The sequence below is a fragment of the Brevundimonas sp. EYE_349 genome, assembly GCF_023147505.1.
Lineage (GTDB): Bacteria > Pseudomonadota > Alphaproteobacteria > Caulobacterales > Caulobacteraceae > Brevundimonas.
Genome location: NZ_JAHXPB010000002.1, coordinates 115,344 through 226,668 on the forward strand (window position 1 = coordinate 115,344; position 111,325 = coordinate 226,668).

At 65.7% G+C, this 111,325-nt stretch carries 109 protein-coding genes, 1 tRNA gene and 5 pseudogenes (2 of these 115 only partly in view); 79 read left to right on the top strand and 36 right to left on the bottom strand.

The window, feature by feature from the left end; genetic code table 11:
• From KZX42_RS04285 to KZX42_RS04320, 8 genes and pseudogenes are all read left to right on the top strand, one after another.
• Positions 1-1,049, top strand: the end of a protein-coding gene (locus KZX42_RS04285) for a TonB-dependent receptor (protein WP_248117449.1). It extends 1,879 nt beyond the left edge of the window; 1,049 of the gene's 2,928 nt are visible here — the last part of the coding sequence; its start codon lies beyond the left edge, outside the window; the stop codon is at positions 1,047-1,049.
• Positions 1,050-1,113: 64 nt separating this feature from the next.
• Positions 1,114-2,520 (top strand): alkaline phosphatase, encoded by a 1,407-nt coding sequence (locus KZX42_RS04290; protein ID WP_248117451.1) that lies wholly within the window; start codon positions 1,114-1,116, stop codon positions 2,518-2,520.
• Between the two features lie 507 nt (positions 2,521-3,027).
• Positions 3,028-3,720, top strand: a pseudogene (locus KZX42_RS04295) (IS6 family transposase).
• 189 nt (positions 3,721-3,909) lie between these two features.
• The gene (locus KZX42_RS04300) at positions 3,910-4,842 is read left to right on the top strand and encodes a helix-turn-helix domain-containing protein (RefSeq protein WP_248117453.1); all 933 of its coding nucleotides are present in this window, start codon (positions 3,910-3,912) and stop codon (positions 4,840-4,842) included.
• A gap of 122 nt (positions 4,843-4,964) precedes the next feature.
• Complete coding sequence (locus tag KZX42_RS04305) at positions 4,965-6,152, top strand: acyl-CoA thiolase (protein ID WP_248117455.1); 1,188 nt, start codon at positions 4,965-4,967, stop codon at positions 6,150-6,152.
• On the top strand, positions 6,149-7,861 hold the full coding sequence (locus KZX42_RS04310; RefSeq protein ID WP_248117457.1) for a class I adenylate-forming enzyme family protein: 1,713 nt from the start codon (positions 6,149-6,151) through the stop codon (positions 7,859-7,861). Before KZX42_RS04305 ends, KZX42_RS04310 begins: the two co-directional genes overlap by 4 nt.
• The gene (locus KZX42_RS04315) at positions 7,858-8,793 is read left to right on the top strand and encodes a nitronate monooxygenase (protein WP_248117459.1); all 936 of its coding nucleotides are present in this window, start codon (positions 7,858-7,860) and stop codon (positions 8,791-8,793) included. Before KZX42_RS04310 ends, KZX42_RS04315 begins: the two co-directional genes overlap by 4 nt.
• A complete protein-coding gene (locus KZX42_RS04320; RefSeq protein ID WP_248117461.1) occupies positions 8,790-9,254 on the top strand; it encodes a PaaI family thioesterase in 465 nt (154 codons plus the stop codon). The genes KZX42_RS04315 and KZX42_RS04320 overlap by 4 nt, the downstream gene beginning before the upstream one ends.
• A 2-nt stretch (positions 9,255-9,256) precedes the next feature.
• Here the strand turns inward: KZX42_RS04320 and KZX42_RS04325 are convergent, their stop codons facing one another.
• Both KZX42_RS04325 and KZX42_RS04330 read right to left on the bottom strand, forming a co-directional pair.
• Positions 9,257-10,489, bottom strand: a complete 1,233-nt coding sequence (locus tag KZX42_RS04325) for an acetyl-CoA acetyltransferase (protein ID WP_248117463.1) — start codon at positions 10,487-10,489, stop codon at positions 9,257-9,259.
• The gene (locus KZX42_RS04330) at positions 10,489-12,003 is read right to left on the bottom strand and encodes a carotenoid oxygenase family protein (RefSeq protein WP_312571853.1); all 1,515 of its coding nucleotides are present in this window, start codon (positions 12,001-12,003) and stop codon (positions 10,489-10,491) included. The genes KZX42_RS04325 and KZX42_RS04330 overlap by 1 nt, the downstream gene beginning before the upstream one ends.
• 128 nt (positions 12,004-12,131) lie before the next feature.
• Between KZX42_RS04330 and KZX42_RS04335 the strand changes: the two genes are divergently transcribed.
• Entirely contained in the window at positions 12,132-13,331 is a 1,200-nt protein-coding gene (locus tag KZX42_RS04335) for an acyl-CoA dehydrogenase family protein (protein WP_248117465.1), read from the top strand.
• Positions 13,332-13,392: 61 nt separating this feature from the next.
• Here KZX42_RS04335 and KZX42_RS04340 read toward each other — a convergent pair whose 3' ends face one another.
• Positions 13,393-15,696 carry a TonB-dependent receptor gene (locus tag KZX42_RS04340; protein ID WP_248117467.1) on the bottom strand — a complete coding sequence of 768 codons (2,304 nt, stop codon included), beginning with the start codon at positions 15,694-15,696 and terminating at the stop codon, positions 13,393-13,395.
• A gap of 360 nt (positions 15,697-16,056) precedes the next feature.
• Here KZX42_RS04340 and KZX42_RS04345 point away from each other — a divergent pair, with 360 nt between their 5' ends.
• The 5 genes from KZX42_RS04345 to KZX42_RS04365 all read left to right on the top strand — a co-directional run bounded on the left by KZX42_RS04345 (position 16,057) and on the right by KZX42_RS04365 (position 20,842).
• Complete coding sequence (locus KZX42_RS04345) at positions 16,057-17,412, top strand: MFS transporter (RefSeq protein ID WP_248117469.1); 1,356 nt, start codon at positions 16,057-16,059, stop codon at positions 17,410-17,412.
• Positions 17,409-19,052, top strand: a complete 1,644-nt coding sequence (locus KZX42_RS04350) for an AMP-binding protein (protein WP_248117471.1) — start codon at positions 17,409-17,411, stop codon at positions 19,050-19,052. The genes KZX42_RS04345 and KZX42_RS04350 overlap by 4 nt, the downstream gene beginning before the upstream one ends.
• 31 nt (positions 19,053-19,083) lie before the next feature.
• Positions 19,084-20,013: a helix-turn-helix domain-containing protein gene (locus KZX42_RS04355; RefSeq protein WP_248117473.1), complete on the top strand. Its 930-nt coding sequence runs from the start codon at positions 19,084-19,086 to the stop codon at positions 20,011-20,013.
• Between the two features lie 83 nt (positions 20,014-20,096).
• Positions 20,097-20,477 carry a nuclear transport factor 2 family protein gene (locus tag KZX42_RS04360; protein WP_313441467.1) on the top strand — a complete coding sequence of 127 codons (381 nt, stop codon included), beginning with the start codon at positions 20,097-20,099 and terminating at the stop codon, positions 20,475-20,477.
• Entirely contained in the window at positions 20,474-20,842 is a 369-nt protein-coding gene (locus tag KZX42_RS04365; protein ID WP_248117477.1) for a nuclear transport factor 2 family protein, read from the top strand. Before KZX42_RS04360 ends, KZX42_RS04365 begins: the two co-directional genes overlap by 4 nt.
• Positions 20,843-20,858: 16 nt before the next feature.
• On the opposite strand, the gene KZX42_RS04370 is transcribed toward KZX42_RS04365, so the two are convergent.
• The 5 genes from KZX42_RS04370 to KZX42_RS04390 all read right to left on the bottom strand — a co-directional run bounded on the left by KZX42_RS04370 (position 20,859) and on the right by KZX42_RS04390 (position 25,604).
• Positions 20,859-22,364, bottom strand: coding sequence for an AMP-binding protein (locus tag KZX42_RS04370; protein WP_248117479.1), 1,506 nt, complete (start codon positions 22,362-22,364; stop codon positions 20,859-20,861).
• Positions 22,365-22,374: 10 nt separating this feature from the next.
• A complete protein-coding gene (locus KZX42_RS04375; protein WP_248117481.1) occupies positions 22,375-23,184 on the bottom strand; it encodes a DUF1295 domain-containing protein in 810 nt (269 codons plus the stop codon).
• 18 nt (positions 23,185-23,202) lie between these two features.
• Entirely contained in the window at positions 23,203-23,961 is a 759-nt protein-coding gene (locus KZX42_RS04380; protein ID WP_248117483.1) for an SDR family oxidoreductase, read from the bottom strand.
• Between the two features lie 9 nt (positions 23,962-23,970).
• Positions 23,971-24,504, bottom strand: a complete 534-nt coding sequence (locus KZX42_RS04385; protein WP_248117485.1) for a nuclear transport factor 2 family protein — start codon at positions 24,502-24,504, stop codon at positions 23,971-23,973.
• A 74-nt stretch (positions 24,505-24,578) separates the two neighbouring features.
• The gene (locus KZX42_RS04390) at positions 24,579-25,604 is read right to left on the bottom strand and encodes a hypothetical protein (protein ID WP_248117487.1); all 1,026 of its coding nucleotides are present in this window, start codon (positions 25,602-25,604) and stop codon (positions 24,579-24,581) included.
• Between the two features lie 131 nt (positions 25,605-25,735).
• Here KZX42_RS04390 and KZX42_RS04395 point away from each other — a divergent pair, with 131 nt between their 5' ends.
• From KZX42_RS04395 to KZX42_RS04415, 5 genes are read left to right on the top strand one after another with little or no spacing between them, the layout of a single operon-like run.
• Positions 25,736-26,713 carry an SDR family NAD(P)-dependent oxidoreductase gene (locus tag KZX42_RS04395; RefSeq protein WP_248117489.1) on the top strand — a complete coding sequence of 326 codons (978 nt, stop codon included), beginning with the start codon at positions 25,736-25,738 and terminating at the stop codon, positions 26,711-26,713.
• Complete coding sequence (locus tag KZX42_RS04400; RefSeq protein ID WP_248117491.1) at positions 26,710-27,492, top strand: SDR family oxidoreductase; 783 nt, start codon at positions 26,710-26,712, stop codon at positions 27,490-27,492. Before KZX42_RS04395 ends, KZX42_RS04400 begins: the two co-directional genes overlap by 4 nt.
• Positions 27,493-27,500: 8 nt before the next feature.
• Positions 27,501-27,932: a MerR family transcriptional regulator gene (locus KZX42_RS04405; RefSeq protein ID WP_248117493.1), complete on the top strand. Its 432-nt coding sequence runs from the start codon at positions 27,501-27,503 to the stop codon at positions 27,930-27,932.
• On the top strand, positions 27,929-28,978 hold the full coding sequence (locus KZX42_RS04410) for a phosphotransferase family protein (protein WP_248117495.1): 1,050 nt from the start codon (positions 27,929-27,931) through the stop codon (positions 28,976-28,978). Before KZX42_RS04405 ends, KZX42_RS04410 begins: the two co-directional genes overlap by 4 nt.
• 17 nt (positions 28,979-28,995) lie before the next feature.
• Positions 28,996-30,300 carry an acyl-CoA dehydrogenase family protein gene (locus tag KZX42_RS04415; RefSeq protein ID WP_248117497.1) on the top strand — a complete coding sequence of 435 codons (1,305 nt, stop codon included), beginning with the start codon at positions 28,996-28,998 and terminating at the stop codon, positions 30,298-30,300.
• On the opposite strand, the gene KZX42_RS04420 is transcribed toward KZX42_RS04415, so the two are convergent.
• From KZX42_RS04420 to KZX42_RS04435, 4 genes are all read right to left on the bottom strand, one after another.
• On the bottom strand, positions 30,297-32,165 hold the full coding sequence (locus tag KZX42_RS04420; RefSeq protein WP_248117499.1) for an AMP-binding protein: 1,869 nt from the start codon (positions 32,163-32,165) through the stop codon (positions 30,297-30,299). The genes KZX42_RS04415 and KZX42_RS04420 overlap by 4 nt on opposite strands.
• A gap of 14 nt (positions 32,166-32,179) precedes the next feature.
• Positions 32,180-33,088, bottom strand: coding sequence for an SDR family NAD(P)-dependent oxidoreductase (locus tag KZX42_RS04425; protein WP_248117501.1), 909 nt, complete (start codon positions 33,086-33,088; stop codon positions 32,180-32,182).
• Between the two features lie 94 nt (positions 33,089-33,182).
• Positions 33,183-34,073: a recombinase family protein gene (locus tag KZX42_RS04430; protein WP_248117503.1), complete on the bottom strand. Its 891-nt coding sequence runs from the start codon at positions 34,071-34,073 to the stop codon at positions 33,183-33,185.
• Positions 34,073-34,339: a DUF2924 domain-containing protein gene (locus KZX42_RS04435; protein ID WP_248117504.1), complete on the bottom strand. Its 267-nt coding sequence runs from the start codon at positions 34,337-34,339 to the stop codon at positions 34,073-34,075. The genes KZX42_RS04430 and KZX42_RS04435 overlap by 1 nt, the downstream gene beginning before the upstream one ends.
• Before the next feature lie 112 nt (positions 34,340-34,451).
• Between KZX42_RS04435 and KZX42_RS04440 the strand changes: the two genes are divergently transcribed.
• The 7 genes and pseudogenes from KZX42_RS04440 (at position 34,452) to KZX42_RS04470 (ending at position 40,027) form a co-directional block, all read left to right on the top strand.
• Positions 34,452-34,613, top strand: a complete 162-nt coding sequence (locus tag KZX42_RS04440; protein ID WP_248117505.1) for a hypothetical protein — start codon at positions 34,452-34,454, stop codon at positions 34,611-34,613.
• Between the two features lie 638 nt (positions 34,614-35,251).
• Complete coding sequence (locus tag KZX42_RS04445; protein WP_041795963.1) at positions 35,252-35,551, top strand: hypothetical protein; 300 nt, start codon at positions 35,252-35,254, stop codon at positions 35,549-35,551.
• The gene (locus tag KZX42_RS04450; protein ID WP_248117506.1) at positions 35,551-35,985 is read left to right on the top strand and encodes a type II toxin-antitoxin system VapC family toxin; all 435 of its coding nucleotides are present in this window, start codon (positions 35,551-35,553) and stop codon (positions 35,983-35,985) included. The genes KZX42_RS04445 and KZX42_RS04450 overlap by 1 nt, the downstream gene beginning before the upstream one ends.
• Positions 35,986-36,032: 47 nt before the next feature.
• Positions 36,033-37,250, top strand: coding sequence for a hypothetical protein (locus tag KZX42_RS04455; protein WP_248117507.1), 1,218 nt, complete (start codon positions 36,033-36,035; stop codon positions 37,248-37,250).
• A 101-nt stretch (positions 37,251-37,351) separates the two neighbouring features.
• Positions 37,352-38,377 (top strand): hypothetical protein, encoded by a 1,026-nt coding sequence (locus KZX42_RS04460; RefSeq protein WP_248117508.1) that lies wholly within the window; start codon positions 37,352-37,354, stop codon positions 38,375-38,377.
• The gene (locus KZX42_RS04465) at positions 38,374-39,228 is read left to right on the top strand and encodes a hypothetical protein (protein ID WP_248117510.1); all 855 of its coding nucleotides are present in this window, start codon (positions 38,374-38,376) and stop codon (positions 39,226-39,228) included. The genes KZX42_RS04460 and KZX42_RS04465 overlap by 4 nt, the downstream gene beginning before the upstream one ends.
• 47 nt (positions 39,229-39,275) lie before the next feature.
• Positions 39,276-40,027: pseudogene (locus KZX42_RS04470) on the top strand (IS5 family transposase).
• Between the two features lie 13 nt (positions 40,028-40,040).
• Here the strand turns inward: KZX42_RS04470 and KZX42_RS04475 are convergent.
• From KZX42_RS04475 to KZX42_RS04485, 3 genes are read right to left on the bottom strand one after another with little or no spacing between them, the layout of a single operon-like run.
• On the bottom strand, positions 40,041-41,402 hold the full coding sequence (locus KZX42_RS04475) for a hypothetical protein (protein WP_248117512.1): 1,362 nt from the start codon (positions 41,400-41,402) through the stop codon (positions 40,041-40,043).
• Positions 41,402-42,511, bottom strand: a complete 1,110-nt coding sequence (locus tag KZX42_RS04480) for a toll/interleukin-1 receptor domain-containing protein (RefSeq protein ID WP_248117514.1) — start codon at positions 42,509-42,511, stop codon at positions 41,402-41,404. The genes KZX42_RS04475 and KZX42_RS04480 overlap by 1 nt, the downstream gene beginning before the upstream one ends.
• 58 nt (positions 42,512-42,569) lie before the next feature.
• Positions 42,570-43,268 (bottom strand): hypothetical protein, encoded by a 699-nt coding sequence (locus tag KZX42_RS04485; protein ID WP_248117516.1) that lies wholly within the window; start codon positions 43,266-43,268, stop codon positions 42,570-42,572.
• Between the two features lie 488 nt (positions 43,269-43,756).
• Between KZX42_RS04485 and KZX42_RS04490 the strand changes: the two genes are divergently transcribed.
• The 3 genes from KZX42_RS04490 (at position 43,757) to KZX42_RS04495 (ending at position 46,375) form a co-directional block, all read left to right on the top strand.
• The gene (locus tag KZX42_RS04490; protein ID WP_248117518.1) at positions 43,757-45,673 is read left to right on the top strand and encodes a ParB/RepB/Spo0J family partition protein; all 1,917 of its coding nucleotides are present in this window, start codon (positions 43,757-43,759) and stop codon (positions 45,671-45,673) included.
• An 11-nt stretch (positions 45,674-45,684) separates the two neighbouring features.
• Entirely contained in the window at positions 45,685-45,813 is a 129-nt protein-coding gene (locus KZX42_RS17205) for a hypothetical protein (protein WP_282438797.1), read from the top strand.
• A gap of 145 nt (positions 45,814-45,958) precedes the next feature.
• On the top strand, positions 45,959-46,375 hold the full coding sequence (locus KZX42_RS04495; RefSeq protein WP_248117521.1) for a hypothetical protein: 417 nt from the start codon (positions 45,959-45,961) through the stop codon (positions 46,373-46,375).
• Here the strand turns inward: KZX42_RS04495 and KZX42_RS04500 are convergent.
• Both KZX42_RS04500 and KZX42_RS04505 read right to left on the bottom strand, forming a co-directional pair.
• Positions 46,356-46,949, bottom strand: a complete 594-nt coding sequence (locus KZX42_RS04500; RefSeq protein WP_248117523.1) for an AAA family ATPase — start codon at positions 46,947-46,949, stop codon at positions 46,356-46,358. The two genes, KZX42_RS04495 and KZX42_RS04500, sit on opposite strands and share 20 nt — an antisense overlap.
• 53 nt (positions 46,950-47,002) lie before the next feature.
• Complete coding sequence (locus KZX42_RS04505) at positions 47,003-48,670, bottom strand: DUF262 domain-containing protein (protein WP_248117525.1); 1,668 nt, start codon at positions 48,668-48,670, stop codon at positions 47,003-47,005.
• A gap of 816 nt (positions 48,671-49,486) precedes the next feature.
• Here KZX42_RS04505 and KZX42_RS04510 point away from each other — a divergent pair.
• The 4 genes from KZX42_RS04510 to KZX42_RS04525 all read left to right on the top strand — a co-directional run bounded on the left by KZX42_RS04510 (position 49,487) and on the right by KZX42_RS04525 (position 52,124).
• Positions 49,487-49,804 (top strand): DUF736 domain-containing protein, encoded by a 318-nt coding sequence (locus tag KZX42_RS04510; RefSeq protein ID WP_227439335.1) that lies wholly within the window; start codon positions 49,487-49,489, stop codon positions 49,802-49,804.
• A 389-nt stretch (positions 49,805-50,193) separates the two neighbouring features.
• Entirely contained in the window at positions 50,194-51,036 is an 843-nt protein-coding gene (locus KZX42_RS04515; RefSeq protein ID WP_248117527.1) for a DUF932 domain-containing protein, read from the top strand.
• A 274-nt stretch (positions 51,037-51,310) separates the two neighbouring features.
• Positions 51,311-51,589 carry a DUF6499 domain-containing protein gene (locus KZX42_RS04520; RefSeq protein ID WP_248117529.1) on the top strand — a complete coding sequence of 93 codons (279 nt, stop codon included), beginning with the start codon at positions 51,311-51,313 and terminating at the stop codon, positions 51,587-51,589.
• A gap of 46 nt (positions 51,590-51,635) precedes the next feature.
• A complete protein-coding gene (locus tag KZX42_RS04525; RefSeq protein ID WP_248117531.1) occupies positions 51,636-52,124 on the top strand; it encodes a DUF2285 domain-containing protein in 489 nt (162 codons plus the stop codon).
• A 54-nt stretch (positions 52,125-52,178) separates the two neighbouring features.
• Here the strand turns inward: KZX42_RS04525 and KZX42_RS04530 are convergent, their stop codons facing one another.
• Positions 52,179-53,162, bottom strand: coding sequence for a LysR family transcriptional regulator (locus KZX42_RS04530; protein ID WP_248117533.1), 984 nt, complete (start codon positions 53,160-53,162; stop codon positions 52,179-52,181).
• Between the two features lie 12 nt (positions 53,163-53,174).
• On the opposite strand from KZX42_RS04530, the gene KZX42_RS04535 reads away from it, so the two are divergent.
• The 10 genes and pseudogenes from KZX42_RS04535 (at position 53,175) to KZX42_RS04580 (ending at position 61,003) form a co-directional block, all read left to right on the top strand.
• Positions 53,175-53,807, top strand: coding sequence for an NAD(P)H-binding protein (locus KZX42_RS04535; protein WP_248117534.1), 633 nt, complete (start codon positions 53,175-53,177; stop codon positions 53,805-53,807).
• 194 nt (positions 53,808-54,001) lie between these two features.
• Positions 54,002-54,271, top strand: coding sequence for a helix-turn-helix domain-containing protein (locus tag KZX42_RS04540; protein ID WP_248117535.1), 270 nt, complete (start codon positions 54,002-54,004; stop codon positions 54,269-54,271).
• Positions 54,272-55,081: pseudogene (locus KZX42_RS04545) on the top strand (replication initiator protein A); the annotation flags it as partial. It abuts the gene before it with no gap.
• Between the two features lie 281 nt (positions 55,082-55,362).
• A complete protein-coding gene (gene parA, locus KZX42_RS04550; protein ID WP_248117537.1) occupies positions 55,363-56,016 on the top strand; it encodes a ParA family partition ATPase in 654 nt (217 codons plus the stop codon).
• Positions 56,013-56,267 carry a hypothetical protein gene (locus KZX42_RS04555; protein ID WP_248117538.1) on the top strand — a complete coding sequence of 85 codons (255 nt, stop codon included), beginning with the start codon at positions 56,013-56,015 and terminating at the stop codon, positions 56,265-56,267. The genes parA and KZX42_RS04555 overlap by 4 nt, the downstream gene beginning before the upstream one ends.
• Complete coding sequence (locus KZX42_RS04560; protein ID WP_248117539.1) at positions 56,264-56,785, top strand: DUF2840 domain-containing protein; 522 nt, start codon at positions 56,264-56,266, stop codon at positions 56,783-56,785. Before KZX42_RS04555 ends, KZX42_RS04560 begins: the two co-directional genes overlap by 4 nt.
• Complete coding sequence (locus KZX42_RS04565; RefSeq protein WP_248117541.1) at positions 56,782-57,327, top strand: S26 family signal peptidase; 546 nt, start codon at positions 56,782-56,784, stop codon at positions 57,325-57,327. The genes KZX42_RS04560 and KZX42_RS04565 overlap by 4 nt, the downstream gene beginning before the upstream one ends.
• A 68-nt stretch (positions 57,328-57,395) precedes the next feature.
• Complete coding sequence (locus KZX42_RS04570) at positions 57,396-57,731, top strand: DUF736 domain-containing protein (protein WP_248117543.1); 336 nt, start codon at positions 57,396-57,398, stop codon at positions 57,729-57,731.
• A 265-nt stretch (positions 57,732-57,996) separates the two neighbouring features.
• Complete coding sequence (locus KZX42_RS04575) at positions 57,997-58,662, top strand: lytic transglycosylase domain-containing protein (protein ID WP_348983613.1); 666 nt, start codon at positions 57,997-57,999, stop codon at positions 58,660-58,662.
• A gap of 292 nt (positions 58,663-58,954) precedes the next feature.
• Positions 58,955-61,003: a DUF3363 domain-containing protein gene (locus KZX42_RS04580; protein WP_248117547.1), complete on the top strand. Its 2,049-nt coding sequence runs from the start codon at positions 58,955-58,957 to the stop codon at positions 61,001-61,003.
• Position 61,004: 1 nt separating this feature from the next.
• Here KZX42_RS04580 and KZX42_RS04585 read toward each other — a convergent pair whose 3' ends face one another.
• A complete protein-coding gene (locus tag KZX42_RS04585) occupies positions 61,005-62,390 on the bottom strand; it encodes a PLP-dependent aminotransferase family protein (RefSeq protein ID WP_248117548.1) in 1,386 nt (461 codons plus the stop codon).
• 122 nt (positions 62,391-62,512) lie between these two features.
• On the opposite strand from KZX42_RS04585, the gene KZX42_RS04590 reads away from it, so the two are divergent.
• On the top strand, positions 62,513-63,373 hold the full coding sequence (locus KZX42_RS04590; protein WP_248117549.1) for a DMT family transporter: 861 nt from the start codon (positions 62,513-62,515) through the stop codon (positions 63,371-63,373).
• Between the two features lie 17 nt (positions 63,374-63,390).
• Complete coding sequence (locus KZX42_RS04595; RefSeq protein WP_282438798.1) at positions 63,391-64,335, top strand: LysR family transcriptional regulator; 945 nt, start codon at positions 63,391-63,393, stop codon at positions 64,333-64,335.
• 86 nt (positions 64,336-64,421) lie between these two features.
• Here the strand turns inward: KZX42_RS04595 and KZX42_RS04600 are convergent, their stop codons facing one another.
• Positions 64,422-64,676, bottom strand: a complete 255-nt coding sequence (locus tag KZX42_RS04600) for a helix-turn-helix transcriptional regulator (protein ID WP_248117551.1) — start codon at positions 64,674-64,676, stop codon at positions 64,422-64,424.
• A gap of 106 nt (positions 64,677-64,782) precedes the next feature.
• Here KZX42_RS04600 and KZX42_RS04605 point away from each other — a divergent pair, with 106 nt between their 5' ends.
• The 11 genes and pseudogenes from KZX42_RS04605 to KZX42_RS04655 all read left to right on the top strand — a co-directional run bounded on the left by KZX42_RS04605 (position 64,783) and on the right by KZX42_RS04655 (position 73,811).
• Entirely contained in the window at positions 64,783-65,091 is a 309-nt protein-coding gene (locus KZX42_RS04605) for a DUF2285 domain-containing protein (protein ID WP_248117552.1), read from the top strand.
• The gene (locus tag KZX42_RS04610) at positions 65,088-65,534 is read left to right on the top strand and encodes a hypothetical protein (RefSeq protein ID WP_248117553.1); all 447 of its coding nucleotides are present in this window, start codon (positions 65,088-65,090) and stop codon (positions 65,532-65,534) included. Before KZX42_RS04605 ends, KZX42_RS04610 begins: the two co-directional genes overlap by 4 nt.
• Before the next feature lie 141 nt (positions 65,535-65,675).
• A pseudogene (locus tag KZX42_RS04615) lies at positions 65,676-67,232 on the top strand (conjugal transfer protein TraG); the annotation flags it as partial.
• Between the two features lie 28 nt (positions 67,233-67,260).
• Positions 67,261-67,338 (top strand): annotated as a pseudogene (locus KZX42_RS04620) (hypothetical protein); the annotation flags it as partial.
• Positions 67,339-67,940: 602 nt separating this feature from the next.
• On the top strand, positions 67,941-68,624 hold the full coding sequence (gene trbF / locus KZX42_RS04625; RefSeq protein WP_248117555.1) for a conjugal transfer protein TrbF: 684 nt from the start codon (positions 67,941-67,943) through the stop codon (positions 68,622-68,624).
• 59 nt (positions 68,625-68,683) lie between these two features.
• Entirely contained in the window at positions 68,684-69,697 is a 1,014-nt protein-coding gene (gene trbG / locus KZX42_RS04630) for a P-type conjugative transfer protein TrbG (RefSeq protein WP_248118048.1), read from the top strand.
• A gap of 89 nt (positions 69,698-69,786) precedes the next feature.
• Positions 69,787-70,938: a TrbI/VirB10 family protein gene (locus tag KZX42_RS04635; RefSeq protein ID WP_248118050.1), complete on the top strand. Its 1,152-nt coding sequence runs from the start codon at positions 69,787-69,789 to the stop codon at positions 70,936-70,938.
• On the top strand, positions 70,935-71,177 hold the full coding sequence (locus KZX42_RS04640) for a DUF2274 domain-containing protein (RefSeq protein WP_248117557.1): 243 nt from the start codon (positions 70,935-70,937) through the stop codon (positions 71,175-71,177). The genes KZX42_RS04635 and KZX42_RS04640 overlap by 4 nt, the downstream gene beginning before the upstream one ends.
• Before the next feature lie 231 nt (positions 71,178-71,408).
• Positions 71,409-71,627: a hypothetical protein gene (locus tag KZX42_RS04645; protein ID WP_248117559.1), complete on the top strand. Its 219-nt coding sequence runs from the start codon at positions 71,409-71,411 to the stop codon at positions 71,625-71,627.
• A gap of 143 nt (positions 71,628-71,770) precedes the next feature.
• Positions 71,771-72,169, top strand: a complete 399-nt coding sequence (locus KZX42_RS04650) for a winged helix DNA-binding protein (RefSeq protein ID WP_248117560.1) — start codon at positions 71,771-71,773, stop codon at positions 72,167-72,169.
• On the top strand, positions 72,162-73,811 hold the full coding sequence (locus KZX42_RS04655; protein WP_248117561.1) for a recombinase family protein: 1,650 nt from the start codon (positions 72,162-72,164) through the stop codon (positions 73,809-73,811). The genes KZX42_RS04650 and KZX42_RS04655 overlap by 8 nt, the downstream gene beginning before the upstream one ends.
• Here KZX42_RS04655 and KZX42_RS04660 read toward each other — a convergent pair.
• Positions 73,779-73,868, bottom strand: a tRNA-Ser gene (locus tag KZX42_RS04660). The genes KZX42_RS04655 and KZX42_RS04660 overlap by 33 nt on opposite strands.
• 139 nt (positions 73,869-74,007) lie before the next feature.
• Between KZX42_RS04660 and msrA the strand changes: the two genes are divergently transcribed.
• The 6 genes from msrA to KZX42_RS04690 all read left to right on the top strand — a co-directional run bounded on the left by msrA (position 74,008) and on the right by KZX42_RS04690 (position 81,852).
• Complete coding sequence (gene msrA, locus KZX42_RS04665) at positions 74,008-74,658, top strand: peptide-methionine (S)-S-oxide reductase MsrA (protein ID WP_248117562.1); 651 nt, start codon at positions 74,008-74,010, stop codon at positions 74,656-74,658.
• A 209-nt stretch (positions 74,659-74,867) separates the two neighbouring features.
• Positions 74,868-76,205: a VOC family protein gene (locus tag KZX42_RS04670; RefSeq protein ID WP_248117563.1), complete on the top strand. Its 1,338-nt coding sequence runs from the start codon at positions 74,868-74,870 to the stop codon at positions 76,203-76,205.
• A 199-nt stretch (positions 76,206-76,404) separates the two neighbouring features.
• On the top strand, positions 76,405-78,252 hold the full coding sequence (locus KZX42_RS04675) for an acyltransferase family protein (protein WP_248117564.1): 1,848 nt from the start codon (positions 76,405-76,407) through the stop codon (positions 78,250-78,252).
• A 154-nt stretch (positions 78,253-78,406) separates the two neighbouring features.
• Complete coding sequence (mdoH, locus tag KZX42_RS04680) at positions 78,407-80,368, top strand: glucans biosynthesis glucosyltransferase MdoH (protein ID WP_248117565.1); 1,962 nt, start codon at positions 78,407-78,409, stop codon at positions 80,366-80,368.
• 119 nt (positions 80,369-80,487) lie between these two features.
• Entirely contained in the window at positions 80,488-80,805 is a 318-nt protein-coding gene (locus KZX42_RS04685) for a hypothetical protein (RefSeq protein ID WP_248117566.1), read from the top strand.
• Positions 80,806-80,871: 66 nt separating this feature from the next.
• Positions 80,872-81,852 carry an SDR family oxidoreductase gene (locus tag KZX42_RS04690; protein WP_248117567.1) on the top strand — a complete coding sequence of 327 codons (981 nt, stop codon included), beginning with the start codon at positions 80,872-80,874 and terminating at the stop codon, positions 81,850-81,852.
• A 109-nt stretch (positions 81,853-81,961) separates the two neighbouring features.
• Here KZX42_RS04690 and KZX42_RS04695 read toward each other — a convergent pair whose 3' ends face one another.
• From KZX42_RS04695 to KZX42_RS04720, 6 genes are all read right to left on the bottom strand, one after another.
• Positions 81,962-82,258: a GNAT family N-acetyltransferase gene (locus KZX42_RS04695; protein ID WP_248117569.1), complete on the bottom strand. Its 297-nt coding sequence runs from the start codon at positions 82,256-82,258 to the stop codon at positions 81,962-81,964.
• Between the two features lie 57 nt (positions 82,259-82,315).
• Complete coding sequence (locus KZX42_RS04700) at positions 82,316-82,699, bottom strand: hypothetical protein (protein WP_248117571.1); 384 nt, start codon at positions 82,697-82,699, stop codon at positions 82,316-82,318.
• A gap of 13 nt (positions 82,700-82,712) precedes the next feature.
• Positions 82,713-83,375, bottom strand: a complete 663-nt coding sequence (locus KZX42_RS04705) for a hypothetical protein (protein WP_248117573.1) — start codon at positions 83,373-83,375, stop codon at positions 82,713-82,715.
• Between the two features lie 93 nt (positions 83,376-83,468).
• A complete protein-coding gene (gene folB / locus KZX42_RS04710; protein ID WP_248117575.1) occupies positions 83,469-83,867 on the bottom strand; it encodes a dihydroneopterin aldolase in 399 nt (132 codons plus the stop codon).
• 5 nt (positions 83,868-83,872) lie between these two features.
• Entirely contained in the window at positions 83,873-84,634 is a 762-nt protein-coding gene (locus tag KZX42_RS04715) for an SDR family oxidoreductase (protein ID WP_248117577.1), read from the bottom strand.
• A gap of 142 nt (positions 84,635-84,776) precedes the next feature.
• Positions 84,777-85,388, bottom strand: a complete 612-nt coding sequence (locus KZX42_RS04720) for a nucleotide-binding protein (protein WP_248117579.1) — start codon at positions 85,386-85,388, stop codon at positions 84,777-84,779.
• A 276-nt stretch (positions 85,389-85,664) separates the two neighbouring features.
• Here KZX42_RS04720 and KZX42_RS04725 point away from each other — a divergent pair, with 276 nt between their 5' ends.
• From KZX42_RS04725 to pgsA, 8 genes are read left to right on the top strand one after another with little or no spacing between them, the layout of a single operon-like run.
• Positions 85,665-86,138, top strand: a complete 474-nt coding sequence (locus tag KZX42_RS04725) for an NUDIX domain-containing protein (protein ID WP_248117581.1) — start codon at positions 85,665-85,667, stop codon at positions 86,136-86,138.
• 50 nt (positions 86,139-86,188) lie between these two features.
• On the top strand, positions 86,189-86,797 hold the full coding sequence (locus tag KZX42_RS04730; RefSeq protein WP_248117583.1) for a hypothetical protein: 609 nt from the start codon (positions 86,189-86,191) through the stop codon (positions 86,795-86,797).
• Positions 86,794-87,240, top strand: coding sequence for a DMT family transporter (locus KZX42_RS04735; RefSeq protein ID WP_248117585.1), 447 nt, complete (start codon positions 86,794-86,796; stop codon positions 87,238-87,240). Before KZX42_RS04730 ends, KZX42_RS04735 begins: the two co-directional genes overlap by 4 nt.
• Positions 87,241-87,256: 16 nt before the next feature.
• Positions 87,257-89,122 (top strand): excinuclease ABC subunit UvrC, encoded by a 1,866-nt coding sequence (gene uvrC / locus KZX42_RS04740; protein ID WP_248117587.1) that lies wholly within the window; start codon positions 87,257-87,259, stop codon positions 89,120-89,122.
• A gap of 21 nt (positions 89,123-89,143) precedes the next feature.
• Positions 89,144-89,767 carry a carbonic anhydrase gene (locus tag KZX42_RS04745; RefSeq protein ID WP_248117589.1) on the top strand — a complete coding sequence of 208 codons (624 nt, stop codon included), beginning with the start codon at positions 89,144-89,146 and terminating at the stop codon, positions 89,765-89,767.
• Positions 89,768-89,803: 36 nt separating this feature from the next.
• Positions 89,804-90,052, top strand: a complete 249-nt coding sequence (locus KZX42_RS04750; protein WP_248118052.1) for a type II toxin-antitoxin system prevent-host-death family antitoxin — start codon at positions 89,804-89,806, stop codon at positions 90,050-90,052.
• Entirely contained in the window at positions 90,049-90,498 is a 450-nt protein-coding gene (locus KZX42_RS04755) for a PIN domain-containing protein (RefSeq protein WP_248117591.1), read from the top strand. The genes KZX42_RS04750 and KZX42_RS04755 overlap by 4 nt, the downstream gene beginning before the upstream one ends.
• Positions 90,495-91,124, top strand: coding sequence for a CDP-diacylglycerol--glycerol-3-phosphate 3-phosphatidyltransferase (gene pgsA / locus KZX42_RS04760; RefSeq protein WP_248117593.1), 630 nt, complete (start codon positions 90,495-90,497; stop codon positions 91,122-91,124). The genes KZX42_RS04755 and pgsA overlap by 4 nt, the downstream gene beginning before the upstream one ends.
• On the opposite strand, the gene KZX42_RS04765 is transcribed toward pgsA, so the two are convergent.
• Both KZX42_RS04765 and KZX42_RS04770 read right to left on the bottom strand, forming a co-directional pair.
• The gene (locus KZX42_RS04765; RefSeq protein WP_248117595.1) at positions 91,121-91,639 is read right to left on the bottom strand and encodes a TIGR02281 family clan AA aspartic protease; all 519 of its coding nucleotides are present in this window, start codon (positions 91,637-91,639) and stop codon (positions 91,121-91,123) included. The genes pgsA and KZX42_RS04765 overlap by 4 nt on opposite strands.
• A gap of 58 nt (positions 91,640-91,697) precedes the next feature.
• Entirely contained in the window at positions 91,698-91,925 is a 228-nt protein-coding gene (locus KZX42_RS04770) for a DUF1289 domain-containing protein (protein ID WP_248117597.1), read from the bottom strand.
• Positions 91,926-92,081: 156 nt separating this feature from the next.
• Here KZX42_RS04770 and KZX42_RS04775 point away from each other — a divergent pair, with 156 nt between their 5' ends.
• Complete coding sequence (locus KZX42_RS04775; RefSeq protein ID WP_017505113.1) at positions 92,082-92,234, top strand: hypothetical protein; 153 nt, start codon at positions 92,082-92,084, stop codon at positions 92,232-92,234.
• A 117-nt stretch (positions 92,235-92,351) separates the two neighbouring features.
• The gene (locus tag KZX42_RS04780; protein ID WP_248117599.1) at positions 92,352-93,167 is read left to right on the top strand and encodes a crotonase/enoyl-CoA hydratase family protein; all 816 of its coding nucleotides are present in this window, start codon (positions 92,352-92,354) and stop codon (positions 93,165-93,167) included.
• Between the two features lie 72 nt (positions 93,168-93,239).
• On the opposite strand, the gene KZX42_RS04785 is transcribed toward KZX42_RS04780, so the two are convergent.
• The 3 genes from KZX42_RS04785 to KZX42_RS04795 are packed head-to-tail and all read right to left on the bottom strand — an operon-like array spanning position 93,240 to position 96,199.
• Entirely contained in the window at positions 93,240-94,253 is a 1,014-nt protein-coding gene (locus KZX42_RS04785; protein ID WP_248117601.1) for an HlyD family efflux transporter periplasmic adaptor subunit, read from the bottom strand.
• A gap of 27 nt (positions 94,254-94,280) precedes the next feature.
• Positions 94,281-95,036, bottom strand: coding sequence for an ABC transporter ATP-binding protein (locus KZX42_RS04790; RefSeq protein ID WP_248117603.1), 756 nt, complete (start codon positions 95,034-95,036; stop codon positions 94,281-94,283).
• The gene (locus KZX42_RS04795; protein ID WP_248117605.1) at positions 95,033-96,199 is read right to left on the bottom strand and encodes an ABC transporter permease; all 1,167 of its coding nucleotides are present in this window, start codon (positions 96,197-96,199) and stop codon (positions 95,033-95,035) included. Before KZX42_RS04795 ends, KZX42_RS04790 begins: the two co-directional genes overlap by 4 nt.
• A 224-nt stretch (positions 96,200-96,423) precedes the next feature.
• Here KZX42_RS04795 and KZX42_RS04800 point away from each other — a divergent pair, with 224 nt between their 5' ends.
• The 7 genes from KZX42_RS04800 to KZX42_RS04830 all read left to right on the top strand — a co-directional run bounded on the left by KZX42_RS04800 (position 96,424) and on the right by KZX42_RS04830 (position 105,114).
• Entirely contained in the window at positions 96,424-98,517 is a 2,094-nt protein-coding gene (locus KZX42_RS04800) for a S46 family peptidase (protein WP_248117607.1), read from the top strand.
• A gap of 173 nt (positions 98,518-98,690) precedes the next feature.
• Positions 98,691-100,766 carry a S46 family peptidase gene (locus KZX42_RS04805; RefSeq protein ID WP_248117608.1) on the top strand — a complete coding sequence of 692 codons (2,076 nt, stop codon included), beginning with the start codon at positions 98,691-98,693 and terminating at the stop codon, positions 100,764-100,766.
• Positions 100,763-101,272 carry a GNAT family N-acetyltransferase gene (locus KZX42_RS04810; protein ID WP_248117609.1) on the top strand — a complete coding sequence of 170 codons (510 nt, stop codon included), beginning with the start codon at positions 100,763-100,765 and terminating at the stop codon, positions 101,270-101,272. Before KZX42_RS04805 ends, KZX42_RS04810 begins: the two co-directional genes overlap by 4 nt.
• Before the next feature lie 208 nt (positions 101,273-101,480).
• A complete protein-coding gene (locus tag KZX42_RS04815) occupies positions 101,481-102,038 on the top strand; it encodes a TetR/AcrR family transcriptional regulator (RefSeq protein ID WP_248117610.1) in 558 nt (185 codons plus the stop codon).
• Between the two features lie 12 nt (positions 102,039-102,050).
• Positions 102,051-103,754, top strand: a complete 1,704-nt coding sequence (locus KZX42_RS04820) for an MFS transporter (RefSeq protein WP_248117611.1) — start codon at positions 102,051-102,053, stop codon at positions 103,752-103,754.
• 23 nt (positions 103,755-103,777) lie between these two features.
• Complete coding sequence (locus KZX42_RS04825) at positions 103,778-104,872, top strand: HlyD family secretion protein (protein ID WP_248117612.1); 1,095 nt, start codon at positions 103,778-103,780, stop codon at positions 104,870-104,872.
• Between the two features lie 65 nt (positions 104,873-104,937).
• Complete coding sequence (locus KZX42_RS04830) at positions 104,938-105,114, top strand: hypothetical protein (RefSeq protein ID WP_248117613.1); 177 nt, start codon at positions 104,938-104,940, stop codon at positions 105,112-105,114.
• Here the strand turns inward: KZX42_RS04830 and KZX42_RS04835 are convergent.
• The 4 genes from KZX42_RS04835 to KZX42_RS04850 all read right to left on the bottom strand — a co-directional run.
• Positions 105,111-105,317: a hypothetical protein gene (locus KZX42_RS04835; protein ID WP_248117615.1), complete on the bottom strand. Its 207-nt coding sequence runs from the start codon at positions 105,315-105,317 to the stop codon at positions 105,111-105,113. The genes KZX42_RS04830 and KZX42_RS04835 overlap by 4 nt on opposite strands.
• 152 nt (positions 105,318-105,469) lie before the next feature.
• Entirely contained in the window at positions 105,470-106,903 is a 1,434-nt protein-coding gene (locus tag KZX42_RS04840) for a TolC family protein (protein ID WP_248117617.1), read from the bottom strand.
• Positions 106,903-110,181 (bottom strand): multidrug efflux RND transporter permease subunit, encoded by a 3,279-nt coding sequence (locus KZX42_RS04845; RefSeq protein ID WP_248117619.1) that lies wholly within the window; start codon positions 110,179-110,181, stop codon positions 106,903-106,905. The genes KZX42_RS04840 and KZX42_RS04845 overlap by 1 nt, the downstream gene beginning before the upstream one ends.
• Before the next feature lie 3 nt (positions 110,182-110,184).
• Positions 110,185-111,325 carry the 3' portion of an efflux RND transporter periplasmic adaptor subunit gene (locus KZX42_RS04850; protein WP_248117621.1) on the bottom strand. Its footprint extends 62 nt past the window's final position, so the window shows 1,141 of its 1,203 coding nt (coding positions 63-1,203); its start codon lies off the right edge, out of view; it ends in the stop codon at positions 110,185-110,187.

Here is a 111,325-nt window from a genome sequence, read left to right on the forward strand (position 1 = left end):
GCCAGATCACCCAAGCCGATCTGGACGCGCCGTTGTCGCGGGGCGATTTACGCAACTCCTACCAGATCGACGAGACCATCCTGGCCGGTTACGGCATGGCCGACGTCGAGACCATGCTGTTCGGGGCGCCCTTGCGCGGCAATTTCGGATTGCGGGTCGCCCAGACAGAGCAGACGTCTTCGGGGCACGCCGACAACGGGCGGGCCGCCCTGCCGGTGTCGTTCGACAAGACCTACAATGACGTCCTGCCATCTCTGAACCTGGTGTGGGAAGCGCGCGACGACTTCCAGTTTCGCATTGCGGCGGCCAAGGTGATCACTCGCCCGTCCCTGTCGGACCTAGCCCCCAGGCTGACGCTCAACTCATCGGGCGCCCTCTTCACCGCCGTTGGTGGGAACCCCGAGCTTAGGCCGTTCGAGGCCTGGCAATACGATGCGGTGGCGGAATGGTACTTCTCGCCGTCCAGCGCCCTGATCGGCGGGGCCTTCTACAAGGACATCACCACCTTCTCGACCCGTCGCCGGTCCAATATCGACATCGACGACGTGACCTATGAACTGACTGCGCCGGTCAACGGCGGCACGGCTTCGATCGCGGGGATTGAGCTGGCCTACCAGCAGTTGTTCCCGTTCCTGCCGGCGCCGTTCGACGGTCTGGGGATGACAGCCAACCTGACCCTGACCACGACCGACGCGACCTATTACGACGGTACGCGCGAGTTCAAGGACGACCTCGAAAACGTCGCCAAGCAGAGCGTCAACCTGACCGGCTTCTACGAGAAGGGGCCGCTGGCGGCGCGTCTCAGCTATTCCTGGCGGGGTGACGTGCTGCAGGAAGTCGGAACCAACGGTCTCGAGTCGGCGAATGATCGGGCCTTCGGATCGCTGGACGGCAGCCTGAGCTACAAGCTCACCGATCGACTGACGGTCTCCGTGGAGGCCATCAATCTGACCGACCAGCCGCAAGAGCAGTTCGTCGCTGACAACCGCTTCGTCGGCTACACCGACTACGGCCGCACCATCTCCGTCGGAATGAGCGCCCGTTTCTAATATCCACCTGCCACCCCGCGCGTCGCCGGCGACGCGCGGGGTTTTCTGTCTTTAGGAGATCGTCATGAAACTCTTCTTGCCCGCTCTGCTCGGCGCCGCTCTTTCTTTCCCGCCGATCCATGCTCAGGCCCAGGTCCAGGCCGACATCACAGCACTCGATGCAGCGACGGCGTTGAGGCCCGACACGGGGCGGCCGAAGAACGTCATCCTGATGATCGGCGACGGTATGGGCATCAACAGCGTCACGGCCGGTCGCATCTACGAGGGCCAGGCCCTGGGCGAAGACGGCGCCAGCCATCGGCTGTCCTTTGATCGTTTTCCCTATACGGCCCTGTCGCGAACCTATTCGGCTGATCGTTTCGTCACGGATTCCGCGAACGGCGCTTCGGCTTTGATGACCGGATATAAGACCATCAACGGCGCCATCGGCGTCAACGACCAGGTGCGGGCGCGTGATTGCACCTCCGTCACGGCGGCTCGCGTGCCGACACTGTCGGAACTGGCGCGGGCCAAGGGACTGGCGATCGGGGTCGTAACGACCGCGCCGATCACGGACGCGACGCCTGCGGCCACCTATGCCCACACCCCCTTCCGCGGGTGGCAGAGCGACATCGACATGCCGGCCCAGGCGGTGTCCCAGGGCTGTATCGACATCGCGCGACAACTGGTCGAAGGCGAAGCCACGCCCGAGGTCGTTCTGGGCGCCGGACTGGCCTATCTGAAACCCGAGGCGGACGGAGGACGCCGCAAGGACGGTCGAGATCTGGTCGAGGCTTGGCGCCGCCGTAGCGGCGCTTCGACCGTGGTCAGCGACCTTGCAGGGCTGACGGCCAGCACCACGCCGCGCCTGATGGGTCTCTTCTCCAAGGCCGCCCTGCCGGCGGACGCCGATCGAGCGCCCGACAGCACCATGCCCCGACTGCCGGACATGACGGCAGCGGCGATCCGTGCCCTGTCGCAGAACGTTGAGGGCTATCTGCTGGTGGTCGAGGGCGCCCAGATCGACACCTATCACCACGCCAATGATCCACGTCGCGCTCTGGCCGCTGTGGCCGAGTTCTCCCAAGCCGTGGACGCCGCGCGTCGACTGACCGATCCCGCCGATACGTTGATCATCGTCACGGCGGACCATAGCCACAGCCTGGTCCTCACCGCCGGGGCGGACCGCAAGGCGCCGCTGCTTGGCCTGGCCGGCGCAGACGGCGCACCGAACAAGGCCTTGGACGACGCGCCCTATCCGACCCTGATATACGGCACGGGCCCGTCGCCGACGCGACCGCAAGCTATCGCCCGCGCAGAAGGATCGTCAGACGCCGACGCTCTGCGCTCGGTCGCCGTGCCCTTGTCCAGCGCGGGACACGCTGGCGAGGATGTCCCGGTTTATGCCGACGGCCCTCAAGCCTATCTGGTGCGCGGCGTGATCGAACCGACCTATGTCTTTCAACTCATCCGAAGAGCGCTGTCACTCTAGGTTCAGCACCTATTAAATCGCTTCCACAACCGGCGGCGCCCTGATTCCTGGTCGGGGTGCTGTCAGGGCGCTGTCAGTCTAACGCTGACTTGTCTCCACTTCAGGGCCGCGTAACGGTCGATGGGAGATCGCATTTCGTGAAACTGCTCGTTTAAGCGCCATCGTTTTCCTGCGGCGGTAGTCCGCCAAGCTGTGTAGCTCTACTTTCGCTTCAGCCTCAGCCTTCGTGACGTTGAAGAGCTAATGGCCGCGCGCGGGATCGATGTCAGCTATGAGACAATCCGTTGCTGGACGATCAAGTCCGGACCCCAGATCGCACGGCGGCCGAAGAAGCTTCGCCCCTCCCCTTCGCCACGCTGGCCTCTCGACGAGGTCGTTTGCTCAATCGGTGGGAAGCGGATGTTCCTATGGCGCGCCGTAGATGATGAAGGCGAGGGGTGCTGTCAGTCTAACGCTAATTTGTCTCCACTGAAGGCCAAAGCAAGCGGCTGACTGGGGACGAATTCCATGAAGCCGTTATCGTTCAAGCGCCACCGCTTCCCGGCGGAGGTTATCCGCCACGCCGTGTGGCTCTATTTCCGCTTCAGCCTGAGCCTTCGGGATGTCGAAGAGCTTCTCGCGGCCCGAGGCATCGAAGTCAGCTACGAGACCATCCGCTGTTGGACGATCAAGTTTGGACCGCAGATCGCAAGGCGGCTGAAGCGGCTCCGCCCCTCCCCTTCCCCTCGCTGGCATCTGGATGAGGTGGTCTGTTCGATCGGCGGAAAGCGGATGTTCCTGTGGCGCGCGGTTGACGATGAGGGCGAGGTCCTGGACCTCGTTGTCCAGCGCAGGCGAGACACGGAGGCGGCTCTGGTGCTGTTGAAGCGATTGCTGCGGAACCAGCCTGTCTAGCCAGAACGCATCGTCACCGACGGCCTTCGATCATATCCAGCTGCTCTTGAGGCATTGGGCCTGCGCCATCTGCATTCACCAGGCCGGCTTCGGGAGAACAATCGGGCGGAGAACTCCCACCTCCCTATCCGACGGCGAGAGCGGCAACAACAGCTGTTCAAGTCCCAGGCTTCAGCCCAGCGATTCCTCACCACCCACGCAGCGATCTACAACACCTTCTACACCCAGCGTCACCTCGTCAGTCGGCCCACGCTGCGACGCTTCCGCGCCACGGCCGCGTCCGCTTGGGCGGCGGCCGTGGCTTGAGATTTTGGTGGGTTGGACAAGTTGTGGCTGCCGGCGATTAACCTGACAGCGCTGGAAAATGTTTTAGAAACTCGCCACTTCGAGCGGTTAACCTGACAGCACTCGACCACAATCATTCGCGACGACACGTGGTGGTGCTAAAGCTCCACGATGACACATCTCGACGATCCGTCGGCACATGACATGCCCATGCGTTTGCTGATCATGGGCAATCCGGTGGCCAAGGCGTTCGCCATTATCGGCGATGCGTGGACGCAGCTGATTCTTCGTGAGGCCTTCTATGGCGCGCGTCGGTTTTCGGTCTGGCGCGAGCGTCTGAATATTCCGCGCAGCGTGCTGACGGATCGGCTGAAGCGGCTGGTGGAGGTCGGGGTGCTGGACGAGCGCGGGGTTGGCGGAGGAAGCACGCGAACGGAATATCATCTGAGCGAGATGGGCCTGGATCTGTTCGGCGTCGCCGTCATCCAGGGTCAGTGGGAACGGCGGTGGGCGAGTTCGCCGTTGCAGGATCGTTACGCCCTGACCTTCTACGACCGGCTCAGTGATGCGAGGGTTGAGCCTGCTGTTTTCGACCACAAGCGGGGCCATGTCGTCGATCCGCGTCATATCGGGTGGGAGGCGCGCGATGGGCTTGAGGCGATCCCCGCGCCGACCTCGCGGCGGCGAAGAACTCAACCGATCGAAACCGACCGGCCGATGATCGACCGATCCACGGATGTGATGGGCGACTACTGGAGCTGGGGCGTGCTGGCGGCCGCATTTTTCCGGCTCAGGCGGTTCGACGCGATCCACGAGGCGCTGGGGGTCGCGACCAATATCCTGGCGGATCGGCTGAACCGGCTGGTCCTGCACGGCATCCTGAGGAAAGACCTCTATCAAAAGACGCCGCCGCGCTTCGAATATCGGCTGACGGAGGCGGGGCGCGATCTGTTTCCCATGATCATCGCCATGCACGGGTGGAGCGAGCGGTGGCTATGCCCCGACGGTTCTCCGCTGCACCTGATCGACAAACGCACGGGCCAGCGCGTGACCCCGGTCGTTTGCGACGCGGAAACGGGCGTCGCCCTCGATCCTCGACGAATGCGTTGGGAGATGGAAGACGCCGTCACGGCGAAGTCCTGATACGCACCAGTCGGCGCTCCCGCCTATCGCACCGTTGATCGTGCGACGATCCAAACTCCAGTCACTTGCATTAGGAAACCTTTGAGTCCTACATTGCAAACTTGGACGGATCGGAGGCTGCCTTGGAAGACGACGTCGCCATCGCCGAGAGAAAAGGCCGGAGCGCCTATATCGTCGATGCGGTGAGAACGCCGCGCGGCAAGGCGAGGCCCGATGGCGGTTTGGCCAGTCTGACGCCCCAGGCCCTGATCGCCGCCCTGATCGACACTCTGGCGGTGCGGACCCAAGGCCGGGCGCGGCGCGCCGAGGGGTTGATCATCGGCGCCGTCGGACAGGTCGGCGCCCAGGGCGCAAACGTCGCCCTGGTGTCCAAGCTGCACGCCGAACTGCCCGACGAAGCCTTCGCCTTCAGCCTGAACAACTATTGTGTTTCGGGCCTGACCGCCATTGGACAGGCAGCAAACATGATCACGTCCGGCGGCGCCGATCAGATCTTGGCGGGCGGGGTCGAGATGATGTCGCGCGTCCCCTTCATGGGCGACAAGGCCGATTATTACGAGGACGCCAGCTTTCCTCTGAGAACGCGCTACATCCCTGTGGTCGTGGCGGCCGATCGTTTGGCCGAAGACATCGGCGTCACGCGCCAGGAGATGGATTCCGCCGCCCTGAGGTCGCAGCAAAGGACCGCCGCCGCAGAAGGCACGATGCTGACAGCCTCCCGCATCGCCGTAAACGGCCTGGATGTGGAGGAGCCGGCGCGCGCATCGACCACGGCCGAAACCCTGGCGGTCATGCCCGCCGCCTTCGAGGCTCTCGGAGCCCAATACGCCGATGCGCTTGGCGGGCGCACGATCGACCACCGCCATACCGTCGCGCACGCGCCGCCCATGTGCGACGGCGCGGGCCTGGCCCTGATGTCGTCGAATGGAAAAGGCGCGCGGGCGCGCATCGTGGCCTATGTCGAGACAGGTGGCGACCCGCACGCCTCGCTTACGGCCGGCTTCACCGCCATGGACCGGGCCCTGGCCAAGGCAGGTCTCGACCTGAAGGCCATGGACAGGGTCGAGTTCATGGAGGCGTTCGCGGTCACCATCGTCAAATTCCTGCGCGAACGGGATGTCGATGTGGACAAGGTCAACGTCGGCGGGGGGCATCTGGCCAAGGGCCATCCCATGGGCGCCACAGGGGCCATTCTGTTGTCGTCCCTCTTGGACGCGATGGATGACTGTCAGGGGCGCTATGGGCTCGTGGTCGCAGTCGGCGCGCAGGGCATCGGGGCCGCCATGGTTGTGGAGCGCCTCGCGCGATGATTTTGATACCGGAGGCGCGCATCCAGGCCATGAAGGCGCGGGGTTGGTGGGGGGAGGCCACCTTCGACGACCTGTTCACCGCCCAAGTCACCCGCCGTTCAGACACCCTAGCCTTGGTCGATCCCGTCAATGCGATGGGGGTGGTCGGTCGTGCGCCGCGCAGGCTGACCTGGGGCCAGATCGCGGATGAAGTCGATCGCATGACCGCCGTTCTTCACGCCGCAGGCGTCCGGCGTGACGATGTGGTCGTCGTCCAACTGCCCAACATCGGCGAGTTGACCAGCGTCTATCTGGCCTGCGCACGATTGGGCGTCATCGTGACGCCCGCACCGGCTCAGTATCGCGAAAGCGAACTGGCCCATATCGTCGCACGAACCGATGCCGTCGCCGCCATCACCGCCGCCCGCATCGGCAAACATGCGCATGGCGAGATGCTGACCGCGCTCAAGACCCGATGCCCCAGCCTGAATGATGTGTTTGTGCTGGGCGGCGCGCCGGACGGCGCCATCGATCTGGACGGCGCATTGCATCAGGTGGCTCATGCTGAAATCGCCGCAGCCCACGCCGCCGCCAAGGCCGCGCAGGTCACCGCCGACGACGTCGTCACGATCTGCTGGACATCCGGCACGGAGGCCGAACCCAAAGGCGTCCCGCGCAGCCATAACGAGTGGATCGTCATGGGCGACGGCGTGGTGGACGCCGCCGACCTGTCGTCGGAAACGCGCGTGCTGAACCCCTTTCCCATGGTCAATATGGCCGGCATCTCCACCGCTTTGGTCGGCTGGCTGCTGACGGGCGGCGTGGTGGTCCAGCATCATCCGTTCGATCTTAACGTCATGCTCGCCCAGATCCGCGACGAGGCCATCGACTATACGGTCGCCCCGCCCGCCGTTCTGAACACCCTGCTCCAGACCGAAGGACTTCTGGACGGCATCGACTTCGGTAGGCTGAAATCCATAGGCTCGGGGTCGGCGCCGCTTTCTGAATGGATGGTCCGCACCTTCCACGAGAAATACGGCGTCCAGATCGTCAACTACTTCGGCTCCAACGAAGGCGCCTCGTTCGCCAGCGCAATGAAGGACATGCCGGCGGCGGCCGACCGCGCCACCCTGTTCCCTCGCCTCGCGCCCGGCTTCGTTTGGAAGGCCAAACTGCATGATCGCGTCTTCACGCGTCTGGTCGATCCGGAAACGGGCGTGGAAATCTCCGACAAGGGGATGGCCGGAGAGCTGCGCATCAAGGGCGCGACGGTCTTCTCCGGCTATTGGCGGGCGCCCGAGATCAATGCCCGCGCATTCGACGACGACGGCTGGTTCCACACCGGCGACCTGTTCGAATACGCGGGCGAAGACGCCCAACATCTGAAGTTCGTCGGTCGCCTCAAGGACATCGTCATTCGAGGCGGGGCCAACATCTCGTCCGAAGAGATCGAAAATCATCTGATCGCCCATCCCGCCATCGCCGAAGCCGCAGTGGTGGGCGCGCCCGATCCGAGGCTGGGCGAACGTCTGGCGGCCTTTGTCGCCTTCAAGCCAAACCGAACCGCGACGCTGTCGGACATCAATGTCTTCCTGACGGTCGAGCGGAAGGTCGCCGTCTTCAAACAGATCGAGCGACTGCATGTTCTCGATCACCTCCCCCGAAACCCTGTCGGCAAGGTGCTGAAACGCGACCTGCGCCACCTGCTGAAAACCGAAGAGTCCGCATGAAGCCTCCGTTCGACACCCTGCGCCTGCCCGTATTCGCGGCCCCCATGTTCCTGATCAGCGGACCGGAACTGGTCATCGCGGCCTGTCGCGCCGGGGTCGCCGGGGCGTTCCCGACGCCCAACTGCCGCACGATCGAAGATCTGGATCAGTGGATGGATCGGATCGTCAGCGCTCGCCTGCCCGGCGATGCGCCTTGGATCGCCAATATGATCACCCATTCCACCAATACGCGGCTTTCCGAAGACCTGCGGCTGATCGCCCAATACAAGCCGCCGGTGGTCATAACGGCCCTCGGATCCCCTCGCCCGGTGATGGAGACCGTCAAGAGCTACGGCGGCCTGGTGTTCGCCGATGTCGTCAGCATGAAGCTGGCGCGCAAGGCGGCCGAGGCCGGCGTCGATGGCCTGGCGTGCGTCAGCGCGGGCGCCGGGGGGCACACGGGGCACCTGTCCCCCTTCGCCTTCATCTCGGCGGTGCGGGATTTCTTTGACGGCTATGTCGCGGTGGGGGGCGGCGTTGGAGACGGGGCGGGCGTCGCGGGCGCGGTCGCTGCGGGTGCGGACTTCGTCTATATGGGCACGCGGTTCCTGGCGACGCAGGAGAGCCTGGCGCAGGACGATTACAAGCAAATGGTCGTCCAATCCGGGCCTGACGACCTGGTCGTCTCGCCGGCCATCACAGGGACGGCTGCCTCATGGCTGCGCCCCAGCCTGATCGCCGCCGGACTGGACCCCGACAATCTGGGCGGTCCTGTCGACCGCAACTATACCAGCGGCGGAAACCAGAAGCGCTGGAAGGATCTCTGGGCGGCCGGCCAGGGTATCGACGCCGTTCGCCGAATCGAGCCGGTGTCGCAGGTCGTAGAACAACTGACTCAGGAGTATCGGGCCGCCAGCCAGCGGTTCAACGCGCTGGCCTTATCGCCGGCATGACCTCCACCGCCTCCGCGCTTCACGTCCACGAAGGCGACACAGGCCTGGACCTGCTGCGCCAATGGCAGGATCGCGGCTCGTCCCTTGGCGGCTTCTTTTCCCTCATCGGCGCCCGCGTCGAGGCCTATGCAGACGGCGAAGTCGTCGTACGGTGCGAGATCGACGAGGGCCACGCCAACTTCATCGGCTTGGTGCACGGCGGCCTGACCGCAGCCCTGATCGATATGGCGGGCGGCGCCATGATGAGCCGACTGACGCCGGGCCAGATCGTGCTGACCACCGACTTGGCCGTGCGTTATCTGAACGGCGCGTCACAGGATTGCACCGCGCTGGAGGCCAAGGGCGTCGTCACCTATCAGGACGCGCGCAAGGCCGTGGTCGATGTCGTGGTCACGACCGACGATGGCCTAGACGTCGCGCGTGGCGTCGTCGGCCTCGCGATCCGTCCACACCCGGTTTGAAGTCAGACCCCAATCACCAGGCTGACCGTGGTCGTCGTCGATCCGCCGATGTTCAACGTCTGAACGTTGCGGGCGCCTTCGACCTGGTAATCGCCGGCCGTGCCGGTCGTCTGCTTGAAGGCGTCCAGCGCCATGCGGACGCCGGTCGCGCCGACCGGATGGCCGCAACCGATCAACCCTCCTGACGGATTGATGGGCAGCCGTCCGCCGATCTCAATGTCGCCGGCCTCGACCGCCTTCCAGCTATCGCCGGGCGCCGTCAGCCCCAGGTGATCGATGGCCATATATTCGGTCATCGAGAAACAGTCGTGGGTTTCGACCACGTCCACCTGGTCCAGCCCAATACCGGCCCGCTCACGCGCATCGTCGATCGCGCGCTTCACCTGCGGGAAGACGTAGGGCGCGTCGGCGCTGTTGGCGATCTTGCGCGCATAGCTGATCGGCGACGACCGATGCCCCCACCCCTTCACACGCGGCAGGGTGTCCAGGTCGACGCCGCGCTTGCGGGCATAGTCGGCCGCGCGCTGCTCGGACGCCAGAACCACCATCGCGGCCCCGTCGGTCACCTGGCCGCAGTCCGACTTGCGCGTGCGTCCTTCGATGGGCGGATTGGCCGTGTCGTCGTCACTGAAGCTGAGATTGTCGAAGGCCCAGTTGCGCGTCTGTGCGTTCGGATTACGCCGACCGTTGGCGAAGTTGATCTCGGAAATCCGGCGCAGGTGGCGTTCGTCGATACCGTAGCGGCGGTCGTATTCGTCCGTCAGGTCCGAAAAGGCGCGTGGCCAGACATAGGTGGCGTCCCCATATTCGTGCCCATGCCAGGCGGCCGCGCCCAAATGCTCGGCGGCGGTCTTGCCCGGCACGTTGCGCATCAGCTCAAGCCCGAGAACGGCGGCCGTGCCATAGCGACCCGCCTCGATGTCCGCACAGGCGGCCAGCAGCGCCAGGCTGCCAGACGCGCAGGCCGCCTCATGCCGGCTGGTCGGCAGGCCGTCGAAACGATCGTCCGTCATGGCGAAGAAGCCGCCCAGCAAACCTTGGCCGGCGAACAGATCGCCCACGAAGTTGCCGACGTGCCCGACCTCGATGTCGCCCGGCTCCAGATCGACGGCGTCCAGGCCCTCGCGCAAGGCTTCTCCGAACCCGTCGGCGATCTCCAGACCCTCACGCGCCCAGTTCCGCGCGAAATCCGACTGCCATCCGCCGAGGATATAGACCGCGCTGCGATCGGCCATCACGCAGCCCTCCGGGCGGCCCGGATCGTCTCACCCTGGGACCAGGTCGCGTGCGTGCCGCTGGAGATGCGACCCGGCAGGATGATGCGCGCCACCGGCCCGTCGTCCAGCTTGCGCGCGTCATAGATGACGCACTCCGACCGATCCTCGATCATGTCGGTGACATAGGTGATCAGATAGCCGTCGTCTTCCTCGGTCGCGCCGACGCGGGGCGCGAAGCCCGGCTCCGATCCGTAGCGTTCGGGGCCGAAGTCGATCGCCCAGCTTTCACCGGTCTCCATGTCGTGCTTGACCAGTCCTGTGAACAGGAACCAGCCCGGCTTGGACACCGCGCTATAGGCGTAGCGGTATTTCACTCCGGCGAACTGGTTGTTGATGACGCCGAACTCCAGCACTCGGTCGTCCAACCGTTCTTCCGTCGTCTCTCCGGTGCTGAGATTGAACCGCCAGCGATGCAGCTTGGGCTGCAGCATGTTCTGGTCCAGGAACGTCATGATCCGCTCATAGCCCGGCAGGGCGTCCGGGCTGGTCTCGGGCACCGGATTGTCCTGGAAATAGCCGTCCATGACGATGGTGTCGCCGTCTTCCCAGGCGTTCAGGAAGTGCAGAACATAGGTGGCCTTCGCCTCGAACCACCGCACGTCCTCGGCCGATCCCATCCGCGGGATCACACCGAAGCGAGACTTCATGTCGGGGTGGAAACGCGCGACGTGATAGCCCTTGGGCAGCAGATGCTCTTCCCAGAACAGCGGGAAGTCGTTCAGGATGGCGTAGTTGGTGGTGAAGGCCATGTCGTGCGGCAGGCGCGCGCCGGGCAGAGGCACCGGCGTCAGATGCTTCAGCCGATTGTCCGCCCCCACCACGCCGTAGTGCATGTGCGGCGCGGTCTTGGAATAGTTGAAGAACAGCAGCTCTCCGGTCTTTTCATCCACCTTGGGGTGGGCCGAAATGCCCTCGGGCGGGCACCAGTCATCCGTTCCCAACGGCTCCAGCGTGTAGGGATCCAGACGATAGGCCTCCCCACACTGATAGAAGGTCGACAGGATCGCTCCCGCGTGAATGATGACGTCCGTCGAGGACGAATCCTTCAGCCCGCCGTGCGCGCCCCAGCCGGGGCGTTCGGACTGTGACGGATGCTCGGCCAGTCCGGCCCACAGGGCGCGACCGGCCTCCTGTTCGGCCTGGAAGCCCTTCGTGCGGACAAACCGGTTGCGGTAGGCGGCCTTGCCGTCCTTCAGGCTGATGGCGTGGATCATGCCGTCGCCGTCGAAGGGATGATATCGGCCGATCGGCTGCTGAATCGGGTTTTCCGTGTTGCGGACATAGACCCCGTCGATATCGAGGGGAATAGCGCCGATCACGACCATGTTCTCGGCCGTGTATTCCTCATGCTGCGGTGTCCAGGCCCCCGTCATATAGGGATGATCGCCGGGCTGAAGCGTGACCTTCAAAGGTCGCTCCAACAGGTCATCGGAACTGGACTGATCAGCGACTGCAGTCTGAGAAAACGCCACGGCGGCCTCCTTTGGACGACCAACAAAGATAGTCGGTTGCGTTAGAATACCATTATTGCCGATGAAGGCGAGTGGTTTTAGTATCAATTCGAAAGCGAGGCCGCCGAACGGCCCGATGGAGAGGAACGATGACCGATAGCCGCCCCACAGATGCGCCGCACGCGCTGGACTTCGACGGTCTGCGACCGCCCTCCCCGTTTCTCAACGCCGAACACGATGCTTGGCGGCGCAAGCTGAGAGGGTTCATCGACCGGCACGTGGCGCCGCACTTGGCTGAATGGGATGCGGCCTCTGATTTTCCCGACGCCCTTTACCGAATCGCTGCGCAGGAAGGCATTTCCGGCATGGGGTTCCGCGAAGACCTGGGCGGAACGGGCGAGGACGTCAGCCTGTATGACCGCATCCTCTTCGCCGAGGAGTTCTTCCGGCTGGGGTCGGGCGTCGTCTTCGCGGATCTGGCCACCCCCTGGATCGCCCTGCCCCCTATCATCACGGGCGGCGCGCCCGAGATGCTGGACCGCGTCGCCAGGCCCGTGCTGGCGGGTGAGCGCAAGATCGCCTTCGCCGTCACCGAACCAGGCGGCGGCTCCGACGTGTCCGGCTTCACCACCACCGCCGAACGACGCGGCGAGGTCTTCGTCGTCAACGGCGCGAAGGCCCTGATTTCCGGCGCGATGAAGGCCGACTTTCTCCTGACAGCCGTCCGCACCGGCGGGCCTGGCATCGGAGGTCTGTCGATGCTGTTGATCGAGGCGGACCGTGCGGGCGTAACGCGTGGGTCCACGCCGGGTCTGGAGTGGTACAACCGAAACAACGGCTGGCTGAAGTTCGACAATGTCGAGGTCCCGGTCGCCAATCTGATCGGCGTCGAGAACAAGGGCTTCGCCGGCCTTGCGCGCCAGTTCAACATCGAACGCTTCAGCGGCATCGCCGCCACCCTGGCCATGACGCGCACCTGCGTGGCCGAAGCCATCGCCTTCGCCCGCGAACGCCAGACCTTTGGAAAGCGGCTGATCGACCACCAGGTCATGCGCCACAAGATTGTGGACATGGTTCAGCGTCTGAAGGTGGCCTACGCCTATCTCGACATGCTGGTCTGGCGGTTCGAAAACGGCGAGGCGCCGATCGCGGAACTGGCCCTGATGAAGGTTCAGGCGACCAACACGCTGGAGCACTGCGCGCGCGAAAGCCTGCAGGTTCTGGGCGGCCGCGCCTACACAGGCGAAAACAGGGTCGAACGCATCTATCGCGAGGCCCGCATCTTCGTGATCGGCGGCGGCTCGGAGGAAATCCTGCGCGATCTTGCTGCCAAACAACTCGGCTTCTAGACAAGAAAAAGGCCCCGCCGATCATCGGCGGGGCCAGTTGGGTACAGAAGACGTCTTCGCTTCAGAAGGTGCGCTTCAGGGTGATGCCGTAGGTGCGCGGATCGCCCAGGAAGGCCGAATAGGACCCTGCCTGGAACGTCGCCGGCAGCACGCGGCGATAGTAGAACTCGTCGAACACATTGCGCGCCCACAGATCGACGCGCCAGGTTTCAGACGTGTCCTGAACCGACAGCCGCACGTTGGCCGTGGTGAAGGCGCCCTGCACCCGATTGGGATCGAACCCGCCGGTGAAGAACTCGGAGCTGTAGCGCGCGTCCGCATAGGCCGTGCCCTTCAGCTGCTCGCCGAGCGGGAACTCCCATGTGACGGAGGACACGTTCACCCACTCCGGCGCCTGCTCCATCCGCCGTCCGGCATAGGTCAGATTGCCTGCGGCGTCGGTGTAGGAGGCGTCCGTGTAGCTGAGCCCGTTCGTAAGGGTCACACTATCCGTCGGCCGCCAGGTCACCTCCAGCTCGGCGCCGCTGGTGGTGGCTTCCTCCAGACTGCGGACGACGAAGTTGACGCCGGTATATTCGATCAGTTGGAAGCCCTTGAACGACTGGTGATAGGCGGCGAAGTTCGCACGCACCCTCCGGTCGAAGAACTCCCCCTTCACCCCGATCTCATAGGCGTCGACGGTCTCTTCCTTGAAGGCCAGATCGGCGGCGTTCGGCGTCGCGGGCGTGGTGAAGCCGGCGCGGTCGAAGTTGTAGCCGCCGGACTTGTAACCCCTGGAATAGGACGCATAGGTATTGAGCTGCGGCGAGAACTGATAGGCGATGTTGAAGGTCCCGGTCAGCGCGTCCTCTGTTCTGGAGTCCGTGTCGCCCGCCGGATTGAGCCGCGTATCCCAGAAAGGCGCGCAGAAGCGGATCACGCCCGGCGCATCCCCGGTCGCACGCGCACTGTCGCAGGCCGGGTTGAAGTTTTCGCCCCGGAAATCGATCGACTTCTCGTTCTGCGTATAGCGCAGGCCCGCCGTCACGCTCAGTTGGTCGGTCAGGTGGAAGATGTTGTGGGTGAAAACCGATTTGTCGGACCCGTCCTGATGCCCAATCCCACGCGCGCCGTCGCCGGGCTTGAAGGCCGCCAGGGTGCTGGCCTGGAAGGTCGCCGCGCCGCCGTAGATCAGCGGATAGTCCGCCCCCATGCGGAAGGCGGAATCGTTCATCACCTTCTCGTCCGAATAGAAGGCGCCCACCATCCAGTCCAGGCGACCGCGCGTGCCCTGCAGGCGCAGTTCCTGCGTGAAGACGTCGAAGCCCTGGTGCAGACCCTTGGGCGCGAAGAAGCCCAGATCGGCGCCCGAGTGATCGAAGTCCTGCGACCGCCATGCCTCCCAGCTGCGATAGGCCGTGATCGAGGTCAGTTGCCCCCAACCGAAGTCGAAGTCGCCCTGGGCCGAGAAGCCGTAATCCTGAATGGCTTCCGCATTGACGCGGCCATTGGTGACCGACGCCGAACGCGCCCTCGGATCGGAGGTCGCATAGCCGATCTGTCCCCTGGCGGCGGCCAGATTATTGACTGTGTTGTATGTCGGACCGGCGATGGCCAGCACGGCGACACAGCAGTTCTCGTCGCGGGTCGTATAGTCCGCGCTGAACAGCCAACGCATGGTCTCCGACGGACGATACAGCAGTTTGGCCCGGACGAACTGGCGATCCAGATCGTCGAACCGCGTGCCGTTGTTGGTGTTGGGATAGAAGCCGTCGCGCAGCTCCCAGCTGCCTTCCACGCGCAGCGCCGCGACGTCATCCACGAGCGGCAGATTGATCGCAGCGGAAATCCGCCGATCATCGAAGTTGCCATATGTACCTTCGACGCGTCCCTCGATTCCCGAAAGGTTCGGGGACTTGGTCACGACGTTGATGATGCCGGACGAGGTATTGCGCCCGAACAGCGTGCCCTGTGGTCCGCGAAGCACCTCGATCCGTTCCAGGTCGCCCAGCTCGGACAGCGCGACGCCCGTTCGCGCCCGGATGACGCCGTCGATCACGACGCCCACCGAGGATTCCAGTCCGGGGTTGGTCGAGGTCGTGCCGACGCCACGGATCCGAACGGACGAGTCCGAACCTCCGCCCGGGGTTTGGAATTGCACGCTAGGGGCCAATCCCGTCAGCTCGCGAATGTCGCTGACGCCGGAGTTCTCAAGCTGCTGGGATCCGATCGCGGTCACAGCGACAGGAACATCGATCAATCGCTCTTCGCGCTTCGTCGCCGTAACGATGATGTCGTCGACGGTCGCCGGAGCGGGCGCTTCCTGCGCAATGGCCGGCGAGGCGCCGAGGACGCCCCCGATCAGAAGCGCATACACACTTGTCATACCTTGCCTGGTCACGCTCTACCTCCCTAGATCCCTCGTTTATCCGAGGTGTATCGAAGGCCAGCTTCTCACTTGCAGAACGAGACTGTCAAATAGCTTTTGTAATCGGACCAAAATCTGTGTTTACCTTCTAACGCTGGTTTTGACGCCCCGTCCGCTGAACGAGACGATGCGCAATTTAGCGGAGGAATGGCTCAATGCCTTGTTATTACGCGCCTTCGCGCGTCTGCTTGTCGTCCAAGAGGCCAAGGCCGTCTCCAGAGCGACAGACGCATCACTGCGACGATAAGCGTTCTGGCCGTCGCCAATCGCGTGACATTTGTTCCTTTCAACACAAGATCATTGGGACGGTTTGCGATCATGACTGCTGACGCCTTGCGCCCTGCGCGATCCCCCTCCGAGGCCCATGCCAGCTGGCCTTCGCCAGCCTGGGCCTGGTTTACCGTCGCCGCCTTGATGATCGCCTATACCAGCAGTTTCATCGATCGGCAGATCCTAAGTCTTCTGGTTGAACCGATCCGTCGCGATCTGGTCATCAGCGATACGCAGTTCAGTCTTCTGGCCGGCCTGGCCTTCTCCCTGTTCTATACGGTGATGGGGGTCCCGCTGGCCAAGCTGGCGGATCGCGGCAGTCGCCGTCTGATCATCCTGATCGGCATCACGATCTGGAGCGTCATGACCGTCGCCTGCGGTTTCGCCACCAGTTTCTGGGCGCTGTTTGCGGCCCGTGTGGGTGTAGGCATCGGCGAGGCGGCCCTGTCGCCTGCGGCCTATTCGATGATTTCCGACTATTTCCCGCCGGCGAAACGCGCGCGCGCCTTGGCCGTCTATTCCATGGGCCCATACATCGGCGCAGGGTTGGCGCTGATGATCGGCGGCGGCGTGATCGACCTGATCTCCCGGACCGGCGACCTGAGCCTTCCCTTCATCGGCCAGATGGCGCCGTGGCAGCAGACCTTCGTGCTGGTCGGCGCGCCCGGCCTGCTGATCGCGGCGCTGTTTCTGGTCGTGCGCGAACCGCCGCGACACGGCGTAGTGAAGACGGGCGTTCAGACCGCGGTGCTGCCGTTCCTGTGGGCGCGTCGCTCGACCTTCTACGCCATGATCCTGGGCTTCTCGGTGTTCGGCATCGCCGGGATTTCATACCTGGCCTGGATCCCGGCCGTCTTCATCCGCGTGCATGGTTGGGAACCGTCTCAGGTCGGGGTGGCCTATGGCGCCATCCTGCTGTTCGGCGCGACGCCCGGCGTCCTGGTCGGCGGATGGCTGTCGGACTGGCTGTCGGCGCGTGGCAGGCGTGACGCGCCCTTGCGCGCCGCGATCCTGGCCATGGCCTGCTGCATACCCTTCGCCATCGCCACGCCCCTGATGCCCACCGCGTCTTTGGCGTTGGCGAGCCTGGCCGTGTTCAGCTTCTTCGCCGGCGTGATGAACAGCCTGCCGGCGACGTCCCTCCAAGCCGTGTCGCCCAACCAGTTCAGAGCCCAGGTCACCGCCATTTATTTCCTGATCGGCAATCTGGTTTCGCTGGGACTTGGCCCCACCATCGTCGCCGCCTTCAGCGACGCCGTGCTGGGCGGGCCGCAGAAGATCGGCCTGTCCCTGTCGATCGTCAGCGGGATCGCTTTGGTCCTCGCCTGCGCGACGTTGATCCTCACCATGCCGGCCTTCCGCCGCAGCCTGGACGAGGCCGAAAGCTGGAGCGGTTCCAAATGAGCAGCAGGCCCGACCATCAGACGATCCCGTCGTTCGACCCCGCGCCCCCGACCGCCGACCAATGCGTGACGTCACGGCTGATCGAGCGTTTCGCGGCAGAGACACCCGACAAGCTGTTCGCCCTCTTCGAGAGCGGCGAGACATGGACCTGGGAACAGACGCGTCGGCGGGCGCGCGAGACAGCCAGCGCCTTGCAGGCGCGTGGCGTCGGTAAGGGCGACATCGTCGCCGCCTGGGCGCCGAACGGGCCGGCCCTGCTGGGCGCCTGGTTCGGCTCCAACCACGCCGGCGCGGCTCTGGCGCCGATCAACAGCAGCTTTAGGGGTCTGTTGCTCGAACACGCCATCGCCAAGACCGGCGCGAACATTCTGATCCTGCACCCCGAACTGATCGACCGGCTGAAAGGCCTGTCGCTGGGCGCCGTAAATCGCATCATCCTGACCGGGCCGGCGACCTCGGATTATGCCCCCCCGGGAGTCGTCGTGGAGGACGAGACGGCTCTGATCGGTGATCCCGATCAGTACGAACAGGTTGACTCCCAGCCGTGGGATACGCCCGTCATCATCTTCACCTCGGGGACCACCGGGCCCTCCAAGGCGGTGATCACCTCCTATGTCCAGGAATGGACCACGGCTGTGGTGACCTATGGCTATATGGTCCAGTCCGACCGGATGCTGGTGAACCTGCCGATGTTTCATGTCGGGGGCATCGCCGCCATCACCGCCGCGCTTCAGTGTGGCGGGTCGATCGCCCTGTTCGAATCCTTCGACACGCGCCGCTTCTGGGACCTGATCCGAAAAACCGAATCCACGGTGTGCAGCGGCCTGATCGGCGCCCTGACGACCTTCCTGATGAAGGAGCCGCCGCGCGAGGACGACGCCCACAATCCCCTGCGCATGGTGACCCTGTCGCCCATCAATGAGGACACGGTGGCCTTGGCCAGGCGTTTTGGGTTCGACTATCTATCGGGCTTCAACATGACCGAGGCCTCCGGGCCGCTCATCTGTGCGGTGAACGATCAGGTCATGCGCAGCTGCGGTCGCGCGCGCGAGGGGATCGAATGCCGCATCGTCGACGCCTTCGACAACGAACTGCCGCACGGAGAAGCCGGAGAACTGGTGATCCGGTCCGATAATCCTTGGGTTCTGACGCGCGGCTATCTCGGCGATCCGCAGGCGACGGCGGATGCGTGGCGAAACGGCTGGTTCCACACCGGCGACCTGATGCGTCGCGACGCGGACGGCTGCTTCTTCTTCATCGACCGGAAGAAGGACGCGATCCGCAGACGAGGCGAGAACATGTCCTCGCTGGAGATCGAACTGGAGGTCGATGCGCACCCGCTGGTGCGAGAGGCCGCCGCCTATGGCGTCGATCTTCCCGGCGGAGAGCAGGAGGTCATGGTGGCCGTCGCGCCGGTGGATGGCGCTGAGATCGACCCGCAGGCGCTGATCGAATTCCTGATCCCCCGCATGACCCACTTCATGGTGCCGCGCTATGTTCGCGTCGAACCCGCCCTGCCCAAGACGCCGTCCAACAAGGTGCAGAAGACGGGCCTGCGCGCCGACGGTGTGACGTCCGCCACCTTTGATAGAGAGGCAGCAGGCATAGTGGTCCGCAGACAAAAGCTTACGTCGGCTTGAAAAAGGCCTTGGCCAGCCGCTACGGAAAGGCATGACCTCCGTCGCCCCGAAGACTCGTTCGGTCCCCAAGAGCTCCCTCAACCGCGCCCTGAACGCCTTGGGCGATCGATGGAGCCTGCTGGTGATCCAGGAAGCGTTTCTGGGCGCCACGCGATTCGAGGAGTTTCACGAACGCCTGGGCGGGGCGCGCAGCACACTCTCCAGCCGCCTTCAGGCGCTCGAAACCCACCAGATTCTGCAGAAGAAGCTGCAGCGCGAGAATGGCTCGCGCATGGCCTATCACCTGACGGCACGAGGACGCGGGCTGTTCGACAGCATGTTGGTGATGTGGGGTTGGGGCGTGCGGTGGGGCGTTGCGGGACGACGCGCCCCCACGCTGTTCACGCACATCGACTGCGGCAAGGCCATGTTGCCCGAGATCCGCTGCGGCGCCTGCGGCGATCCTCTGACGCTTCATAGCTGCACCTTCGAACCCGGTCCGGGCGCGGGAGTGGAGAAGCTGCCGACCCAGCGCATGCATCGCCGACGTACGGGCGACGATTCCCAAGGCGTGGAGCTGGTCGATCTGCTGGGCGATCGCTGGACGGGTCTGGTCGTCAGCGTCCAGTATTTCGGCGTGCACCGCTTTGACGAAATCCAGTCAATGCTGGGCATCGCCTCCAACATTCTGGCCGATCGGCTGAGGACACTGGAGATGGCCGGCATTTTGGAGCGGCGCCTTTATGAAATCACGCCGCCCCGATACGAATATCACCTGACGAAGAAGGGCGCCGATCTCTATCCGCACGCCTTGGCGGTTCTGACCTGGGCCGAAACCTATCTTAAGCTGCGGTCAGGCCCGCCGATCCTGATCCGGCACAAGTGCGGCGCCGACCTCGATGTGTCGGTGGAATGCGGCGCCTGCCGAGGCCGACTGACGATGGACAATGTTCTGCTGAAATCGGGACGACGCGCCGGCTAACCGCCTTGCATTAGAAGACCTAACCACATAGCGTTCTCCAAAATCACAAAGGGAGAGATGTCGTGGGTCGCAATTTGCAAGTCGTGGAAACCCTGATGGCCGCTTGGAAGCGCCGGGACGTGGAGGGCTTCATCGCCACCCTGTCCGACGACATCGAATACCACTGGCATCCCACAAAGCGTCCGGCCGTCGGCAAGGACAAGATGCGCAAATTCCTGTCGAACTACGAGGCGGGCTTCGACCAGCAGGAATGGACCATTCTGCATTCCGCCGAAGCGGGCGACGTTCTGTTCGTCGAAGGCAAGGAGGTGCTGGTGGATCGTTCGACAGGGGCGCGGATGGACAATCCTTTCGTCCAGGTCTTCGAACTCCGCGACGGGCTGATCACGCGCATGCGCGACTACTATGATACGGCTCAGGTCCACGCCCCGGCCAAGCCGGATGCGGCCAAGGCATCGGCGTGACACGCCCGATCGAGCAGTTGAGGGCGTTGATGGCGGTGTCGAAGGCGCGCGACAAGGCCGCCTTCCTCGCCTTCTTCGACCCGGCGATCGAGTACCACTACCACGTCGGCTCGCGCCCTCTCATCGGCGTCGAATGGGTCGACCGCTTCATCACCAAATACTGGCGGGATCACAGCGAAACAGAGTGGGTCCTGATGAACTGGGCGGAAAATGGGGACGTCATCCTGACCGAGGGTCGAGAGGACTATGTCAATGCGGCCGGGGTTGCGATCTCTCACCCCTATATGGGGTTCATCGAGTTTCGTGACGGGAAGATCGTCGCCTGGCGGGATTATTTCCAGATGCAGGATCCGGCCGCCCACTGATCGGGCGTCTGATCGTTCAGCCGACCAAGCCGATCCGGGCGTCGCGTAGAGCGCCTCGCCTCACCTTGCCCGCATCGTCACGCAAACGTTCGCGCGTGATCTCGAACGTGCGCGGCTGTTTGTAGCGCGCGATCCGCTCGGCCAGAAACGCTGTCAGGTCGGACAAGTCGAGCGAGGTGTTCGCCTCTATGATGGCATGGACGCGCTGGCCCAGGTCGGCGTCGGGCAAGCCGACCACTACGCTGCATTCGACGCCGGGAAAGGCGTCGATCGCCGCCTCGACCTCGGCGGGATAGACGTTGGCCCCGCCGGTCACGATCATGTCCACCCGACGGTCGGCCAGGAACAGATAGCCGTCTTCATCGACATGGCCCAGGTCGCCCAGCGTTTCGAAATCGCCGCGCGCGCGGACGTCGGCCCCCAGATACCGATAGGTCGATCCCTGACCTCTGTTCGGAAGGAAGTAGATTTCCCCGACCGTTCCAGTCGGACAAGGATCGCCCGCATCATCGAGGATGTTCAAGGTGAAGCCCGGCAGGACGCGACCGACCGACCCCGGTTTCTTCAGCCAGTCGAGCCCCCCGATCATCGTGCCGCCCAAGGCCTCCGTTCCCGTATAGATCTCCCAGACGGCTTCGGCGCCCATCCAGTCGATCCAGCATCGCTTCAGCCAGGGCGGGCAGGCGGCGGCGATGTGCACCACGGCGTCCAGGGAGGACACGTCATACTTCGCCTTCACCGCATCGGGCAGGGTCCATATCCGGTGCATCATGGTCGGCACCTGAAACAGCCAGCTGACCTTCTCCGTGTCGATCAGCCTGAGCGTCTCCTCGGCGTCGAAGCGGCGCATCAGGACCACGTGCAGTCCCCACGCCAAGGCGTAGCAGGTCATGCCGAACGGAGCGGCATGATACAGCGGCCCAGGGTTCAGCATGACGTCGTCCGCCATCATGCCCAGAAGCAGGACGTCGGGATCGGCCAGCGCCGGCGCCATGTCCACGATCACCTTGGGACGCCCCGTACTGCCGCCGCTGGCGATCGCTTTCAGATGCGGCGCCGTATGTTCAGGCAGCGGCGTGGCGTCTTCCCTCTCGTCATAGGTCTCGACCGCAGCGACGACGCGATGGACGCCGCAGGGCGCGGCAGTCTCGGAGACAACGAGGCGTGGCGACAGAAGATCGAGGATGGCCTGTCGCTCGACCATGGGAAGAGTATGCGCCAGCGGCGCGGGCGTCGCGCCCAGCGCCCAGGCGGCGAACGCCAGCTCAAGAAACGCCGGACCGTTGGGCAAGGCGATACTGACGAAGTCGCCAGCAACCACGCCGAGCTTGGCCAGGGCTCTTGCCCGGCGATTGACCCGAGCCGCCAGTTCGGCGCGCGTCAGGGTCTTGCCTTCGAACGTCAGGGCGGCGCGGTCAGGCGCGCGTTCGGCCTGAAGATCGAGCAGGGCGCCCATGGATCGCGGGGCCGACATTGGCGCGCCGGGCGTCAGCAGGCTGCGAGGACGGGCGGGACGCCGCATGGTCGTCGCCTCAGGCGCGCCGAGGCGGCCACGGCACCAGCGAACTGGTGCGCGCGATATAGTCCGCATAGCCTGGCCGCTGGTAGGTCAGCCGCTTCTCGTACGATGGACCGCCGCTGTATTTGACGAACATGACGAGCAGCAGCAGCGGCCCAAGGATCGCAGCGATGCCCAGCGCCGTTTCAGCGGCGATGAGCCACAACCCGAACCAGACGCACAGATCGCCGAAATAGTTGGGATGCCGCGTATAGCGCCATAGCCCTTGATCGAAGACCTTGCCCGTATTGGCCGGGTTCGCCTTGAACCGAGTCAACTGCACATCGGCCAGGCTTTCGAACAGAATGCCGAACGCCGCCAGCCCGGCGCCGGTCATCCCCAGGACGCCGATACTCGCCGGGTTGGAAGAAAGCTGACCCAGTTGAACCGGCAGGCTGACGACCCAAAGGATCGGCGCTTGAAGCCGGAACACCAGCCGCCAGGCAGCCTTGGGATAGCTCCAGCCCTTCTCTTCCGCGCGAGACAGCATTTTGACGTAGCGACGATCCGGGCCGTGAGACCGCCAACGCCACAGGATATGCAGCCCAAGCCGCAGCCCCCATGCGACGGCCAACGCCAGCAGCAGAAACTTGCGATCCGCCGCGCCGGCATCCGCCTGAATGAAGGTCAGCACGGCCATCGACGCCAGTCCCAACGCCCACCAGGCGTCGACGAAGGTGACATCCTTGATGGCGCAACCGATCCGCCAGAGGATGACGAACGACACAACGCAGAAGGCGAAGTTGATCGCCAATATGGTCGCGATTTCCGAAACGGGCGGCATCGGCTTTGTCCTCTGTTTTCAGCGGCCGGTGGAGACGTTTGTCGCGTGGACCATCTTGGCCATCTGACGCTCTAGACCCTTGGGATCGCGCGCCATCGCCGCGCGGCTTTCGATGGCGAAACGGTCGGTGTCGATCTCGTCCGTGCCACGTGTGATGCCCCGCATTGCGGCGCGCGCAATCTCTTCCGGCGTGGCCTTGGCGCCGTCGACATGGGCCGCCATGCGCGTGTCCACCGAACCGACGATCAGCGACGTGACGGTCGTGCCCTGCCCTGCCAGCTCGGCGCGGATACAGGCGCCCGCCGCGCGCATGGCGAACTTCGACGGACTGTATCCGCCCATGTTCGGGGCCGCCAGAATGCCGCCGACCGACAGGACGTTCAGGATCGCCCCACCGCCATTGGTTTTCAGGATCGGCGCGAAGGCGCGGGCCATGTTGACCGGTCCGAAATAGTTGACCTCCATCTCCTCGCGCGCACCGCTGAGGTCCTCCGCACCGATCAAAAGCCGGTTGGTGAAGGCGCCCGCGTTGTTGACGACGACCGACACGTCCGGGCAGGCGACGGCCGCCGCCGCGATAGTCGACGGGTCGGACACATCCAGACGGATCGCCTGCACCCGATCAGGAAACTCTTGCTCCAGATGCGCCGCCGAGGCGGCATCGCGCGCGCCAGCGTAAACCCTCGCTGCGCCTTCCTGCATCAGAACCCTGACGAAGGCTTCGCCAATACCCCGATTGGCCCCGCTGACGATGGCCACACAGCCCTTGATATCCATGACGACGCCTCAGACCTCCAGATAAAGGATATCGTCGGGCTTCTTGGCGCCGCGCCGCAGCTGACTGGCGTCCTCCGTGATCGCGCCCCGGGCCCAGGTCTCGCTGATCTCGTGCTCCTCGTTCCACTCCCAGCACATGGTGCGGCGCAGGATGCGCCACTCGTCGCCGCGCTTCTCCAACTGGTCCACGCACCGCGCCAGGGTCCGGGTGTCGAACCACTCGCCTTTCACCTTCAAGCGCGACGCGGTCAGGATGTAGGCTTCGGCCAGGGCCGAGGTCGGGCTCTTCAGCTCGATCATCAGGTTCATCATCAGATGGTTCATCAGACCAGCTTTCGGCAGCCGGCCCTTGACGATGGCCACCCACTCCGACGCGGGCCCATTGAAGGTACCCCCGTGATCCTCCCAGCCATCTGGCCAGTAGGCGCGCTCCACCAGGGTCTCGTCCGCCCGATCGCAGCCGCGCAGGAACAGGACCAGCGTTTCCTCGATCGCCTTCTTGTCGAGAAGCGCCTGGATTTCGGGATCTCGGGAATGGGCCAATGCGTCCTCCTAGTTTTTATAGTCTTTAAATGAAAGTTACATGGTCGATGTTGGCTGGCAAGACGGATGCGCAGTCACAATCGGAACAGTCCCGGCGGCGCTGCAACAACCTTCGGAATGGCCTGCAGCACCATGGCCGCCACAGCGAACTGCTCGGGCCGCGTGCGGACACCCGGCTCGGCGGTATCGACCAGATCCATCGCGAGCTTGAGACCCGGCGTCCCGTCGATGATGATTTCCCAATGCGGCTTGCCGTGGAACAGCGGATCGGTACGGTCCATGATCCAGTTGACTTCGTGGGTTATGCGGCGGACGCCATCGCGTAATCCGTGCACTCGCCATGTGGTGGCGGCGACCTGGCCCTGATCGACAGTGCCGGCGGCGATCGGCAACCGGGCGCGCGCGAGGTGCAGCTCGTGATCCGTCTCGAAGCCGTCCAGTTCCAGACCGATGCGGAAGGCGAGACCCGCGACGCTCTGTCTGAACATGGCCCCGAACGTCTGCGCCAGCGGCCCATCTCGCAGATCGACCTTTGCAGGATCGGCGCCGAAGCCCAGCGTCCCGAAGACGTATTCAGGGCTTGGGATGCCGGCGCAGTCGATGATCTCGCGTGTCAGGATATGGCGGTGGGACAGGCACAGGCTCGCCGCGTTGGCCGCCATCCGCTCCGCCGCCCAACCAGGGTTGACGCCCGAACCCGCCAGTGTCGCCCCGCCCTTCAACGCGCTGACGTTCAGCAGCACCGCGCTGGCCGTCTCCATCGCTTCGGGCTCGAAGTAGTTGTTGATGGAGATGACGTTCTTGCCCGACGCCAGCAACCGCCCCACGTCCTCGTCGTCGGCGTCGTAGGGAGCCGGCAATCGCGGGCAGTGCAGAACAATGTCGGCGTCCAACGCCAGAACGTCGTCGATGGAGCGTGTGGCCCTGACGCCGGTCGAAGGACGGCGTGCGATGTCCCCAGCGTCCAGCCCCTCCTTGTCCTCGCCGTAAACGAACAGGCCGACCAACACCAAGTCCGGCGAATCCAGCACCGCCCGCAGGCAGGTCTTGCCCATCGACCCGGTCGCCCACTGGATCACGCGAATGGGCGGCCCGGACATCGACTTCTCCACTTTCGTTACCGAACCGTATGAAGATAAGTTCTGAAACGCAAGCGACTTGCCAAGAGGAAATCGACCAGATTAGTATCTTTACGAAAGCGTCGAAACGGCGCGATGGAACGAGCATCACCATGGCCGAACCCACCGCCTGGAAGGCGCTGACGAAGTCCGTCGGCTTCTATGGTCGCTTCGCGCCTTCCTTTACCCGCATCGGCTACTGGTCGCGGGGACTGCCGTTCCAGCCGGTCCGCGCAAACTACGGCGGCCAGACCTGGCTGATCACCGGCGCCACGGGAGGATTGGGCCGCGCTGCGGCGTTACGCGCCGTCGCCAAGGGTGCGACCGTCTATGCCGTCGGCCGCAGTCGCACCGGCCTCGCGGCGCTGGAGGCGGCGGCCGCCGGCATGCCGGGCCGGATCATTCCGGTCGAATGCGACCTGTCCTACATCGACGCCGTATCCAGACTGCCGACCCGCGCCGCTCTGCGCCTGGTCGCGTTCGATGTCGTGGTCAACAACGTCGGACTTCTGATGCGCGATTTCGCCCGGACCAGCGAAGGTCTTGAGGTCTCCTACGCGACCAATCTTCTGGGCCATTACGTCCTCACCGAACAGCTTCGTTCGGCTGGGCGGCTGAAGGCCGGCGGAGCCATCATCAACGTCGTATCGGGCGGCCTCTACAATGTCGGCCTGAACAAGGGGATGCTCAACATCCCCGAGGAACGGTTCAACGGCTTTGCGGCCTACGCCTCCCACAAGCGCGCCCAGTTGGCTCTGACCGAGCATTGGCGCGCGGCCTTTGGGGACCTCGGCATCAAGACCTATGCCGTGCATCCCGGCTGGGCCGACACGGCCGGCGTCAAACATTCCCTGCCCAAGTTCCGCAGCATACTGGCGCCCATCCTGCGCAACTCGGACCAGGGCGCGGACACCATCGATTGGCTCGCCGCCACCCGCCCGACCGAGGTGGTGGACGAGATCTGGTTCGACCGGAAACCCCGCACGGCCCACGCCTACCCCGCGACGCGGGTTACGCGAACGACGCCGGCGGACATCGTCGCCTTCCTCGAGCGCGACCGTCAAAACCTGGTCGGATCTCGGCCGTCATGATCCCGTACGCCGCGCCGATGTTCGACCTCGGCGGCCGCGTGGCGCTGGTCACCGGGGGATCGCGTGGTCTGGGCCTGCAGATCGCCGCCGCTCTCGGAGAATATGGCGCACGCATCGCCCTGGCCGCTCGCAATGTCGAGGAACTGGACAGCGCCGTCTCCCTGCTGGCCGAGCGCGGCGTCGACGCTGTCGCCCTTCCGACAGACCTCAGTTCCGCCAAGGCCGCCGCCGACCTGCCCAACCGGGTGGTGGGCGCCCTTGGCCGGTTGGACATCCTGGTCAATAACGCGGGCGCCGCCTGGGGCGCGCCGGCCGAAACCTATCCGGTCGAAGGCTGGAACAAGGTCATCGATCTTGGCCTGACCGGCCTGTTCCTGCTGACGCAAGCCGCCGCATCCGCCTGTTTCCTGCCGCAGGGCCGTGGCGTCGTTCTCAATGTCGCCTCCATCGAAGGTCTGCGCGGTCATCACCACAGCCGCATGGGCACGATCGCCTACAACACAGCCAAGGGCGGCGTGATCAACATGACCCGCGCCCTGGCGGCCGAGTGGGGTCCACGCGGCATCCGCGTCAACGCCATCGCGCCGGGCTTCTTTCCTTCCCGAATGTCGGCCGGCACGGTGTCGCGGCACGAGGCAGAAATGATCGACGAGACGCCCGTGGGCCGACTAGGCGGCCCCGGCGACCTGATGGGCGCGGCGCTGCTGCTGACCTCCGACGCCGGCGCGCACATCACGGGCCAGATCCTCGCCGTGGATGGCGGCGCCACGGCCATCTGAGACAGAGCATGACCCAAGCTTTCGAACCCGCCTTCCTGCCGCGTCGTCGGCGCAGCGCGCCTGATGTTCGCTTCGCGTCCGGCGCCACCATCGCCGAGTTGTCGGCCCTGACCGGGGCGACGGCTCGCGCCCTGCGCCACTACGAAGACGAAGGCTTGCTGTCGCCGTACCGATCCAGGGGCGGCACGCGAAGCTTTTCGCCGGAGCAGCGACGACGCGCCCAGATCATTGTTCGGCTGCGCGACCTGGACATGCCCATCTCGGAGATACGCGCGGTTCTCGACGACCCGGCTGAAGCGAACCACCGCATTCTTCGTTTTCTGGACGCCCAATCGGTCCTGCTCGATCAGCGGCTGTCGGATGTGCGAAATCTGAAACGGCGGATTGGACGAACGGACGTCGTCTTCGACGACGACTTCCTGACGGGGCCGGTCGCATGACCGACAGCCTGGGCCCCGTTCGCGCAGGATTCGAGATCGACACCGGCCGCCTTAGCGACTGGTGCGCCGCCTTCATCGTGGGTTTTCACGGGCCGATCAAACTGACGCAGTTCACCGGCGGCCAATCCAATCCTACCTACCGGCTAAGCGCTGGCGAACGACGGTTCGTGCTTCGCCGCAAGCCGCCGGGCCTTCTTCTGAAGGGGGCGCACGACGTGCTGCGCGAGGCGACGGTGCTGACCGCGTTGCGCCGCCAGGGCTTTCCGGTTCCACAGGTGTTCGGGGTCTGCGAGGACGCCGATGTCATCGGCTCGCCCTTCTATGTGATGGCTCTGGTCGAGGGCCGCATCTTCTGGGATGCGCGCGCCAGCGCCGCCACGCCCCAGCAGCGCCCGATGCTGTTCAAGGCCATGATCGAGGGACTGGCTCAACTGCACGGCCTCGACGCCGAAGCGATCGGACTGGGCGGCTATGGTCGACCTGAAGGGTTCGTGCCCCGCCAGATCGCCCGCTGGTCTCAACAGTATCTCGCGGACGGCGACGCCGGCCGAAACGACGACATGGATCATCTATTGGACTGGCTGAAGGCGCGACCCGCGCCGGCCGATGAGAGCGCCATCGCCCATGGCGACTTCAGGATCGACAATCTGATCTTCGCACCCGACACGCCGCAGCTGACCGCCGTGATCGACTGGGAGCTGTCCACCCTCGGCCACCCCCTGGCTGATTTCGCCTATCACCTGATGGTCTATCGGATGCCCTCCGCCCTTGGCGGCCTGGCCGACATCGATCTGGCGTCCGAGAATATTCCCAGCGAACAGGCCCAGGTCGAGGCCTACTGTCGCGCGACCGGCCGCGACGGCATCCCTGACCTCGACTATTTCATCGCCTTCAACCTGTTCCGTTTCGCCGCCATCATTCACGGCATCCGAGGGCGGGTCGCGCGCGGCAATGCAGTCTCGCCCCAGGCCAAGACGCGCGCGGAGCAGTTTCCAGCCCTCGCCGCGCTGGGCTGGGCCCAGGCGCGCGCCGCGAACTCACGCTGACACGACAGGATCGAACCATGGATCTCGGCCCAACTCCACGCGGTCTCGACCTCGCCGCGCGTCTGACGGCCTTCATGGCCGAGCATATCTATCCCAACGAGCGGCGCTATTATCTCGAGGCCGAGCGGCTGGGGCCGTGGGCGGTCTATCCGGTTGTCGAGGCGTTGAAGCCCCTGGCGCGTCAGGCTGGCCTGTGGAACCTCTGGCGACCGGCGTCGGAAGTCGAAGACGGGCTGACCAACCTGGACTATGCGCCGCTGTGCGAAATCATGGGCCGGTCCCTCTTCGCGCCCGAGGTCTTCAACTCGTCGGCGCCGGACACCGGCAATATGGAAACCCTGCTGCGCTACGGAACCGAGGCGCAGAAGGCGCAATGGCTGGAGCCGCTGCAGGCCGGGGACATCCGATCCGCCTTTGCAATGACCGAGGCGGAAACGGCCTCGTCCGACGCATCCAACATCTCCAGCACCATTCTGGCCGACGGAGACGGCTACGTCGTCAACGGACGCAAATGGTACACGACCGGCGCGACCGACCCCCGCTGCCGAATTCTGATCGTCATGGGCAAGAGCCGACCGGACGACCCCGATCCCTATCGCCGCCAATCCATGATCCTGGTCCCAAAGGATACGCCCGGCGTCCGCGTCGTTCGCGCCCTGCCGGTGCTCGGCTTCTACGGCGTGCCCGACCGCGCCGCCGAAGTAATCTTCGACCAGGTTCGAGTTCCTGCCTCTAATATCCTGTTGGGAGAAGGTCGAGGGTTCGAGATCGCCCAGGGTCGGCTGGGGCCTGGCCGCATCCATCACTGCATGCGGCTGATCGGTCTTGCCGAACGCGTGCTGGAACGACTGTGCCGCCGCGCCGAGACGCGCAGTCCGTTCGGTCGACCGCTGTCCGAACAGACCGTCACCCTGGAGCGCATCGCCCAGTCCCGGGTGATGATCGAACAGGCCCGCCTTCTCACCCTCAAGGCCGCCTGGATGATCGACCGGCACGGCGCCAAGACCGCCCGTGCCGAGATCGCCATGATCAAGGTCGCTGCACCCGCCATGGCGCAACAGATCGTGGACTGGGCCATGCAGGTGTTCGGCGGAGGCGGCACCGGCAACGACCACTTCCTGGCGGCCGCCTTCGCCAATGCCCGTCTGCTCCGTCTGGCTGACGGCCCGGACGAGGTTCACCGCAACCAGATCGCCCGCTTCGAGCTGAAGCGCCACCGCGACGCCGACCCTCGGCTCACCGGCGGGGATGCGGATGTTGTGCCGCTCGAAACTGCGGCGCAGATCGCAAACGACGGACTTTGGCCCCCGCCGACCGCCTAGCCGGCGACGATCACCTCGGGGTCGATCCTGTCTGCATAGAGGCGCTCGACCGCGTCGGCCCGTCGTTTCAGCACGGCGGCGCGGTTGATCGAACCCTTGTCCGAAATCTCGAAATCGGCGCTGCTGGGCGGCTCGCTCAGGATGATCAGCGCTGCGACACGGCGGCTCTGTTGCGGATCGCGCTGGTTATATGCGCTCAACCCGTCAGTCAGCGCCGCGATCACGGCGGGATGACGTGCGGCGGCGTCAGCGGACAGATCGCCGCCTGTCAGCGCGCGAACACCCTCCGGCGCCAACCAGACCAGCACGCCCAGCCGGTCCCGCCCATCGCCGCACACCACCAGATCGCGCAGCAGGCCGGGACAGGCCGCCAAAAGGGAATCGCGAATCTGTCCGGCCTGAACGAAGGTGCCGTTGCCCATCTTGAACTGTTCCGCACGCCGGCCGGCGAAGAACAGCCCCAGTTCCGGTCGTTCACGATCATGGAAGTCCGCCAGATCCTCCATCTTGAAGTAGCCTTCGTCGTCGAAGGCCGCCGCGCTACGCGCGGGATCGTTCAGATAGCCAGGGGTCACGCTGGGCCCCTTCACCCGCACCTCATAGGCGCCGTCGCACGGAACCAGCTTCAGCTTCACGCCGGGCGTCGGCAGGCCCATTCCGACCCGATCGCTGTCCCACCAGGTGTAGCTGACGGCCGACGCCGTCTCGGTCGAGCCATAGCCGGAGACGAAGGCGATCCTCTGGCCGATCGTGGCCACCGCGAGCGCCTGGATGCGGTCGTGCAGCACCTGGGGCAAACCCGCGCCGCCAAACAACAGGGCGCGCAACTCACTGAAGAAGGCCGCGCGCAAGCCCTCGTCCTTTTCCAGGGCGTCCGCCAACATGGCGTAGCCCGTCGGCATGGTGCCGTAGAATGTGGGCGGACAATCCAGCAGGTTCTTCAACGTCTCCGAAAAACCCGCTGGTGTCGGCCGCCCGTCGTCGATGAACAACGACCCGCCCAGGCTCGACACATTGGTCAGCAGAGACGATCCCGCGATATGGCTCCACGGCAGCCAGTCCAGCACCCGGCCGTCCCACGCAAAGGCGTCGCCCATCGCCTGAAAGCCCGACGCGGCGTGCGCCGACATCATCGCCTGGGTATGGATCGCCGCCTTCGGCGTTCCCGTCGAGCCTGACGTGAGCAGATATCGCGCCGGCGCCGTGGGATCCAACGCCTCGATCAGGCGTCGAACACCTTCGACATCCGGCGCGCCCATGACCTCGCTTGAGGGAGTCGCACCGGGATGCAGCGACCGATCATCCGGCCCGACCAACCGCATGTCGGGCGTCGCGATCGCCTCGACCGCTGCCGAATAATCGGTGCCGCTTTCCGCGAAGATGACGCCTGGGTTCAGCAGGTCCACCACATGCTTCAGCCGATCGAAATCGGGGCCCAACCGCGCGTAATTGGTGCTGACCGAACAGATCGGGACGCCGGCCGCCATCGCGCCGAACATCCATGCGGCATGCACTGGAGAGTTTTCCGACAGCACCAGCACGGGCCGCCCCTGCGGCGCATGACGGCGCAGCCACTGAGCAATGGACGAGGCCGCCTTGCGCCCCTCGCCATAGGTCATCACTTCCCACTGTCCCGCCCAAGCCTCGCGACGCGCCACCCACGGCGCGTCCGGCTGACGGTCACCCCACCGCCAGAACGTCGCCATCAGATTGGGTTCGTAATCGGTCAGCGACCGGGCGGCTGACAACAGCAGCACGCCGTCCTCGCGCCGCTCCAGGTTCAATCCGACGTCTCCGAACCGGACGGGACGGCAGGGGGATCGCTCGGGCAGACGAGTGTCCATGGCGACGGTCTGGACTGTCATTTGTTCCTGCCCCTTCAGCCGCCGTGCGCCTTCTGGGCCTTGGTCAGTTCGATCATGCCCTGGGCGGCGCCCATGTCCGGCACGATCTCGCCGGCGCGGTCCGAGATGGCGTCAAAGCGGGCGGCGATCTGTTCGGGCGCGTCGTCGCCGGCGATGAAGTCGCCTTGGGTCAGCGTGACATAGGCGCGCTCGAACCCGCCGGCGCCGGCGGCCAGGATGGCGCGGCTGGGGGCGTCGCGGCTGACCAGATACAAAAGGCCAGGCGTCACCAGGGCCGGAGCGAGGGCCTCCAGCGGCAGGGCCGCGCCCAGGTCCTCGGTCATGCGGGTGTGGGCGGTCGGCGCCAGGCAGTTGACGCGGATGTCGTTCTTGGCCCCCTCGATGGATAATGTCTGCATCAGCCCGACCAGCGCCATCTTGGCAGCGCCATAGTTCGATTGCCCGAAGTTGCCGTACAGGCCCGAGGACGAGGTGGTCATCACGATCCGGCCATAGTTCTGACCCCGCATGATCTCCCACACCGCCTTGGTGCAGTTGACCGCCCCCATCAGGTGAACGTCGACGACGAAGCGGAAATCCTCCAGCTCCATCTTGGCGAAGGACTTGTCGCGCAGGACGCCGGCGTTGTTCACCAGGATGTCGATCCGACCCCATTTGGCCATGATCTGATTGACCATGGCTTGGACCGCCGCGGCGTCGGTGACGGAGGCCGCATTGGTCATGGCCTCGCCGCCCGCCGCCTCGATCTCGGCCACCACGGTCTCGGCCGCCGTCGCCGATCCGCCCGAGCCGTCGCGCGCCCCGCCCAGGTCGTTGACCACCACCTTGGCCCCGCGCGCCGCCAGCGCCAGGGCGTGCTCGCGCCCCAGACCGCCGCCGGCCCCCGTCACGATCGCCACCTGTCCATCGAACCGCATCGTCATAATCGCCTTCCGATCAGCCACAACTAAAGTCACTGCATGAGTTTCGTTAGAAGACCAATATACATTTTTCTGCTCCCGTCACTGCCCTACGAGCCTACCCCGGCGTGCTGGAGCGAGGCGACCAACTACCCGCAGTGCAGCTTCTGAAAATGCCGCTTATCCGATCCGGTCGGCGACGTGGCGCGCTCGGTCTGGCCGATTCCAACCAAGCCCGGCCAGATCGTTGCTTGAGCACGACAGGCACGTTGAGCGTGATCGAACCATCCGCCGCGACGGGAGGCAGTGGAGAGACGGCGCGCGCGGCGGCTTCGATCGTCAGGCAGATGGCGACCCGCTCGGCATGGACCTGCACTCGGGTGACCAGCGGACGCAACTCCGTCCAGGGTGCGGTCGGCTGACCGATAAGATCGCGCAGGGTTTCGGCGACCAGTTTTTCAACCGGCGCGGCGGCGATCCGGTGCAGCCCACCCGGCGGCAGGTCTGAGCGTCTAGCACCCTGCTGGGTGGAGGCGGTGACATAGTAGCGCCAGCGGCCGTCGCCCCGGCTGGCGGTGACGGGGCTCATCGGAGCGCCATGCGCATCGCTGATCAACCCGGTCAGCACGGCCGGCGATCGTCTTGCACGGGCCTGTCTCGGAACGACCTGCTTCGCCAGCGCCGCCTGCACGGCCTCAAACAGGGGGCGATCCAGGATCGGCGGATGCAGGCCGGGCCAAACTCGATCGCCGTGAACGATCTCGCCGACGTAGAGCCGATTGCGCAGCAGGTGAAAGACCGCGCCCCGGCTGAAGGGCCGACGGTCCATGTTGCCGCCGGAGAAGCCGCCGTCGTCATAGCGGTTCGGCAGCTCTAGCCAGCCCTCGCCCTTCTGCGAGGCCACGTAGGCCGAGCAGGCCTCGCGCTGGGCGTCCAGGGAGTTGAAGTCCTGCTCCAGACCCTCCTCGGTGCTCTTGCGTGTGTAAATGGCGCAGCGAGAAGGCTTCATCAGCCCGGCCTCAGGCCGAAGAACTTGGGACCGTTCCAGCGCGCGCCCGTGATCTCGAAGGCGATCGGCGAAAGGCTCTTGAACCGGCGGCCGTTCCAGAGATAGCCGCCATCGACCACCTCCACCTCATGACGCTGGCCGCGCCACTCGCGGACGATCCGGCCGCCGCGCTCCAGCCCCTCGCCCACGCGGCCCTGGCCCCGAAGGCGTCGTCTGAGGCCCGGTTCGATGCCGCCATTCGCATGGGTCTGAAGCCGCCAGGCCACTCTGATCGCGGCTCTCCGCCGCGCCCACGCGGAACTCGCAAAGGCCGGGGTCAACGCGGCGGCGCCCAACGCAACATCCTGGCGTGACGTCGTCGGCATCAACGACAGCTATTTGCGACGGCTGGTCCCCCTCGCCTTCCTGGCTCCCGACATTCAGGCGGCGATCATGGACGGCCGCCAGCCGGTCGGACTGACGCTGCAGTCCCTGCGGGATCGGGAAATCCCTATGTCCTGGGCCGACCAGCGGGAGCAGCTGGGCTTCCATTTGGATTGACGGCCTAACGACCGTCCTGATGAAGCGCCAAACAGGGCCTGTTCGGCGGGCAAACAGGCCCTAATCCATATCAAGTAACAGGGCCTGTTCTGGACCTGTTCTTTTAGCGGCGCTGGGCCCAATGAAGAGCGAAAAAACCGCTTGTTGTCCGTGACATGACTGTCCTAGCGCGCAAGTCGGCTGCGGCTCGAACGCGCGACAAATCTACATAACAGGTGAAACAGGCTTCCGCGACGAAACCGGGTGCGGCCAAAAGCGCGCAGAGACACGCATCGCCAAGCCGTCGCGAAACGCGTGGAACGCCCGGAAAACCGCCCGTGGCGGTTCACGATGGGTAGGAAAATACGCCAGCTTTCGCGAGCTTAGAGGTCGGTACGCAGAGCAAGAGGAGTTGCTGGAGAGCGTGGCGGGCCGCGCCCGACGATGATGAGCACTACATCTACGCTATAGCCCTCTAATGCCGCACTGCGCCCATTTCAATTGCCGCGACCATCGCGTCACTGGCCTTGGAGATGCCTCTCATCTGATAGGCCTTCCAAGTTTTCGATGGTTGCGAGAGGCTGCTCCTTCGCCTTTCAGAGCATCCTTGAAAAATTGTGCCGTGCGGCTATATTACTGGAAATATCTAGGAGGTAGCCATGGGCAGCTCGCAAAAACGTGCCATTCAAAACTATCGATCTCGCTTGAGCGAGCGCGGCTTGGCGCGCTTTGAGGTACTGGCGCGAGATGCCGATCGCGACCTTATCCGGTCCTTGGCCCGTCGCCTTGCGGAAGACGGCCCAGAGGCGTCGCGTCTCCGCGCGGCAGTGAGCCAGACCATCGGCGGCGAGCCGCCGAAGAAGGGGGGAATTCTGGCTGCGCTACGACGCTCCCCTCTCGTGGGCGCTGACCTTGATCTCGTCCGGGTCCGCGAAGAAGGGCGAGACGTCGAAATCTGATGCGCTACCTGCTCGACACCAACATCATCAGCGACATCGCGAAACCGGCCCCGTCGGAGTCCTTGCTCGCATGGATGGGGGAGCAAAACGACGAAGACCTTTTCATCGCCTCGCTGACCATCGCCGAAATCCGTCGAGGTGTTCTGGAGAAGCCGGCCGGCAAACGCCGCGATCAGCTTGAGGCATGGTTCTCAGGGCCAGAGGGTCCACAGGCACTTTTCGTCGGCCGCATACTCCCCTTCGACGAAAACGCCGGCCTGATCTGGGCGCGCCTGATGGCCGAGGGGAAATCGCAGGGTCGGCCCCGCAGCGCGCTCGACACGATCATCGCCGCCGTCGCCGAGGCTCACGGATGCACCGTCGTCACCGATAACGAGAAAGACTTTGCCGGCGTCACGATCATCAACCCGTTGCGCGCATCGGGGCGCCTATGACCTCGACAGGCGCGCGCGATGATTTTACGAAACCTACGCTTAGGCTGATGGCGCAGCGCGCAGGATACATGTGTTCCTATCCTGATTGCCGACAACTGACGATTGGCCCGTCCGACGATCGCAGGTCGGGCCTGACGATGGTCGGAGTGGGCGCCCATATCACCGCCGCCTCGTCAGGAGGGCCGCGCTACGACGGCAACCTCACGTCTGAAGAACGGGCGAGCGAGGCCAACGGCATCTGGATGTGCCAGCTCCACGGAAAACAGATCGACGACAATCCCAGCCGACACACCGCTGACGATCTGAAACGTTGGAAATCGCAACACCAGGAATGGGTCTTCGCGCGCATCGCCAGCGCCGACAGTTTGCTCAAGCATGGAATTACCAACATCTCCATCGAGAATGTCGGTCCGTTTCGCCAACGGACCAGCATCTCCCTTGGTCGGCACAATGTCGTTTTCGGACTGAACAGTTCCGGGAAATCCAGTCTTTGCGAGAGCATTGCGGCCTTTGCAGGCGGCGTGAACTTCGAGAATTTCCGCAAACGCTGGCGCCTCTTCGGGGCTGGCTCCCCGTCAATGATGATCGAGGCGGCCGTCTCAGTGAACGGCGCGAGAACAACCGTGCGGCTCAGCGAAGAGCCTGTTGCCCTCAAACGTGTCCCGAAACTCCATCAGACCCGTCTTCATATAGAGGTGAACGGGAACGTCGCAGCACACTGGCCTCGATCGCTGTTCAACATCGTATACTTGGATAGTCAAAGCCTGAAACCCAACCGGATCAAAGACCCTTTTCGCCGAGATCTGCGCGCGCTCGCGCCGCAACTTGGGATGAGCGAGGATCAGGTCTGGGACGCGCTGCGCGAAGAGTTGTTCTGTAGCTCGACCTTCGGATCGCGAATTCGCCGGATCGGCGAGTATCGCGCGGAGGTCCGCTCGGCCGGCAGTGACTTCTTTTATGAGACGGGAGGACTGGCTGGTTCCGAACATAGCTTCGCGCTGTTCGACGTCCTTCTCCGAATGATCCGGGCAGACCCAAGGCCGACCCCTTGGATGATCATCGTGGATTCCAGCCTATTTTTGGGCCTGGATAGCGACAACAAGCGCCGTCTCGTGGAGGCTTTGACACAGCTCGACGAGCCGGCCGTCCAGACGCTCGTTTGCGTCAACTATGAAACCGATGCGATCGACCTCAAGGCTGCGGACGGTGAGAAATGGGTCGGCTCCAGCGTCGCAGGCGCGTTGACCGTGCATTCGTTTTTATAGGCCCGCCCAGGATGAGCACGAGATTCCAACGCTACATAATCGATCCTCCAAGCGCGTGCCCAGCCCATCTGCGGATGCCAAGCGGGCACCCGATGAGTCAGATGTCCTTCGACATGGACGATGTCGCGCGATGCGCATGGAATGAAATTCTCCAGACCGCGCCACGAGCAACGTCTCTTTTTGCATTCCTCGAAGATCTGCTTGAACCGGGCACCAATCTCGTCTGGCGCGAACAGGGTCCAGGTCGCGGTACGGAAATGCGCCGTGCTTTCTCCGCCCTCTTCGGACGCTTCTTCGCGCGCGCCTATCTCCAGCTCAACCATGATTTCGTCTGGTTCGCTGCGATCGATGGCGACAATTTCCACCTCTCACCAAACTGGCGCGTCAGCCGGAAACCGCGCTCGCTTACGGAAATGCCCGACTGGATATGCGCCAGGCCAGGCGAACTCGCCATTGGCGAGGCAAAAGGCTCGCATCAAAAGGGGAATGCCACGCGCGGCGGTAAACCTGGTCCGATCAAGACCGCGGAGGGACAAATTATGGGTGTCCGTGTGCAAAAGCGTACACCGACTGTTCGCGGTCCGCGCTGGCGTTCCAAGAGCGTGAAAGGTTGGGCCGTCATGTCGCGATGGGGTTTGGCGTCACCGTCGCGCGATCCCTATCTCTATGTGCTCGACCCTGAAACGGAGGGAGAGAAGCTGACACCGGAAGAGATCGAAGACTTGGTCCAGGCGGTCGCTCGCACCCATGTCGCACAAACGGCGATTGGTCTCGGATTATTGAAGCCCGGCGGAGAGGATGGAAAAATCCTGACGCCGAGTCGGCGCGTGCGGGTACAGGGCGATGATCAGAAGCGCCATTTCTCGGGTGTGGTGATTACGCCGTTTGGGCCGCTCGATCTTGACCTCGACCAGGCCAACGAGCTGTCGAAACTCCTTCCCGATCCTGGGCTTGTTCGCTTCGTTGGCCTGGATGAAGAATTGTTCTCTACGTATCTCCAAGGACAACCCCTTGTGCCGAGACAGCAAGAACGGATCGGCGGTCTCTCGCTCGTCGGAAAGGACGGTCTCTTGATCGCGCCTGTCAGCCAAATCTTGGACGGCGGAATTCAGACCGAATTGACATGAAATCTTCTCAAACGGCTGGACGCGGTGACCGAACAACGACCGCGCCGATCGACGTCTGGAATCTCGACACCTTCGACGCGGCGTTGATCGACGTGTTGCACAGCCAAAAACAGGTCTTTGTCGATTACTTTGCAACCGATCGGGCGAACTACCTGGAACGCGAAGCATCGGACCGGCGGGGGCCACCCCCCTCCAACCCTCATGCCAGCGCCTATTATCGTTTCGCCGATGATTTAATGGCCGTCATGCAGACCCGCACGATCCGGGCTTGGCATCATACGCGCATGACCGACCGCGAAGTGGCCTCGGCAAGGAACAATGGTCTTTATCCGGCGACGTTGGACTTTTTGCGCGCACGCCTTGCTGATCGAGTGGCTGATGGTGACTTCACCAGCGACGAGGCGCGTGTGATTTTCGAGGCCAGCCCTTTTCAGAATGACCAACTCGGCTCGCGCGGCGGCAAGTTCTGGATGACATCTCACCCGCAGCGCATCGACGATGGCGGCGTCACATCTCTGCTCGCTCATTGGGGTGGTGAATCCGCCTACTTCAATCACGAAGAAGGCGAGATGCTCGACAAGCTATCGAATCTAGGCACCCCGCGCGTTTTCGAGATCGCCGTTCCCCTCGGCGTCACGCCCGACGCCTATTCAGCGGCCAAAGCGGTGATCGCACTCTACGCGCGCTCCCTCTCATGTCACACCGATTGGGGCGGATTCGACCTATATGCCACCTCGCACCTTGGCCCCGACAGGCTGCTAAACGTCCATAGCGCAGGCGAGGCAGACTTTGTGGCTCTCGGGCGAGGATATCCTGGGGCCTATCGTAGTCGGTATGGCGAAGACGACTAGGGCCTGTGGGGATTCACAAGTCGAGGCGGATGTGATTCACGCTGTGGATGGACAGAGATGTTTTGACAGACGCCCAGTGGGCGAAGATCGAGCCGCATTGTCTGGGCAAGCCGAGCGATCCCGGACGTAGCGGTCGGAACAACCGTCAGTTCCTGGAGGCTGTGCTGTGGATTGCTCGTACGGGCAGTCCATGGCGCGACCTGCCGGAGCGGTTCGGGAACTGGAGCACGGCGTTCCGGCGCTTCCGGGATTGGCGGGAAGCCGATGTTTTCAAGCGCATATTCGATGCGCTGTCGGATGAGCCGGACTTGGAATATGCCATGATCGACGCCAAGATCGTCAAGGTTCACCGTCACGGTCAAGGCGCAAAAGGGGGACTCAAAGCCAGGCCATTGGCCGTTCCAAAGGCGGCATGACGACGAAAATCCTCGCGATGACCGATGCGTTGGGCAATTTGGTGCGCTTCCGGCTGATGCCGGGCCAGCGCCACGACAGTGTCGAGGTGCCGCCGCTGATCGAGGGCGTCGCCTTTGACGGGCTGATCGCCGACAAGGCCTTCGACAACAATACACTCGTCGCCGAACTCAACAAGCGCGGCGCCCGGATCGTCATCTCACAGCATCCGGCCCGCGCGCAGAAGCTCAAGATCGATGCCGCCATCTACGCATGGCGCCATCTCATCGAAAACTTCTTCTGCAAAATCAAAGAGTTCAAGCGCATCGCCATGCGCGCCTGCAAAACCGACCGCAGCTTCGAAGCCATGATCTACCTTGCCGCAGGTGTCATCAACTCACGATGAATCCCCACAGGCCCTAGATCGTTGACGCTGCGGGCGCCTGGATCAATTGAATCCCCTTATCGAGCAGATCGTCCAAGAAATCTTCGCGCGAGGTGATCGGTCCGGCCTGTGTCGCCAGAATGAGCGCTTCGACGATGCGACGCGCCAACGACCGAGCCAGAACTTGCTCGTCAGTCGAGATCGACGCCATCGCGCGGCCATGCAGGAAAGCGCTCCTGACGTTGAAGAGCGTCTCGTACTGGTCGGCATAGTCGCGATTGCCCAGCAGTCCGGCCACCCGTCCACGCATCTTTTTCGTCGGACTCATTTTCTTGTGCCGATCCGGGACGACGCGAAAACTCTTCTGGTAGTCGGCCTGTAGGCCCAAAGCCGCCTCGATGGTGGTTACATGCGCCAGAAACTCATCGACGTCCTCTGACAGAAATGCGCGGACGAGGAAGTGGGAGATCGGCGTTTCGAACAGGACCGTCCGCTTCGCTTGTTCGACGATTGTCCACCGATGTTGATCCCAGACGGTGATCCCCGTCTTGGCCTCGTCGGACAGTTGCAGTTCCAGCGGGCGCTGGACTTCGACCGTCCCGCCATAACCGTCGTCATAGATGCGGTCTTCCCAGTTGAGCGTATCGGCTGACGGCGGTGAGTTGGGGCGCACGAAGATGTCGCTATCGACCGTATAAACCCATGGGACGCGGAAACCGCGCCAATCGACTTCCGGCATAGTCGACCAACTTTCCCAAGGCGCGAGCAGGAAGAAAAACAGCGCGTCTTCAAGCGCGCTGGGAAATCGCCCCTTGTGCGGTTCGATCCGCCCAAAGTCCTCTCGCATGTCCATGAAAAGGACCGGCACGGCACGCGCTTCCGGCTCGTTTTCAAGCGCCACATGCTCCTCGACAACCAGCCAGTGGAATTCAGAAAATCGATCGGCATCGAAATCCACGCCCTGGAACACGCGCTGCAACCGTGTCGTATCGACGAACGCGCGAAGCTCGTCCGAAGTGAAACGGCCAATCCGCGCCGACCCGAACGCCAACGATGGGATTTCCTCCGCCATATCCAGCGGCGCGAGATGGAGGCGGCGCGCATGAGTCGCACGCAGCGCCATGTCGAGCCCCATTGCCGCCGCCTCGACAGGAGATGCGAGATGCGCCGCGTCCGCGCGAAGCCCGCATGGCAGACCGAGCGAACGCAGCGCGGTCGAGAGGGCGAATGCCGGCCCCTTCTTCCCGACATTAGGATAACCGTCACGGCAGGCGTCACGCAGCCGCTCGAACGCCGGTGCAGCTAAGAGATTATCAGGCCCAGGCGGGCTCAGCCGCCACAGCTCCGCCATCGCGCTAAGCATCGCCTCGTTCGGCGTCGGCGCTGCGTCGTCCATTAGGTGATCCGCAGTCGGCGCAAGAGCTTTGCCAGCATGGCCTCATATTCCTCGGGCTTTGAGAAATCGGCGTACATCTTGCCCTTCAGGAACTCTGGCAGCTCGCAGGCTTCGTAGAGCAGCGGTAGCACGACAACCTCGCCGCTGGTGATCTCCCGGTTCATCGCGACATCGAGTTCCTTCTTCACCCATGGCGCGTCGATCGACTTTTTGGAGAGCACGACGGCAATGTAGCGGCTGAGCTTCATGCCTTCGTCGATCTTGGCGATGAGCGAGTCGCCGATGTCGATTTCCGCCTCGTCCAGCCAGACCCGCGGCACGCCATGCGCGAGGAGATCGTCACGCAGGCGGCGCACGAACGGCTTGTCGACGCCGGTATGGCTTAGGAAAATACCACGATACTTCTCATGCGCCGGATCGGCCTTCTCCAACGCCAGGCTGTCTCGCACCAACTGGTTCTCGGCTTCTGCCGATGTCGGCGGTGTGAGCAACCATCCGACCGTCGTTCCCCGCACAACGTGTCCGCCGAGGCTGTAGCCCTCCGGCGTAGAGGCGATCGACGTCATGCCTTCGGCCGGATCTGACAGACATAAGCTCCAGCCCGTCTTCGACAGGACATCGAAATAGCGCACGAACGGGCTGTCGTGATCGATCGCGCCCATCCGCCGGCCCTTCTTCACCAGCAGCGCTGAACGCTTCACCAGCGCGGCAACTTTCGGGGCCGCATAGCCCAGATGGGTTTCGCGATAGCCGTAGAAGTTCATCCGCTTCGGCTCCGACAGGCACCAGACGACGGTGGCACCGGCCGCAATAGCGGCCTCCATCTCCTTTTCCCGGTCCTCGGCATCGAAAGCAGCATCGATGTCGTAGCTGTCGTTCTGGCCCTTCAGCTTTCCCAGTTCGTGAGGCTCGTTCGAGAACTCGCCTTCTGCGCCGAACAGGAAATGCGTGTAGCTCTGCGGATTGATAATGATCGTGTCGTATTCGTAGAGGGGGAACGCCGCGCGCGCCTTATCGACCCCAGCCTGGCAAAGCCCGAGATTTTCAATCTCAACCCCTTCGATCGTCTCGCCGGTATAGGTGACCCCGACCGTCAGTACGCGCTTCATTATCTCTCTCTCCCTCATTGTTGTTATGTCACGTCGTCCGCCGCCGAATCTCGAAGGGTTACCCTGCGACTGCGATCGGCTTCACATCCCTGACCTCGCCGCGACTTCCGACCAGCGCGATCTCGATACCGGCCAACGCGCAGCGCGGCGCCAGTCGCTCCGCAAGACGCAAGGTGCTTTCCGTGAACGGCACGACCGCGACCTGACGCCCTTGCGATGGCGTCGCCATCAAAAGACCGACCGTCTCGCACAGCCCTTTGTAGAGCCGGGACACCTGTCCCGAATGCCGTGTGTTGATGATCCCACCCTTGCATTCTGCCGAAATGACCTGGCTGCCGACCTCCGCGACCACATCCCCCAAACCCGACTTGGGATTGACGGTAATCTCCTGGCCCGCAGCATTCCGATAGAGGCCGCCATAGCTGGTGGTGCCGATGCTGGAAACCTTGGCGAAGTCACGCCGAAGCAACCAGCCTGAGAAGTCGAACTGCTTGCCATGTTCTCCATCGGGGTGGACGCGGACATGACGGGTGTCCTGGGTTCGCAAGAGGTGCATGGCGTAGGCGACCATCACCGCCCCTTCATAGAGATGGTGTTCGTGCTCCCCGCTGGATTTTCCAATGCGGTTTGGTGGCGGCGAAAGCGCCGTGACGAGATCTTCAAAGTCCACAAAAATTCTCCCGTATCCGATGAACTGAGAGGTATCTGCGCTACCCATCAAGACCGTTAAAGTAATAGCAGAGCCATGATGAAGCATTCATGCTCCGCGATGTTCATGTCTGCCCAGACTAAATACGCACAAATATCTATTGAGGGGAATGTTTTCCCCTGCGGTCGAGCCAAGGTCTCGTCCGACCCCTTCTGCGGGGAAACCCCGCAACGCCCCAAGACGATACGGCGATCAGGATGCACGGTTCTCCGGTTTCTCGGCTTTGCACATCCTGATCCGATTTTTTGTCCCCGGCTCCCGCTGACGCTCACGCCGGGCGGGTTGCTTGGGGGCGCCGCCCCCTGGCGCGGTCAAGGGTGAAGCGCGGCAAGCCGCGCCGGCCGGGGTGGTCTCCCCGACCTTCCGCGCGGATGGGATGTTCAGCACATCCGTCATGACGGACATCCGCTTGTGCAGGTCGGGTGATCCCCCTCCACCCCGGCCGCCCTGGCCCTTGCACCCCCCGGTCTCGCCGACGGGCAGGGTTTCAGCGCGGCGCTTCGCTGCGCGAAACCCAAGCCCATAGGAGAAAGACCATGACGACCCCTGCCAATGAGACGACCGCCATCCCCGTTGCCGTGACCGGCGCGGAAGTGTTCATCCCGCTCAACAAGCTCAAGAAGCATCCGAACAACGCCCGCAAGACGCCGCACAGTGAGGCGTCCATCGAGGCGAAGGCGGCGAGCATCCACGCCAAGGGCATCCTGCAGAACCTCGTGGTGGAGCCGGAGCTTGACGCCGAGGGAGCCGCGACCGGCTTCTATCTCGTCAGCATCGGTGAAGGCCGCAGGCTGGCGCAGTTGCTGCGCGTGAAGCGCAAGCAGATCAAGAAGACCGAACCGATCCGCTGCGTCATCGACACCGTGAACGACGCCAGCGAAATCAGTCTGGACGAGAACGTCACGCGCGAAGACCTCTCGCCCGCCGACCAGTTCGAGCGCTTCCGCGAGCTTGCCGAAACGCGCGGTTGGGGTGCGGAGGATATCGCCGCCCGGTTCGGCGTGACCGCCCATGTCGTGCGCCAGCGGATGCGTCTCGGCGCTGTCAGCCCCAAGCTGATGCAGGTCTACCGTGACGGTGGCCTGACCTTGGAGCAGTTGATGGCCTTCGCCATCGTGGACGATCCGGCCCGGCAGGAGCAGGTGTACGAGAACCTGTCGTGGAACAAGGACCCCTCGACCATCCGCCGCGACCTGACCCGGATGCACATCGCGGCGACGGATCGGCGGGCGGTCTTCGTCGGCGCGGAGGCCTATACCGAAGCGGGCGGCGTGATCCTGCGCGACCTGTTCACCGAGGATCGCGGCGGCTTCTATGAGGATGCCGCGCTTCTGGACCGGCTTGTCATCGAGAACCTGCACGAAATCGCGGAGAGCGTGAAGGCCGAGGAAGGCTGGAAGTGGGCCGCTGCCCATATCGACTATCCGCACGGCAACGGCCTTCGCCGCACCTATCCGCATCCGGTGGCCCTGTCAGAGGAAGACGAGGCCGCCTATGCCGCCGCGCAGGGAGAGTATGAAGCGCTGACCGAGCAGTATGACAGCGCCGAAGAACTGCCCGAGGACGTGGATCAGCGGTTCGGGGAGTTGGAAGCCGAGATCGAGCGCATCGACGCCTTGCGTCATGCCTATGATGCCGACGAGATCATGCGCGGCGGTGTGTTCGTCATCCTCTCCCATGACGGGGAAGCCCGCATCGAGCGCGGTTTCATCCGGGCCGAGGACGAGCAGCCGGCCCCCGAGGATTATGCAGACGGTGACGGTGGCAGCGTGGTGGACGGCGTTCGCGTCACCGGTGACGGCGAGATCATCGAGGACGGCGACCGTGACGGGGACGGCAACGGCAACACCGTTACCGCATCGGAGACCGAGGACGAGGATGTCGGGGATGCGGGCAAGCCGCTGTCGGACCTTCTCGTCCGCGACCTGACCTCGCATCGGACGCTGGGCCTTCGCCTTGCGCTGGGCGAGCAGCCGGACATGGCGCTGATCGCCGTCACCCATACGCTGGCGGCGCAGACCTTCTATCGCGGGGCGGATGCTGCCTGCCTCGAAATCCGCCCGACCAGCAGCGCCCTTGCATCCCACGCGGATGGCATCGAGGACACGGCGGCGGGAAAGGCGTTAGCGGATCGTCATGCCGGATGGGCGGCGGACATGCCGCGCGACGTGGCCGACCTGTGGGGCTTCATCGCCGGTCTGGACCATGCCAGCGTCATGGCGCTGTTCGCCCATTGCGCCTCGCTCACCGTCAATGCCGTGAAGCAGCCTTGGGAGCGCAAGCCCCATGCCCATGCGACGGCCGAAAGGCTGGCGACGGCGGTGGCGCTCGACATGACGGCGCACTGGACGCCCACCGTTCGGACCTATTCGGTCGCGTCACCAAGGCGCACATCCTCGCCGCCGTGCGCGAGGCCGTCAGCGACGCGGCGGCGGAGCGGATCGCGGGCTTGAAGAAGACGGACATGGCGGAGGCTGCCGCACAGCTTCTGGCTGGAACCGGTTGGCTTCCCGCCGTCATGAAGACGGCGCGGCCCGCGTGGCTGGGCGAGGCGCAGCAGGACGGTGACGCCTTCCAGATCGCCGCCGAGTGAGGACCGGGCCGGGATCGCATCAGCGGTCCCGGCCTTCCTTCCGCCCGACACCCCAAAATTCCGGTCGCGCGGTGTTCACCGCGCGACCGGCCGACCTCGACTGTTCGATGACTTCGACCGTCATCGCCGCTATGGAGACTCCGTCATGATCGCCGTGATGTTGATGAGCGTGGCCTTGATCGCGGGACTGTGCGTCCTGGCCTATACGCTCGCCGTGTATGCGCTGCCCTTCATGCTCTCCGTCGAAGCGGCGCGCATGGCCTACGCCACCGGCTCCGGCCTGATCGGCGCGGGCCTTGTCGGCCTCGTCGCCGGGTCCGCCGCCTATGGCCTGCTGGTGTTCGCCTTCGCGTCGCTACGCTCGCCGGTCCTGCGCCTGATCGTGGCGCTGGTCTTCGCCGCGCCCGCCGCCGTTGCGGGCTACGCCCTTGTCCACGGCGTCACCGGCGAGGCCATGCCGTCAGAGGTCTGGCGGCAGATTTTCTGCGTCATCGGCGGCAGTGTCGTCGGGGCGTCGGCATTGGTGCGGTTGGCCGATTCGTCTATCGACCCGGCGCGTTGAAAGCTTCGAGAGACGCAAGCACGAAGTCTGCTCGTGCCGCTGGCGTCGTCTTCGGAAGCGGCACAACTTCATATCCCAAGCTCGGGAACGCTTGTGCGAGCCGATCATATTCGGCGACCGCTTCATCGAAATCGTGCTTGCGATCCGCGTCAGTGACATAAATCTCCGACCACGGCGGCGTCACGAACACGCGCCGATGATAGCGATGTGCCATGCAGAGCGAGCGCAGCACCGGCTCGCCGGTCAGATCTTCCAGAGCCGACGCGGCATCGACAAGGCCGCGATCAAAGAACGTCCAAGCTTGGTTTGCCGCCGCCGCCGCCCTGTCCGCTAGCGCCATGTCGATCGCACGGCGCAGGAACGCTTCCAAATCGATCCACGGCAGCGCCGTTCCGCCGCTGGCGATCTCTTCGGCTATAATACGGCGGCCCGGTTCCTCGACCACCGCGTGGCCTAACGCCGCCAGTTTCGCCAGCACCGTCGATTTACCACCGCCCGAACAGCCCGAGAGGACTACAAAGGTCGCGGATGCGTCTTTCCGTTCGACAAGGCTGGCATTGTCATCAGCGCTCATAGATCAAGGGACGCAAACATGCGGCCTCCATTCTGCCGGATCGAAACCGCTTCTCATTCGAAGGCGACGGCTTCCTCTTCGTAGTCGTCGTCACGCGACGGTTGACCGTCTGTGTCGATCTGACGGCTGATAATCCGCTTGCTCAGTTCCTCGCTGACCAGCTTCGCCCGTTCGGCAAGGAACGTGTCGTAATCGTTCTCCCACACGCCGAAGTCGTCCAGGTCGCCGATCAGATGCGAGGCCATAGTCTTGTCCAGCGCCTTGTTCGATTTCTTGAATGTCTTCATGTAGGTCGCAGGCGGCTTGGCGCGGATTTCTCGCTTGTTCAGATAGTCATCGACGATGGTGATGTTGAGGATGTTGTTGATCCGCCATTCCTCGACATTCTTTTTGCCGAGATAGGTGCGCGGGAAGAAGTGGTGATAATTCTTGCTGTTGGCCTGTTTCAGCCAATAATTGCGAATGCTGACGATGGAATCGTCGTTGAACGATTTCGGCTCGTGGAAGGCGTAGAGGCACAGGATCGCCTTGATCGAGCTGCGTCCTGCGTTGAACCATCCATTTTCCAGCAGGAAGTCGGGCGAGATGTCCACCGCCCAATCATAGTCGGGTGACTTGTCTTTCAGGATGCGGTCGATCCGGCGAACGTCCTGCGCGAGCTTGCTTTCGACCGCCGACGAGTAGCGCCCCCCCAGCGAACAGCGCCAGAAAAAATCTTCGAGCAGCGGACGCTGCGCGGCAGACGGCTTGTCCGGGTGATGGAAGAAGAAATATGCGAACGGCACGAGCAACGTATTGTACGGCAGCAGTTGCGACACCGGGATGCGGTAGCTGTTGCGGAAGAACTCAACGGCCCGCTCGAACGCATCGGTGGCACGGGGCCACGTGTCGATGAATGCGGTCTTGCCGAGCTTGAGGATCGTCTGCTTCTTGCACTCCTTAGTCAGGATCAGCGACACCAGTTGCAGGAGCGTCGCGTCGGAGACGGTTTCGTAGTCGAGCGGCTCCAGTCTGGCGACCAGCTCATCGAACTTCTCCGCCAGATCGAATTCGCGCGGCTCGTCATATGTTTTCGCGACCATTATCTCGAACACGCTAAGCGGCTTGCCGCCAACATTAATGCGCGTGAAGATTTCGGTGGCGACGTCGATCGGCACGTCCTTCACAAGGATGATCGAGAAGTCATAGGACTCGATCCGGCGCCGGTATTCCGATAGTCGCTCGTGATAGTCGGCCGGGTAGGCCGCGAGCGTCTTGAAGCTGCCGTGGATCAGGTCGCGCAGCCTGATCCACGTTCCGTCCGCCAGATCGGCGACCTCCGTCACGACGATCTGATCGTCCTCGCCTGCGTCGAGGTTGATGAACATGTCGGCGAAGTCGTCGGTCTTGCCCGAGTTGCGCTCGACCTTGATCCCGCGCAGCGCAGCGTAAAGGCTGGTGAGACGCTGCTGGCCGTCGAGTACGAATGAGACGGTTTCCCCGTCTTTCGGCTCCGGCAGAGGCGTGTTGCCGAGATCGCGGACGCTGCGCAGGCGGTCTTTCGTTGACCAGAAGATGAAAGTGCCGACCGGATATCCTTTGAGGACGCTGTCGAGCAGGGCGGCGGATTTCTGCATGGTCCAGACGAAGTCTCGCTGGAATTGCGGAATCTTGACCTGACCGCGCTCAATGTCGGTCAGAAGATTTGTGTAGTTCGAATGGGTCGGACTCGGCAGTATCATGTAATCGTTGCTCCCCGGTCGGCGTGTATCGCTTTTGGCCGAGTATCGTTCAACAGCCGACGTGATGCGAGGGGCAAATCCGGGTGTCCCCTGCGGGCCGCGCTCTCGGCTGCGCCGGAACCACGCCGACGGCGCGTGTCCGCCATTCGGCTTCGATCGCTGACACGAAAGGCGGCGTTGTAGCCCTTCCGCTGATGATGCCCCGCTCAGACGCGCGAGGGTGCAGAAATATCCGTTCAAAGCAACGGCGGCAGGACCATGACGACGGTTTCTCCGGTCTCGGTAGCGACATCTCGCCGGGTTGCGCGCGTGGATTCTCGGATCGCCCGTGGGTAAGGACGGTCACGCTGCTCAGCCTGACAATGGTCTCCGGCCTGCCAACGCCGGTGCTGTGATGAAGGCGAAGATCAGGAAGCACCCAAGCCCGCCGGTGAACATGAGCGGACCTTGCCATCGAAGGTCAGGCGTAAAGTTGACTCGACCGAAGGTTTGCGAACGTTTCCGGTGAGTGGCGCGGGGACCGACCGCCACCAGTGCTGTGTTCCTCCGATTTCGTTGACAGCCACGCCCACGGCGTCCTCGAATGGATTGGGTCTGACCGAAGACCGGCTGCGCCTCGCTCGTCTTCCCGCAACGTCCGTCGCCAGCTTTTTTCCGCCGCGCGCAGGCGCGCTTTGCATCGCGAGACAAAAAAGCTGCCGCCGTCCGCCGTACATTGCATTCCCGCCCTGACGGGTGCGGGGCCGATCGTCCCCGGTCGCACGACCACCATCGAGGTCGCGACAGGCGCGGCCGGATGCGAAAAGGAACACGGCAATGGCGACCATCGGCACCTTCACCAAGAACGAAAACGGCGCGGGCTTCACCGGCGCAGTCAAGACCCTGACCCTCAACGTCAAGGCCAAGTTCGTCCCCACCGAGGGCGAAAGCGAGCGCGGCCCCGACTTCCGTATCTTCGCAGGGGCTACAGAATTCGGTGCAGCCTGGAAGAAGACCGCCCGCGAGACGCAGCGCGAGTACCTCTCCGTCAAGCTGGACGATCCGAGTTTTCCCGCACCCATCTACGCCAGCCTGGTCGAGGGCGAGGACGGCGAAGCCCATAACCTCATCTGGTCCCGCCGCAACGGCGACTGAGCCGGACACGCCCCGAAGCCCCGCTCACCGGAGCGGGGCTTCGTCATGGTCATGGCGGTCACCGCCTGTCAGGGAATGCGGCGATCAGGATGTACGGTTTTCAGGTTCCACGGCTTTGCACATCCCGATCAGATCCTGATGCCCGGCGCCCGTTGGCGCTCATGCCGGGCGGGTCTGGCTAGGGGCGCTGCCCCCGCGCGTTGCAAGGGATCGCTGACGCTCGTCCGGGCCGGTGTCCCCGGCCTTCCTCCACGTCGTTCCTCCGTTCCGTGCAGGCCGGGTGATCCCCCTCCGGCCCGGCCGCCCTTGCACCTTGCTACCCCGGTCTCGGCGACGGCCAGGGTTGCAGCGCAGCGCTGCGCTCCAACCCAGACCCACGGAGACAGATCATGTATCATCAACTCGCCACCCGGTTCGGCCGCAACAGCCACCAGATCAGCGGGCGCGAAGCCCTCGACAACGAAGCCCTTTACCGCCACGTCCCGTCCGTTTTCGCCCGCGAGGCGCATGACAGCCGGTCGGACCGCTATGTGTACGTCCCCACCATCGAGATCGTGGAGGGGCTGCGGAAGGAAGGATGGTTTCCGTTCTTCGCCGTGCAGTCGGTGCCGCGCGACGGCAGCCGCCACGGCCACGCCAAGCATATGCTGCGCCTGCGCCGCGATGACGGCATCGGCAAGCCCGAGGCGGCGGAAGTCATCATCGTGAATTCACACGATGGAACGTCGGCCTATCAGATGTTCGCCGGGATGCTGCGGTTCGTCTGCACCAACAGCATGATCGCGGGCGAGCGCTTCGAGGAAGTCCGCGTCCCCCACAAGGGCGGCATACAGGATCAGATCATCGAAGGGGTCTACACGGTCGCCGAAGACTTCCCGCGTCTGATCGATGCGACCGAGACGATGAAGGACACCCGGCTGTCGCACGACGAACAGCGGGTATTGGCCCAGGCCAGCCTTGTCGCCCGCTATGGCGAGGACGAAAGCCCCGTCCGCCCCGATCAGATCATCGCCCCGCGCCGCCGCGAGGATGTCGGGCAAAGCCTGTGGACCACGTTCAACGTCATTCAGGAGAACATGATACGCGGCGGGCTGGACGGTCGCCGCACCAATGCCGAGGGCCGTATTCGTCGCAGCCAGACCCGCGCCATCAACGGCATCGACCAGAATGTCGGGCTGAACCGCGCGCTGTGGACGCTGGCCGAAGGGATGCAGCGCCTGAAACGCGGATGATCGTGGAGCCGTGCAGCCGGGTTTCCGGTTGCACGGCTCTGCTTATTTGCGGCTATCCGATTTTCCGCCGATCCGTCGATCCGGATCGGCGGCGCGGCCGTGTCGATGCCACGGCCGCCGCTCGCCGGGCTGCGCCCGGCTCGCCAAAACACGTCTGCTATGTTAAGTCATGATTCACCAATATTGATCGCAATGCGCGATCTACATATCCGATAACGCTGACTTCAAAGTATATCGGAAGTTGTGGACACTTCGTCTTTCCAGCGCTGATCCCATGCTGGAAGAAAGAGGTGACGCCATGCCAGGATTCGATTGGCGCGCGCCGGCCGCCTATGGACATGCGCAAAGCATTCCTGCCGCCGGCTTCGCTTGGGAGTATCTCCGCCGCGACGACGAGTATCGCCGCGATTTCCATCGCATGAAACGGATATCCGGTCACGACACCGAAGCGCAGACCGCGTTCTCCAACCGCTGGGGGTTGCGATTTCGCGGCGGACCCGGACCAGCCCGCCGATCGCGCATCGCTCTTCTGGACACCTGCGCTCCAGCCTGACGCCTTCGAACTTCGCCCCTCTGGCGATCCGCCCGGTGACTTCGCCATGCCCGTCGTGCTGCCGGGGCTTCCCGGTCTGGCTGCACGACCGGCCGTTGACAGAGCCTGGCACGGTCTCTGGCGCGGATCGGGCGAGGAACATCGCTTCTGGCTCGCGAACGCTCCGCCCGAAGGTCCGACAGGCTTCGTCGTCATCCTGCCGCTCGACACCCTGTTCGAGTTGCGCGCCGAAGCGGCGTTGCGCTTCTGGCTGGCGCTGGCCGGACGCCCGCCCGGCGACCGGCGGCACGACCTGCCGACGCAGACCCGCGACCGGCATATCCTGATCCTGCGCGCGCTCGACGCAAAACTGGCCGGGGCCAGCTACCGCGTCATCGCCGAAGCGCTGCTCGGATTTCGCGGCCGGTCCAAGAACGACTGGGAAGTCAGCCCCTTGAAGAACCAGGTCCGCCGCCTCGTTGCGGACGGCCTGTTCTACATGCGCGGCGGCTATCGCGATCTGCTGACCTATCCCATCAAACGAAGCCGTCGATAGCGGATGAGAATGTTCGCTGATCGTCTCGGAATGCCGTGGGGCCCAATTCTGCGTTTACATCGCGAAATGGCGAAGCAGCGCATCCAGACCGAAGCGGACCTTGGCCAGTCGGGATGCGCGGTCCGGCGTCAGCGCGGATATTCGCAGATCGGGGATGGTCCAGCCGGGAAGCACAGGCCGCAGTCGGTCATCTCCCATGGCAAACGCTATATCGCGTCCCGCCAGCACGGCTACGCCGGCGCCGGCTTCGCAGAGCGCCTGAAGCGCGTCCTGTGTGCTGCCGATGCCTCGGACGGCGTTTCTGTCGAGACGGATACGATGGGGCGCACCGCAAGGGTCGATAACATCCAACGCCGCGCCACGCGTATGGTGGGCCTCCAGCACCAGCCAGTCGAGCGCCTTGAGGCGCTCGAGATCGGGCCGCCATTCGATCCGTTCCAGATAGGACGCCGCAGCGACGAGATGGACGGGCAGACCGCCGAGCCGTTTGGCGACCCAGTCCGTGTCGGCCAGATGTCCGACGCGGATGGCGATATCGCAACGCTCTGCATTCAGGGCGACGGTGTCGTCCGTCAGGGAAAGCGTCAAACGCAGATCGGGATATGTCCGCAGCAGCGGTGCAAGGGCCGCCGCGATCGGCTTGCCGAAGCCGAGTGGCGCCGTCACGCGCAGATCGCCTCTCGGCGTGTCGCGTGCCGCATCGACACCCGACATCGCGGCTTCGGCGTTGTCCAGCATCGCACGGCAATGTTCGAAGAATCGCAGCCCGTCTTCCGTGGGCTGAAGGCGGCGGGTCGTGCGCGCCAGCAGGCGAATGCCGGTCTCCCGCTCCAGGGCGCGGATATGCTGGCTGACGGCCGACGGCGACATCTTCAGCCGCTCCGCCGCCGCGACCATCGAGCCAGCCGAAACCACCTGTGCGAACACAGCCATCTGGCGCAGCGAATCGATCTTGAAGTGTGGCTTCATTCTATTGTCGAGAATAGATCGTTGTCTGCATAATGGCGACCCTTCATGTTCGCGCCATTTGCACAGCAAGGGGCCAGGATCATGAAAATCGCAGTTCTCGGCGCGACGGGCGCCACCGGACGACACGTTCTCACGAAGGCATTGGGGCGAGGATGGGAAGTCCGTGCTCTGGCTCGTGATACAGCAGCCGACTTGCCAGAGGGCGAGCGGTTGACGATCGTACGCGGCGACGCGCTCGATGCCGACGCCGTTGGCCGGACCGTCGCAGGGACCGACGCCGTCATCGGCCTGATCGGCGCCCGGATGGGACGTGATCCGGCGCTCCTGCGTCCGAACAGCACGGCGGTCCTCGTTCCGGCGATGAAGGCCGCTGGCGTGGCACGATTGGTGGCGGTGACGACGGTCGGCGTCGCCGCAACGCACCCGCACCAGAGCTGGGCTTCGCGAGCCCTGCTGCCGCTCATCGTGGGTCGCGCTCATCTCGACCAGGCCGGACAGCAGGAAGACATCATCGGGGCAAGCGATCTCGACTGGGTCATCGTGCGGCCGCCACGGCTCGTCGATGACGGCATGCCCGATGCGTTTCGTCTGGGGGAAGCACTCCCAGTCGCCTTTTCCGCCACCGTTGGACGAAGGGCGTTGGCGCAGGCGCTCCTCGACCTCGCGAGCGCCACGACGCCATCACGACAGGCGTTGACGATCCTACGCCACTAGCGCGCTGCGCATTCATCGACCGCCGAGTCTACGCCAACCTGCCTGAAGGTCTGCCATCTAAGATCGGTCATCGGGGGTGCCGGAATCGCACCCCCCTGATTCTGGCACGCTGCAAGCCGCCGATCCTCCGCCACGGTTCGCCATAGCCCGCTGTCGCCACCGACAGCCGCCGAACCCGACCCGGAGGTCCAATCATGATCGACCCGAAGACGGGGCTGCCGCCCCGTTTCCTTCGCACGCCCGATGCAGCGCGCTTTCTCGGCATCTCGCTGCGGACGCTGGAGAAGCACCGCACCTATGGCACCGGGCCGACCTACCGCAAGATCGGCGGGCGTGTCGTCTATGCGCTGGAGGACTTACAGGCCTGGACGGCGGTCGCCGCCCGCAAATCCACCACCGACAAGGATGCCGGCCGGGTCTTCCCGGCACGGCCCCTGACACCCGCCGAACGGGGCACACGCTGAATGTCGGGCGGTCCATCCCATGATGCCGGACGGCGCGCTCAGCGCCTGATCGGCAGCGAGCGGGCGCGGCTCGATCCCTTCGTCGTCGCGACGGGCGATGCGTCGCCCCGCGATCAACGCGACCTGATGGAGCGCCCGTTCTTCTCGCTGTCGAAGACGCCGCGCACCAGACCCATCCTCTACAAGGCTGCCGACATCGAGGTGCAGGTGCTCGGTATGCCCGAGCATGGCATGGCGACCATCTGGGACGCCGACGTGCTGATCTGGGCAGCCAGCCAGATCGTCGAGGCCGAGAACCACGGCCTGCGCACCTCGCGTTTCTTCCGCTTCACGCCGTATCAGCTCCTGCGCGGCATCGGCCGCGATACCGGCAATCGCCAGTACCAGTTGCTGAAGGCGTCACTGGCGCGGCTCCAGTCCACCGTCATCGCCACCACCATCCGCAACGGCGTCCATTGGCGACGGCGGCAATTCTCCTGGATCAACGAATGGGAGGAGATGACCACCCATGACGGACGCGTCGAGGGTATGGAGTTCGTCCTGCCCGAATGGTTCTACAATGGCGTGGTCGATCGCTCGCTGGTTCTGACCATCGACCCGGATTACTTCCGGCTGACGGGCGGGATCGAACGCTGGCTCTATCGCGTCGCCCGCAAGCACGCCGGTCGCCAGCCGCATGGTTGGCTGTTCGAGGTCGCCCATCTCCACGAGAAGTCCGGCAGCCTGGCCCGGATTTCGGATTTCGCGCTGGATCTTCGGCGCATCGTCGCGCGCCAGCCGCTGCCCGGATACCGCCTCGACATCTGGCGCGAGGGACGGCGCGAATACTTGCGCATCCGGCCCGTCGAACAATTCACAGTGCCTGTGGATAAGGCTGTGGAAGCCATCGGTACATCAGGCGCAAAGGGTATCGGCACATCAGGCGCAGCCCTATCGGTACATCAGGCGCACGGACCGCAGTTAAACCTTTGGCCCGAAACGGGGAATCCGACTGCTAACTTAGAGTCTAATAAAGAATCTAACTCTTCTTCTTTGACGGGCGTACGCGCGAGCCACGGTGCCAGTGCCGCTGGGCGATCGAGGCGCGTGCCATGATCGTCGCCCTGCTCAACCAGAAGGGCGGCGTCGGCAAGACCACGCTGGCCCTGCATCTGGCCGGAGAATGGGCGAGGACCGGCAGCCGCGTCACGCTGATCGACGCGGACCCGCAAGGCTCGGCGCTCGACTGGTCGCAGCAGCGGGCGCGTGAGGGCTGCCCACGGCTGTTCGGTGTCGTCGGCCTGGCCCGCGACACCTTGCACCGGGAAGCGCCCGAGCTGGCGCGCGATGTCGATCACGTCGTCATCGACGGCCCGCCGCGCGTCGCCGGTCTGATGCGTTCGGCGCTGCTCGCCGCTGACCTGGTGCTGATCCCGGTGCAGCCATCGCCGTTCGACGGCTGGGCCTCGGCCGAGATGCTGGCGCTGCTGACGGAGGCGCGCATCTACCGGCCCGAGCTGGCCGCACGCTTTGTGCTCAATCGCTGTGGCGCGCGAACCGTCATTGCCCGCGAAACGACCGAGACGCTGGCCGACCATGATACGCCCTTGCTCGCCTCCACGATCGGCCAGCGCGTCGTCTTCGCCGATGCCGCGCAATCTGGGCGCCTGGCATCGGAGATCGACGCCGACAGTCCGGCCGCGCGCGAGATCGCGGCGCTCGTGAGCGAGATCGACCGCCTCGGCATCGGAGGGATCGCGCCATGAGCGAACGATCCCCGAAACGCGGCTTCGCGGCGCGGCCCGCCGATCCCGAGAGCTGGGTGAAGTCCGCCGAACCGCCATCGGCCCGCACGAACGACGGCGCGGCGTTCACCGCGCGGCTGACCATCGACATCACACCCGACCTGCGTGGCCGCATCAAGATCGTCGCGTTCCAGCGCGGCGTCACCGTCGCCGACATGCTGCGCGGTCTGCTCGCGCGCGAATTCCCCACCACCGAAGGAGACCCATCATGACCGGCACCGCGGCTCCCCGCGTGCGCGGCGGCCCCGTGCCGTCCGCGCTTACCTCCGACGACCTGACCCATGTCGAACTGACCCATATCGAGAAGAAGATCGAGCACTGGGTTCGCTTCGGTCGCCTCGCCGAAGAAACCATCATCGACCGGCGGCGGCGCATCTTCGCGTTCCGACCCGGTGCGATCTTCGCCTTCGTCCGCTGGGCGTCCAACGACTTCGGCACGATCATCTCGCGAATCGACATCGTGCGCGCCGTGGAGCCGCACGAACCCTATCAGACGCTGCCCTTCGTGCGGCCCGGCGGCGACATCCTGCTCAAGATCGACGGTTGGCCCAAGGTCGAACAGGTGCTCCGGCACATCGACGCCGTCCAGGCGATCGGCATCGATCCGGAGGATGTTTCGTCCGACCATTGGCGGCACGTCCACAACCGTTTGACCGCCGGACACGAGCCGCGAGCTTACAGCGCCGACCAGCATCGGGCGTTCCTCAAGCGTCGGAGCGTCGCGCCATGACCCGCTTCGGCTATGTGATGGTGACCTATTTTTCGATCACGGGCGTCGCCATCGCGTCCTTCGTTCCGACGCCGACCCGACTGGTCTGGAACGTCTCCGCCAGCGCGCCGATCGGCCTCTACGCCATCGATCCGCCCGGCGACCTGACCGTCACCGATCTGGTCGCAGTCGATCCGCCTGAACCGCTCGCCGACTTCATGGTGGATCGCGGCTATATCGGCCGTGGCGTGCCGCTCTTAAAGCGCGTCATGGGACTGGCGGGGCAGGAAGTCTGCCGCGTCCGCCGCACGATCACGGTCGATGGCGTGGAACTCGGCACGGCGCTCGACCGCGACCGCTCGGGCCGGGAGCTGCCGGTGTGGAACGGTTGCCGCCGCATCGGCGGTGACGAGATCTTCCTGATGAACGCCGATGTCCGCGACAGTCTGGACGGCCGCTATTTCGGCCCGATTCCGGTCAGCGCCGTCACCGGTCGCGCGACGCCGATCTACACCGACGAGGCCGGCGATGGTCGCTTCGTCTGGCGCGCCGCGACGCGCTGACCGCCACGTTTCCGGCGGGCGCGGTGCTCGCTGGCTTCCACCCAACCCCCAGCATCGAGGAGACTTCCATGCCGCAGATCGGTCAATTCACGCGCGAGACGACAGGCTTCGTCGGGCGCGTCCATACGCTCACGCTTTATCGCGAACTCACCATCGTGCCGGCCGAGCCGTCCGATGCCGAGAACGCGCCTGACTATCGCATCCATCACGGCGCCGATGACGGGCCGGAGATCGGCGCGGGCTGGAAACGCACCGGCGAGCGCGCCGGCGAATACATCTCGCTGCTGATCGACGATCCGGCCTTGCCGCAGCCGATCCGCGCCAACCTGTTCCGCGACGACGACGGCGGAGCCGTCTGGTCGCTGCACTGGACGCGGCCCGTCAAGCGCAGCGAGCGGGAGTGACGCCATGCGCTATCCCTCCAGAAGTGCGCGCCTGCTGTCCCGTCGAAGTCCCATCCCTTTGTTCGCGAACAGGCCGTCTCATCCCTTCGTCCCGCTCGACGATCCGTTGGCCGGCGCGCGCAGCGAAGGTCAAGGGCGATCGAAGATCGGCGCTTCGCGCGCACCCTTGACCGCAGCGAGCACACTGGCAGGCTGGCGTCGATGCGGAGACAGAACGCCCATCCGATCAGCGGTCCTTTTGCTTTCCGGCGTGCTCGCCGTCGCGATGCCGCTGCCCTGTCAGGCGCAGCCCGAGCCGGTCCAGCGCCAATCCCAAGCCGATCCTCATGCCGCGCACATCGCCGAGGCGGCGCAGCGGTTCGGCATTCCGGCGGCGTGGATCAGGGCCGTCATGCGCGTCGAAAGCGCCAATGACGTGCGGGCGATCTCGCCCAAGGGCGCGATGGGTTTGATGCAGATCATGCCGCCGACCTGGGCGGATTTGCGCGCCCGCCATCGGCTCGGCGGCGATCCCTACGATCCGCGCGACAACATTCTGGCGGGCGCGGCGTATCTGCGCGAGCTGCATGACCGCTACGGATCACCGGGGTTTCTGGCCGCCTACAATGCCGGTCCCGGTCGCTACGAAGAGCATCTCGCGGGCCGTCCGTTGCCCGCCGAGACCCGCGCCTATGTCGCCACGCTCGCCCCGCAGATCGACGGCGACGAGATCACCGCGCCGGTCGCCGTCGTGTCGGCCGATCCCCGATCCTGGACCCGCGCGCCGCTGTTCGTCGCGCAGGCCGAGCGCACAGCATCCGCCGATCCTGTGCAGCCCGACGCGCAATCCGGCGACACTTCTGGTGCAACGCCGGTGCGCGATCTCTCCGCGATCGTGCCGCAGCCGGGCGGCCTGTTCGTCGCCCGACCGGAGACGGGAGGGCCGCGATGAGCATGGCGCGAGGGAGCGGCCGGCAGCCCTTTCCAGTGTGCAGCGGGAATGGGTGGGGTCAGGCGGAACCAGGGTCAGGAGGGGCAGAAGGGGTAGGAAGGCGGGAGGGCAAGATTAAAGCGGACGGCACCCCATGGGTCCGATCCCGGGGCCAAGCCCTTGTCTGCACACTGTTTGGCGCGGCACCGTTGCCGGGTCTGCATGGTGCCGCGAGGCGCGGTAAAGCCAGTATCTGCCGCGTTATTCACGGCACTCTTGCCGGAAATCGGCGGCTTTGGGTGGATCGGCGGCCATGAGCGCGGACGACGACAACCGCTTCCGCCCGAAGCCCGGCCGCATCCGCTCCGATGCGTCGAAGGCGGGCCAGGCGAAGAGCTTCCTTACCAAGGTCCGGAAGATCGCCCGCCAGCAGGGCGCGGCCTCCGGGCAGGTCTCGCGCGGGAGCACCGGAGCCTCCGGCAAGCCGGGACGCAACGGCGCGGTCGCGTCCGGCCGGGGCGTCAAGCGCGGGCGTGGCGCGGCCTTCGTCCGTTCGCGCAACCTGTCGAACGGCTGGAGCCATCGCCAGCCCGGCAGCCGCCGCGTCATCGTCAAATCGCGCTCCGTCCGCGCCGCCGGCAAGAGCGGCAAGGCCGCCGCCCATCTGCGCTACATCCAGCGCGACGGCACCTCGCGCGATGGCGAGCGCGGCCGGCTTTATTCGGCGACCGAGGACCGCGCCGATGGCGACACCTTCCTCGATCGCGGCAAGGACGATCGTCACCAGTTCCGCTTCATCGTCTCGCCGGAAGACGGAGCCGACATCGAAGACCTGACCGGCCACACCCGCGACCTGATGCGCCAGCTCGAAGCCGACCTCGGCACGAAGCTCGATTGGGTGGCGGTCAACCACTTCAACACCGGTCATCCCCATGTCCACGTCATCGTCAACGGCCGCGACGAACTCGGCGAGGATCTGGTCATCAACGGCGACTATCTCGCCAACGGCATCCGCGAACGGGCGAGCGAGTTGGCGACGCTGGAACTCGGTCCCGTCACCGAGATCGAGCAGCGCCGCAAGCTGACGGTCGAGATCAATCAGGACCGCTTCACCCGCATCGATCGAGCGATGCTGAACGAGGCCGATGGCGGCGCGCTCGACCTGCGCCATGCGCCCGACGATAGGCGCGGCCAGGAAGACCGGACGCTGCGCCTCCGCCGTCTCGGCAAGCTGGAGAAGATGGGCCTCGCCGCCGAACCGACGCCCGGCGTCTGGGAATTGAGCGGCCGGCTGGAGCCGACGCTGCGCGAGATGGGCGAGCGCGGCGACATCGTCCGCACCATGCAGAAGGCGATGCGCGCCGAGGGTCATGACCGCGATCCGATGAGCTTCCGGATTCACGATACCGCGCCGGCGACGCCGATCGTCGGCCGCGTGGTCGACAAGCATCTCTCCGACGAGTTGGGCGAGAACCTGACGCTGGTGATCGACGGCATCGACGGCCGCACCCACCACATCTCCGGGGTCGATCAGGCGAAGGTCGCGGACGCCCGCATCGGCAGCGTCATCAAGATCGGCGCGACCGACGCCGGACCACGCCCGGCCGACCGTGCCATCGCCGGCATAGCCGAGGACGGCATCTATCGGCCGAGCTGCCATCTGGAGCAGGCCCGCTTCGATGGCCGTGTGCCCGGCGGCGACTATGAGGGGTTCGTCGATGCCCATGTGCGCCGGCTGGAGGCGCTGCGCCGAAACGGGATCGTCGAGCGGATCGACGCCGACCAATGGCGCATCCCGCAGGACTTCGAGGCGCGCGCCGCCGCGCACGATGCGGGCCAGGGACGGCAGCTTAACATCCGCGTCCTCTCGACCTTCGATCTGGAGACGCAGATCACGGCGGATGGCGCGACCTGGCTCGACCGGAAGTTGGTCGGGCGCGGGCCGTCCGATGTCGCGCCGGCAGGGTTCGGTCAGGAGGTCAGTCAGGCCATGGACCGCCGACACGAGCGCCTGATCGAACAAGGCGACGCCACGCGCCAGCAGAACGGCCGCGTCCTCTACCGGCGCGATCTTCTATCGACGCTGGAGACGCGTGACCTGGCACGCGCCGGAGCGGAGTTGGCGGCCACCAAGCAGATAGCGTTCCGCGCCGCCGGGGACGGCGAGACGGTCAGCGGCACCTTCACCGGGACCGTCCAGCTCACCAGCGGCAAGTTCGCCATCGTCGAGAAGAGCCACGAGTTCACGCTGGTCCCGTGGCGGCCGGTGATCGATCGTCAGCTCGGCAAAGAGGTGACGGGAATTGTCCAGGGCGGATCGGTGTCGTGGCAGATGGGGCGGCAACGCGGACTTGCGATGTGATTTAGGCTTTCATAGCCCTCTTCAAGACTGAGAATGGTCGCTCATCCGTCATTTGAGCGACGTTGAAACGGAGGAACGTGGTTGCGGACTGCGAAACGCTGAAGACATTCCCCGGCGCCAGAACGATCCCGTCTTTCATGCAGCGTTGCGCAATCACTGAAGCGTCAAGGCCTTCGGGCAAGCTGCACCACAGATAGAACCCGCCGCGCGGGATGATCCATGGGGCAATGTTTAGAACAGCGAGTCGCTCCGCAACGTCATTTCGGGCATGCGCAAGGCGCTGGCGGACGTTAATCATATGCCTGCGATAACTACCGCCCGCGAGAACACCCGCGATCAGTTCCGTTGCCATCGGACTGGGGCCGGCGAAATGCGTCGCGATCTGGAGATCGACCAGTCCTTCGATCCACTCGGGGCGTGCTGCGATGTATCCACAGCGGATCGAGGCAGAAAGCGTTTTAGAAAAGCTGCCAATTCTGATCACGCGGTTGAAACCATCGAGAACGGCGAGGCGCGGCGATAGTGTGGGTTCGAAATCAGCGAATATATCGTCTTCTACGATCGTCACGCCATGTACGCCTGCCAAGCTAAGCACACGATGGGCGGTCTGTGGGGAGATAGTTGCTCCTGTCGGGTTATGCAGGGCCGAGTTGGTGATGTAGAGCCGTGGCGCCGCCGCGATGAGAGCTTTTTCAAAGGCTTCGATGTCCGGGCCAGTCGGCGTGAAAGGCACACCAATGATTTTGACCTGATGCGCCCGCAGCAGCGCCTGAAAATTAAAATAACAAGGATCATCGACAACGACAGCATCGCCAGGTCGCAATAATAACCGGCAGATCAGGTCGATGGCTTGGGTGCCGGAGCTTGTCAGCAAAATTTGGTCGGCGCTCACAGTGATACCTTCATCTGCAAACCTCCCGAGCAGCAGACGGCGTAGAGTTAGGGAGCCGCGTGTCGATCCATAGTCGGATAGTAGCGCGCCATCAGATCGACTTAGTGCCCTCAAGCCCTTGCGAAGCGCTGCGTTCGGCATCCAGTCGACAGGCAGCCATCCGCATCCTGGTTTGAGCGCGGTGGGGTCAGCATCCAGCGATTGCTTTGAAACCCAGAAGGGATCGACGGTATGATCCTTGGGAGTTCCCATGTCGGTCAGCGCCATCGGGAGCAGATGTGCACCTGTCACAAAGAACCCAGAGCCACGACGTGCGCGAATGACGCCCTCTGCTTCAAGGCGTGCATATGCTTCGACTACCGTTGAAGGTGACACGCCCATTGTCTCTGCGAACCGGCGGACAGAGGGCAATCGATCTTCCGGCTTCAGAGCCCTGCTGGCAATTTTCGAGCGGACCGCTGCAATGAGCGCTTCCGTTCTGGTCGATCCGATCATTCTGCTTCCGCTTCTAAACTGTATCCGCCTTCGTACCAATACACTTTGCCGAAATTGTATGATAGTGTCTCTTTTTGCACTCTCGTCGCTCGGATACACGAAGTCCGAGAAAGCGAGGACGAATGCAGAGATCGACAGCAGGATGGGGCAGTGGCCTTCTAGGGGTGATTATCTTCAGCGGATCGTTGCCTGCGACCCGCGTCGCGGTGGAGCATTTCACGCCAATGTTTCTCACCTCGGCACGGGCAGTGATTGCCGCCGTGCTAGGCGGCATATGCCTATTAGCGCTTCGTCAGTCGCGACCCACCCGCAACGACCTGATCCCTTTGGTCATCGTTGCCATCGGCGTCGTGGTGGGGTTCCCACTGCTAACGGGATTGGCTCTCCAGCATATTACGGCTTCCCATTCGATCGTCTTCATCGGGCTGTTGCCACTTGCCACCGCAATATTTGGTGTATTGCGTGGCGGCGAGCGTCCAAACCCAGCTTTCTGGCTGTTTTCTATGATTGGAGCGGGAACGGTCGCCGGTTTCGCGCTCGCTCGTAGCGGCGGTGGGTCGCTGATCGGCGATCTGTTGATGATCGCGGCCATCATGCTTTGCGGACTGGGCTATGCAGAAGGCGCGACTCTTTCGCGCCGTCTCGGCGGATGGCAGGTGATCTCTTGGGCTCTCGTTCTGTCCATGCCGATCATGGCCTTAATCTCGCTATTCACAATGCCACAAAGCTGGAATGGCATTGCGATGCAGGCTTGGATGAGCCTCGCCTATGTTTCCGTGTTCAGCATGTTTCTCGGATTTGTCTTCTGGTATCGCGGCCTTTCGCTCGGCGGGATCGCCGGTGTTGGGCAGTTGCAACTTTTGCAACCCTTCTTCGGCCTGATGTTGGCGGCGATCTTTCTGCACGAAGCAGTTGTCTGGACGATGTTTGCATCAACGGTGATCGTGGTGTTGTGCGTCGCTGGCGCCAAACGTTTCGCCTGATTGAATGTCCAGTCGGAATGCGGTGGGCCAAAAGACAGAGAAGATGCGGAACCGATAGTCTTCAGGGTATTCCGCTTACGGCGTTGCGTCATGCCGTTGTGGTGGCTGAGGTGCTCAATTTTCATCACGCAGCCAACATCCTCGGCACGACGCAATCGTGCGTCAGCGCCCGGATCAAGGCGCTTGAGGAGGCGCTAGGCATCCTTCTCTTCGAGCGTCGCCATCGCGGCGTCCGGCTGACCGAGGCCGGACGCCGGTTCATCGTCGAAGTGTCGGCTGGTATCGCCCAACTCGATCATGCTGTCCGAACAGCAGGGGCCGTCTCTTCCGGCTCGACTGGGCAGTTAGCCATCGGTTTCGTCTCATCAATTGCCGGCGATTTCCTCTGCGGCCTGCGCAGTAGGTTCCGCGAGACCTATCCTGATGTCGAGCAGGTGGTCATGGAAGGCTCCTCGGCAAAGACGATTGCGCTGGTGCGGGATGGAAAGCTTGACGTGGCGCTGGTGCTCGACCCCGCAGATGCACCGGACTGCCATTCGCGATTGCTGTGGAGTGAGCCTTACAGGATCGCGCTACCCATCACACACCCAATGGCAGAAAGTGATGCGATCACATGGGCGCACCTGGCTTCGGAGACGTTTCTCCTTCCCGTCGCGGGAGCTGGGCCACAACTGTTCGAGCATGTCGTGCGACGCATGGCGGAGCGGGGCAACTCACCGCGAGTCCGGCGCTGTGATGTCGGCCACGATACGCTGATGCACATGGTTGCGAGCGGCGAAGGCGTAACGCTCGCCATCGAAAGTGCCCGATACATGAGCGGCTCGGCTATGCTACGCTCCATCGCTGACGAAACCGAACAAGCCCGCTTCAGGGCGATATGGTCGCCGCACAACCGCAGCGCAGCGCTGAAGAACCTGCTCGACCTCGCGGATCAGATGGAGAAGTCAGTTCGGTCTGCCTGACTTCTGCGGAAGCGGTCCTGACTCGATGGCGAATACCGCGAATTCTGGCCGGCTATCGATAACGTCATCGTCCGTGGTTCGTCGATTTAGGCCCTACGTCGATCGGCATCCGCTCCGATCTGACCAAGAATATCGACCGGTTGAATATCGAGCGCGCGTGTAATGTCGATAAACTCGATGACATCGATCCGCCGTTCGCCGTTTTCATACTTGGCGACGAAGGACTGCGGCTTGTTCAGTCGCTCGGCCAGTTCCGCTTGTGTCAGATTTCCGTCCTTGCGCGCTGCCGAAAGAAGCGTCTGAAGAAGTTGCTGGCGGGGCGAGCGCAAGGATTTCTGCATTCGGATCGGCTCTCCATTGAAAATGAGGAGCCGATCCGCTAATCCTGATTCAGGATTATCCCATTTCAGGATTGCCTTTGCAGCAGGTCCGAGGGGGGACCGACATATGCGCGTCAAACTCGAACTCGATCCCGACGTCGATGATCTGGCTCCCGTGGAGCCGGACGTGACCCGCTATGACGAGGCACATTTCGTCACTTATCTGCGCCTGCTGGACGCCGAGACGGACGGTGCCGACTGGACGGAGGTCGCGCGGATCGTGCTGCATCGCGATCCAGCGGCGGAGACCGGCCGGACCCGCACATGCTGGGAAAGCCATCTCGCCCGCGCGCAATGGATGACGAAGATCGGCTATCGCCGGATCCTCGAACAGGCGATCGAGGATGCACGCTCCACACCACGCGGACATCCATGATGAGCACGCCGGGGCACGCCGATCCCGGCCGCGATCAGCAATATCTCGCCTACGCCGAAGCCTATACCGAAGCCGCCAAGCGGCTGGCCTACCGCGCGGATGATATGAGCGCAGTGCGCATTCCGTTCTTTCAGCTCGTCGCCCATGCGATCGAACTGATGCTGAAGGCGGTGCTCAGTCGTCAGGGACACCACGAGGAAAGGCTGATGATGATGGGGCACTGGCTTGAGCGGTGCCATGTCCGGGCGATCGAGGGTGGCGCTGCTGGTCTGGAGAACGAGGAGTTCGCCGCGTTCATGGAAGCTCTAGATCGGCCTCACGCCATGCAGGCGTTCCGCTACCCGCAATGGTTCGACTGGCCCATGCTCGAACCGGCCGAGGCGATGCGTCTGCTGAGCCGGCAACTCGACATCGTAAGAGACTACCTGGCGCCCGATCGCTGAACACAGCTACGACCGCCGCCGCAGACCGTCCGATTTCTACGCCATGGTATCCGGCAACGCGCTCGCTGTTCTTTCCTGTTGCCTCTCGCGAAACCGCCTATTCTCTGATCGGCTCCGTCTCTTTTGCCGATTGGAGTCTGTATGTCGGGAAGCCGTGTCCTCTGGGGCCAGATCACCATCGTCTTCGTCATCGTGCTGGCGGCGATCTGGGGCGCAACCGAGTGGACGGCATGGCGGCTCGGCTTTCAGGGGCAACTCGGCGCGCCATGGTTCGAGCTGGGCGGCTGGCCAGTCTACTATCCGCCGCTGTTCTTCTGGTGGTGGTATTCCTACGACGCCTATGCGCCCGCGATCTTCGTCGAGGGTGCGATCATCGCCGCGTCAGGCGGTTTCCTCTCCATCGCCGTCGCCATCACCCTGTCGATCATCCGGGCGCGTGAGGCGAAGAACGTCGCCACCTACGGCTCGGCGCGCTGGGCTTCGCCCGAGGAGGTGACGGCGGCGGGGCTGCTCGGCCCGGACGGCGTTGTGCTCGGCCGGCTGGAGCGCGACTATCTGCGCCATGACGGACCGGAGCATGTGCTGTGCTTCGCGCCGACCCGTTCCGGCAAGGGCGTCGGCCTCGTCGTGCCGACGCTGCTGACCTGGCCGGGCAGCGTCATCGTCCACGACATCAAGGGTGAGAATTGGGGGCTGACGGCGGGTTTTCGCGCAGGACACGGGCGCGTGCTGCTGTTCGACCCGACCGATGCGAAGTCGTCAGCCTACAATCCGCTGCTGGAGGTGCGGCGCGGCGATTGGGAAGTGCGCGACGTCCAGAACATCGCCGACATCCTGGTCGATCCCGAAGGCGCGCTCGACAAGCGCAACCATTGGGAAAAGACCAGTCATTCGCTGCTGGTCGGCGTGATCCTGCATGTCCTTTACGCCGAACCCGACAAGACGCTGGCCGGCGTCGCCAACTTTCTCTCCGATCCGAAGCGGCCGATAGAGGCGACGCTGCGCGCCATGATGTCCACGCCGCATCTGGGCGAGGCTGGCGTCCATCCCGTCATCGCCTCGTCGGCGCGGGAACTGCTCAACAAATCCGACAACGAGCGATCGGGCGTGCTGTCCACCGCCATGTCGTTCCTCGGTCTCTACCGCGATCCCGTGGTGGCGAAGGTGACGGCGCGCTGCGACTGGCGCATCGCCGATCTCGTCTCGGGCAAGCGGCCGGTCAGCCTCTATCTCGTCGTACCGCCGTCCGACATCGCCCGCACCAAGCCGCTCATCCGCTTGATCCTCAATCAGGTCGGGCGACGACTGACGGAGGAGTTGAACGCCGCCAACCGACATCGGCTGCTGCTGATGCTCGACGAGTTTCCGGCACTCGGGCGGCTCGACTTCTTCGAGTCCGCGCTGGCCTTCATGGCCGGCTACGGCATCAAGAGCTTCCTGATCGCGCAGAGCCTCAACCAGATCGAGAAAGCCTATGGCGCGAACAATTCGGTGCTCGACAACTGCCATGTCCGCGTCGCCTTCGCGACCAATGACGAGCGCACCGCCAAGCGGGTGTCGGACTCGCTGGGCACCGCGACGGAGATGCGCGATTCCACCAACTATGCCGGCCATCGGCTGTCGCCCTGGCTCGGCCATCTCATGGTATCGCGGCAGGAGACGGCTCGGCCGCTGCTGACCCCCGGCGAGGTGATGCAACGTCATCTCCAGCGGCATCAAGGTGCTGGTGCTCGCCGTCATCATCGGCATCGGCTCGACCCTGTTCAGCCAGTTCACCGCAGGCTTCGGTGGCACCGCGCCGACGATCGACGACGCCATGGCGATCGTGCTCGCCGCGCTGTCGCTGCTCGGCCTCGGCATCTTCGGTCCCGGAATCGCCAACGGTCTCGTCTCCGGCGGCCCGCAGCTCGGCGCGGGTGCTGCGATCGGTACCGGTCTCGCGGCGGGCGGCATGGTCGCTGCCGGAGGTGCTGCAATCGGTGCGGTCGCGTCCGGTGGAGCCGCTTTGGCCGGGGGCGCTGCCGCTGCCGCCCGAGGCAGCGCGACCCTCGCGGGTGGTGCGACCGCCGCCTATCTCGCCGGTGGCGCATCGGGCGTTGCCAGCACCGGCGCATCCAAGGCCGGGTCCGCCATCGCCAGTCCGTTCAAGCGCGCTGCCGCGTCGATGAAGGACAGTTTCCAGGCCGGCGAACGCGCCGTCAGCGGCGAGGCCGCGCCGGATAGCGCCCCCGATGCGCCGTCCGGCTCTTCATCCTCCGCCAGCGCTGACGGCCCGCCTGCTTGGGCCAAGCGCATGAAGCGCGGCCAGCAGGCCTCGCACGGCATCCAGGCCGCCGCCCACGCCGTCAAATCCGGCGACAGCCACGGCGGCGGCTCTTCCGTCAACCTCTCCGAAAGCGACCGCTGATGTTCAAACGATCCGCCACTCACTACGGCAAGACGCCGCAGCCCGAGACCCCATACCAACGCGCCGCCCAGGTTTGGGACGACCGCATCGGCTCGGCCCGCGTTCAGGCGAAGAATTGGCGGCTGATGGCCTTCGGCTCGCTGATCCTGTCGGCGGGGCTGTCGGGCGCGCTGGTCTGGCAATCGGCCAACGGCTCGATCGTGCCGTGGGTGGTGCAGGTCGACCGGCTGGGTCAGGCGCAGGCCATCGCACCCGCCGTCGCCGACTATCGCCCGACCGATCCGCAGATCGCCTGGCACCTCGCGCGCTTCATCGAGCAGGTCCGCTCGATCCCGGCCGACGCCATCATCGTCCGCCAGAACTGGCTGCGCGCCTATGAGTTCACCACCGATCGCGGCGCGATGGCCCTCAACGACTACGCCCGCGTCAACGACCCTTTCACGAAAGTCGGCAAGCAACAGATCGCCATCGAAGTGTCGTCCGTCATCCGGGCGTCACCCGATAGCTTCCGCGTCGCCTGGGTTGAGCGCCGTTATCAGGATGGCTCGCTCGCGGAGACCTCGCGTTGGACCGCCATTCTCACCATCGCCGTCGCGCCGCCGCGTGACGCCGAAAAGCTCCGAGCCAATCCGCTCGGAATCTACGTCAACGCCATCAACTGGTCGAAGGAGCTTGGACAATGATCCGGCCGTCTCAACTGACCGCCGGACATCCGGCGAACCGTGTTCCCGCCGTTCCGCCAATGCGCAGAGCCGGAAAACCTGTTTTCCGTAAAGCCGCGTTCGCGGTCCTGCTGCTCTCCGCCACGGCGCTCGCCGGCTGCGCGACGACGCAGAAGCCGCCCGAGATTTCTTATGACGATGCCGCGCCCGCCGTGCAGACGGTCGATCCGCCATCGCCCGTCACCGTCGTCGAATTGCCGCGTCCTCTGCCGCTGCCCGGTCAGATGAAGCCGGTGGAGGCATCCCGCCGTGCGCCCGAACCGACCGATCCCGCCGCCCGCGTCAACCAGGCCAACGCCGCCGCTCGCATCCAACCGGTGCGGGACGGCTTCATCAACGCCATGCAGGTCTATCCCTATACGGGCGGCGCACTCTATCAGGTCTATACCGCCGTCGGACAGATCACCGACATCGCCCTCCAGCCGGGCGAAACGCTCGTCGGCTCTGGCCCGGTCGCTGCCGGCGACACCGTACGCTGGATCATCGGCGACACGCTTAGCGGCTCCGGCGCGACCCAGCAGGTGCATATCCTGGTGAAGCCGACGCGGCCCGAGCTGATGACCAACCTCGTCATCAACACCAACCTGCGCACCTATCACATGGAACTGCGCTCGACCGAGCGGACCTATATGGCGTCCGTGTCCTGGCAATATCCGCAGGACCAGCTCATCGCGCTGCGCCGCCAGAATCAACAGGCCGAGGCCGCGCAGCCAATCGCCAGCGGCGTAGATCTGGCCAACGTCAATTTCCGCTATGCGATCGAGGGCGACCGCGCGCCGTGGCGGCCTCTGCGCGCCTTCGACGATGGCCGGCAGGTGTTCGTCGAGTTCCCGCGTGGCATCGCGCAAGGGGAAATGCCGCCGCTGTTCGTCGTCGGGCCGGAGGGCAACACCTCCGAACTGGTCAATTACCGCGTTCGCGGCCGACACATGATCGTCGATCGGCTGTTCGCCGCCGCCGAACTGCGCTTCGGCACCGGAGGCACCCAGCGGCTCGTCCGGATCACCCGCACCGACGGGAGGCCGGCATCGTGAGCGAGATCGATCCCGAGAAAGCAAAGGGGCCGACACCTGAGCCGGATGACGATGACGCCAAGCCGCTGACCGGCGAGCCGGTGGCGCCCATGCGTCTTCGTGCCGAGCCGCCGCGCGTCACCCGGCTGTCGCGCAAGGTTCTGATCGGTCTCGGCCTGGTCGCCAGCACCGGGATCGGCGGCGCGCTGATCTATGCGCTCCAGACCCGTGAGGGCGGCGTCGCCAACAGCGAACTCTATTCGACCGAGAACCGCGCGACCGCCGATGGGCTCAATGGTCTGCCGCGCGACTATACCGGCCCGATCCTCGGACCCGCTTTGCCAGGCGACCTCGGGCGACCGATCCTCGACGCCCAGAACCGCGGTCAGCCCGTGCCCACGCCGGGCATCGGTACACCCGCCGCGACTCCGCCGGGTCTCAGCGCCGAAGAGCAGCGCCGGCTTCAGGAAATCGAAGCGGCGCGGACCGGCCGGCTGTTCGCTTCGACCGAGACGCGGGCGACCGCGCCGCCTGCCACCGCGACCGCCAATGCCACGCCGCCTATGCCGGACCTGACCAGCCTGGGCCTCGCGCCGCAGCCGGCGACGCCCACGGCCCAGGACCGCCAGCTCGCCTTCCTCAATCAGGCGGCCGACCGGCGCACCGTTGCGCCAGATCGCGTCGCCGCACCAGCATCGCCGAACATCCTGCAAGCCGGGGCCGTGATCCCGGCGGCGCTGATCACCGGCATCCGCTCCGATCTGCCCGGCCAGATCACCGCCCAGGTCACGGAGAATGTCTATGACAGCCCGACCGGGCGCATCCTGCTCGTGCCGCAGGGCACGCGATTGATCGGCCAGTACGATAACGGCGTCGGCTTCGGTCAGCGCCGTGTCCTGCTGGTCTGGAACCGGCTGATCCTGCCGAACGGCCGGTCGATCGTGCTGGAGCGCCAGCCGGGCGCCGACGCCGAAGGCTTTGCAGGCTTGGAGGACGGCGTCGATTATCACTGGTGGGATCTGGCGAAGGCCGCAGCGCTCTCGACCCTGCTCGGCGTCGGAGCTGAACTGGCGACCGACCAGAACGACCGCCTGATCGGCGCCATCCGCGACGGCGCGCAGGACACCATCAACGACGCCGGTCAGCAGATCGTCCGCCGCCAGCTCAACGTCCAGCCGACGCTCACCATCCGGCCAGGATTCCCGGTCCGCGTCATCGTCACCCGCGATCTCGTCCTTGAACCCTACGGAGCCACGCCATGACCAAGCTGAAGCTCGGCCCGATCGCCGACGACAAGCCGGTGAAGGTGACAGTGGAGCTGCCCGCCGATCTGCACCGAGATCTCGCCGCCTATGCCGAGGTGCTCGGCCGCGAGAGCGGCCATCCGCCCACCGATCCCGTTCGCCTCATCGTGCCCATGCTGGAGCGGTTCATCGCCACCGATCGGGCGTTTGCCAAAGCGAAGCGCGGCACGGCGGCGAGCGGGGACAGGTCATCATGATGCCGACGCCCGCCCATCATCGTGAGACCGATCGCGGAATACGATCGACGTATCGCAACGCGCCGTCTTCACAGTTCGTGCAATCCGCCGATGCTGGAAGAATTGCGCGGCGTCAGGGCGAAGGCCAGCATCAGGATGAAGGGTCAGGTGTCGTTACGGTTGGTCATCTCACAGAACGTGATTCCCATGTCCCGGCGCGCCGCTGATCGCCCGCAACGCCGGCTCCGTATCGTGTCCGCGGCTCTGCCCGACGACCTCTACGACTATATCCCGCAGGACGACATCGAGACGCCGGCCCCGCGCATCGGCCGACCGCCGAAGCACGATGTCGAATCCTGGACCGTCACCGACGACTGGCCCGACCGCGTGCCGGTGACGGAGGCCGAGATCGACCTGTTCGAGGCATGGTTCGGCGACATTTTCGACGAGCTGTTCGGGCCGCCCGCATGATGCCGTCAAAGGAATGCCGACATAGGCCAGGATGCTCATTTTCCTTGCTTAAGTTGCTTGGGTATGATAACAATACGGCGAATATTTTCTTCGCCGTTTGACGCCTTCGTCGGTCGGCGAGCGCCCCAATGGAGGCCCCGCCCGTGACCACGCTGAAGGTCGGAATTGCCGATCCCGAAGAGATGAAGGCCCGCACGCTGCGCATTGCGCGGGGGGAGGAGAAACCGTCACCGGGTGATCCGAGTGCCTGGTTCGTCTCGACGGAATCCTTCGCCAAGATCTTGTCGGCTCCCAATCGCGAAATGCTGCGCATCATCGCGCAGGAGAAGCCGGATTCGCTCGACGCCTTGGCCACGCTGACTGGGCGGCAGAAATCCAATCTGTCGCGCACCCTGAAAGCGATGATCGGCTACGGCCTGATCCGCATGGAGCGCGATGGCCGTAAGCTCGCACCTAAACTCATCCACGATCGCGTCGTGCTGGAACTGGCGTTGACCGGCCGTCGCCAGCCATCACGCCGTAAGGAAACCGACCATGAATAAGGAAACTCCATTGGTCGCCATCCGCGCGGCTCTCTACCTCCGCGTCTCGACGACCCGCCAGGCCGAGCACGATGTCTCCATCCCCGACCAGAAGCGCCAGGGCGAGGCCTATTGCGTGTCGCGCGGCTATCAACTCATCGACACCTTCGTCGAGCCGGGCGCATCCGCGACCAACGATCGCCGCCCCGAGTTTCAGCGCATGATCGAGGCGGGGACGTCCAAGCCCGCGCCCTTCGATATCGTCGTGGTCCACTCGTTCAGCCGCTTCTTCCGCGATCACTTCGAGTTGGAATTCTATGTCCGCAAGCTCGCCAAGAACGGCGTGAAGCTGGTCTCGATCACGCAGGAGATGGGCGACGACCCGATGCACGTCATGATGCGTCAGATCATGGCGCTGTTCGACGAGTATCAGTCGAAGGAGAACGGCAAGCACGTCATGCGCGCCCTCAAGGAGAACGCGCGGCAGGGCTTCTGGAACGGCGCGCTCCCGCCGATCGGCTACCGCATCGTCGCGGCCGAGCAGCGCGGGGCCAAGACCAAGAAGAAGCTGGAGATCGACCCGCTGCACGCCGACACCGTGCGGCTGATCTACCGGCTGGCGCTGGAAGGGAATGGCACGTCCGGCCCGATGGGCGTCAAGGCGATCGTCAGCCACCTGAACGCGCGCCGCATCTTCACCCGCGACGGCGGGCGCTGGGGCATCGGCCAGCTTCACCGCATCCTGACCCGGAGCACCTATATCGGCGAGCACGAGTTCAATAAGCGTTCGAAGACCAAGGAACTGAAGCCGATCAGCGAGATCGTCACCGTGCCCGTGCCGCCGCTGATCGACCTCGAAACCTTCGACGCCGTGCAGGCGCATCTGAAGGCCCGCAATCCCAAGGTCACGCCGCCGCGCGTCGTCAGCGGCCCGACCTTGCTGACCGGGATCTGCTTCTGCGAAAAATGCGGGGGAGCCATGACGATCCGCACCGGCAAGGGCGGGCGCTATCGCTACTACACCTGCTCGATCAAGGCGCGGCAGGGCGAGACCGGCTGCTCGGGCCGTTCGATCCCGATGGAAAAGCTCGACACCATCGTCGCCAGCCATATCGAGGATCGGCTGCTCCAGCCCGACCGGCTGGAGGAGGTGCTGGCCTCGGTCCTCGACCGCCGGCACGAACGCGCCGAACGCCGGCAGGACCATATCGCCGAACTGAACCGCCGGGCGGCCGAGACCGAGCTTCGACTGAAGCGCCTCTATGACGCGATCGAATCAGGCGTGGCCGATCTGTCCGACCCGGCGCTGAAAGATCGCATCGCTGGGTTGAAGGCGCTCCGCGACCAGGCGCAGGTCGATGCCGAACGCGCGCAGGCCATGCTCGAAAGCTCCGGCAATCAGGCGGTGACGCCTGCCACCGTGCGCCGGTTCGCCGACGTGGCGCGGCAGCGCATCCGCCTCGACGGGGGCGGCTATCGGCGGGATCACCTGCGCGCCTTCGCCCAACGGGTCGAGGTCGGAGAGGCCGAAGTTCGCATCATGGGATCGAAGGGAGAGCTGCTTCGCACGCTCACCGCCGTTTCCAGCGGGAAATCGGCGGGAATCGGCGTGCCCAGCTTGGGACTGAAGTGGCGGACAGAGAGGGATTCGAACCCTCGGTAGGCTTTCACCTACACACGCTTTCCAAGCGTGCGCGATCGACCACTCCGCCACCTGTCCGTTTCACGCCTGCTCGTGCGCGCCGCCGGAGGTCGATCCGGCGGGAGGCGGGCCTGATAGAACACCATCGCCCCCTCGGCAAGCGCCTCTCGCATCCCCATATGGGGATCAAAGCCATTTTCCGATGAGGGACCCGCCCATGCTGTTCAAGAAAAGCGCCGAACTGCCCACGCCCGAGACCGCCCTGCCCGGCCGCGCCGAGCCCTTGCCCACTGATCTGAACCACTATGTCAGCGGCCATCCGCTGAAGGGGCCCTATCCCGACGGTTTCCAGACGGCCATCTTCGGCATGGGCTGTTTCTGGGGCGTGGAGCGCATCTTCTGGCAGTTGCCGGGCGTGTGGGTCACGTCGGCCGGCTATTCCGGCGGGATCACGCCGAACCCGACCTATGAGGAGACCTGCACGGGCCGCACCGGCCACACCGAGGTGGTCAAGGTGGTGTTCGATCCGGCCGTCATCTCCTACGCCGAACTGCTGAAGACCTTCTGGGAGAACCACGACCCGACGCAAGGAATGCGTCAGGGCAACGACGTGGGCACCACCTATCGCTCGGCCATCTATACGCTGAACGCCGAGCAGCAGGCCGAGGCGCAAGGCTCGCGCGACGCCTATCAGGCCGCCCTGACCAAGGCGGGGCGTGGAGCCATCACCACCGAGATCGAACCGGCCGGCGACTATTTCTACGCCGAGGGTTATCATCAGGGCTATCTGGCCAAGAACCCGGCGGGATACTGCGGCATCGGCGGGACCGGCGTGGTCTGCCCCATCGGGGTCGGCGTGGACGCCTGACGCTTCCTACGGCCGCCGGGTTTCGCCCGGCGGCCAGTCGGCCCCGGCGCCTGATCGGTTGAGAGGAAACCGCTTCGCGATTTTTTCGATGCCGTGAATCAGGCTTCAGTTTCAATCCGAGAGCCTGATCCACGCCTCGGACGGAACCGCGGAGCAGTTCCGTCCGAAACGATCATGCTCTAGGACCGACGAAAAAGCAGGGAGCGCTCATGTCCGCCTTCGTCCATCCCGACGATATCCGCAGCCGGTTCTCGGCCGCCCTGTCCGCCCTGTACCGGGCCGAGGTGCCGCAATACGGCGACCTGCTGACCCTGGTTTCGGACATCAACGCCCAGGCGTTGAAGGCGGATGCGGCCGGCGCCGACCGGCTGGCGGCGTCGGGCGAACTGGCGCGCTTGTCCGAAGAGCGTCACGGCGCCATCCGTGTCGGCACGGCGGCCGAACTGGCTGTCATCGCCCGCGCCTTCGCCGTCATGGGGATGGAGCCGGTCAGCTATTACAACCTGGCCCCGGCGGGGGTGCCGGTGCATTCCACCGCCTTCCGGCCTGTCGATCCGGCGGCCCTGGCGCGCAATCCGTTCCGGGTCTTCTGCTCCCTGCTGCGGCTGGAGCTGATCGAGGACGAAGCCCTGCGGGCCGAGGCGGCCCAGACCCTGGCCCGCCGCGACATCTTCACCCCTGGCGCGCGCGAACTGATCGAGACGGCCGAGCGCGGGGGCGGCTTGGACGCCGATCAGGCCGACCGTTTCGTCGCCGAACTGCTGGAGACCTTCCGCTGGCACGCCGAGGCGACCGTCAGCGCCCAGACGTACGACCGTCTGGTCGCCGCCCACCGGCTGATCGCCGATGTGGTCAGTTTCAAGGGGCCGCACATCAACCATCTGACGCCGCGCACTCTGGACATCGACGCGGCCCAGGCGGCCATGCCCGAACGCGGCATTACGCCCAAGGAGACCATAGAGGGGCCGCCCGCCCGCGCCTGCCCCGTCCTGCTGCGCCAGACCAGTTTCAAGGCGCTGGAAGAGGCCATCGCCTTCCCCGGCGCGGACGGCCCAGACTCTCGAGAAATGGTCGCCGGAACCCACACCGCCCGCTTCGGCGAGATCGAGCAACGCGGCTGCGCCCTGACCCCCGCCGGGCGCGCCCTGTACGATCAGGCCCTGGCGACCGGGGACTTCTCCGCCCTGCCCGACGACTGGGACGCGCTGCGTCGGGGCGACCTGGCTTGGTTCCGCTATCGCGCCACGCCGCAAGGGCTGGCGTCGCACGCCGAGACCGCAGACCTGGACGCCCTGATCGCCGCGGGCTTCGTCGTCGCCGAACCCATCACCTACGAGGACTTCCTGCCGGTCAGCGCGGCCGGCATCTTCCAGTCCAACCTGGGCGCCGAGGCCCGCCAGACCGCCTACGCCGTCGATCCCGCCCGCGCCGATTTCGAAACCGCCCTGGGCCGCCCGGTCCAGGACGAGATGGCCCTGTACCGCGCCGAACAGGACGCCTCCATCGCCGCTGCGTTGAAGGCGCTGGGACTGGCGACAGCGGCATGAATCACCGCTCATCCCGGCGAAAGCCGGGACCCAGTTCTTTGGGCGTTTCGACGTGAGATTAAGAGATCGGCGCTGATCCCATGCGCCTGGCGCGTGAAAGCACTGGGTCCCGGCTTTCGCCGGGAGGAGCGGAATGGCGCAATCCCCGAGACCATCCGTCGTCTTGCCTGACCGCGCGGCTGGTCCCATAGACGCGGCCGTGAACCCGTCCGCTTCCCCGACCCAGCGCCGTTACGATCTTGACTGGATCCGGGTCGGCGCCTTCGGCCTGCTGATCTTGTATCACGTCGGCCTGGTCTACGGCGTCTATGACTGGCACGTGCACAGCGCCCACACCTTCGAGTGGATGCGCGAAGCGATCCTGGTCACCAATCCCTGGCGGCTGACGCTGCTGTTTCTGGTGTCCGGCGCCGCCCTGCGCTTCATGACCCTGCGCCGCACCCCGCGCCAGGTGGCCCGCGCGCGGTTCGAGCGGCTAGTCCCGCCCCTGCTGTTCGGCGCGGTCGTGCTGGTGCCCATCCAGGCCTGGATCGAGGCGATGGACAAGGGCGGCTGGCCGGGCGGCGTCGCCGGCTATGTCGCCTGGATGGCGCGCGAGTTCAGCCCGGCGGGCCTGGCCGACGGCGTGCCGGTCAATCACCTGTGGTTCATCGTCTATATCGCCGCCTACAGCATCGTGACCATCCTGCTGTGGCGCCGGCCGGGCCTGATCGAGCGGCTGGGCGATGTCTTGCAGCGGGTCCTGAGGGGGCCTTGGCTGCTGGTCCTGCCGATCCTCTATCTGTCGGCCATTCGTCTGTTTCTGTTCCCCCACTTCGGCATCACGAACATGCTGCACTGGGACTGGTACAACCACGCCCTGTCGCTTGCGGCCTTCGTGTTCGGCTTCTGCATCGTGGGCCGCGAAAGCGTCTGGCGCGACATGGAGCGTTATCGCTGGCTGGCCCTGGGACTGGCCGCCGTCGCCCTGCCGATCATGATGGTTCAGGTCTGGCATCCGGGCGCGCGGGCCTTCTGGGGCGTGCCCAGGGCCTTCGTCTATGGCGTGGATCAATGGGCGACCATCGTCGCCATTCTGGGCTTCGGCTCGCGCCATCTGCGGGCGCGGGGCGGGCCGGTGCTGAACTATCTGACCCAAGCCACCTTCCCTCTTTATCTGGCGCACCAGACCATCCTGGTCGCCGCCGTCTGGATCATCCGGCCCGCCGCCCTGCCGGCGGGGCTGGAGGCGCTGTTCCTGGTCGCCGCGACCTTCCTGGGCAGTCTGGCGGTCTATGAGGTCGTGCGTCGCATCCCCTCCATCCGCCCGCTGTGGGGGCTGAAGCCGCTGGACGACCGTCCCTGGCCGCTGGACCTGAAGGCGCTGATCCGCCCGACCCAGCCCTATCACCGTCGCCGGCGGCTGCTGGGGGTGGGGGTCGCCGCCCCGATCCTGGCCCTGACCGTGGTCGCCGCCGCCATCGCCGCCTATCCCGGCTTCAACAACGCCACCCAGTATCTCAGCGAACTGGGCGGCGCCTCGGCCAGGGCGCCGATCATCTTCAACGGCGGGGTCTTCGTCGCCGGGGTCATGGCGGGCTTGGCCGGGATCGGCTTCGGCCTGGGGATCTACGCCCTGACCGGCGCGCGCGTTGCGGGCTGGGTGATCGCGGTCGTCTTCGTCCTGGCGGGAGCGGGGATGGCGGGATCGACCCTGTATCCCTGGCCCGATCCGCGCCACATGATCATCAACCTGGCCCTGGGCATCCAGCTGGCGCCGCTGCTGCTGCTGTGGGGGCTGCACCGCCGCCGCGACATGCCCCGGCTGAAGGTCTTCCTGGCCGCGACATTCGTGGTCATGGCGATCCTGACCGTCCTGACCAAACACCTGATCCTGCCAGGCACGGTCAATGACGCCAACGTCGGCTGGTGGGAACGAGCCTACGCCATCGTCCTGGTAAGCTGGGTCGGTGTCGCGGCCTGGGTTCTGGACCGCAAACTGCTGGATCACGCCACAGTCTCGCCGCCCCGTCGCCCGGCTTCCGCCGCGCTTGACGTCCCGATCTGAAAAATCCCCGGAAAAATTCGCTGCAATCAACATTGCGTGATTGAAAATCGCGCGAATGTGATCGAGTATGGCGGAACGTGTTGCAGTGCAGCACTCCGCGTCCTTCCTGCCTTCGGAAAGACGATCGGTCAACACGGGGGCGTCCAGAAGCGGCATGAACAAGCTGGCGATCCGGCCTGTCGAACAGGCTGAAATCGAGACTGTCGAGCGGGCTCAGGCGCCGTCCTGGTCCTGGCTGCCCGACGAGGCGCGCCTGGCCATGCCGGTCCAGTCCCTGGCCGCGCCCGACGCCGTGGCCGACCTGACGCCCGCGACCTCCCCGCGCACGGTGGCGCTGCGCCGCCTGGCGCTTCTGGCCGGCACCATCGTCCTGACGGGCCTGTCGGCCATCACCCCCTTCTATCTTTACGCCCGCAACGGCTGGGACGGGACCGAGATCCTGGCCTTCAGCCTGTTCATGGTGCTGATCACCGCCATCTCCTGCTGGTTCGTCAGCGGCCTGATGGGTCTGTTCGTCATGCTGCGCGGCAAGGATCAGCAGGACCTGGCCTTCTCGCCCCACCCGCCGATGCCGCGCACCCGCACGGCCCTGTTGATGCCGCTGTACAATGAGGACGCGCGCGCCTCCTTCGCCCGTCTGGCCATGATCGACCAGTCACTGGCCCGCATGGGCGCCGCCTCGGCCTTCGACATCTTCGTGCTCAGCGATTCGACCAAGGAGGACGCCGCCGCCGCCGAGCGTTCGGTCTTCCAGGCCTTCCGCCTGACCGCCAACTCCAAGGCCTACTACCGCCGCCGCACCGACAACGCCGAGCGCAAGGCCGGCAATCTGGCCGAATGGGTCCGTCGTTTCGGCGGCGCCTATGAGAACATGATCGTGCTGGACGCCGACAGCACCATGGCCGGCGAAACCCTGCTGCGCATGGTTGACGCCATGGAGCGCAATCCGGGCGTGGGCCTGATCCAGACCGCCCCGGTCATCATCAAGGCCCGCACCATCTTCGCGCGCGTGTCCCAGTATTCGGTGCGCCTGTACGGCCGCGTCGCCGCCGCCGGTCTGGCCTATTGGACCGGCTCGGAATCCAGCTACTGGGGCCACAACGCCATCATCCGCACGCGCGCCTTCGCCGCCTGCTGCGGCCTGCCTCACCTGAAGGGCCGCAAACCCTTCGGCGGCCACATCATGAGCCACGACGTGGTCGAGGCCGCCCTGATGCGCCGCGCCGGCTGGGCCGTGCACGTCACCGCCTCGCTGGACGGCTCGTGGGAAGAGACCCCGCCCTCGATCACCGACTTCATCCGCCGCGACCACCGCTGGTTCCAGGGCAATCTGCAGCACCTGGGCCTGATCACGGCCAAGGGCCTGTCGCCCATGAGCCGGCTTCAGCTGCTGATGGGCTGCATGGCCTATCTGTCCTCGCCGCTGTGGCTGGCCTCGCTGATGACCGGCCTGTTCATTCAGATGTTCTATCCGGTCGACTGGTCCAGCTTCTTCTACATCCTGAACCCGCAGTTCACGCCCTTCATGCTGGCCTCCTTCCTGTCGGGCATCCTGCTGATCGGGCCCAAGTTCATGGGCGCGGCCCTGGTGCTCAGCCGCCCGGCCGAGTTGCGCGCCTTCGGCGGGCGCCGCGCCATCGCCCGCGGCATGGCGGCCGAGATCGCCCTGTCCGCCATCCTGGCCCCCATCCTGATGGTCGCCAACACCAAGGCCTTTCTCCAGATCGTCTCGGGCCACGACACCGGCTGGTCGACCCAGCAGCGCGAGGCCGACGGCCTGGCTTGGTCCGACGCCTTCCGCGCCATGCGCTGGCAGATGATCGCCGGCGTGGGCTTCATGGTTCCCCTGTGCGTGCGCCCCGACCTGGCCACCTGGTTCGCCCCGATCGTCCTGCCGCTGCTGCTGGCCGCCCCCATCTCCGTGTGGACCTCGCGCGTCCGCTCCGGCGACGCCCTGGCCAAGAAGGGCTTCCTGGTCACCCCGGTTCAGGACGGCGTCAGCGTCTCGCCGGCCGTTCTGCACACGCCCCGTTCGCCGCTGCGCGCGGTCGCCGGCGGCGTCCTGGCCCCGGTCGCGGCCCCCGCCATGGTCCCGGCCCGCGCGCCGGAGCTTTAAAGACGGCCAAACCGATGCGTGGCGGCCACAGCGCCGCCACAACCGTTACGGTCAAGCTCGACGCGGAGGCGACTTCGCATCACCCTTGGCCCCTGACCTTTTCGGGGAGATGTGATTCCATGGCCCAGTCCAACGGTTCCGACGCCAAGCCCGACCTGCGGCTCGTCGCGGCCGAGGCCGAGATCTACGATCTGATGAAGGCGCCCGAGACCACCGCTGATCGGGTCAAACGCCTGCAGCTCGAAGCTCACGCCCTGGCCCTGGAAGAGATCGAGGCGCTGGAGAAGCTGCTGCTGGAGGCCGCCGCCAAGGCCAAGGCCATCGCCGAGGGCGGCGACGCCTATCCCGTCGGCGCGCGCGAGATCGCCTCGCGCCTGGCCTCCGACCTGCCTAACCGCGCCGAGACCATCAAGACCATCATCCACCGCGTCAGCTGATCGCGCGCAGGGAACGCCTGTCCGCCTCGTCCGCTTCCTGAAGGTCCCGTCCTTCAGGAGCCTTCGATGACCGACACCGCCCGCGCCGACGCCGTCGCCGACCACGAACGCGCCATCCAGCGCGACATCGACGCCAAGGACAAGACGTCCGGCGACGACACATCCTCCGGCGCGGTCCAGGCCGGCGCCCGCCCCTATCCCGAACCGCCCTTCCCCAAACAGCATCAGACAAAGCCGGGCGACGAGGCCGCGCTGGACCCCGCGCCGCTGTACGACGCCCCCTTCTGGAAGGGCTCGGGCAAGCTGGACGGGTTCGCCGCCCTGATCACCGGAGCCGATTCCGGCATCGGCCGCTCGGTCGCGGTCCTGTTTGCGCGCGAGGGCTGCGACGTCGTCATCTGCCATCTGGACGAGGACGCCGACGCCGAAACCACCCGTGCCGCCGTCGAGGCCGAGGGCCGTCGCGCCGTGGTGCTGAAGGGCGACGTCTCCGACCCCGCCTTCGCCGAAGCGGCGGTCAAGGCCACGCTGGACGCCTTCGGCCGGCTGGACGTCCTGGTGCCCAACGCGGCCTTCCAGGAACACGTCGGCGCCTTCGAGGACCTGACCTACGACCATTTCGACCGCACGCTGAAGACCAACCTCTACGGCTATTTCAACATGACCAAGGCGGCGGTGCCGCACATGAAGACCGGCGGCGCCATTGTCATGACCGGCTCGGTGACCGGGCTTCAGGGCAACAAGGACCTGTTGGACTATTCGCTGACCAAGGGCGGAATTCACGCCTATGCCCGATCACTGGGCACGCATCTGGCGCCGCGCGGCATCCGCGTGAACGTGGTCGCCCCTGGCCCGGTCTGGACCCCGCTGAACCCCGCCGACAAGGACGCCGAGGCCACCTCCCAGTTCGGCGCCAAGACGGTGATGAAACGCCCGGCCCAGCCCGAGGAAATCGCCCCCGCCTACGTCTTTTTGGCCTCGCCCCAGATGTCCAGCTTCATCACCGGCGAGATCCTGCCGATCATCGGCGGCTATTCGGGCGGCTGAAGCAACGCTCTCACCGCCGAGTTCATCCGACGGGAGCGCCACGCTAAACACCGGGCCTATAGGTCCTCCCCAAGAGGGCGGGGAGGACGAGCCTTCGCCAAGCGCCGACCTAGGCCAGCACGTCGTCGTAATCGGGATGGCGCTTATGCCAGGCCACCGCATAGCTGCACTGCGGAAACAGCTTGATCCCGCTCTCGCGCGCATGTTCGGCCAGGGCCTGCATGAACCGCCCCGCCGCGCCCGACCCGCGCAACGCCTGATCGGCCTCGACGTGCAGGATCATCCGGGTGTCGCCGCGCACGGCGTAATCGGCCCAGACCTGGCCCTCTCCGCCGTCGCTCTTGAAGTCTTGTTCGAAGCGGTTCTCGTCCGCCTTGTCGATCAGTCGGCCCTGTCCGTCGGTCATGTTTCGCTCCTGTTTCCGAAGCCTCAACCGCCGACCGGCCCGCCGCGTTCCCGCCCGTCAGATCGGGCGGTTCTGCAACAGGTTGATCAGTCCCAGCACGCTCTTGACCGTGAACCAGACGCTGAGCAGGAACCAGATCAGCAGGAACAGAAACAGGAACGGTATGCCGATCAGCACCACCGAGGCCACGGCGCTGACCGCGATCCCGACCCAGGCGGCGATGGTCCACCAGAACACCGACCAGAACAGCGCGATCTGCGCGTCTATATGCTGGCGCGCCACGCCCGTCGCCGTCCCCCGCGCGACGTAGGACACCACCAGCCCGATCAGCACCAGCACATTGGCGCTGGGGATCGACAGGATGAACAGCGCCCAGGCGATCAGCGCGCCGACCTTGCCTTCCGGTTCGCGTCCGGCGATGAATTCGGGGGCGTCGGTCATGATGATCCTTGGTTCAGAACAGCCAGCTGCGGGGCTGGGGAACGGCCTGGCCGCTCTTCAGTTTCAGCACGCCATAGGCGCCGCGCGCCAGTATCCAGATCGCCACGGCGAACAGGACGATCACCCCGACATTGACCACCACCAGCCCGGCGCCGAGCACGGCCGCCCCGATCGCCCCGAACACGGTGCGCTTCTGATACAGGGCATGACTGCCTTCCAGCGCGTCGCCCGCCGTATCGCGCCGCATCACCGCCAGCAGCGCCACCAGGCACGAGGCGCCCAGGGTCGGCACCGCCAGCAGGATCAGCATATAGACCGCATAAAGCCGTATGGGCACGGCCGGGCCGGGCGCGCGCTCGGCCACCCGCTCGGACGCGCGCGGCGTTTCGGCCCGCATCCGGTCGCGCATGACCGCATGGGGGGCGGCGTTCGGCTTCGGGTGCGGGGCGAAGCGGGCGACGGGCTGCACCCCCTCGCTGCGCTCGAACGGTCCCGCCTGGGGCGCCAGGGGCGGATCGAACAGGTCCGGCTCGTCGTCCGGTTCCGGCGCCGGCGTCGGCTCCGGCGCACGCGCCCGCCCGGCCAGCGAGGCGGGCGAGACGAAGCCGACATGGGCGTCGTGATCGGTCTCGTCTTGCGCTTGGGCGGGGGTCTTGGGATCGCCGGGCTCGGCCATGAACAACGCTTCTCTCACGCCGGACGCCCGGCTGGACTCAAGGCGCCGACAATGGCGGTCGGGCGGGCCGGACGCAACCGGGCTTGACGCCCCTCAGCGCGCCAGCACGATCTCGCAGCCGGGGGCGATCACGGCGGCCAGGGCGCCGGGTTTTTCGATCCGCACGGTCGCGCGCCGCACCCGTCCGTCCTCCAGACAGGCCCGCGCCAGCCGTTCGGCGAAGGTCTCCACCAGACCCACGTGCCCGGCCTCGGCGATGGCCCGCGCCGCCTGGGCCACGGTCTCGTAGTCGATGGTGTCGGCCAGCCGCTCGATGGGGCGCGGCTCCAGCTCCAGCGTCACATCGATCACCAGCCGCTGCAGCCGCCCGTGTTCGTGGTCATAGACCCCTATGCCCGCCTCGACCTCCAGTCCGCGCACGAAGACGCTCAACCGTTCGAAACGCAACCGATCGTCCGCCGGCGACGGCGAAACCTGCGACGACTGGACCACGCAGCCTACTCCTGGATGTCGGGGGTGCGCCAGGCCAGATGCTGGCCCCCGTCGACGGCGATCATCTGGCCCGTGACCAGCCGGGCGTCAATCAGCCACAGCACGGCCTCGGCCACCGCCTCCGGGCTGCCGGGCGTTTCCAGCAGGGTGGCGCGCGCCTCGGCGGCGAACTCCTCGGGCGTCTGGTGGATGGACGGCAGGGTCGGCCCCGGCCCGACCCCGTTGACGCGGATGCCCGGCGCCAGCGCCTGGGCCAGGGTCTGGGTCGCCCACCACAGCCCGTTGCGCGACAGACTGTAGGAGAAGAAGCGCGGATCCGGCTTCAGCACCTTCTGGTCCAGCAGATTGACGATGGCCCCCTCGACAGCCTGCGCCGCGAACGCCTCGGCCAGCACGATGGGCGCGCGCAGATTGGTCTCGATATGCGTATCCCAGCTTTCGCGCGCCAGCCCGCCGATCCGGTCGTCCTCGAAAACCGAGGCGTTGTTGACCAGCGCCGTCACCGGCCCCAGCGCCTCGACCGCCGCCGGGATCAGCGCCCGCACCCGCGCCTCGTCCGTCAGGTCCGCCTGCAACAGGCACGCACGCCGCCCCAGGCCCGCGATCTCGTCGGCCAGGCCCCGCGCCTCGTCGCCCGACGCATGATGATGGATCGCCACGTCGAACCCGGCCCGCGCCAGCCTCAGACAGATGGCCCGCCCGATCCGCCGCGCCCCGCCCGTGACCAGGGCGACGCCGCGCCCCGGTCCAGCGACAGCCTCAGTCAACCCGACCGAACTCGAACACATTGAAGGCCGCGATGACGGCGATGAAGCCGAAGATGATGCCGAGCGCCAGCATGGAATGCTCCTGTTGTCCGTCTTGGCTTAGAGCCGGATGGGGCGGGGTTCAAGCGCCCGTCTTGGGCGCCTACAGCGCCGCGGCGATATATTCCGACATGAGGGTCGTCAGATCTCCGAACGTCATCTCGTCCACCTCCAGCTGAAGTCCCTGGCAAAGGGCCGGCAACTGCGCTTCGAATTGTTCGAAATCGCGGGCCATGGCCCGTCCACCCGGCACGGTCTTGGACCGGCTCTGATCCCTCAGCCAACTGGCGACCGCCTCGATGCAGACGGCAGGGTCGTCGCCGTGGGCGTGAATGTCCTGGCCGGCCAGGTCCGAGATGAACCTTTGATACCGGTATCGCTCCGTATCCATCACCAGGCAGCGCTTGCGCTTCTGCACCTCGTCGCCGAACCGTTTCGCACCTAGAAACAGGCCCAGTTCCAGCGGCATGTTGAATCGCGGCAGGGGCGGATCACCGTCGGATTCCGTGCGTGAGATGTCATGGACCCCGTATCGACACTGATCCACAATGTCTGAAATGGAGGCCCAGCGATTCTGGCTGGCGTCATCGACCTCCAGCGCGCATCGGGCGCGAAAACCAGACCGGGTGATGGCGAACACCATCGCCCGGAACATCGTCTGATAAGCGGAATCGAACGGGCAGTTGATAAAGACGTCCCGAGCGAAGGACGCCACTATTTTTGAGACGTCGCTTCGAGACGCGCAGCGATGGCGCCCCTCGCTTCACGAACGGTGAAATGGTTGGACGGCTTGGACGACTTCAGCACCGTGACCCCGTCCGAGGTCCGTCCGAGGCTCACGTAACGTCCGGTGGAGGCGTTACGGGCGATCTTCGGGTTTTGCGCAGGTGACTTCGCCATAGGATCAAGATCATGCATCTTCGTCCGGCGCGCAAGACTTGGCTGTCCGTAATCCGAGCACGAAACGCAACTCAGAGGCCTTGCCCCACCCATGACCTGGCGCATCCACGTCGAACCCTTCACCCGCCCGCTCTTCTTCGCCTGGTCGCGGCTGACGCGGGGCAAGACGCTGGGCGTGCGGGCGGTGGCGGTGGATGCGCAGGGGCGGGTGCTGTTGGTGCGGCACACCTATCTGGCGGGCTGGTGGCTGCCGGGCGGCGGGGTGGACCGGGGCGAGACGACGCAGGCCGCCGTGGTGCGCGAACTGCGCGAGGAGACCGGACTGATCGCGCGCGGGGCGCCGCGTCTGATCTCCCTGCATTCGAACGACCGCTTCTTTCCCGGCGACCATGTGGCGGTCTTTCGCATCGACGCCTTCGAGGCGGGTCCCGATGCGCCGCGCGACGGCGAGATCGCCGAGGTCGGCTGGTTCGATCCTGCCGCCCTGCCCGCCGACGTCAATCGGGGCTGTCGCGCGCGTCTGGCGGAGATTTTCGACGGCGCGCCGGTCGACGCCGACTGGTAGGCCCTGGCGTCACGTCCGCATCTGACGCACGACCATGGCAGCGTGCGACCATGACCCAGGCCGCCCCCGTCTATCGCGTCCGCTCGCAGCAGGTCTGGGACCTGGCGCGCGACGACTATCTGGCGGGCGAGCCTGCGCGCATCGTCTGCCGCCGCTATGACCTGGGGCTGTCGGCCTTTCGCATCCGCGCCCGCAAGGCGGGCTGGCGACGCCAGGATCAGGACGACCCCGATCTCTACGACCCCGCCCTGGCGCTGGAGGCGGTCGAGGATGTCGCCTTTTCCGACATGGCGGCCTCGGCGCGCCGTCGCCTGCAACTGGCCCTGATGGACGGCGAGGCGACCGAGGCCCAGCGCTGGCTGAAGATTTTCGAAACCCTGTCCGTCCTGGCGGCCGAAGCCGGCGATGTGCACCCATTGCACCCTGATTTCGCGCCCCCGCCGTCCGATCAGGGCGATCCGACCGCAATCCCCGCCACAGCCCCCGACGTTGGGACCGAACCGGACGAAGTGCACCCATTGCACCCTGTTTCTTCGTCGGCCGACGCCGACGGTCCCCAGGCGCCCCTCAACCGGGCCGAGCGCCGCCGCCTGCGTCGCGCCCATCGCCGAACGCCGCCCTCCGCAAGCCATGAAAGCCGTGCTAGCCAGGGGCCATGAACCCGTCCCTGTTCGCCATCCTCGTCGTCGTCCTGGCCGGGGGCGCCACCGCGCTCCAGGCGCCCACCAACGCCCGGCTGGCCAGCGCCGTGGCCTCGCCCGTCAACGCCGCCTTCATCTCGTTCGCGGTGGGGACCACGGTGCTGGGGGTGCTGGCCGCCATACTGCACACCCGGCCCGATATGACGGCGGTGCGCGCCCTGCCCTGGTACGCCTGGCTGGGCGGGCTTTACGGGGCCTGTTTCGTGGTCGCGGCCGCCTGGGGCGTGCCGCGTCTGGGCGTGGCCATGACCATCACCCTGATGGTCGGGGGCCAGTTGATGCTCAGCCTGGCGCTGGATCATTTCGGCGCCCTGGGCGTGCCGCACCAGCCGCTGAACCTGGGCCGGATCGCCGGCGTGGGCCTGGTTCTGGCCGGCGTCCTTCTGGTCCGGCGCTCCTGACCCTATATCCCGCCCGATGACCGCGGAGCCCCCCGATTCGAAACTGACCGCCGCCGCCCTGATCGCCGACGAGGCGCGGCGCGCGCCGGACAAGCCGGGCGTCTATCGCATGTATGGCGAGGACGGGTCGTGCCTCTACGTCGGCAAGGCCCGCAGCCTGAAGAAGCGTGTCGTCCAGTATGCGCAAGGGCGGTTCCACACCCAGCGCATCGGCCTGATGGTGGCCCAGACCCGGTCGATGGAGTTGGTGGTCACGGCGTCCGAGACCGAGGCCCTGCTGCTGGAATCCAACTTCATCAAGAAGCTGAAGCCGCGCTACAACGTGGTTCTGCGCGACGACAAATCCTTCGCCGAACTGATGATCCGCAGCGACCACCGCGCCCCCCAGGTCAAGAAGCATCGCGGCGCCCACACCACGCCCGGCCACTACTTCGGCCCCTTCGCCTCGACCTGGGCGGTCAACCGCACGCTGAACACCCTGCAGAAGGCCTTCCTGCTGCGGTCCTGTTCCGACAGCGTCTATGAGACCCGCACCCGCCCCTGCATGCTGCATCAGATCAAGCGCTGCTCGGCGCCCTGCACCGGCCTGATCTCGCTGGAGGATTACGGCGAACTGGTCGATGAGGCAGAGGCCTTTCTGCGTGGCAAGTCGCGCGCCGTCATCGGCCGCCTGTCGGGCGAGATGCAGGCCGCCTCGGACGCCATGGACTTCGAACAGGCCGCCCGCGTGCGCGACCGCATCCGGGCCCTGTCGGCCATCGCCATGGAGAACTCTGTCAGCGCCGACAGCGTGGCCGAAGGCGACGTCTTCGCCCTGCATTCCGATGGCGGTCAGGCCTGCGTCCAGGTCTTCTTCTATCGCGCTGGCCAGAACTGGGGCGGGCGCGCCTATTTCCCGCGTGTGGACAAGTCCGACACGGACCCGGAGATCCTGGCCGCCTTCTTGGGCCAGTTCTACGAGGACAAGCCCATCCCGCGCCTGATCCTGTCCAACGTCCGCCCGCACGAGCTGGAGCTGCTGGAAGAAGCCTTCTCGATGAAGGCGGATCGCAAGGTCGAGATCGCGCGGCCCCAGCGCGGCGAGAAGCTGGCCCTGGTCGACCACGCCCTGACCAATGCCAGGGAGGCCCTGGGCCGCCGCCTGGCCGAAAGCTCGGCCCAGGGCAAGATCCTCGACGAGGTGTGCGAGGCCTTCGGCCTGGAGGCCCGGCCCGAGCGGATCGAGATCTACGACAACGCCCATATCCAGGGCACAAACGCCGTCGGCGGCATGGTGGTGGCGGGGCCGGAGGGCTTCCAGAAGTCCCAGTACCGCAAGTTCAACATCCGGGGCGAAGACCTGACCCCCGGCGACGACTACGGCATGATGCGCGAGGTGATGCGCCGCCGCTTCGCCCGCCTGGTCAAGGACGAGGAGGAAGGCGAGGACGTCGTCCGCCCCGACCTGCTGCTGATCGACGGCGGCGCGGGACAGCTGGCCGAGGTTCTGGCCGTCATGGCCGAGATGGGCGTGGACGACATCGCCGTGGTCGGCGTGGCCAAGGGGCCGGATCGGGATGCCGGCATGGAGAAGTTCTTCATGCCGGGCAAGGCGCCCTTCATGCTGCCCCTGAAGTCTCCAGCCCTCTACTACCTTCAGCGACTGCGCGACGAAGCCCACCGCTTCGCCAACGGCGCCCACGCCAAGCGCCGCTCGATGGACATCAAGAAGAACCCGCTGGACGAGATCGAAGGCGTCGGCCCCGGCCGCAAGAAGGCCCTGCTCCACGCCTTCGGCTCCGCCAAGGGCGTCAGCCGCGCCTCCGTGGTCGATCTGGTCAAGGTGGACGGCGTCAGCCAGCCCCTGGCCGAACGCATCCACGCCTTCTTCCGTAAAAACTGAGCCGGATGTAAAGACCCCGTCATGAGCGACATCGAAGACGAACTGACCGCCGGCTATCGCCGTTTCCGCGCCGACCACTGGCCGACCGCGCGCGCCGAGTATGAAACCCTGGCCACCAAGGGCCAGAAGCCGCACACCCTGATCGTCGCCTGTTCCGACAGCCGCGCCGATCCGGCCCTGATCTTCGACGCCAAGCCGGGCGAGCTGTTCGTCGTCCGCAACGTGGCCAATCTGGTCCCGCCATACGAGCCGGACGGCAAGCTGCACGGCGTGTCGGCGGCGCTGGAGTTCGGGGTCAAGGTGCTGGGCGTCAAGCGGATCGTGGTCATGGGCCACGCCCACTGCGGCGGGGTCAACGCCATGATCCACGGCGCGCCCGAGATCGTCGCCGACTTCGTGGCCCCGTGGATCGCGCAAGGTGCGCCCGTCGTCCAGCACGTCGCAGAGACTGTCGCCCCCGACCAGCTGGAGCGCGCGGCCGAGGAGGCCATCGTGCGCCTGTCGATCCGAAACCTGCGCACCTTCCCCTGGATCGCGGAACGCGAGGCCAAGGGCGAGCTTCAGCTCAGCGGTCTTCACTTCGGCATCGCCGACGGCGCCCTGACCGCCCTGACCGACCAGCCCCGGTTCGAACCGTTGGCCTGACTTGCAGAAAGTAGTGAAAGTCACTACTTTTTGAGCATGGACCAAACCGTCACCGCTTCCGCCGCAAACCGGCACTTCTCCGAACTGCTCCGGCAGGTGGAGGGCGGGGAAACTGTGGCGGTGACCCGACACGGCAAGGTGGTGGCTCGCATCGTGCCCGCCGATCAGGAGGCCGATGCGCGCAAGGCGCGTGAAGCGGCGTTGAAGGCCTATCTGGCTCGCGCCGCCCAACGTCCCGTCATCGATATTGGACCCTGGACGCGCGACGAGCTTTACGAGCGGTGAAGGTCGCCATCGACACCAACGTCCTCGTTTATGCCGAGGGCGTCAGCGGCGCCCACAAGGGCGAAACGGCCCGTCTCCTTATGGACCGACTGAAGACCGACGCCGTCGTGCCGGTCCAGGTTCTGGCGGAATTCTTCAACGTCCTGACCCTGAAAGCGCGCATTCCAGCATCCGAAGCGCGCGGCCTCACGGGTCAACTGGCCGGCTTTTATCAGACGGTTCCAACGACGGATGGCCTGTTGGCTGAGGCTACGGCGCTAGCCGATCTTCATCGACTGAAGATATTCGACGCGATCATCCTTTCCGCCGCCGCCGAAGCCGGGTGCGGCCTTCTGCTTTCCGAAGACATGCAGGACGGCTTCGTCTATCGAGGCGTGACCGTCGCCAATCCGTTCGCAGAGACGCCGCATCCGCTGCTGGCGTCCTTGCTGGAGACCCTGCCATGACCGCCCACCGCGCCAACCCCATTCCCAACATCCTGACCGGCGCGCGCCTGGCCGCCGGGGTGGTGATGTTCCTGATCCTGGCGGGCGCGACCAGCGGCTTCCCCCTGGCCGATCAGTGGATGAGCCCCGACGACCAGTTCGCCCTTTACCGCGTCGCCTTCTGGATCTTCGTCATCGCCGCCTCTACCGACTGGATCGACGGCTTCCTGGCGCGGCGCTGGAACGCCACCACACGCTGGGGCGCGATCCTGGACCCCATCGCGGACAAGGTTCTGGTGACCGGCGCCATCCTGGGCGTGCTGACGTCCGGCTCGGTGCCGCAGATCATCATCCCCTGCGGCCTGATCCTGTTCCGCGAGTTCGCCGTCTCGGCCCTGCGCGAGACCATGGCCGGGCGGATCGAACTGCCCGTCACCCTGGCGGCCAAGTGGAAGACCACGCTGCAACTGGTCGCCCTGGGCTGTCAGCTGTTCGCCCGCAACTGGGACGGTTTCGGCCTGTCGCTGGACTGGCTCGACAACTTCCAGTTCTTCTCGGACGTGCTGATCTGGCTGGCCGCCATCATCACCCTGTGGACCGGCTGGCAGTATTTCCACGAAGCCCGCCGCCAGATGCGGGACCTCTAGGGCCTCAGCGTCAGGCCCGTCGGCGTGGCCTCGAAGGCCGACAAGCGACCCAGGTAGCTCATGCCCAGCAGGGAGTATTCCAGCCCCTGCTCGACCACCAGCGCCTCGACCTGATCGACCCGCGCCCCGGCGACCGAGACGGTGTTCAGCCGAACCGGCGCGGCGCGCACCATGCCCGACGCCGTCTGGATCCGGCCGGTGAAGCTCGCTGGTTCCGGCTGGACCCCGAGCCGACGAGCATCGGCCCGCGTCAGGACCACCACGCTGGCGCCGGTGTCCACCAGCACCCGCACCGCCCTTCCGTCGATCCGGGCGTGGGCCCAGTAGTGGCCGTCGTCGGCCTTGACCACCTGGGCGGCCGTGCCGACTGCGGCGGGCGCCACGACAGCGGCGGGGGCGGTCGCCGCTTGGGCCGCCCCGTCGCCCTCCAGATGCCGGATCGTCAGCGCCGTGGCGAAGGACGCCGTCAGGGCGACGCCGAACACGGTGATGGACTGGAAATCGATGCGGATCATGCCCCCTGTCTAGCGAGGCGATCTTTGGATGCCGTGAAACGACGTGGCTGACGAAAGCTTAAACCCCGCCCAGCTTCGCCGGATCAATCCGGTCGCGGCGCGATGGCAGGTCGGCCATCACCGCCGCACGCGCGTCGTCGCTCAGGGCCCGCCAGCCGGCGATCTCCTTCAGGGTGCGAAAGCATCCGAGGCACAGGCCGCTTTCGCCATCCACCGCGCACACCATGACGCAGGGGCTGGCGATGGCCTTGGGGGGACCGGGAGGAGCGGGATCGGGCGGGGTCATTGTGACGTCCGAACGAAAATCATTCCGACTCCTGACGAATAAATTTGCAAATTCACGAAACTGTCTTATGTTGTCCGATGACGCGAAACGACTGACGGTGGAATCCCATTGGTACGACGCGTCTCTTTTCATCGTTCTGCGAAAGGAGACGCCAAGATGAACGATAAGGAGCGTAACCTCCAACACGCCATGATGTCCTTCGCCCTGTGGGGCGGGATGCTGGTGAACAGTCGGCACATGCCGTCGAACTCGGGCCGGGTGGTCAGCCATCCGTCCAACTTCGTACCGTATACGATCAAGAAACGCTGACGGCCCTGTGCGGCCCAAGCCTGCGGAAGCCCCGGTCTCGCCGGGGCTTTTGCAATTGCGCCCTTGCCTAACCCTGCGGCGCCGGTCGATGACGGGCGCGAACATCGGAGACGACACATGGGCCTGATCGCCGAAGAGCGCCTGATCGCTGAGGAAAGAAGAGGCGCGATCCTGATCTGGACGCTGGACCGCGAGGCGCGACTGAACGCCCTGCCGGACCTGGGCGACGGCGACGAGGTCGCGTCGGCGTGCGAGCGGGTCAACGCCGATCCATCGGTCCGCTGCGTGGTGCTGACGGGCGCGGGGCGCGCCTTCTCGGCCGGCGGCGACCTGACGGCCATGCGGGACCGGCGCGATCTGTTCGAGGGATCGGGCGCGGCGATCCGCGAACGCTATCGCCGCCTCGTGCACCGGATCGTGCGGTCCCTGTATGGGCTGGAGGTTCCGCTGATCGCCGCCGTCAACGGGCCGGCGATGGGACTGGGCTGCGATATCGCGGGTCTGGGCGACATCCGCATCGCCTCGGAGCGGGCCAGCTTCGGCGTGCCCTTCCTGAAGCTGGGCATCATCCCCGGCGACGGCGGGTCGTGGCTGCTGCCGCGCAACATCGGCTACGCCCGCGCCGCCGAGATGCTGTTCACCGCCCGGTCCATCGACGCCGCGACCGCAGCCGAATGGGGTCTGGTCAACCGCGTGGTCGCGCATGACAGGCTGATGGACGAGGCCCTGACCACCGCCGCTCAGATCGCGGCCCAGCCGCCCCAGGCGCTGCGCATGGCCAAGACCCTGCTGCGCCAGGGCCGCGACACGACCTTCGACCAGATGCTGGAGATGTCGGCGGCCATGCAGGCCCTGGCCCATCTGACCGACGATCACCAGGAAGGCGTCGCCGCCGTGCTGGAAAAGCGACCAGGCGATTTCAAAGGAAACTGAACGGGGCTGGCGGCCCCGAAACGAAAAAGGGGCGCCGCAGCGCCCCTTCCCACGACCGATCGGCGGCGTCGGTTACTTCTGCCCCGCCGGACGCATGGCGGCGGACGGGCTGACGCCGGCCTGGACCGGGCGGGCGACGCCGGCCTTCTGACCGGGCTTCATGAACTTCACCAGAACGCGCTGGCCGATCAGGAAGGGCGTGTCGTCGGCCGAGACCACCACCTCGACCACCCGCTCGTCGGTGCGGGCCGAGGGGTCTTCGGATTGGAGCTGACGGGCGCCGAACACGGCGGCGCGGCGCAGCACGCGGCCCACGGTGATCTTGGTGGGATCGCCTTCCGGGGTCAGCTCGACCTCCTGGCCGACCGTGACATTGGGGATGTCGGCCTCGACGATCTCGGCGCGGACGATGCGGGCGGTGTCCGGCTCCAGATCAAACATGGCCGTTACGTTCAGGGTCGAGGCGCCGGCGCCGGGCTGGGCGTAGCGGCGGGCGATCCGGCCGTCCATCGGCGCGCGGATGACGGTCAGTTCCTGATTGTAGCGGGCCTCGGCCAGACGCGATTGGGCCGTCTGGATCGCGGCGTCCTGAGAGGCGATGCGCGCCTCGGCCTGGGCGATCTGATCGCGCGCCTGGTCCAGCCGCTGGGCCGCGACATTGTTGGTGGCCGACAGTTTCGACAGGCGGTCGTATTCGCGCCGCGCCGTGGTCAGTTCCACCCGCGACATCCCCAGCTGGGCGCGCGCCTCGGTGACGGCGGCGGCGGCGCTTTGGGCGGCCAGGCGCGTCTCGTCGTCTTCCTGGCGGGCCAGGATCTGGCCGGCGACGACGCGGTCGCCCTCATTGACCAGAACCTCGCGCACCACGCCGCCGCGACGGGCGGCGACCTTGATCACCCCGCCCTCGACGTCGGCCTTGCCGTTGGCGATGGCGGCGTAGGGGCTGTCGATCTTCTGGGACGCCTCCTTCTCCTGCTGCGCCTTCTTGGCGGCCCCGGCCTTGGAGAAGGCCATGAAGCCCCCGGCCAGCAGCACGATCAGGACCAGTCCGATCCAGAGCCATTTGTTCTTGAGGAAGGCGGGCATGACGGCAGGGTCCGTTCGAGAGAGGGCTTAGTGGGACGCCAGCTGGGCGTCGGGATTGGGGATGCGGCGTTGATCGTCCAGAATCTTGCCGTCCTCGATGTGAATGACGCGGTCGGCCCAGGCTTCCAGACGCGGGTCGTGGGTCACGCAGATGACGGCCGCGCCGTGTTCGGTGGCGGCGCGACGCAACAGACGGATCACAACCTGGCCGTTCTCGCCGTCCAGGGCCGAGGTTGGTTCGTCGGCGAACAGGATCTGGGGGTTCTTGGCCAGGGCGCGGGCGATGGCCACGCGCTGCTTCTCGCCGCCCGACAGGGCGCTGGGCCGCTGGTTCAGGCGATGGCCCAGCCCCACTTCCTCCAGAGCCGTAGTCGCCCGCGCCTTGGCTTCGGACTGGGACAGGCCCTGATACTTCAGGACCGTCATCACCTGCTGCAGCGCCGTCAGCGACGGGAACAGGTTGAAGCCCTGGAAGATGAATCCGCAGTGGTCCAGGCGGAACTTGTCGATCCGGCCCGCGCCGTATTTCCACAGGTCGTCGACGTCCAGGATGTCGACCCGGCCCTCCTCGGGCTTCAGCAGCCCCGACAGATTGGCGATCAGGGTGGACTTGCCCGAGCCGGACGGCCCCATGACCATGGTCAGATCGCCGTGCCGCGCGTCGAAGTCTACGCCCTTCAGCACCTCGACCCAGCTGCGGCCGGTCTTGAACCGTTTGACCAAGCCCTTGGCCTCGATGGCGAAATCGCCGTGCTTGCCGTGCGTGGTGGTATGAGAGGTCATCGCAGCAGATCCGCAGGCTGGCTCTTCTTCAGGACGCCCAGCGACAGGAAGCCGGAGCCCAGGGCGATCAGCACCAGCATGGCCGAAACCATGAGCACCATCGTCGGCGGGAAGGACATGGTCAGGCCCGTGCCGGCCGCCAGCAGGCTGACCAGCCAGGTCAGGACATAGGCCGCCAGCACGCCCGCGATGCCGACCCAGAAGCTGAGCTCCAGCACGATCCGACGCAGCGACCCCATGGAGACGCCCAACGCCCGCAGCGAGGCGAACTCCTTGATGTTGGCCATGATGGCGCCGCGCAGCGTCTGCCAGGTGATGGCCACGCCGATCAGAATCCCCAGGAACAGCGAGAAGCCCAGCATGATGGCGATGAAGCTCTCCTTCATCATCGCGCCCTCATTGGCCTTGGCCAGGTCCTGACGGGTCCAGGCCTTGAACTGGCCGTTTGCGATGGCGTTCAGCTGGGCCACCACGACAGCCGCGCGGGCCGGGTTCTTGATCTGCACCATCAGCGGCCCGACCCGCTCGCCGGTGTTGGCCTCGCCCAGCATCCGCAGGGTGTCGCGCGACATGACCACGGTGGCCTGCATCATGTTGGGATAGCCCTGGGTCACGGCCGCGACCCGCACGGTCTTGCCGTTGTAGGACGCCTGGTCGCCTAGCTTGACGCCCAGACGTCCCAGGGCGGTCTGGTCGACCGCCACGGCGTAGGGCTGGCGCAGGGCCTCGACCAGGTCGTCGGAATAGTCGGTCGGCACCGTCACCGCGCCGGGCACGGCGTCGATGGTGGTGACATTGACGAATTCCATCTTCTTGGCGCCCTCGGACGCCTTGCCCTGCGTATCCTGGTTCTTGACGATGTTCTGCCAACGACCGCCCGAACCATCCAGGTCGGCGACGGCGATCACCTCAGGGTGCTGATAGACCACCGGCATGATGCGGCGGGGCACGCCCGACGGTCCGCCGTTGAACAGGGCCGTTGCGCCGGGGCTGAGGATCATGATGTCGGCGCGCGCACGGTCGATCTGGGCCGTGAACGCCTTGCCGATGCCCATGAACATGCCGACCTGGGCCAGGACCAGCAGACCCGAAAAGGCCAGCGCAACGATGGCGGCCATGTAGCGGCGCCATTCGTAGAGCAGCGTTGAAAGTGCAAGCGACATGAACCGGCGGTTCCCCCGAACTGGGCGCTATCTGACCGCGAGCCATCGCACCGCCAAGTTAAATCGCAGTAAGGCTGGGGTCGTGTTCGAGCGGGCCTGATCGGTTGCGCCGTATTGAACACGAGATTAAGGCCCGTGCAGCCCTTGGCGCCGGCCCATCGTCGGCGTTAGTTACAACATAACAGATGGGACAGGCTGTCCCACGTTCCGGGAAACACGCCGCCATGTCCTTGCCCTCGCTTCGTCTCACCGCCTCTCTCGCCGCGCTCGGCGCCGCGACCGCCGTGCTGTCGGCGCCCGCTTCTCCGGCCAAGGCCGACGAGGGGATGTGGACCTTCGACAACTTCCCCATCGCTACGGTGAACCAGAAGTACGGGACCAACATCGATCAGGCCTGGCTGGACCGGGTCCGCAACGCCGCCGTGCGCCTTCAGGGCTGCTCGGCCTCGCTGGTGTCGGGCGAAGGCCTGGTGCTGACCAACCACCACTGCGTCGTCTCGTGCGTGCAGGACCTGTCCACGGCCCAGAACGACTACGTCAAGAACGGCTGGATGCCCGGCTCCCGCGAGGAAGAGAAGAAGTGCCCCGGCCAGACGGCCGAAATCCTGACCGACATCACCGACGTCACCGACCGGGTCGTCGGCGCCGGCGCCGGGCTTGAGGGCGCCGCCTTCGTCCAGGCGCGCGCCGCCGAGATCGACAAAATCCAGAAGGAGGTCTGCGGCGACGACCAGAAGCTGACTTGCCAGGTCATCAGCTTCTATCGGGGCGGCCAGTACAAGCTGTACAAGTTCCGCAAGTATGACGACGTGCGCCTGGTCTTCGCGCCCGAGTTTCAGGCTGCCTTCTTCGGCGGCGACCCGGACAACTTCAACTTCCCCCGCTACGCCCTGGATGCCGGTTTCCTGCGGATCTACGAAGACGGCAAGCCGGTCGCTACGCCGAACCACCTGACCTGGAACGCCAATGCACCCAAGGAAGGCGACGTCACCTTCGTCGCCGGCAATCCCGGCTCCACCCAGCGCCTGCTGACGGTGGCCCAGCTGGAGGCGCTGCGCGATCAGCAGATGCCGCTGACCCTGATCCAGTCGTCCGAACTGCGCGGCCGCCTGCTGGAGTATTCGACCGCGGGCGAAGAGGCCAAGCGGGTCACCGTCGATCCGCTGTTCGGCCTGGAGAACAGCTTCAAGGTCTTCTACGGCCAGCAGGGCGCCCTGACCGATCCGGCCTTCATGGCCACCAAGCGCCGCGAGGAGCAGGAACTGCGTCAGCGCGTCGCCGCCGACCCGGCCCTGGCCCAGCGCATCGGCGACCCCTGGGCCGATCTGGAGCGCGTCTCGACCGCGCAACGCGACCTGTATCTGCCCTATCGCCAGCTGGAATCGGCGGCGGGCCAGCGGTCGCAGCTGTACAGCTACGCCAAGGCCATCGTCCGCGCCTCCAAAGAGCGGGCCAAGCCGGTCGCTGAGCGCCGCGCCGGCTATTCCGACGCCGACATCGCCTCGCTGGGCCGCCGCCTGGCGACCGAGACGCCGATCTCGACCGATCTGGAGAAGATCTTCCTGGACTTCTGGCTGTCCAAGACCCGCGAGTATCTGACCGTCGATAACGCCAACGTTAAGGCGCTGCTGGGCAAGGAAAGCCCCGAGCAGGTGGCCCAGCGCCTGATCGACGGCACGCGCCTGGCCGATCCAGCTTTCCGCGCCCAGGCCCTGGCCATGACGCCGGAGCAACTGGCCGCTTCGGGCGATCCGCTGATCGCCTTCGTCCTGGCCAATGACGACGCAGCCCAGGCCGTGCGCACCCAATGGGAATCGGCCGTGTCCGGCCCGACCAGCCGCGCGGGCGAAAAGATCGCCCAGGCCCGGTTCGCGGTTTACGGGACCAACCTGTACCCCGACGCGACCTTCAGCTTGCGCCTGTCCTATGGCCAGGTGAAGGGCTGGACCTATCGCGGCGTGACGGTGGAGCCCTTCACCCAGATCGGCGGCCTGTATGAGCGCAACACCGGCGCCGAACCGTTCAATGCGGCGACCGACTGGCTGGCGGCCGAGAACAAGGTGAACAAGGCGACCGTCTATGACTTCGTCTCGACCAACGACATCATCGGCGGCAACTCGGGATCGCCGGTCATCAACGCCAAGGGTGAAGTCATCGGCGCGGCCTTCGACGGCAACATCCACTCGCTGGGCGGCAGCTTCGGCTACGACCCCGAGCTGAACCGCACGGTGACGGTCTCGACCGCCGCCATCACCGAGGCCCTGCGCAACGTCTACAACCAGCCGCGCCTGCTGCGCGAACTGGGCGTGCGTCGCTGATCAAGGACGGAGTCTCCTCCCCGCTTTGCGGGGAGGGGGACCGCGAAGCGGTGGAGGGGCTCTTCACTACCGCGCCGGGGCCTGTCATGTGTCGCAGAGCCCCTCCGTCACGACGCTGAAGAAGCGCCGCGCCACCTCCCCGCACAGCGGGGAGAGACTTCAAGGATCGCTCCATGCGCCCTCTTCTCCTCGCCTCCGCCGCCCTTATCGCCTTCGCCGCCACGTCGGCGCGCGCGGAGGAAGGCATGTGGACCTACGACAACTTCCCGATCGCCCGCGCCAACCAGACGCTGGGAACTAACATCGACCAGGCCTTCCTGGATCGGGTGCGGCTGTCGTCGGTGAAGTTCGGCGGCTGTTCGGCGGGGGTGGTGTCGGGCCAGGGGCTGGTCATGACCAACAACCACTGCGTCGCCACCTGCGTCGCCAACCTGTCCACGCCGCAACAGCAGTACGGCGAGACGGGCTTTACGCCCAAGACGCGCGAGGAAGAGCGCAAATGTCCCGGCGCGACAGCCGAAATCCTGACCGACATCTCCGACGTGACCGAGCGGATGCACAAGGCCGGCGAGGGCCTGGACGGCCAGGCCTTCACCCAGGCGCGCGAGGCCGAGGCCGGGCGCATCGAGACCGAGGCCTGCGGCGCCGACCCCAAGATCCGCTGCCAGGTCGTCAGCCTTTATCGCGGCGGCCAGTTCAAGCTCTATAAGTTCCGCAAATACACCGACGTGCGTCTAGCCTGGGCGCCGGAAGACCGCGCCGCGACCTTTGGCGGCGATCTGGACAACTTCTCCTTCCCGCGCTTCGCCATCGATGCGGCCTTCATCCGCCTGTACGAGGACGGAAAGCCGGTCGAGACCCCGACCCACTTCGTCTGGAACGCCGACAAGCCGACCGAGGGCGAGGCCGTCTTCGTTTCGGGCAATCCGGGCGCGACGCAGCGCCTGCTGACCATGGATCAGCTGGCCACCATCCGCGACGTGGTCCTGCCGCTGGATCAGTTGATCGCATCCGAACTGCGCGGTCGTCTGATCCGCTATTCCGAAGAGGGCGAGGACCAGGCCTTCATCGCCATGGACCCCATCGTCGGCGTGGAGAACACCTACAAGCGCGGCCTGGGCCGGATGCGCGCCCTGACCGACGCCGACTTCATCCAGGCCAAGGCGGCGGCCGAGGCCGACTTCATGCAGCGTTACGCCGCCGCCGACGCCAACGGCTCGAACCCGTGGGAGGCGCTGAAGACCATTCAGCCGCTGGCCCGCGAACTCTACGCGCCCACCGCCCTGCTGGAGGGCGGCACCGCCATGGGCACGACCTCGGTCGCGGGCGGATCGCAGCTGTTCCAGTGGGCCAAGGCCATCGTGCGCGGCGCGCAGGAGCGGGCCAAGCCGTCGGACCAGCGTCTGGCCGAGTTCGCCGACAGCCGCCTGCCCGGCGTCGAATCCGGCCTGTTCGCTGAAAAGCCCACCTATCCCGAACTGGAGCAGATCCGGCTGGAATGGTGGCTGTCCAAGACCCGCGAATGGCTGACGGTCGACAGCCCCTACGTTCGCACCCTGCTGGGCAAGGAAAGCCCCGAGGACCTGTCGGCGCGCGTCGTCGCCGGCACCAGGCTGGCCGATCCGGCGGTGCGTCGCGCCCTGTGGACCGGCGGTCTGGCGGCGGTTCAGGCGTCCGACGATCCGATGATCCAATATGTGCTGTCGATCGACGCCGACGCCCGGGCCGCCCGCGCCGAGTGGGAGAACAAGGTCAAGGCGCCGACCGACCGCGCTTCCGAACAGTTGGCCGCCGCCCGCTTCGCCGCCTATGGCGACGCGGTCTATCCCGACGCGACCGGCACTTTGCGCCTGACCTATGGCAAGGTCGAAGGCTCCGACGTGCCGGGCCAGCGGTTCGGCGCCTTCACCACCTTCGCCGGCCTGTGGGACCGCGCCACCGGCGCCGAGCCGTTCAAGGTCGCGCCCAAGCTGATGGCCGCCAAGGACCGGATCGACCCGAACGCGGTGATGGACATGGCCGTGTCCACCGACACCATCGGCGGTTCATCCGGCTCGCCCGCCGTCAACGCCAAGGGCGAGATCGTCGGGGCCAACTTCGATTCCACCGTCCTGACCCAGCGCAACGCCTATGGCTACGACCGCAACACCAACCGCAGCGTGATCGTGACCACCCAGGCGGTGACGGTGGCCCTGCGCGATGTCTATGGGATGGACCACCTGCTGACGGAGCTGGGCGTCCGCCATTGAGCCGGATCGCCTTTCGGGCGGCGACGTCCGACGATGTCGCCGCCCTGCATCCGTTGATCGAACGGGCGTATCGCGGCGAGACGGCCAAGGCCGGATGGACGCACGAGGCCGACCTGCTGTTCGACAGGCGGACCAGCGCCGAGGAGTTGGCGGGTCTGATCGCCGATCCCGATCGGGTCATCCTGCTGGCGCACGACGCCGACGATCTGGTCGGATGCGTGCAGGTCGCCCGGGCCGGCGAGGACCGGGCCTATCTGGGGATGCTGACGGTCGAGCCGACGCTGCAGGCGTCCGGCCTGGGGCGTCGTCTGCTGGCCGTCGCAGAGGCCGAGGCCGTCGCCCGGTTCGGGGCGCGGCGCATGGAGATGACCGTGATCCATCGCCGCGCGGAACTGATCGCCTGGTACGCGCGGCGCGGCTACGCCCCGACCGGCGAGACCCGCCCCTTCCCTGTCGATCCGCCCCGGCCCGAACTGGCGTTCGTGGTGCTGGAGAAGGGGCTCTGAACCTGTCTTTCTCCGTGTGGGAGAAGGTGGCCTAAAGGGCCGGATGAGGGTCGAGCGACGGGCCAGGTCGTAGCACCCGACCCTCATCCTTTCGCGCCGGAACGCCGGCTGTCGCCAGCGTGCGTTCAAGCCCTCTCCCAACGGAAGCAGGTAAGATGTTCGCAGCCTCTTGCAAAACGGACACGACTGTCCATTTAAGCGCGTCACCATGTCGCGCCCTGCCCCCAGACCTGTCCGAAAGGACGCCGTTCAGAACCGCGCCGCCCTGTTGCAGGCGGCGCGCGTCGTGCTGTCCGAACAGGGGCTGGACGCGCCGCTAGACCTGATCGCGGAAAAGGCCGGGGTCGGGCGCGGCACGCTTTATCGTCATTTCGCCGACCGCACCGAACTGGCGCTGGCGGTGCTGGAGGCCGATGTCGCGGACCTGGGGCGACGCACCGACGAACAGGGCGACGACCCGGCCGTCTTCTTCTGGTTCCTGGACCGGCTGGCCGAGGACATGATCCGCAATGCGGGCCTTGCGGGCCTGGTGCGGAACGTGCGGTCGCCAGACGCGCTTACTCCCTTGCGGCAGAGCTTGATGGAGGCGGGCGCCGCATCGCTGAAGCGGGCCCAGGCCGCCGGTCTGGTGCGGGAGGATATGCGGCCGATGGACATTCGTCTGATCGCCACCCTGCTGGGCGCCGGTTTCCAGGGCGCCGACGCGGCCGAGCGCGAGGCCGTGTCCCTGCGCACCCGCGAGATCATCCTGGACGGGCTGAAGTGAGGAGGCGTTCTGATGGCCCGCGCCGACCGTCACTGGCATCTGCCGTGGGACCAGTATGTCGCGACGCTGAAGCCGCACGAACTGCCCACCCTGCCCGGCTCGCCCGCCACGCCGGATCACGCGCCCTGGCTGAGGGTGCAGTACGCCCTGACCGGGGTTCTGGTGGCCATGGTCGGCGCGCTGGGCAACGCCGCCGTCACCGCCAACATCACCAGCCTGCAAGGGTCGCTGGGGATCACCCTGACCGAGGCGGCGTGGCTGCCGGTCGTGTTCGTGATGACCAACGCCTGCATGAACCTGATCCTGGTCAAGTTCCGTCAGCAATACGGCCTGCGCCTGTTCACCCAGATCTGCCTGGGCGCCTTCGTGGCCACCTGCGCGGCGCACCTGCTGGTCGACAACTATGAATCGACCCTGGTGGTTCGGGCGGCGGCGGGCATGGCGGCGGCAGGCCTGAGCAGCCTGGGCTTCCTCTATATGATCCAGGCCTTTCCTGCCAAACACCGCCTGAAGGGGCTGGTGATCGGCATCGGCCTGGCCAGTTTCGCCGTGCCGATCGCGCGCCTGGTGATGCCGACCCTGCTGCAACTGAACGACTGGAAGGCGTTTTACACCTTCGAGCTGGGGATGGCGCTTCTGGCCTGGGCGGCGGTGCAGGTGTTGCGTCTGCCGCCGGCCGAGCGGCTGAAACTGTTCGAGCCGCTGGACTTCCTGACCTTCGCCCTGTTCGCGCCGGGCGTGGCGCTTCTGGCCGCCGCGCTGGGGCTGGGGCGGATCGTCTGGTGGACCGAGGCGGCGTGGATCGGCTGGGCCCTGGTCGGGTCGATCATCCTGCTGAGCGTGGCTCTGGCGATCGAGCACAATCGCGCCAATCCGCTGATCAACACCCGCTGGCTGACCGGCAAGGACGTGCTGCGCCTGTTCGGGGCCGTCATCCTGATCCGCGTCACCCTGTCGGAACAGACCTCGGGCGCGGTGGGGTTCCTGACCGTCGTCGGCCTGGGCCAAGACCAGCTTCACGGCCTGTTCCTGCTGATCCTGTTGTCGATGGTGGCGGGCACGGCGGTCAGCGCCCTGACGCTCAACATGACCAAGCTGCACAAGCCCATCGCCATCGCCCTGGGTCTGATCGCCATCGGCGCCTTCATCGACAGCCACGCCACCGTCCTGACCCGCCCGGCGCAGCTGTATTTCAGCCAAGCCCTGGTCGCCTTCGCCTCGGCCATGTTCGTGGGACCGGCCCTGCTGATCGGGGTGGGACGGGTGCTGCAGACCAATCCACGCAATCTGATCAGCTTCATCGTCATGTTCAGCGTGCTGCAGAACGTGGGGGGATTAGCCGGATCGGCCTTGGTCGGCACGGTCCAGGTCCTGCGCGAGAAGTTCCATTCCAACGAACTGGCCGCCGGGATCGACGCCATGAACCCGCTGGTCGTGCAACGCCTGGCCCAGCTGTCCGGCGCCTATAGCCACGTCGTCGGCGACCCAGCGCTTCTGAAGGCCGAGGGCGTGGCCCTGCTGAGCCGGCAGGTGACGCAGCAGGCCAATATCCTGGCCTATAACGACGTCTTCCTGCTGATTTCCGTCATCGCCGCCCTGGGCTGCGCCTGGGTCACGGTCATCCACCTTCTTCCCCGCTTCAAGGCCCGCAAACAGGCGCGCCAAGACGCCCGGCTGGCGGCGCAACAGGCCGCCGCAGCCGCCGCCGTCGACTGAAACCTACCGAGAGCCGAACCGACATGACCGACACCACCGCCCCGACCTCCGCTCCTGCTCCTCAACCCGTCCCGGCGCCCGCCGAGCCGAAGAAGCGCGTCCTGTGGTCGGTAGTGGCGGCCTGTATCGCTGTGCTGGCCATCGGCCTGGTGCTCTACGCCTGGCAGTTGCCGCCCTTCACAGGCCATATCCAGCGGACCGACAACGCCTATGTGCGGGGTCAGGTGACGCTGATCAGCCCACAAGTCAGCGGCTATGTCACCCAGGTTCCGGTTCAGGACTTCCAGACGGTGCAGCAGGGCCAACTGCTGGCCCAGGTGGACGACCGCATCTATCGCCAGCGGCTGGAGCAGGCCGAGGCCAGTCTGCACGCCGCCGAGGCGGCTCTGTCCAACTCGACCCAGACCCAGGCGTCCGCGCGGGGGTCCGTGGCCCAGCAGCGCGCCTCCATCGCCGCCGCCGAGGCGACGCTGACGCGGGCCCAGGCCGACGCCAATCGCGCCCGCACCCTGAAGGCCGGCGGCTGGGTCGCCCAGGCCAATGTCGACATCGCCGAGGCCGCCCTGCGCAGCGCCCAGGCGCAGGTCGCCCAGGCCCGCGCCGCCGAAGGCATCGCCCAGACCGGCGTCACGTCCGCCGTGGTCGGCCGCGACAGCCTGGCCGCCGCCGTGGAAAACGCCCGCGCCGCCGTGCGCCTGGCCCAGATCGACCTGGCCAACACCCGCATCGTCGCGCCGCGCGGCGGTCGGCTGGGCGAGGTCGGGGTGCGTCAGGGCCAGTATGTCACGGCTGGCACCCAGCTGATGGGTTTGGTGCCCGACGTGGTCTGGGTCACCGCCAATATGAAGGAGACGCAGATGCGCAATATCCGCGTCGGCCAGCCCGTCACCCTGACCGTCGACGCCCTGGGCGGCCAGACGCTGCGCGGCCGCGTCGAGCGCATCGCCCCCGCCGCCGGCTCGGAGTTCAGCGTCATCCGCCCGGACAACGCCACCGGCAACTTCACCAAGGTCGCCCAGCGCATCCCCGTCCGCATCCGTATCGATCCGGGGCAAGAGGCCGCGCAGCGCCTGGCGCCGGGGATGTCGGTGGTGGCCAAGGTGGATACGGCAGGCTGATCTCAGGACGCCAAGGAACAGGTTCGCCCGCGCTGCGCTCCCTCTCCAACAAGAAGGAGAAGATCATGGACCGCGAACAGACCAAAGGGCGCGAAAAGAACGGCGCAGACCCTGCCGGAAAACCGGATGGGGCCACTTCCGACAAGGCGGTGAAGCGTGTTGGTCAGGCCGAGCAGAAGAGCGCCGGGCCGGACGGCCCGGACGCCTCGGTCATCGGCGACACCTTCAAGCGCAAGCCCTAGGCGGCGCGGCGCGCAGACAGCTGCGCCGCCAGGAGGTGGGCGTCATGCGCCCGCATCCGCTCGAAATTGCCCAGGCCCAGCGCCAGGGCGCGCATGACCTCGGTCTGGCGTGCGTGTTCCGGGCAGGCCGGCAGGGACGGCTCGGCCCGCGCCAGCTCGGCGTCCAGTTCGGCCATCATCCGGGCCAGGATTGCATCGTTCATCTGATCCTCCATCACGCCGCCGACCGCCGCAGACGGTTAGAGCATGGCCGGAACAAATGAGGAACACCGAGTCGATCGTCAGCCTGTGGACGAACGAAAAAAGGGCCGGGCGATGCGTCGCCCGGCCCTTCTGTTTCAGGATCGCTGCAGGATCAGCTGTCGGCCTGCCAGCCGCCGGCCAGGGCGCGGAACAGGGCGATCTGATAGGTGGTGACCAGGGCGTCGGACTGGGCCAGGGCCGCATCGGCCGCCGCCTGGGTGCGCTGGGCGTCCAGCACCAACAGGAAGCTGTCGGCGCCGGCGTTGAAGCGCAGGCGCGACAGGTCGGCGGCGCGGGCCGCCTGATCGCGCGCCTCGGTCAGGGCCGCGCGGCGGTCCAGCTCGTTGGCGTAGTTGCTCAGCGCCGTCTCCGTCTCCTGCAGGGCGGTCAGCACCGTCTGGTCGAATGTGGCCAGGGCCGCGTCCGACCGCGCGCCGGCCGCCTTGATCTGAGCCCGCGCGGCGAAGACATTGGGGAAGGACCAGCTGATCAGCGGGCCGAAGCTGAAGCGGAAGTTCTGGTCTTCGCCCAGATCGCCGGACTTCAGCGCGGTCGAGCCGTAGGAGCCGCCCAGGCTGATGCGAGGAAACAGGTTGGCGGTCGCCACATTCACGCGAGCGGCCGCGCCGGCCAGTTCCGCCTCGGCTTGGCGCACGTCGGGACGCCGGGCCAAAAGCGCGGCGCCGTCGCCGACCGGGATCGGCTGGGACAGCTGCGGCGGACGCACGCAGGACGCCGCCGCCTGGCTGGCCTCGGCCGGGGTGCGGCCGATCAGGGTCGACAGGCGGAACAGCGCCTCGTTGCGGGCGGCGCGCAGGGTCGGCAGGGTCGCCGCCGTCTGGGCCACGGCCGCGCGGGCGCTGGCCACGTCCAGCCCTGTGCCGGCCCCGCCGTCCAGCAGGGTCTGGGTCAGGCTGGCGGTGTTGCGTTGCAGCTCCAGCGTCCGTTCGGCCACCGCGATCTGGGCGTTGGCCGAGCAGGCGTCGGCATAGGCGCGGGCGGTCTCGGCCGCGACCGTCACCTGAACCGTAGCCAGAGCGGCCTCGGCGGCGCGGGTGTCGGCGCGGGCTGTCCGGATGGTCGATTCCACCCGGCCGAACAGATCGACCTCATAGGCCGCCTGGATGCCGACGTCGTAGGTGTCGACCTCGGGCGCCTTTTCGCCCGCCGGCAGGCCGGGGACGGTGGCGGCCGAGGCGCGGCTGCGCTGGGCCTGGGCGCTGGTCGTCGTGGTCGGGAAGCGGCCGACGCGCGCCTCTGACAGCGACGCCCGGACGGCGCGCAGATTGGCGAAGGCGGCCTCGAGCTGGTTGTTCTCGGCGAAGGCCTGCTGGATCAGGGCGTCCAGTTGCGGGTCGTCGTACAGCCGCCACCAGTCGTCGCGCGCCTGAGCAGTCGAGACGGTAGGGCTGGTCGAACCGACGAAGGCGCCGGTTCCGGCGGTCGGCAGGTCCGCCGTCGGCGCCTTCGGCCCGACCGCGCAGGCGGCCAGCAGGGCGCTGGACGCTGCGGCGGTCAGGAGGCTGAGCGTAGTTCTGCGGGTCATCAGATGTCCCCTCCCCGGCCGGTCACGGGCGCAGGCGCGTTCGGATCGGTCAGGTCGCTGGTTTCGTCGTAACCCTCGATCCGATCAGGGGTCGAGGTCGGCTTGGGTCCCGGCTTGTGACCCTGCGGCAGCTTGGACGACAGCCAGCGGCAGACCACATAGAAGACCGGGGTGAAGATCAGGCCGAAGAAGGTCACGCCCAGCATCCCCGAGAAGACGGAGGTGCCCAGCGACTGACGCATCTCCGCGCCCGGACCCGACGCCAGCATCAGCGGCACGACGCCGAGAATGAAGGCGAAGGAGGTCATCAGGATCGGACGCAGGCGGGTCTTGGCGGCGGCGACCGCCGCGTCGAACCGGTTCATGCCCTGCTCTTCCTCGGCCTGTTTGGCGAACTCCACGATCAGGATGGCGTTCTTGGCCGCCAGGGCGATCAGCACCACCAGCCCGATCTGGACCAGGATGTTGTTGTCCAGGCCCCGCAGGTTCACCCCCACGATGGCGGCGAGCAGACACATGGGCACGATCAGGATGACCGCCAGCGGAAGCGTGAACGCCTCATACTGCGCCGCCAGCACCAGGAAGACGAACACCACCGCCATCAGGAAGATGACCGTCGCGCCGGAACCGGCCGCCTTCTGCTGATAGGCCAGGCCCGTCCATTCGTAGGAGAAGCCCTGCGGCAGGGTCTGGGCGGCCATACGCTCCATGACCTGCAGCGCCTCGCCCGACGACACGCCCGCCGCGGCGTTGCCCTGAAGCTCGGCCGCCGGGAACAGGTTGTAGCGGACGATCCGCGACGGGCCCGAATCGTTCGTCAGATTGGCCACCGAACCGATCGGCACCATGGCCCCCGACGCCGACTTGGTCTTCAGATTGGCGATGTCGGCGATGTCGTCGCGCGCCTGCGGCTCCGCCTGCGCCGTCACCCGGAAGGTGCGGCCCAGCATGTTGAAGTCGTTGACGTAGGACGAGCCGAGATAGACCCCCAGGGTGTCGAACACGGCGCTGGGCTGGACCCCCATCATCAGCGACTTGTCGCGGTCGACGTCGGCGGTGATGCGCGGCGAGGCGGTGTTGTAGGTCGAGAAGACCTGGTTCACCTCGGTCGGCGCCTGGGCGGCCGCGCCCATCATGGCGAAGGTCGCGCCTTCCAGCGGACGATAGCCGGCGCCTTCGCGATCCTGGATCATCATCGAGAAGCCGTTGCCGGTGCCCAGACCCTGAACCGCCGGAGGGGCGATGACGAAGATCTGCGCGTCCTCGATCTGACCCGTGGCCTGGGTGATGGCCCCGGCCAGGGCCGTCGCGGCCTCCTGCTTCGAGCGCTCCTCGAACGGGTTCAGGCGCACGAAGATGGTGGCGGCGTTGGAGCCGAACGAGAAGCTGGAGCCGTCCAGGCCGGCGAAGGCGATGGCGCCGTTCACGCCGTCGGTCTTGCGGATGATGTCGGTGGCGCGCGTCATCACGGCCTCCGTCCGATCAAGCGAGGCGCCGGCGGGCAGTTGGATCACGCCGATCAGGAAGCCCTGATCCTGTTCGGGGATGAAGCCAGAAGGGGTGTCGATCAGGCGCCAGGCGGTCAGGCCCAGCAGGCCGGCATAAACGATCAGCACCAGGCCGACCGTACGCACCAGACGCGCGGTCAGACGACCGTAGCGATCCGACAGCCAGTCGAAGCCCTCGTTGAACTTCCGCCCGGCCCAGCCGCCGTAATAGACGACCGCGCCCAGGACGCCCGGCTTGCGGGCGTGTTCGTGGTCCTTCTTGTGCGGCTTGAGCAGCAGGGCGGCCATGGCCGGCGACAGCGTCAGCGACACGAACAGGGAGATGACCGAGGCCGAGGCGATCACCACCGCGAACTGGCGGTAGAAGATGCCGGGGATGCCGGGCACGAACATGGTCGGGATGAAGACCGAGATCAGCACCAGACCGATGGCGATCAGGGCGCCGGACACCTCCTGCATCGAGCGATAGGCGGCCTCCTTTGGACTGAGACCCTCGCTGATGGCCCGCTCCACGTTCTCGACCACGACGATGGCGTCATCGACGACGATGCCGACCGCGAGGACCAGGGCGAACAGGGACAGGGAGTTGATCGAATAACCCAGCGCCAACTGCACCGCGAAGGTGCCGACCAGGGCCACGGGAATGGCGATGATCGGGATGATGGCCGCACGCCAGGTCTGCAGGAAGACCATGATGACGATGACGACCAGGATGACGGCCTCGACCAGCGTATGCTGAACCGACTCCACCGAGGCGGCGACGAATTCGGTCGGGTTGTAGGGCACCGAGATGTTCATGCCGGCCGGCAGATCGGCCTTCAGGGCCTCGACCTCGGCCAGGACGCGGTCAGCGGTGCCGAGCGCATTGGCGCCGGGCTGCTGCACGATGGCGATGCCGACGCCGCGCTGGCCGTCGAAGAAGCCGCGAATGCCGTAATCCTGGGCGCCCAGTTCGATCCGCGCCACGTCGCGCAGATAGGTGACGCGCCCCTGAGCGTCCGTCTTCAGGATCACCTTGGAGAACTCTTCGGGATCGCTGAGGCGGCCCTGAACCTGGACCGGCAGCTGGAACGCGGCGGCGCTGTTGGCGAAGGGCGGCTGGCCGATGGAGCCGGCGGCCGCCTGGACGTTCTGGGCGCGCAGGGCCGAGACGATCTCGGGACCCGTCAGACCGCGCTCGGCCGCCTTGGCCGGGTCGATCCAGACGCGCATCGAATAGTTGCCGCCGCCGAACACCTGGACCGCGCCCACGCCCTCGATCCGCAGCAGGCGGTCGCGCAGGGTCGAGTTGGCGTAGTTGCCGACATAGTCGTTATCCAGCGTGCCGTCGGGCGACGTCAGGCCAAGGATCATCAGGAAGCCGCTTTCGGCCTTGTTGACGACCACGCCGGTCTGACGGACCGCCTCGGGCAGGCGGGGTTCAGCCAGGGCGACCCGGTTCTGGACCAGCACCTGAGCCGCGTCGAGGTCGGTTCCAGGCTGGAAGGTCACGGTGATCGCCACCGCCCCGTCCGAGGTGGACGAAGAGGTGATGTAGAGCATTTTCTCGACGCCGTTCACCTCCTGCTCGATGGGCGCGGCGACGGTCTCGGCCAGGGTCTCGGCCGAGGCGCCGGGATAGGCGGCGTTGATGGTGATCGTCGGGGGCGCGATCTCGGGATACTGCGACAGCGGCAGCAGCGGATAGGCCGCGATGCCGATGATGGAGATCACCACCGCGATCACGGCCGCGAAGATCGGCCGATCAATGAAGAAACGGAAGATGTTCATGGCTTAGCCAGCGGGAATGGAGTTGGCGAACGAGGCGCTGGACGCTGGCGCCGCCTGGGTGACCGGCGCCTGGGAGGCGTCGGCGGCGACGGGTTCGATCTTGCCGTTCTTGGGGGTGACCTTGGACCCCGGCTGGGCGGCGCGTTGCAGGCCGGCGATGATGACGCGGTCGGTCGGGGCCAGGCCCGAACGGACGACGCGCAGACCCTGGACGATCGGGCCCAGTTGGACCGCCTTGTTCGTCACGGTGCCGTCGGCGTTGACCACGGCGACGGTGCGGCGGGTCTGATCCGTGCCGATGGCCGAATCCGGCACCAGCAGGGCGTTATAGGCCCCAGCGCCGGCGACCTGGGCGCTGCCGAACATGCCGGGGCGCAGGAAGCCGTCGGCGTTGGGCAGGATGGCGCGCAGGCGGATCACGCCCGAAGCGGTGTCCACGGCGTTGTCCGAGAAGTCCAGACGGCCGGTGTGCTTGTAGGTGCTCTCGTCCTGCAGGCGCACGTTGACCGTCGCGCCCTGGTTGGCGCCGCCCTCACGCAGGTACTTCAGCAGCACCGCTTCCGAACCGTCGAAGACGAAGTGGATCGGCCCGCCCGAGATGATGGTGGTCAGGACGTCGCCCGCCGACGATCCGCCGGCGATGACATTGCCCGGATCGACGCGACGGTCCGACACCCGGCCCGAGGTCGGCGCCGTGACGCGGGTGTAGTCCAGGTTCAGGCGCGCATTGCGGACCGCGGCGTTGGCGGCCGCCAGATTGGCCTGGGCCGCATCGACGGCGGCCTTGTTGGAATCATACTCGGCCTTGGACACCGCTTGGGACGCCAGCAGCGTCTCGCTCCGGGCCAGGTTGGCGCGGGCCAGGGTCAGCTGCGACTGCATCTGAGCGACCTGGGCCTGGGCCTGGGCCAGGGCGGCCTGCGCGGGGCGGGGGTCCAGGGTGAACAGCAACTGGCCGCGCTGGACCATCTGACCGTCGCGGAAGTGGACGGCCTGGATATAGCCGCCGACGCGGGCGCGGACGTCCACCGTCTCCACCGCCTCGAACCGGCCGGTGAACTCGTCCCAGTCGCGCACCTGCTGCTGCAGGGGCGTCGCGACCGTCACCGGAGGCGCGCCTTGCGCCGGCGCTTCCGCCTTAGGC

What these genes read in the sequence shown, in the direction of transcription:
- KZX42_RS04355 (WP_248117473.1), top strand. Translation starts at nt 19,084, where the DNA reads ATGACCTCCGTCGCCCCGAAGACTCGTTCGGTCCCCAAGAGCTCCCTC.
- KZX42_RS04415 (WP_248117497.1), top strand. Translation starts at nt 28,996, where the DNA reads ATGGATCTCGGCCCAACTCCACGCGGTCTCGACCTCGCCGCGCGTCTG.
- trbF (WP_248117555.1), top strand. Translation starts at nt 67,941, where the DNA reads ATGTTCAAACGATCCGCCACTCACTACGGCAAGACGCCGCAGCCCGAG.
- KZX42_RS04765 (WP_248117595.1), bottom strand. Translation starts at nt 91,639, where the DNA reads ATGATCCGCATCGATTTCCAGTCCATCACCGTGTTCGGCGTCGCCCTG.
- KZX42_RS04380 (WP_248117483.1), bottom strand. Translation starts at nt 23,961, where the DNA reads ATGGATATCAAGGGCTGTGTGGCCATCGTCAGCGGGGCCAATCGGGGT.
- KZX42_RS04475 (WP_248117512.1), bottom strand. Translation starts at nt 41,402, where the DNA reads ATGGACGACGCAGCGCCGACGCCGAACGAGGCGATGCTTAGCGCGATG.
- KZX42_RS04560 (WP_248117539.1), top strand. Translation starts at nt 56,264, where the DNA reads ATGACCGGCACCGCGGCTCCCCGCGTGCGCGGCGGCCCCGTGCCGTCC.
- KZX42_RS04685 (WP_248117566.1), top strand. Translation starts at nt 80,488, where the DNA reads ATGGCCCAGTCCAACGGTTCCGACGCCAAGCCCGACCTGCGGCTCGTC.
- KZX42_RS04405 (WP_248117493.1), top strand. Translation starts at nt 27,501, where the DNA reads ATGACCCAAGCTTTCGAACCCGCCTTCCTGCCGCGTCGTCGGCGCAGC.
- KZX42_RS04575 (WP_348983613.1), top strand. Translation starts at nt 57,997, where the DNA reads ATGCCGCTGCCCTGTCAGGCGCAGCCCGAGCCGGTCCAGCGCCAATCC.
- KZX42_RS04465 (WP_248117510.1), top strand. Translation starts at nt 38,374, where the DNA reads ATGAAATCTTCTCAAACGGCTGGACGCGGTGACCGAACAACGACCGCG.
- parA (WP_248117537.1), top strand. Translation starts at nt 55,363, where the DNA reads ATGATCGTCGCCCTGCTCAACCAGAAGGGCGGCGTCGGCAAGACCACG.
- KZX42_RS04690 (WP_248117567.1), top strand. Translation starts at nt 80,872, where the DNA reads ATGACCGACACCGCCCGCGCCGACGCCGTCGCCGACCACGAACGCGCC.
- KZX42_RS04785 (WP_248117601.1), bottom strand. Translation starts at nt 94,253, where the DNA reads ATGCCCGCCTTCCTCAAGAACAAATGGCTCTGGATCGGACTGGTCCTG.
- KZX42_RS04325 (WP_248117463.1), bottom strand. Translation starts at nt 10,489, where the DNA reads ATGGCCGATCGCAGCGCGGTCTATATCCTCGGCGGATGGCAGTCGGAT.
- KZX42_RS04300 (WP_248117453.1), top strand. Translation starts at nt 3,910, where the DNA reads ATGCGTTTGCTGATCATGGGCAATCCGGTGGCCAAGGCGTTCGCCATT.
- KZX42_RS04655 (WP_248117561.1), top strand. Translation starts at nt 72,162, where the DNA reads ATGAATAAGGAAACTCCATTGGTCGCCATCCGCGCGGCTCTCTACCTC.
- pgsA (WP_248117593.1), top strand. Translation starts at nt 90,495, where the DNA reads ATGACCGCCCACCGCGCCAACCCCATTCCCAACATCCTGACCGGCGCG.
- KZX42_RS04290 (WP_248117451.1), top strand. Translation starts at nt 1,114, where the DNA reads ATGAAACTCTTCTTGCCCGCTCTGCTCGGCGCCGCTCTTTCTTTCCCG.
- KZX42_RS04455 (WP_248117507.1), top strand. Translation starts at nt 36,033, where the DNA reads ATGGCGCAGCGCGCAGGATACATGTGTTCCTATCCTGATTGCCGACAA.
- KZX42_RS04735 (WP_248117585.1), top strand. Translation starts at nt 86,794, where the DNA reads ATGAACCCGTCCCTGTTCGCCATCCTCGTCGTCGTCCTGGCCGGGGGC.
- KZX42_RS04485 (WP_248117516.1), bottom strand. Translation starts at nt 43,268, where the DNA reads ATGCTTCATCATGGCTCTGCTATTACTTTAACGGTCTTGATGGGTAGC.
- msrA (WP_248117562.1), top strand. Translation starts at nt 74,008, where the DNA reads ATGCTGTTCAAGAAAAGCGCCGAACTGCCCACGCCCGAGACCGCCCTG.
- KZX42_RS04345 (WP_248117469.1), top strand. Translation starts at nt 16,057, where the DNA reads ATGACTGCTGACGCCTTGCGCCCTGCGCGATCCCCCTCCGAGGCCCAT.
- KZX42_RS04790 (WP_248117603.1), bottom strand. Translation starts at nt 95,036, where the DNA reads ATGACCTCTCATACCACCACGCACGGCAAGCACGGCGATTTCGCCATC.
- KZX42_RS04510 (WP_227439335.1), top strand. Translation starts at nt 49,487, where the DNA reads ATGGCGACCATCGGCACCTTCACCAAGAACGAAAACGGCGCGGGCTTC.
- KZX42_RS04515 (WP_248117527.1), top strand. Translation starts at nt 50,194, where the DNA reads ATGTATCATCAACTCGCCACCCGGTTCGGCCGCAACAGCCACCAGATC.
- KZX42_RS04835 (WP_248117615.1), bottom strand. Translation starts at nt 105,317, where the DNA reads ATGAACGATGCAATCCTGGCCCGGATGATGGCCGAACTGGACGCCGAG.
- KZX42_RS04600 (WP_248117551.1), bottom strand. Translation starts at nt 64,676, where the DNA reads ATGCAGAAATCCTTGCGCTCGCCCCGCCAGCAACTTCTTCAGACGCTT.
- KZX42_RS04670 (WP_248117563.1), top strand. Translation starts at nt 74,868, where the DNA reads ATGTCCGCCTTCGTCCATCCCGACGATATCCGCAGCCGGTTCTCGGCC.
- KZX42_RS04555 (WP_248117538.1), top strand. Translation starts at nt 56,013, where the DNA reads ATGAGCGAACGATCCCCGAAACGCGGCTTCGCGGCGCGGCCCGCCGAT.
- KZX42_RS04490 (WP_248117518.1), top strand. Translation starts at nt 43,757, where the DNA reads ATGACGACCCCTGCCAATGAGACGACCGCCATCCCCGTTGCCGTGACC.
- KZX42_RS04310 (WP_248117457.1), top strand. Translation starts at nt 6,149, where the DNA reads ATGATTTTGATACCGGAGGCGCGCATCCAGGCCATGAAGGCGCGGGGT.
- KZX42_RS04520 (WP_248117529.1), top strand. Translation starts at nt 51,311, where the DNA reads ATGCTGGAAGAAAGAGGTGACGCCATGCCAGGATTCGATTGGCGCGCG.
- KZX42_RS04595 (WP_282438798.1), top strand. Translation starts at nt 63,391, where the DNA reads ATGCGGTGGGCCAAAAGACAGAGAAGATGCGGAACCGATAGTCTTCAG.
- KZX42_RS04535 (WP_248117534.1), top strand. Translation starts at nt 53,175, where the DNA reads ATGAAAATCGCAGTTCTCGGCGCGACGGGCGCCACCGGACGACACGTT.
- KZX42_RS04775 (WP_017505113.1), top strand. Translation starts at nt 92,082, where the DNA reads ATGAACGATAAGGAGCGTAACCTCCAACACGCCATGATGTCCTTCGCC.
- KZX42_RS04335 (WP_248117465.1), top strand. Translation starts at nt 12,132, where the DNA reads ATGACCGATAGCCGCCCCACAGATGCGCCGCACGCGCTGGACTTCGAC.
- KZX42_RS04430 (WP_248117503.1), bottom strand. Translation starts at nt 34,073, where the DNA reads ATGAAGCCTTCTCGCTGCGCCATTTACACACGCAAGAGCACCGAGGAG.
- KZX42_RS04480 (WP_248117514.1), bottom strand. Translation starts at nt 42,511, where the DNA reads ATGAAGCGCGTACTGACGGTCGGGGTCACCTATACCGGCGAGACGATC.
- KZX42_RS04500 (WP_248117523.1), bottom strand. Translation starts at nt 46,949, where the DNA reads ATGAGCGCTGATGACAATGCCAGCCTTGTCGAACGGAAAGACGCATCC.
- KZX42_RS04820 (WP_248117611.1), top strand. Translation starts at nt 102,051, where the DNA reads ATGGCCCGCGCCGACCGTCACTGGCATCTGCCGTGGGACCAGTATGTC.
- KZX42_RS04770 (WP_248117597.1), bottom strand. Translation starts at nt 91,925, where the DNA reads ATGACCCCGCCCGATCCCGCTCCTCCCGGTCCCCCCAAGGCCATCGCC.
- KZX42_RS04495 (WP_248117521.1), top strand. Translation starts at nt 45,959, where the DNA reads ATGATCGCCGTGATGTTGATGAGCGTGGCCTTGATCGCGGGACTGTGC.
- KZX42_RS04505 (WP_248117525.1), bottom strand. Translation starts at nt 48,670, where the DNA reads ATGATACTGCCGAGTCCGACCCATTCGAACTACACAAATCTTCTGACC.
- KZX42_RS04395 (WP_248117489.1), top strand. Translation starts at nt 25,736, where the DNA reads ATGGCCGAACCCACCGCCTGGAAGGCGCTGACGAAGTCCGTCGGCTTC.
- KZX42_RS04705 (WP_248117573.1), bottom strand. Translation starts at nt 83,375, where the DNA reads ATGGCCGAGCCCGGCGATCCCAAGACCCCCGCCCAAGCGCAAGACGAG.
- KZX42_RS04350 (WP_248117471.1), top strand. Translation starts at nt 17,409, where the DNA reads ATGAGCAGCAGGCCCGACCATCAGACGATCCCGTCGTTCGACCCCGCG.
- KZX42_RS04450 (WP_248117506.1), top strand. Translation starts at nt 35,551, where the DNA reads ATGCGCTACCTGCTCGACACCAACATCATCAGCGACATCGCGAAACCG.
- KZX42_RS04460 (WP_248117508.1), top strand. Translation starts at nt 37,352, where the DNA reads ATGTCCTTCGACATGGACGATGTCGCGCGATGCGCATGGAATGAAATT.
- KZX42_RS17205 (WP_282438797.1), top strand. Translation starts at nt 45,685, where the DNA reads ATGGCGGAGGCTGCCGCACAGCTTCTGGCTGGAACCGGTTGGCTTCCC.
- KZX42_RS04340 (WP_248117467.1), bottom strand. Translation starts at nt 15,696, where the DNA reads ATGACAAGTGTGTATGCGCTTCTGATCGGGGGCGTCCTCGGCGCCTCG.
- KZX42_RS04610 (WP_248117553.1), top strand. Translation starts at nt 65,088, where the DNA reads ATGATGAGCACGCCGGGGCACGCCGATCCCGGCCGCGATCAGCAATAT.
- KZX42_RS04840 (WP_248117617.1), bottom strand. Translation starts at nt 106,903, where the DNA reads ATGACCCGCAGAACTACGCTCAGCCTCCTGACCGCCGCAGCGTCCAGC.
- KZX42_RS04570 (WP_248117543.1), top strand. Translation starts at nt 57,396, where the DNA reads ATGCCGCAGATCGGTCAATTCACGCGCGAGACGACAGGCTTCGTCGGG.
- uvrC (WP_248117587.1), top strand. Translation starts at nt 87,257, where the DNA reads ATGACCGCGGAGCCCCCCGATTCGAAACTGACCGCCGCCGCCCTGATC.
- KZX42_RS04390 (WP_248117487.1), bottom strand. Translation starts at nt 25,604, where the DNA reads ATGTCCGGGCCGCCCATTCGCGTGATCCAGTGGGCGACCGGGTCGATG.
- KZX42_RS04825 (WP_248117612.1), top strand. Translation starts at nt 103,778, where the DNA reads ATGACCGACACCACCGCCCCGACCTCCGCTCCTGCTCCTCAACCCGTC.
- KZX42_RS04745 (WP_248117589.1), top strand. Translation starts at nt 89,144, where the DNA reads ATGAGCGACATCGAAGACGAACTGACCGCCGGCTATCGCCGTTTCCGC.
- KZX42_RS04830 (WP_248117613.1), top strand. Translation starts at nt 104,938, where the DNA reads ATGGACCGCGAACAGACCAAAGGGCGCGAAAAGAACGGCGCAGACCCT.
- KZX42_RS04635 (WP_248118050.1), top strand. Translation starts at nt 69,787, where the DNA reads ATGCGTCTTCGTGCCGAGCCGCCGCGCGTCACCCGGCTGTCGCGCAAG.
- KZX42_RS04725 (WP_248117581.1), top strand. Translation starts at nt 85,665, where the DNA reads ATGACCTGGCGCATCCACGTCGAACCCTTCACCCGCCCGCTCTTCTTC.
- KZX42_RS04845 (WP_248117619.1), bottom strand. Translation starts at nt 110,181, where the DNA reads ATGAACATCTTCCGTTTCTTCATTGATCGGCCGATCTTCGCGGCCGTG.
- KZX42_RS04425 (WP_248117501.1), bottom strand. Translation starts at nt 33,088, where the DNA reads ATGACGATGCGGTTCGATGGACAGGTGGCGATCGTGACGGGGGCCGGC.
- KZX42_RS04375 (WP_248117481.1), bottom strand. Translation starts at nt 23,184, where the DNA reads ATGCCGCCCGTTTCGGAAATCGCGACCATATTGGCGATCAACTTCGCC.
- KZX42_RS04590 (WP_248117549.1), top strand. Translation starts at nt 62,513, where the DNA reads ATGCAGAGATCGACAGCAGGATGGGGCAGTGGCCTTCTAGGGGTGATT.
- KZX42_RS04640 (WP_248117557.1), top strand. Translation starts at nt 70,935, where the DNA reads ATGACCAAGCTGAAGCTCGGCCCGATCGCCGACGACAAGCCGGTGAAG.
- KZX42_RS04565 (WP_248117541.1), top strand. Translation starts at nt 56,782, where the DNA reads ATGACCCGCTTCGGCTATGTGATGGTGACCTATTTTTCGATCACGGGC.
- KZX42_RS04800 (WP_248117607.1), top strand. Translation starts at nt 96,424, where the DNA reads ATGTCCTTGCCCTCGCTTCGTCTCACCGCCTCTCTCGCCGCGCTCGGC.
- KZX42_RS04370 (WP_248117479.1), bottom strand. Translation starts at nt 22,364, where the DNA reads ATGCGGCGTCCCGCCCGTCCTCGCAGCCTGCTGACGCCCGGCGCGCCA.
- KZX42_RS04695 (WP_248117569.1), bottom strand. Translation starts at nt 82,258, where the DNA reads ATGACCGACGGACAGGGCCGACTGATCGACAAGGCGGACGAGAACCGC.
- KZX42_RS04540 (WP_248117535.1), top strand. Translation starts at nt 54,002, where the DNA reads ATGATCGACCCGAAGACGGGGCTGCCGCCCCGTTTCCTTCGCACGCCC.
- KZX42_RS04315 (WP_248117459.1), top strand. Translation starts at nt 7,858, where the DNA reads ATGAAGCCTCCGTTCGACACCCTGCGCCTGCCCGTATTCGCGGCCCCC.
- KZX42_RS04400 (WP_248117491.1), top strand. Translation starts at nt 26,710, where the DNA reads ATGATCCCGTACGCCGCGCCGATGTTCGACCTCGGCGGCCGCGTGGCG.
- KZX42_RS04795 (WP_248117605.1), bottom strand. Translation starts at nt 96,199, where the DNA reads ATGTCGCTTGCACTTTCAACGCTGCTCTACGAATGGCGCCGCTACATG.
- KZX42_RS04580 (WP_248117547.1), top strand. Translation starts at nt 58,955, where the DNA reads ATGAGCGCGGACGACGACAACCGCTTCCGCCCGAAGCCCGGCCGCATC.
- KZX42_RS04445 (WP_041795963.1), top strand. Translation starts at nt 35,252, where the DNA reads ATGGGCAGCTCGCAAAAACGTGCCATTCAAAACTATCGATCTCGCTTG.
- KZX42_RS04410 (WP_248117495.1), top strand. Translation starts at nt 27,929, where the DNA reads ATGACCGACAGCCTGGGCCCCGTTCGCGCAGGATTCGAGATCGACACC.
- KZX42_RS04805 (WP_248117608.1), top strand. Translation starts at nt 98,691, where the DNA reads ATGCGCCCTCTTCTCCTCGCCTCCGCCGCCCTTATCGCCTTCGCCGCC.
- KZX42_RS04780 (WP_248117599.1), top strand. Translation starts at nt 92,352, where the DNA reads ATGGGCCTGATCGCCGAAGAGCGCCTGATCGCTGAGGAAAGAAGAGGC.
- KZX42_RS04730 (WP_248117583.1), top strand. Translation starts at nt 86,189, where the DNA reads ATGACCCAGGCCGCCCCCGTCTATCGCGTCCGCTCGCAGCAGGTCTGG.
- KZX42_RS04320 (WP_248117461.1), top strand. Translation starts at nt 8,790, where the DNA reads ATGACCTCCACCGCCTCCGCGCTTCACGTCCACGAAGGCGACACAGGC.
- KZX42_RS04525 (WP_248117531.1), top strand. Translation starts at nt 51,636, where the DNA reads ATGCCCGTCGTGCTGCCGGGGCTTCCCGGTCTGGCTGCACGACCGGCC.
- KZX42_RS04815 (WP_248117610.1), top strand. Translation starts at nt 101,481, where the DNA reads ATGTCGCGCCCTGCCCCCAGACCTGTCCGAAAGGACGCCGTTCAGAAC.
- trbG (WP_248118048.1), top strand. Translation starts at nt 68,684, where the DNA reads ATGCGCAGAGCCGGAAAACCTGTTTTCCGTAAAGCCGCGTTCGCGGTC.
- KZX42_RS04585 (WP_248117548.1), bottom strand. Translation starts at nt 62,390, where the DNA reads ATGATCGGATCGACCAGAACGGAAGCGCTCATTGCAGCGGTCCGCTCG.
- KZX42_RS04750 (WP_248118052.1), top strand. Translation starts at nt 89,804, where the DNA reads ATGGACCAAACCGTCACCGCTTCCGCCGCAAACCGGCACTTCTCCGAA.
- KZX42_RS04605 (WP_248117552.1), top strand. Translation starts at nt 64,783, where the DNA reads ATGCGCGTCAAACTCGAACTCGATCCCGACGTCGATGATCTGGCTCCC.
- mdoH (WP_248117565.1), top strand. Translation starts at nt 78,407, where the DNA reads ATGAACAAGCTGGCGATCCGGCCTGTCGAACAGGCTGAAATCGAGACT.
- KZX42_RS04420 (WP_248117499.1), bottom strand. Translation starts at nt 32,165, where the DNA reads ATGACAGTCCAGACCGTCGCCATGGACACTCGTCTGCCCGAGCGATCC.
- KZX42_RS04700 (WP_248117571.1), bottom strand. Translation starts at nt 82,699, where the DNA reads ATGACCGACGCCCCCGAATTCATCGCCGGACGCGAACCGGAAGGCAAG.